Here is a 107,651-nt window from a genome sequence, read left to right on the forward strand (position 1 = left end):
TAGAAAATTAATTCGTTTAGTACTTATTTATCAGATCTCCCCAGGTAAGAGCACGTACTTTCACCTCATCCATCTGCCACATTTACTCTTTCTGTTTCGGATAGTTATTGGGCTTTACTTTGTTTGGCAAGTTTACCCACAGAATTGAGCCTCACATGTGATTCGTGTACCTCAGACCAAGGCTTTGCCGCCGACTTCCTTCAGATTCCACCTCACGATGGACACCCTTGTCTTAAGCTGATGGTTGGCACTATCAGCCCCCATTACGGACTTTCACCGATTAGCACGTGCCCATGCTGGGCACACCAAAAAATGGAACCCATATATAATGAGTTCCATAAAATATCAATATTATTCACTAATTCCTAAAAAAATATACAAATATTAAATACTCATTAAAAAGGTATTATTCAGTTTTCTGCAAAATAAATAGCCAGCGCCATAATAAAAGCCCCAGAACATAAAATAAAAAAAGCTATAAAATTTTTGCATAACTGATTTTTTATTATCCTTTTCCATGATTTTCTCCATTCTAAAATAAATAATTATAATCATACGAACATTTGCGTAATATCTATATTTAAAATTTATCTTTTTACCATTATAACAAAACGCGAAAAATTGTCAATAATTATTGACAATTTTTCACGTTTTGTTTTAATTTAATAACTATTTGTTAATACACTATTATATTATTATCACAATCCTAAAAATTTATTCAAATAATTTCAAAATTAAAAATCATATATAAATTCAAATTATTATTGTTTGCTTTACCTCAATTACATCTTATTCTTATATTTCCCACATATATTATTTTAATTATTTCCATTTATCAATAAATATTGTCTTTAACAATCCATAATAAAAATTAAGCAAATGCAAATAATAAAATAAGCTAATAAAGAAATAGGGTGAAACTACTAATGATAAACAGAAAATTTATTTATTTAATGCTTTTTATATTTATTTTTATAGGATGTACTTCTAAAAAAGTTAATGTGAAGAATAATCTTGAGCAAAAAGAAAGTGCTAATATATTACAAGTAAACTATAATAATTTTAATGGATTAAATATGATTGAAGATAAAATAAAGCTTAAAATTGATGGTAAATCCTTAGAATTAAAATTGCCAATATATTTAAATAAAAACAGATATTATATTTGTTTAAACGAATTGTCTGATAAACTTAATGGTACTATCAAAAAATCCGATGATTTACTAAAATTGAAAATTAAAAACAAAGATTATTCAATTGACTTATCCAGTAATATGATTAATTGCCCCACAAAGAGTTTTTATCTAAAAAAAACATTACTTAATGAGGGTAACATATATTATATAGGATTTTCAGACCTGTCTAATATGCTTAATCTCTACACCAGATGGGATAAGTCTAATAAAATAATTCATTGTAGCACAAATGGATTTAATAATTTAGATGTAAATCCATATAAATCAAAGATAAGTCAAATAGGACTTTTACGTTTAGAAGATGTAGGTCTGAACTCTGAGCCATATTGTAATAACTATTTTGAAAAACTCCGTATAATATCTGACTATTTAAGTAAACGGAAAATACCATATCATATAGCATGGATTCCTAGATATATTATTCCAAACTTAAAAATGGATAATGATCCTTTAGTTAAAAATAATTTTCAAATTGCAGAAATGGTATACAGCCTAGATTTCTTTTCTATAAATGGTGGTGTAATTGGACTACATGGTTATACTCATCAATTAGGAAATAGCGAATCTGGTTTAGGCTTTGAATTTGGGAGATATGAACCCTCTACAACTATTTTCAGAGAAAAAATAGTAAAAGCCATTGAAACAGCCGATTTTTTAGATGTACCAATTAATTTCTTTGAAGTTCCACATTATGAAATAACCTCCAAACAAAATAAAATAGCTGAAGAATACTTTAAGATATTATATTATCCTTTTAATGATTTTGGACTTAATAAGGCTGATTTGACAAAACCACAGCTTAGTCCATATAATCATTCTTCATATTATATTTCAACGCCTCTTAACTATATTCCCGGCGGAAAAGAAGATATTTCCCTCGCAAAACTAAAAAAGGCTAATATTAATAATATGGGCAGTGTATTTTATCATCCATATTTGGAAGATAGCTATATTTCATTAACTGAAGATACTAATGGTATTCCTGCTTTCATATATAAGGATAATTCAACTTTAAAAAAGCTAATAAACATACTAGAGGAAAAAGGATTTAAGATGATTAAAATTACAGATATTTAAGAAAATTTCATAAAATAAAACTATATTATGGTGTCTTAACTTTATTATTTTTAAGATAACATACTATAGTTTTATTTCTTAATCAGAATCTCTTTCCAAATATTATTCATTTAAATTTATACTTAAACACTTTATATTGCTCTTTTCTGCTTACTATCAGGCAGAATTTTAGCAGCAATTAACGTACTAATCAGTATAATAGAAAACCCTGTTATATACATTATTGTATATCCAAATTTTCCTTGAATCATACTAAATATTTGAGGATAAGCAAAATTTGCACCTGCTGAACCTAATACAGTTACAAACGCATAAGTTCCTGCAACTAATTCGTCCTTAACAACTTCTCTTATATATTTAAATAAAAAAGTTAAGTAACACGCATACATTAATCCATGCATTTGGTCTCCTAAAACTATTAATGGTACATACCCTGTTGAAAATAGGAATATCCTTATAGCTGATATTAAAAAGGCTACAATCAAATATTTTTTAGGATTCTGGCCTCTAAAAAATCTTCCAACAAGCATAAATGCTATAAATTCAATAAATACTCTAAAAAATATGGATTTACTATATATGCTATTAGCCAAGGCTGTATTACCTGTTATTTCAATCAAGTATGTTGAATATGCAAATTCAATTGCATTATAAACTCCAATGATTAAAATACTCGTAAATCCTAGAATTATTGAATTTTTATTTTTTAATATGTAGCTAAATTTTACTGTTTTCTTTTGTTCTTTTGATTCAATATTTCTAAACTTCAATATAATTATAAACACAACTATACATGCCATTATAATTCCTAATATGTGCATAGTTCTAAATCCATACTCTGAAATTATAGTCCCACTAAAAAGCACTATTACACCAAAGCCTATAGAACCCCATTTTCTTATTTGTGAATACTCCATTTTCTGCTTAACACATAACCCTTCAATATAAACATCATAAATTGTTCCAACTGTTTGTATAATTAACCCGTATAAAATTGCATAAAAATATATCATATTCCTGCTAACAAACATTAAAAGTATTATCATGGAAATTAGCCCGCATAAGTGCGTTATCATAAATTTCTTTTTACTTGAACTCAAAGAAAATCTTCCCACTAAAAATTGTTGTGCTAAAATTGCAAATAAAGCTCCTATAGATACTACTTTAGATACTTCGCTTAAACTTAGTCCAACAAATTGATTTAAATATGGAACATAAAAAGTTGTAACTATGCTAGTTACTCCATAGTGTATAAATGTAGATAATGAATAATAAAATTTAATGTTATTCTTCATATGATACTCCCTGCTTTTTAGTGCATTATTATAATATAGGTGATAACAATCTAATTATTGATTCCTTTATTCTAATAGTGATACTTCTATTTTTATAAATTTCTTTTGTCATTTCTTTAGAATTATTCATATCTCTAATAAATTGAGCTTCACCCTCTTGTGCAATTCTATCATCAAAAATAAAAGCATTAACTTCAAAATTCAATTTAAAACTTCTAATATCCATATTAGCTGTTCCTATACTCATAACCTTACTATCTGCCACTATTGTCTTTGCATGAATAAATCCATTTTGGTAATTATATATCTTTATTCCTGCCTCCAACAATTCTCCTATGTAAGAACTTGCTGCCCATTGCATAAAAAAGTGGTCAGGTTTCCCTGGTATTATTATTCTGACATCAACACCAGATAATGCTGATATTTTTAAAGATTCCAATATGGGTGAATCTGGCACCAAGTATGGTGTTTCAAGATATACATTTTCTTTAGCATTATTTATAAGCTTAATATAAGCATTTCTAATATATTGCTCCTTATGGTCAGGACCACTAGTTACAATTTGTATGCCAACATCCCCCACATTCTTATTGGTATTTGAGGAATACTTACTGTAATCTTCAATTTCTTCATCTGCAGCATGACACCAGTCAAGGAGAAATCTTTCATTTAAATCATCTACTGCTTCCCCTTCAATCCTTACATGAGTATCTCTCCAAAAACCTACTTCTGGATCTTGACTTATGTATTCAGCTCCAACATTAAAGCCTCCAAGATAACCATACTCTCCATCAATTACAACTATTTTTCTATGATTTCGGTAGTTTATACGAGTATTTATATGTGGCACAATTCCTGGGAAAAATAATGAAAACTTTCCGCCTGCTTCAAGATACTTTTCAATTGCTTTTTTAGTTAGCTTTCTAGATCCCATACTATCTACTAACATTCTAACTTCTAAACCCTCTTCAGCTTTTTTAGTAAGTTCTTTTATTATTTCTTTTCCAAGCATATCATTTTTAAAAATATAATATTCTATATGTATATATCTCTTAGCATTTTTTATATCATCTATTAGTTGCTTAAACTTATCTTCTCCATTTATATATACCTTAATATTATTATTAGTAGTATATTTAGCTCCTGAATGGTTAAAGTTCATATTTCTTAAATCTACAAACCTCTCCCCACCATCGTGAATTGGGGCATCAGAATCATAGTTTTCATTTGTATTCTTTCTTTTATATTCATCAACACGTATTTTTTCTTTAAATATCTTTTGTCTGCTTAAATTTTGCCCTAGTATAATATATATTATAAATCCAATGCCTGGTAAAACCAGTAATATTAAAAGCCATGCCCAAGTTGTAGTTGGATCTTTTCTCTCTATAAATATTAATGATAAAGAAAAAAGTATATTTAAAAATAAAGTCACAACAATTAAAACTAACAGTATATTCATGTTACCTCACTTCCTTTATTATGCGAAACAATTGGTGATCAGTAAGGCTGTTTATATAATAATAAAAAATCTATAAACAGCATCTATATTATTGTATCATGATTACACAAGTTATATTAATTATTTTTTAGTGAATATTTATTTTTAAATATAAATTCCCAAAATAAATTTCTATCCTGCAAATCTTGTTAAGAGAATTTCCATGTTACTCTTAAATGGATTATCTTTTCCCATAAGCATCATAATTTGATTTCTTTCTATTTTAAACTCATGATTTGAAATTAAATAGTTACATATTTCCGTATCATATGTATTACAATCTATTGATATGCTTTCATAATTAATATTTTTAGCATATTGGGTACAAGCTTTCATAATAGCATCAATAGCTTCTTTATAATCTAAATTTCTGTCTATTACAGCCAATTTTATTTGTAAATTCTTTTCTGAACTTTCTCTTATTGATTTAGTATAGCAAATTAAAATACCTTGAATTTTGTCATTATATTCCAAGGCAAAAACAGTCCCAAAATCTTCATTTTTTATCATTTTTAATTCGGATGATAAGTTAAAGTTATAAAAAATTTTATTAGTTAGCATATTTAAATTTTCCTTTACATTTAAAAAATTCACTTCATCATGAATATCAATTTGTTTTACTATATATTTTGAACACCATTTCAATTTCTTTAACTCTATATCATGAATCTCCTTCTTTAAATTTAATGAAAGTTTTAGTGGTGTAAATCCAAGGTTCATATAAAATCCAACATTATATGATGATTCAGGCATGGTATTTAATCCAATTGTTGAAACTTTATATTCTTCTTTTAGAATTTTTATAGTATGTTCTATTAATTTTTTTCCAATCCCTTGGCTTTGATATTCATGATTTACTCCTAAAGGTCCAAACCATGCAAAAGCTCCCCATACATGAATAAAATTATATCCTACTACTTCATTATCTATTTCATATACTATACTTGAAAAGTCACTTTTTTCTATATATCCCTTTATCCCTTCAGTTGTTCTTGCATCATTTATTTTAAAACACTTTTTGTCTATTTCTTTTATTGCTTCAATATCCTCAAATTTTATCTTTCTTATCATCTAATAACCCCCACCTTCATAATATATTTATAGTTTAAACTTCATTTGAACATAATCTGAAAGCTCTTCTTCAAATCCTAATTCCTTATAAAGATTAAATCCTGCTTCTGTAGACTTTAGTTCTAAATATGATAATTTCATTTCTCTTGCTTCATTAACAGCTAACTTTAGAAGTTTGCCTGCTATACCATTCTTCCTATACTCAGTTTTAGTATAAACATTTAAGATATTTCCTATCTTACCTGATATAAAAGTTGGATTTGCTGGTTTATCAATAACTACTAAAAATACACTTGAAATAATTTCATTATTTTCTTCTGCAATATAAGCAATCATATCTTTATCAATATGATTAATGTAATATTCCTTAAGCTGTTTTTTTAGTTGATCTATCTGCTCAGATGATATATTTCCATAGTCCTCTTTTAAATAAGAAATTCTTATTTTTATTAACTCGTATATATCATTTATTCCAGCTTTTCTAATAACCATTAGTCATTCTCCTTTAAACCATAAATTCTTTAAAACCATCAACATATTTTGTTGGTATAAATTCAATTATTTCATATTTTGCAATTTCATTTATATAAAATGGATCTTCTTTGATTATTGAATTCACTTCTTTCTTATCCTTTGCATTACATAATATTATTCCCCCAATTCTAGGATCCTGTCTTCCTGAGCATATAAATTTATTAGCAATATAATATTTGTTTAAAAAAGCATTATGTTCCCCTAAATATTTCATGACAGTTTCAATTGATTTTTCATATTTTAAAATTATTATAAACATAATAATTTTCCCCCTTAATTCTGATTGTAAATAATTTATGTTACAATTACAGTGTAAATGACCAAATTTCCCTATTCAATAAAAGAAATTCAAGATTGTCCTAGTACAAAAGGAGATAGTATGCGTAAATATGAAGATATAATAAATTTTATTAACCATGAAATAGAAATGGGTTCTATAGTCCATGGACAAAAAATGCCTACTATAAGAGATTTATCAGATAAATTTAAATGCAGTAAGCAAACTGTTGTACATGCCTATGAAAAACTTCAATTTGATCACATTGTTTATTCAATTCCACAAAGTGGATACTATTTAGTGGATAAGAAAGAAATTTATAATCAAAAATCAAATAAAATAATAGATTTTTCTTCTGGTTCTCCAGATGAAAGCATATTTCCTTATGAAGAATTTCAACATTGCTTAAATCAAGCTATAGAAATATATAAAGGCTCACTTTTTAATTATTCGCCACCAGAAGGACTTTCTAGTTTAATAAATGTATTGAAAAAATATTTTGAAACTTATCAGATATTTTGTGATTTAGATAATATCTTTATAACTTCTGGCTCCCAACAGGCAATAAACATACTTTGCAGTATGCCATTTCCAAATGGCAAAACTAATGTACTAGTAGAACAGCCAACTTATCATGGCACACTAAAGGCTATCGAAACTACTAATACTCCTGTAGTTGGTATTGAGAGAAATTTTAATGGTATTGACCTTAATGAACTTGAAAAGAAATTTGCCATGGGTAATATAAAATGCTTTTATACAATCCCCCGTTTCAGCAATCCTCTTGGCATAAGTTATTCTAATAATGAAAAAATGCAAATTATTAAATTGGCTGAAAAATATGATGTGTACTTAATTGAAGATGATTATTTAGGTGAGTTAGAAACTAAAGCAAATACATTTCCTATGTACTATTATGATATTTCTGAAAGAATTATATATCTAAAAAGTTTCTCGAAAACTTTACTTCCAGGCCTAAGAGTTGCAGCCGTTGTTTTACCCAAATCACTAAGAAGTACATTTTACGAATATAAAAGATGGATGGATTTAAATACTTCTGTTATTTCTCAAGGAGCTTTAGAAATTTATATAAAAAGCAGAATGATAAATTCTAATAGAACTAAAATTCAAAAAATCTACAAAGATAGAATGAACATCCTAAAAAAAGTTTCAAGAGAAACTAAAACCTCTAATATGAAATGGCATATTCCCTACACTGGATTCTACAGTTGCCTCGAATTTACAGATAAGATTAATATAAATTGGCTGACAAAAAAATGTAAGGAGAAAAATATTCTATTCACAAATATGAACGAATCTTACTTAAGTGATTTTTTAAATACGAATAGATTAAAAATTAGTGTTGGAAGCGTTGGAGTAAATGATATAGAAAAAGGTATACGAGATTTTATAAAAATTATTAAAAATTAATATTTTTGTCACACTACTGCCACAATAAAAATATATATTAATAGTATAAGTTAACGCATTATTATTTCCCCTAAAATAATAATTAAAATAAAAAGAGAATGGATTCTATACAGTACTCCATTCTTTTTTATGCAAAAATATATTTCAAACTAACTATTTTACCACCTTAAAACCTTACTAAAAATTATTCAGTTTTAGTTTCATAAGCTTCCTCGCATGCTTTTAACAAAAATATGCCCGTAACTAATATTGAAGCAATATTTACAAAAGTAAGAAGATCATAATATTTAATTAAATCTATTAATATTCCATATATCAATGAACCTATAGGTACGGCCCCTTGAGAAAACATTCCAAGTATTGAGAAAAATCTAGACCTCATTTGATCTGGAACCAAATTTTGAAGATTGGTTGCAATTGGAGTATTTACAAATGCATTTGAAAATCCCATTACAAGACAACACATAAGCATTGATATAAATAAAATTGCCGTAGCCCCGCCAAAAATTTTTACTATTTGAGGGAAAAACAAAGCTGAAAACACAACTAATATAATAGTTTCAACAATAAGACCAGTCTTCATAAGTTTCTTTAAGCCTAATTTTTTTAAATATGCAGAAATACCAATATTACCAAACAATATTCCTATTGTAAAAAATCCTATTAGATACCCATATTTATCTGAACTAAAACCTAATTCTTTTCTTAATGCATATGGGATTAATATATCTAGCATAGGCACTAATAAAAAATTCAAAACCATAGAAAAAGTAAATAATTGCATTAATCCTCTTTTACTTTTTATATACTTTAAAGTTTCAAAGTTTTCACTAAATATAACCTTCATATCTATTTGCTTATCAGTTTCTATTTTCTTATTATAAATAATAAACATTGAAAATACAGCTGATATTATAAAAGAAAAACCATTTATAAAAAATACAGTTTTGATTCCAAACACTCCATAGATTATTCCTCCTAGTGCTGGTCCTAAAATTGCAGAAGCTGCATCTAATGCTCCTTTAGTAGAATTTGCTTCTATAAGTTTATCCTTAGTTATAAGTTCTGGCATCAATGCACTTGAAGATGCATTAAACAAACTATCCATTATAGATATAAATACTTGAACTATAAATAAATAGTAAATATTGAAATTTCCTATCATTGCAAGTATTCCTAAAAGAGAAAGCAATACGCCTCTTCCAATATCTGTAGTTATCATTATGCTCTTTCTGTTTTTTCTATCCCCTAGAATTCCTGAAAAAGGAGCTGTTAAAAGTGCAGGAGCAAGAGTTAATATTGAAAAAAGTCCCATCAAAGTCCCAGACCCTGTAACATCCAATATATATAACGGAAGTGCTATAGCTTGAATTCCACTCCCAATTAAAGATACAAACCTACCTCCTATAAACATTAAAAAATTTCTATTATTTCTATCCATTTAAAATTTACTCCTCCCAAATTAATCTTATTTCTTTATTTATCTTTTGATTAAATTGGAGTTATTAAAAGTTATTAACTTTCAATCCAACTACTACATTTAAACACTATTTGTTTTATTTTACATATAAATAGTAACAAAATTCACTACATCACAATTAATCTTTGGTATATTTATTAAGCATTTATATAATTAATTTATATTTACTTTACCACCCGCATCAATATCTCCACTTACACTTTTGCAATTTACACTATTTCCACATTTCACATAACCATCTATATTTCCACAAGTAACAGAATTCCCTGCATCAACATTTCCACTAATATCTTTACAATGAACAGAATGTCCTGCACCTACATTTCCACTCACATCATAACATTCAATTGAGCCACCTGCAGCGGCATCATTTGAAACATTTCCACATTTCAAATTCCCATAACATTCAACATCAACAGCCTCTCCATCATATTCAACATTTAAATTGTATCTACCAGCTTCACCTTTTTTAAGTAGCTTTCTTCCTATAAATGCTACAATTCTTAACTTTCCATCATCTGCCCATCCAATGCTTGGAACATCAGCTTCATTTTCATATTTTTTTCCTCCATTTGAAGAACTTGAGATCATTTCTTCTGCTTCCTCAACATTTATTTTTCCACTCTTATATAATTCAAGTATTTTTATTATACTAGCATTTGCCATACTATCAGCTCCTTCAATTAGATTATTAGGCATATTTACTATTTTACAAGTATCATCAATAATAACTTTTCCCGAACATTCTAAATTTTCAATAATACAATCATTAGATAATGTCACATTTTGTGCCTTAACTACTTTTGCTTTTAGCCCACTTGCTTCTAAATCAGTACATTCAATCACATCAACTAAGGAGTGACTTAAAGATACTCTACGTCCCAAGTACATATTTGTAAGCATTAAAAATTTTGTTGGAATTTTTGAATTTTCTAGCCCGCCATTTTTATTTATTATAGTTATTTTATCCCCATACATCCTTGAAATTGAACAAACTCCATCTATATATATTTCATCAGCGGATACTTCTCTATTACAGGTAATAACTCCATCACAAGTTATATTATCTGCTTCCAATTTAGCTCTTCTTATCTTTAAGACACCGCTTACTCTCGCCTTTTTTGCTTTAATATTTTTAAAAACCCTTCCTAGCCCATCACACACAAATTCATTTGCATCAATTTCTCCATTACTTTTAAACATTCCTCCAACTGTAACTTTTTCTGCTATTATGCTTCCCTTTAATTTTCCCATGCCTTCAATAGAAACTTCTTTATACTCTCCACCATGTATACTTCCCATTCCACTAACTTTTGCATCCTGCAATTATCTCACTCCCTAAAACATAAATTTATAATTTAATAATTTCATTTACTACAGCTTTTTCAGATATTTTTATGCTGTTTTTATATTCAACTTTATCAATAATACACAAATCTCCAATCTCCACGTCTATACCGCTTATATAATCAGCTTTAACATATTCAATCAGAATCTTATCGCCTTCAATTTCTGTAACGGTCATAATAGAATTATTGTTTTTATTTCCATTCTTATAAGTTTTAAGAGGCATTGTTTTAGGTATACTTTCAAATTCCTTATCACTTTTAAAATTATTATTTATGATAATTTCACTTCCAAATAAACTTTCTATATTTATCTTTTTGCTAGGTTTTATATAGATAAATTCAGCATTTACACCTTCTAATTGTATTTCATTAAAACTATAAAATCTTTCACATTCTAATATCCCAGCATATTGTAGTAATGTAGCCGAAATAATATTTTTAAATTCAAATTCACAATTCATATTAAATGGATATAAATTTTCATAGGTTTTAGCTTTGAAATAGCCTTTGTAAGCTACGATATTATTGCTTATTGTCACAGGTCCTTTTATTGAATTTCTAAGAACATCACATTCTAAAAACTCTGCATTTAATATTCCAGTAACTGCAACTGTTAACGCCTTGCTATGCCCTTTTATTTGGACATTTCCCAAAATTCGTACATCTCCAAAATCACTATTAATAACTTCTACATTTCCAGCTACATTAAGCTTCCCAACATAAGATTCCTTAAGATTAACTTCACCTGCTGAGTTCAGTTTTTTTACATTAGCTTCATTTATATCTAAATTTCCTGCTGCATATACTCTATCCACTTCTCCACTTATAGTCCTATTTCCTAATGCCCATATATTTTTCTTCATAAATTAATTCGCCCCTTAATAAGAAAATTGCATATTTCCGTCTTCTTCCTCTTCACTATCAGTATCAAATTTAAAATTAAAACTCTTCCTATATTTCAATTTCATATTGCTACTAATATCATCCAACCTAAATTGCTTTATAATATTTAATCTACTGTCTAAAAATACCTGACTCTCTTCTTGATATATGGTTGCATAATAATCTTCAGCTTTATCAAATAGTACAAATATAAATCCCGTTGATTTTATATTTGAGCAATATCCCTTTATACCTGAAACCAATTCAATAACTGCACCTATTGATATATCCTTATCCTTTTTCAATTCAGAAATTGCAATCATTATAAGTACTTCAATGTAAGAAAAATTATTTTTTTCAAATCCTTTAATAAAAGCTGGAATTAATCCCTTGTTTATTTCTTCAATAATATTTAAGTCATCTGTAGTAAAATTTCTTTCTGAAACTTCTGGCGAAAGAATTTTAGCAAGTTCTTCAAGAGAATATTTATCTTTAAGTTCTTGTATTGCTCTAATTCTATTTAAAATTTTATTCTTTGGAAAAAAGGTTTCCTGCCCTGTGAAAGATGGTTGTTTAATAAACCACTCTTCTGGAATTAATCCTTCTCTTTTCCATCTATAAAGCTGACCATAAGAAATTTTAGTTTCATTTAATAAATCCTTTTTAGATATTAGCATGATCTACCTCCTGTGTAACATTGTTTTATTATATACAGTGTAACAATGTTTTGTTTCGTTGTCAAATTATTCTATTGGAGTAAATAAATATTTTATTGCCTGTAATCTTTTAAAATAAATAGAAAAGCATCAATAAACTGAATAAAATCCACTCAATTTATGATGCTTCATCACATATTAATAATCTTTATATAAAATATTCTATCACAGCATGACCACTACTATTAGGTTTATTGGAATGTATACTTACTGTGATTGTAGTTTCGTGCCAAAAGCTTGTGTTAATAGTACATGAAACCTCTTGGTTTGTTTTTACATTTTCCCATTGACCTCCGCCTCCATCAGAGGAAACTATTTTAACACAAAAGTTGCCATCCTCTGGAGTTGTAATTCTACCAAAAAGATTTACGATTTTTCCAAAACCATGTTTACTTCCTGTAAAACTATAATCTCCATTATTATCAAAAATAAAATCAAACACAAATGAATTTTTATTATCTCTACCATTTGAAGACATAGCAACTATACTTTCATTGGTTAAATTTCCACTTTCAAAAGTATTATTTAAATCCTTAAATATTTTTTCAAATACTATCTTCATTAAATCAAACTCCTATATTTTTATCAGTTATTTATATGTAATAGGAATTGAATTTAGAATTTCTAAATTTAAATTATTATTCTAATTGGAAAAGATATTTGTCATCTGTTAAGTAAGTGGTTTCAACTTCTTCATCACTCTTAATATTGGTTTTGCAATCAACCACTGATGTAATAAACTTATTATGATTAGGACTGAAAACATATTCTCTAGGCTGTCTACGCTCTGCTGCTTCCTCGTTGTTCTTAAATAATTTATCAGTCACAATAAATTTATTTCCCTGCATCTTACCATACATGGCTATGTTTTTTCCTCTATCATCTCCGTCTCCAAAATAAGTATAACAAACAAACTCATTTTTAAAATCAATCCAATTTATAGATAAATTTTTTCCTTCATAATTTTCTTCATACCTGGAAACTACTTTCTTATCAAAATCCACTTTATATAATCTAAATTTATCATGACGTGTACCATTTTCTTCTGTGCAATAAACAAACAATGTTCCATCTTCAAACACATTTTGAATTCTTGGCATACTTAAATCCATGGAGCTTTTTTCTCCAGTTTCTAAATTTAATTTTATTAGTTTAGCAAATTCTCCTATATAAATATTTTTCCCTGTTAAATCGAACTTACTATCAATTCCACGCTTAGAATAACTTTCATTTAAAGTATATTTTTTATGGTCATTATAATTTAATATTGTATATTCAGCTTTATCCGCTAATCCATACTTATTATAGTTTTCTAATTTGCTCACATAAGAAATATAGCCCTGTTTAATCAACTGAACATTATAATCCCATAAATCCTGCTTCTCTTTTGCTTTTTTACTTCCTGGAAGTCCATTTACAAATTCTTTATCAAGATCTAAAACCTCTTCAAGCTTTCTTTCTTTAGAGTCAAATACAAATGCCTGCTTTTTATTCCCAACTAGTATTAATCCATCAGTTCTATTATATGGGAAATCATATAACCTTGTTATATTGCTGTCATTCAATATTTCAGTACTTTCATCACTTTCTATATTGTAACTATATAAAATTAGATTTTCACCACGAAGTTTTGAGTCTTCTCTATCAATCACTAAAATATTTTCCTCATCTATCCAAAATAATACTCTTTTATTTTCAAGCCCACTTAATTTCTTTTTTAAAACAGGTGTATTTTTAGGTTTATTATCTTCTACCTTAAGCAAAACCTCTTTTTTCACATCTTCTGATACCCTTATTTCATTAGTTTTAGAACATCCACTAACCAAAGATGCAGACAAAGCAAATACTAGAAATAAAAGACTAGTCTTAGCTATATTTCTCACTATACCTCCCCTAAATATAAATAACAGGCAAATATATTACTATTTAGTCTGTTATTTTATTTAATTCTTTCTTAATTATTCTATAGGATTAGAATTAACAAATCCTTTAACAATTTCATCAGTATTTTGAGTATTTCCAAAGAATGAAACCGAATAATATCTATCTTCTTCATTCCAAATATAGTGCATAGACGAACCTTCTCCTTCTTCTATTGGTTTTACTTCATATTTAAAAACTTCTTTATTATTAATATTTAATTTATCAGCTTTAAGTTGCATAATTTGATTAGTTTTCCAGTTTTTAATGCTTCTATATCCATTAGTTTTTATTTCATTATATTCTTTAGCATTTTTTCCTTCTGAAAAAGTTATTGAACCATTTTTGTTTGAATAAAAATTATTAAGCTCGTAATTAATCTTATTATTTTTAATATCAGAATCATAAGAAATTCCAACTCCTGAATCATTTATACTTATATCTTCATTAATCTTTAAAGGAAGCTTTGGATTAAATCCAAGAAGATTTTTCGCCTTTTCTAAATCTTCTTTATCGTAAATATCCATAACACCTATTTCTGTTGAAACTTCACGCTTTATAGGTGAATAATCAACATTTTTAGCTTCTTCTGGATATTTTATAGATTCTGCTATTTTCTTTATAATATCTTCAGAAAGATTCAAACTATTTTTGCTAGTTTTATCTCCCTTCTTAATTATTGAATTATATTTTATACTATAAGATAATCCTTCATTATCCCATACAAAATACTTATATGTCTCCGTATATCCCTCTGTTGTAACACCATTTTCAAGTTTTTCAGATGGCGCTGTAATTGATAAAGTTACGCTCTTTCCATTAATTTCTCCTAATTTCATAGCTTCTTCTTTAGCTTCTATTTTAGGCTTTTCAGTAAACTTCATTTTATCACTTTCCATATTTTTTAAGGCTGCTACATGTTCTGTTTTAGATACTTGAAATGTAATATCAAATGGCAATTGATTTTGCCCCTCAAAATATATTTGTACTATGTTATCTTTGTCCACAACTCTTCTAACCTGAATTGCTCCTAATTTGTTTCCTTCAGGAAGAAAATTTGGTACTTTGAATTTAAAACCTGCTGCCTGTTCAGCTTTATTTATATCATCATATGCTTTTAAAGGTGCCTCAATAATAAACTTATGTTCTCCATTTACAATTGAACTGCTACTGACAGCTGTTAAAGCAATACTATTTGTATCTGCTGCTTTTACAAGAGAACAATTTGCTGCTGTTATAGCTGCAATTACCATACAGCTTAATATAGCTTTTTTAGAAATTTTACTTGAATTTTGTTTGAATTTTTTTATCATTTTAATTTCCCCTCACATATATATTTATTTTGAAATAACCTTAATATGGTTTTCATCAAATCACTGTTACATCACTTCCTTGCTTTTATAATTCTCATATTTTAATTTTCCATCATTATCAACAGTTGCTATGAATCCATCTTTAATTTGAATAAGTTTCCCACCATATTTAACTTCATCGCCATCAGTTAAATTCTTAACTACTCCTTCAATACTTTTATTAATTAATATTTTACTTTCATTGTTAAAATATAAATCACTTCTAGCTATCTCTGATTCTAAATTCATCTTTTTCCAACTAGATGTATTTTCACTAATCTTGCCATAAACTATACTTGATATTTTATCTCCATTAAGTTCACCCATATATATTACATCATTCCTATCAATACTCAGAAGTGATAATTTCTTATTCGTGTTAAATGTTAATTGCTTATTAGGACTTGTAATAAAAAATTTATTAGTTGCCTTATCTTCATAAATTAGTCTATCTTCATGTGGTATTACTTGCATATTGCCTAAAACTTTAGCATTAATATCAACTTTCGTTAACTTTTCATTTCTATCTACCCTATAAACTATATTTCTTGAACCACCTTTACTAATATCTATATAATATACATTTGTAAGAACTGATGTAGATATATTTTCCACTTTCATGTTTTTTTCATACTTGCATATTTCTTTTACAAAAGTTTTAGAAGTATTTGCTGCGTTACATGTTATAAGTTGAATTTTTTCTACTCCATCTTTTCTCACTTTTTCTACTATTGTAAGAATATCTCTTCTATCTAGCCATTTATAACACATAATCTCTTCATTTTCTTCCATTTCAATTTCACTTACCTTGCCTGTTTTAATATTTTCAATATATACATTTTTATCCTTAATATATGTCAAATATTTTCCTTCATATGATAGCTCAATTTTATCAGCCTCACTAGGAACGCTACCCTTAATATCTTTTGTAAAATCTTGATCTATCTTTAATTTTTCACTTTTAAATTTTGATGAATTAGCAAAAACAAAATTATCTAATATATATAAACCACTTATCTGTAATAATAATGATAATGCTACACAAACAATTAATTTTTTCATATTGTTATAACTCTCCTAAATTTATTTCACAATAACTGCCGTTGGGATTGTTCTCTCTCCCATACTATTTGATGGTGTATTTATAATCTGTCCAGCATAATACATTGTTGTAGATTTTCCACCATCTAAATTAATTGCATTAATAGCTCCTAGTTTATATAGTATTTCCTGTACTTCTTTATAGGTTGCGCCTAAACTTGTTAAACTTCGTCCATCAATAACCATAAGAATTATTGCACCATCTTTTCTTTGTCCAATTGCTGTTCTCGGTGCTATCCCTCCATCTATTGTTATGTCCGACATCTTACCGTTCACTATAAGAGTAGGACCAAAGCTTAATGCTTCTTGAACTCCTAATCCTTTAAGTTGATTTTCTGAATACTTTCCTACAATTAATTTTCCATCTTTAGTTATTCCAAATAAATCTGTTTTACTATTTTGATCCAAGCTATTCCATACCTTTTTGCCATTACTAACCACAATTCCATCTGGAAATGCTCCTGTTCCTGTCCACTCAACTGAGGATTTATCAATGAATGCGCCTCCATTAACGGCAGCAATAGCACCATTATTTTCAGCAATTTCAGATGTAGTTTCACCCTCCTTTTCTAATTTAGAGCTAATTCCTATTTTTACTCTTGTTGAATCCTTTATAACAAGATAATATCCTTTATACTTTGGATTATCAGCTATATAATAAGGTTCTATAGAATCATCCTTAACCTCAGGAATTTTAACTTCATTAACATCAGTAGTTTCATCTCCAGATTCAAGCCCAGTTTTACCTATAATGCTTTCTATTTTTTCATTTGATAAAAAACAAGTAGCTAAATATTGGTTTTTCATTGAACCCATTGCAGCTCCAACATAATTTCTTTTAGCATTTTCAAATGGCCCATATAAAAGCAAAAATGGGAAGGTACATACAGTTATAATTAATTCAATTACTAAAAATGCTAGCACTGTTCTAATAGATACTTTATTGTTTTTTTGTCTTTTTCTTTTTTTTAACTTTCTTATGTGTATAGACTTTGTAGTCTTATTTTGGTGGTATTCACTCATCTTATCCTCCATATAAAGAATAATAAAATATTTTCACAACTATAAGAATGATTTACAATTCATAACTTATGTTTTATTTATTCTCTCTATATATATTACTTTTAAAATGTTTCAAAAGTTGCACAAGATGTTACAAACATGTTAACTTTACATCAATTATTACAATATTTTCCTGAATAGCTATTGTTATTTCTCCATTATGCTCATCTACAATAGACTTACAAATATATAATCCTAATCCATTACCTTCTTGGTCTTTAGCATTTTCTCCTCTTACAAATGGTTCAAAAGCTTTTTCTTCAAAATCTGAATTTATATTTTCACTTATATTAGCTATTGTCACTTTATAAAATCCATCACTTTTATGTCCATCAATCTCTATTTCTCCATATTCAATGGAATACTTATAGGCATTTTCTAATAGATTTAATAATAAACTTTTTATCTCATCATATATTCCAGCAATAGTTCCTTCTTCAATATTTAACTTTACTTTTATGCTATTGTTGTTTCTAATTTTCATTTCTTCCGAAACTTCATTTAACATTTTTCCAATATTAAATTCAGTTTTTTCTCTGCTTAATATTTGACCTCTTGATACCTCTAATATACTTGATATCATGCTGTTTAATTTTGCACTTTCTCTTTCAATAGAATTTATTGCCTGCTTTCTAAATTTTTCATTGTTAAAATTTGTTTGTAAAAGTTCCGCATATCCAGATATAGAGGTTAAAGGAGTTTTTAGTTCATGAGTAATGTTGCAAAAAAAATCTCTTCTAGTTTTCTCCAAATGATGAGTAACTTCTATTTGTTTTTTTATCTGTGTTCTCATTTTATTGTATTCATAAGCTAAATCACCAATTTCATCTTTATTATTATGCTCTAATACCTCATATCCATAGTTACCATTTGAAATTTCCTTAACACCTTTTAATAAATTTTCTATGGGACGAGTTGATTTTCTCATTATTATATAAGTTAAAATTAAAATAATAAAAAATAAAATGCTCTCTACCAAAGTAAACAACAAATATATATTGTTATTATTAATAATAATATCTTTATAATCTCTAATAATTTCAACTATACCCACACATTCCTCATTTGAATATAGTGGGTATGCAAAATATCCCTTGTATTCATTATTTTCCTTGTTAAAATAAACATATGCTTTATTTTCCTTAGCCTTATTAATATGTTGATTTATACTTTTATTAACTTCGCCCTTTACACTTTGATATTGAAGCCCACCATTTTCATCATAAATACCTACCGTTGAATTATTACCTTCTGATAAACTCATAGCTATTTTAGGACTATTACTTGCAAAAGTCTGCTTATCTAAAACTTTACTATTTATCCTGAAATATTGGTTAATAAAATCTGTTGAATTGTTTTGCTGCATTGTCATATCATTTTTTATAGTATTATTACTGCTATAATCTACTATGTTTTTTACAACTATATTTAAAGCTACTCCTCCTAAAATTAATAAAATTCCAATTCTTATAGCTATCTTAGTTCTTAATTTTCTATTTTTCATATAGCTGCCTCATCTTATATCCAACACCAAAAACTGTTTCTATATATTTATTTTCTCCATCTTCAATCTTTGCTCTTAACCTTCTAACATGTACATCTACTGTTCTAAGCTCTCCAAAATAATCGTAACTCCATATTTTATCTAAAAGCTCTTCTCTCGAAAATACTTTTCCTCTATTGGTTGATAATAAGTAAAGCAATTCATATTCTTTTGGTCTTAAACTTATTTCAGTTCCTCTTTTAATAACAATTCTACCCTCTTCATCTAAATATGTTTCTTTTCCTACTTCTATTAAATTCTTTTCTTTTTCTATCTTTACTGATTTTTCTACCCTTTGAAGGGACTTATTAACCCTAGCTATTACTTCTTTTATATGAAAAGGCTTAGTAATATAATCATCCGCACCTATTTCTAACCCCAATACCTTGTCCACAATATCATTTTTAGCAGTGACCATGATTATTGGAATATCTCTTTCCTGTTGTATTTTCTTACATACTTCAAATCCATTTATATCAGGTAACATCAAATCTAAAAGTACTAAATCAGGCTCAAACTCACTATTTTTCTTTAAAGAATCTATCCCATTTTTACTAATCTCAACTGTAAAACCTTCCATTTCAAGAGCAAATGTAAGCATTTCTCTTATACTAGTATCATCCTCTACAATTAAAATCTTATTCCCCATATTGTCCTCTTGTATACTCAAGCTTTAGTTAAACTCAATATACTTTTCCTTTCATAATATTTACACTATAATTTATATCCTAAACTAGATTTTTTCAACTCATATAATATTTCATATTACCATTCTACCATTTATTTGTTACATAAGTGTTTCCTTACATAAAAGTTATTATATTCATAAATATAATTTTGCATTTGATAATAAAATAATTTACTTAAATAAAAATAAAAGCATGCTTGAAACAGAAATTACTTTTAGTAAAATCATAGTTTCAAACATGCTTATGTTTTTAAATTACTTAACTTCTATTCTATTATAATTTTTCTTACCTCTTTTAATTAACACTGCACCATCTTGGAAATCTTCTTCATTTAAAGTTCTATTTACATCTTCAACTTTAACTCCATTAATAGTAAGACCACCTTGTTCTATTAATCTTCTACCTTCTTTTTTAGATGGTAAAATCTTAGTAGATGCCATTATATCCATTATTGGTAATCCAATTTCTTCTTTAGTTATTGTTACTGTTGGGACATTGGACATATCAGCACCACCTGCAAATAAAGCGGCTGCTGCTTCTTCTGCTTTCTTAGCTTCTTCTTCACCATGAACAAGCTTAGTTATTTCAAATGCTAGTACTTTCTTAGCTGTGTTTATTTCTGAACCTTCTAAACTTCCTAACCTTCTTACTTCCTCCATTGGTACAAAAGTTAATAATGCTAAACATTTTTGAACATCTGCATCATCAACATTTCTCCAATATTGATAGAAATCATATGGAGAAGTTTTTTCCGGATCAAGCCATAATGCTCCACCAACAGTTTTACCCATCTTTTGACCTTGGCTGTTAGTAAGTAAAGTACAAGTCATAGCCATAGCTGCACCTTGAGCTTTTCTTCTTACTAGTTCAACTCCAGCAATCATATTAGACCATTGGTCATCTCCACCAAGCTGCATTTTACAATTATACTTTTGGTTTAATTCATAGAAATCATAACCTTGCATTAGCATATAGTTAAATTCTAAGAAAGATAATCCCTTTTCTAATCTTTGTTTAAAACATTCAGCTGAAAGCATTCTATTTACGGAGAAATGAACTCCTACTTCTCTTAAGAAATCAACATAATTAAGATTTAATAACCAATCTGCATTGTTTGCAAGTATTGCCTTACCATCTGAAAAGTCTATAAATTTCTCCATTTGTTTCTTAATAGATGCAACATTATGTTCAATGTCTTCCTTTGTAAGCATCTTTCTCATATCAGTCTTACCACTTGGATCTCCAACCATAGCTGTTCCACCACCAATTAAAGCTATTGGTCTGTGTCCTGCTCTTTGCATATGAGCCATAAACATCATAGCTATAAAATGTCCTACATGTAAACTATCTGCTGTTGGATCAAATCCTATGTAAAAAGTTATTTTTTCATTTTCTAATAACTTTCTTGTTTCTTCTTCATGAGTAAATTGTTTTATGTATCCTCTTTCTAATAGCTCATCTAATACGTTTGCCATTATAGTCCCTCCTAAAAATCTTCTTAAATAAAAATTTATCATAACAGATATAAAAAATAACTCTGTATAAAAGCTTCCATTATTTAAATCACTTATTATAGTATATCCTCAACCTTAGCTTTTGGCAACAAGGTAAAGCGGTTAAGTAAATAAAGCTCCTGGTAATATTACTTTAAAGCTATGCTCAATTCTAGAATTGATAAATCTAACTCTTCTTTTCCCCTTGAAAGAATTTTTAATAATTCCTAATCCTCTTCCACTAGATAAAAATCTTTTTTTATCATCTAAAGAAATTAATTTTTCATAAAGCCAAATATTTCTTTTGTTGTAATTAATACGTTCACCTTTAATATTTTCACCTATAAATTCACCTGGACTTGTAATTATAATATCATCTATATCAATGACTACCTCTATTACCTTATTTAAATCAAAATATTCTCTATATAAAACTGCATTTTTTATTGCTTCATTTATTGCTTGTGCTGGATATTCCTTAGGTAAAATATTTTTTATCACTTCTTCTGCCTCATCAATCATAGACAAAAGATTTCCTTGAACTATATGTAATTCTCCATTTTTATGATTTAATTTATTAATAATTTTTATCATATTATTAGGAATATATATATAATTTTGATCTGAAAATACAAGTAGTCCTCCATAAGTACATTTAAGAGATGTGCCATCCCTATGCTCAAAAGTTATGCCTGTGCTAAGCAATAAAAACTTTCTATTTTCTTCATTAATATCTATTCCCTTTTTATTAAAATATTTATTAACCAACTCCATGTTTAGCATACTAATTTCACTTCTTATTAATGGGCAGGTTTCAATTGTCAAGCTTAGATTTTCTTCAAATAAAGCGATTAATTCCTGCTTCCTCATTACATCTGTAGTTGAACCTCTTCTAATATAAAAAGCTCCATTTTCTCTTACCTGATAAGGCTTCTGATATCCATCATAAATAGATATAACTCCTATTTTCTTATTTTGGTAATCAACAAAATCTACTTCAATTGGAATTGGCGGCTCACATCTTGTTGAAATTATTTGTTGTATCTGTTCTTCACAAAACATATCGTCTTCTTGTATTCCTATAATTTCTTTAGTCTTATCTTGAATTCCAACAATTATATATCCTCTTCCACCATTTGAATTAGCTATAGCACATATATCCTTAGTTAATTCTTTCTTTCCTGTTTCATTATAAAGTTCTAGTCTTAATTTAAAATCTAATTTTATGCCTTCCTGTTTCTTTATCAAAACTGATAACTTTTTACTATCCATAACTACACACCCACTTATCAATAATAAAGAAGAAATATACACGTCTAATTAAAAAAGCACTCTTATTAAATATAATAAGCTTGCTTTATAATCATATTATTATATTTTAAATATATGCCCACTTAAAACTCTATTTTTCCCACTTTTCTTAGATTTATATAATAAATCATCTGCTTTATTAATGAGTTCACTAATATCTGTACCATTTAGCGGGAAAAATGAAATTCCAAAACTAGCCGTCACTGATTTATTTTGTCCCTCAAAGCCTACCTTACTCTTCTCTAAATTTCGTCTTATTATTTCAATTTTATTATATACACTATCTTCTGTTGTAAAATCTGTAATGTATAAAATAAATTCTTCTCCACCATACCTTGCTAAAATATCTTTTGAATCTATACCGCTTGCTACAACTTTTGCTGTATTTATTAATATTTTATCTCCAAACTGATGACCATATGTATCGTTAATCTTTTTAAAATCATCAATATCAATCATTGCTATTGCAAATTTATTGCCACTTTCTTTTTTTATATTCTTCTCTAAAAACTCAAAAAAATACTTTCTATTGTATATTCCTAATAAAGAGTCTCTTTGATTTATTTTCTCTAATTCTTTATATAATAAAGAATTTTCTATTGCTATAGCAATTTGATTTGCAATTGAGCGTAGAAATACTTTCATTTCTGTGTTCAAAAATTTGTAAAGATTATGTTCCACAACTATATATCCAATAAATTTATCTCTTAATTTTATTGGCGACCCCATAATCGAGTGTATATTGATTTTATGCTTTTCATTTCTTTTTATTGGCGATTCTGAATTAATTAAGAATTCATCGCCACTATTTATATTTGCAAGTTGATCAGAAGTAAAATTTATCTCTTCTTCTTCAATATTGCTGGCCTTAATTTTCAATTCTCCATCCTCAATTAAAAAGATTGTCGAATAAGTAACTCCTAGTATTCCAATGATCATATCATTAATCATAGACATTAAATTATCACTACTAAAAAAAGTATTTATATATTTGCTAACTTCTATTATATTAGACAAAGAATCTATACTCTTTTCTAATTTCATATTTTTTATGTTCATTTCTTGTCTATGCTGTTCAGTAAATCTCTGATAATTTTCAAATTCTGTTTTTAAAGAATAATATAGTTTCTCATAATCCTGCATTTATTTGCACCATCCTCTAACCATAAACACTTCATGATTATTTAACAACTCTTCCTTACCAATGTTTTATACTTGTTACTATTATACTATAATTACTAATATAATTGAATAAAATTATAATATGCTATTAAAAATAATTTTTATTTGAACATCCCAGTTTCCCAATGTCTATTATAAATTCTATGAATTTGCAAAATATATTTAGGATAAACTATATAAAATGTAATAAGGAGATGAAGTAATGAAATTCTTACAATTAATTATGAGTATATTTATATTCTTATGTATTTGCTTATTGTTCATTAAATTCACCAATTCGCTATTAAACATAATATTATTAATTTCACTGGTTGTATTCCTTACTAAATTATTAATTCAAAAATATACAAATCATTATTAGTCTATGCAATTTTATTCTACAAACTAATGAATCCTAAAAATTTTTATATTCTTTTAGGATTCACTTAATGCTTTTTTATTATTTTTCCCAAGGTTTAGTATTTAAATATTCTATAAACTCTTTTTTCAATTCTTCTTTCTTTAAAGCAAATTCTATAGTTGCTTCTAAAAATCCAAGTTTATCTCCCACATCATATCTTTTGCCTTCAAAATTATATGCATACATAGCTTCTTTACTTATCAAAGTCTTTAATGCATCAGTTAATTGAATTTCTCCACCTTTTCCTGGTTTAGTATTACCTAGTATATTAAATATTTCTGGTGTTATAATGTATCTTCCAAGTATAGCAACATTGCTAGGTGCTTCTTCTATTGAAGGCTTTTCTACTAAATCCTTAACCTTGTAAACTCTATCTTCAATATGGATCCCATCTACTATTCCATATTTTGAAACATTTTCTTTTGTTACAGTTTGAACTCCTAAAATAGTAGTTTTATATTCACTATAACAATCTATTAATTGTTTCAAACAAGGAGTCTCACTATCAACTACATCATCACCTAATAAAACTGCAAAAGGTTCATTTCCAACAAAAGTTTTTGCGCAATAAATAGCATGACCTAACCCTTTAGGTTCTTTTTGTCTTATGTAGTGTATATCAACCATTCCCGAAATATCTCTAACTAATTCAAGAAGTTCCGATTTTCCTGCTTTCTCCAGCTCTAATTCTAATTCTATTGATTTATCGAAATGATCTTCTATACATTTTTTATTTCTACCTGTGATAATGAGAATTTCTTCTATTCCTGAAGCAATTGCCTCCTCTATTATATATTGAATTGTTGGCTTATCAACTATTGGAAGCATTTCCTTTGGTTGTGCTTTGGTTGCTGGTAAAAATCTTGTTCCGAGACCTGCTGCTGGTATAATTGCCTTTTTAACTTTCATGACATGTCATCCTTTCACTTTAAAGATTTTACTTTCTTCCTGTAAAACTCGCTTTCATATCCAATGTTTTAAAATCTGTAAATGGAAATTGCACTGGCATTCCTGTTTTTCTAGATTTATATGCTGCTAGTATTATTGACATTGCTTTTTTACCTTCTTCACCAGATACTAAAGGCGCTCTGTTTTCATTTATAGCATCAATAACATCCTTAAATAAAGGTGTGTGTCCTTCACCATAAACATTATCGATTTTTACATTTACTTGGTTTTTTACAGCTTCTTCATCTTCTCCATCAAATCTCCAAGTTTCAAGTTCATTAACTGCAAGCCCACCAATAGCTACAGCTCCAGTTTCTCCAAAAATGCTTAGAGTTTCTTCTAAATTTGTAGGATATACACAAGCTGTTCCTTCAACAATACCTATAGCTCCGCTTTTAAATCTTATTATTATCGCACCAAAGTCTTCTGCTTCGATATCCCTTAAGTAAGTATCACATTCAGCATATACTCTTTCAATCTCTCCACCCATCGTCCATTGCAGCAAATCAATATTGTGTATACATTGGTTCATAAGAGTACCGCCATCTAATTCCCAAGTTCCTCTCCATGGAGCTTGCTCATAGTATCCCATATTTCTATTCCATAGCACTCTTGCTGTTCCATTTATTATTCTTCCAAATTTATCTCCGTCAACTGCTTCTCTTAATTTTTGTATTGGCTTATTAAATCTATTTTGATGACATACCCCAAGCTTAACATTATTTTCATTCGCTACTTTAATCATTTCATTAGCATCATTAATTGATAAAGCCATTGGCTTTTCCACTAGAGCACTTGCTCCTTTTTTCATAGAATAAATTGCGATTTCAGCATGGTATCCACTTTCTGTAGCAATTGTAACTACATCAATATCTTCTTTTTCTAACATTTCTTTATAATCTACATATGTATGAACAGAACTTTCTGAAGCTCCAGTTTTATCTATGTACTCTTTCTTCTTAGCTTCAGCTTTTACTAACTCAACATCACAAGTTGCAACTAATTCTGCTTCTTCACTATTTTTAGCTAATGCTTCAACATGCTTATAAGATATTCTTCCGCAACCTATGATTGCAAACTTTAATTTTTTCATCCCGTATCCAACCCTCTTCTTTAATATTCTTTTATGTTTAACTCTTCTTATATATGATAATTTTTTATAATATTAATAATAAATTACTCTAATAGTCTTCCGTAAACATATTTAATTAGAATGTATATTTTCTAAATGCATTTAATTATAGTCTTCAATATTATGTAAATATCAAAAAATATATTATTTTTTCTTATATATTCTAAATTCAGCGTTAACTTATCAGGCATAATTGTATTAATGTAAAATTCTTCAGGATTCTCTACGCCTCCGAGTAAATCATTTTCATCCCTATATCTAATAGATGCTAAATCAGTTATTCCAGGTTTAACCTCAAGTACTTTTTTCTGTTCTACATTATAAAGCTTAACATATCTAGGTACTTCAGGTCTTGGTCCAACTAGGCTCATATCTCCCTTAAATACATTTATTAACTGAGGTAATTCATCTAGTTTATACTTTCTCAAAAATGCACCAATCTTTGTAATCCTGTTGTCATTACCTACTGTAATCTGTTTTCCTAATTTTTCTGCATCTACAACCATAGTTCTATATTTAAGTATTTCGAATTCCTTACCATTTTCGCCTACTCTTATCTGTTTAAAAAACACAGGACCATCAGACCCTGCCTTTATTTTAATTGCAATTACAATTAAAACTGGGCTTAAAACTATAAGTCCTAAAGTAGAGCATATTAAATCAAATATTCTTTTGATTACTTTATTAATTTTATTCATCTATCTACTCCTAATAAAATCTTTTCAAATTTTATAACATTACATACTACTATTTTATATCATTTTGATTATTATTGCTTATGTTAACAAATTTCTTCATAAATACTTAAGGAAACTCGACTCACATTCGTTCGCTGAGTAAGTGATTCACAGCAAATCATAGATTTGTGTTCTCTACTTAAGGAAACTCGACTCACATTCGTTCGCTGAGTAAGTGATTCACACAAAATCATGGATTATGACTCTCACTTACCTACTTAAGAAGGAAATATGCTATTTGAGAGCTTCTAAAAACTTTTCAGCCAATCCATGATATGTATGATTTAACAATACATAATCTCTCCCATTTTGCCCAATTTTATTCTTTTCATCTTCACTTAAGTTTTTAATCTTCATAACAGCTTCCACTACTGCATCTGGATTTTCAGCTGGGACAGTAATACCGCAATTTGAATCTTTAACTGGATCATTTGATGCTTCCACAGCATATATTACTGGTCTTGCTGCCATCATGTAATCAAATAGCTTATTTGGACTTACTCCATAGTTAAACAAATTTTGCTTTTTTAGACCAATATAGCATATATCTAATAATTCTAATACATTATCCATATTATCTTTTAATACTGGATCTAAAAATTCCACATTTGTTACATTATTTGTTTTGGCATATTCAATTAATTGACCTTTTACATTTCCATTTCCGACCATTACATATTTAACTTTTTCATCTGTTGTCTTTTTAGCAGCATCAATCATTGTATCTAAAACATTAGCTGGTGAGTGGTTTCCTGTATATCCCACTAAAAAATATCCTTGTTCTTTTAGCTCTTTTAATCTTTCAATAGTTTTTTCCATTGGAGCAGTTTTCTTTTCTCCAACAATTATTCCATTAGGCACATGGACATAATTATCTGTTTTAAAGCCTCTATCTCTCATATGCTTATCTGCATTTGGTAAAATTGATACAATCCTATCGCTATTTTTAAATGCAAAATCTTCTGCTCTTTGAAGCACCACTATAGCAGGATTGTTCTTAGAATATCCCCCTATTTCCATTGGTGTTAAAGGCCATAAATCATGAATTTCAAAGAAAAGCTTTCCTTTAGATCTTTTAGCAATCCTATGGGCAGGATATATATCCAATGGATAAGTAGATGATGCTATAACAGCATCTGGTTTATATTTATCTGAAATCTTCTTATAATTCATTCTTAATTTAAACATGAAAGTTGAAATATTCTTTATTCTCCCAACACCATTTCCATTATATTCAGGAGTTTTAACCCATACATATGTAATTCCATCTATAACTTCTTCTTGGAAATCTTCTTTAACTTCTGGATTCTTTTTTCTTAAATGAGAGAAATCAGCTGCAAGTATAGTAACATTATGTCCCATTTGAGCCCATTCTCTTCCCATATAATAAGGTCTAAATTCCATTCCATGATAATCAGACCCTGCATAGTGATTTATAAGTAAGATATTCATCTTAATTTTCTCCTTTTCTACTTGTAATACTAGGTAGGTTTATTCCTATTTAATCTTCTTTATTTCTTGTGCAAATCGTTCAAAATTAGTTTCTGCACAAAAATCCTTTAACCACAATTCACGGCACCTTTCACGAAAAGCATTTTTTTCTTCTTTTGATAGTTCAGCCATATATTTAATCTTTTTCCCTAGTTCTTCTACCTTAAAATCTGCTGGCAGCAATAATCCCGTTTCCTTATCTCTTACAATTTCCGATGTTCCACCAACATCAGTAGCTATAGATGGGATTCCAAATGAACATGCTTCCATAATACTTACTGGCAAACCTTCTGAGCTGCTTGTATTTATAAATAAATCTACTGGTTCTTTTTGATAATACTTCATTAAGTCTGAATTCTTAATGCTTCCTGCAAAATTAACTTCCATAAAATCCAAATTCTCTTTTGAATATTCTTTAAGTTCTTCTAATCCTGCACCAGCCCCAAAATGAGTCCACTTAAGTTCTAATCCTGAATTTCTCAAAGTTGCTAGCGATTTTGCTAATAAATCCATTCTCTTAACTGGACTTATATGGCAGCAGCTTACTATATGAAATATGTGGTTTTCATCAACTGATTTTATACCATTATCTTGACTTCCTAGATAACCTGTTTTTATCTTATTTTCATAACCTGGGTAAAGATTGTTTAAATAATCTCTTCCATTATTAGAACAAGTATATACTTTATTAATATTCTTAATAAGATATTCTCGTAGTGGTAAATAATTCATAGAATTTCTATATGTATAAATATCGTAACCATGCGCACGACTTATAGCACATTTTTCTTTTATATTAAAATAATCTCTAAGTTTTATTGCTGCTAACGCAGTATCATAAAACCAATAACTATAAAAAATAGCTTTATCATATTGTTCCAAATTTGATTTTTCTAGAATCTCTTTAACTTTTTCAAATACAATATTAGATTTAGCTGTAAAATATGTTAAGTATGCTTTCTTTTTTATTGATCCCTTTATTGCTAGTTTTTCAGAATCTGTCATATATCCATTAAAATTAGTAAATGGAAATAACTTTATACCACTTATAGGAAGTTTATGTTTTACATCGGATGCTTTAATTCTATATATTTCAAAATTATGTGGTGTAGTTCTTGTTTGAACTGCATCATCTGAAGTACTAGTTGCAATTATAATAACTTTCCTAAAATTTTTTGAAAGCATTAATATTTCATCTTCTATAAACTCTTCACCCTTATCAAAAGGGAAAATTTTTGTCAAAAACACTAGACAATCGTTCATTTCTGCCTCCTAATCATTTTTAATATGATTCCAAGCCAAATAAACCTATCATAAATGATAGAATTCATTTGGCCTTTATTATTTATATCCTTTTGGGTTTTTAAGTTGCCATGCCCAAGAATCTCTGCACATTTCATCTAATCCTCTTGTGGCTTTCCAATTTAACTCTTTGTTGGCTTTAGAGCAATCTGCATAGCATACTGCTACATCTCCAGCACGTCTTCCAACTATTTTATATGGTATATTCACACCAGATACTTTTTTAAATGCTTCTATTAATTCAAGTACACTATATCCTGTCCCAGTTCCTAAATTATATGTTACTAATCCTGGATTTTTCTTTAATCTTTCAAGAGCTTTAACATGTCCTTCAGCAATGTCTACTACATGAACATAATCTCTTACTCCAGTTCCATCTTGTGTTTCATAATCATTCCCGAATATAGATACTTCTTTTAAACTTCCAATTGCCACTTCAGTTATATATGGCATAATATTACTAGGTACTCCTGATGGATCTTCCCCTATAATTCCACTTTCATGTGCTCCTATAGGATTAAAATACCTTAAAATTGCAATATTCCACCAATTATCTGATGCACTCAAGTCTCTCAGTATATCTTCTGCAATTAATTTTGTTCTTCCATATGGATTTGTAACTGATAAAGGTAAATATTCTTCATTTACAGGCATAACTTCAGCATTTCCGTATACTGTTGCTGATGAACTAAATACTAAATTTCTTACTGAATATTTTTTCATAAGCTCTAGCACTATTAAAATACTTGCCAAATTATTATTATAATATTCTAATGGATGTGATATAGACTCACCAACTGCTTTTAAAGCTGCAAAATCCATTACTGCCTCTATTTCATTTTCCTTAAAAACATTTTCAACAGCATTTTTATCTGTTAAATCAATTTTATATAACTTTATTTTCTTTCCTGTTATTTCTTCAATTCTATCTTTAACTATTTCCTTACTATTGCTTAAATTATCTATAACTATAACATCTTCTCCAGCGTTAAGTAATTCAACAGAAGTATGACTTCCTATATATCCCATTCCACCTGTAACTAGTATCGACATTACTTACCTCCCAAATTGGTAATCTTAATTATTAAACTATCAATATTTAAAATTATAATTCATCTAATTAAAATAGTTTTTTCTACTTATTGAATTATACTAATATTCATCAATATATGCAATGTTTACTGTTCTTTAATATTGCAAACTTAGCACATTATTTCATTTATGCTTTTTATATGCTAAAATAATTATACTATATAATATATTCATTTTAATAAATTAAATACTATTTGGTTAGTATTATGCAAAATTTAAGGAGGAATAGTACATGAAAGTACTAACTGTTATTGGAGCCAGGCCACAATTTATAAAAGCGGCAACAGTATCAAATAAAATTAGATTAAATGGAAATAGTGAAATTCTAGTCCACACTGGGCAACATTATGATAATAATATGTCCGATATATTTTTTGATGAACTTGGAATTCCAAAGCCTGATTATAACTTAAGCATAGGTTCTTCAAATCATGGTCATCAAACCGGAAATATGCTTATAGCTCTTGAAGATATTTACTTGAAGGAAAAACCAGACATAGTTCTAGTATATGGAGATACTAATTCTACTCTTGCTGGAAGTCTTTGTGCCAGTAAATTATTAATACCAGTAGCCCACGTAGAAGCTGGACTTAGAAGTTTTAATAAAGCAATGCCTGAAGAGCAAAATAGAATCCTTACCGATCATATTTCAGATTTACTTTTTACTCCAACATTAACAGCAGTAAATAACTTAAAAAATGAAAATGTAACAAAAGGTGTTTATAATGTTGGTGATGTAATGTATGATGCTATAAACCTTTTTAAGGAAAGAGCTAAAGACGTATCAACAATTATTGAAAAATTTGATTTAGCACCAAACAGCTACATACTTTCAACAATTCACAGAGCGGAAAATACAAATAGTGTTGAAAGGTTAACTTCAATATTAATTGCATTAAGTTCTTGTGGTAAAAAGATAGTGCTTCCATTGCATCCAAGAACTAAGAAATTTATTGAAGAATATAATTTACATATTGGTGACAATATTAAAATAATTGACCCAGTTGGATATTTAGATATGATTTCACTTCAGGAAAATTCTCAAAAAATAGTTACAGATAGTGGTGGAATTCAAAAAGAAGCTTACTTTTTAAAGAAACCATGTATAACTATGAGAGATGAAACTGAATGGGTTGAAACTGTAGAAAATGGCTGGAATGTTATAGTTGGAAGTGATTCTAATAAAATTATGAATGCTTTAGAAAACTTTAATCCTACAGGCACTCCTGCTTCTGCTTTTGGAAATGGGGATTCTTCTTCGATAATCACTCAAATTATTAAAGATTATTTAGCTTAATATAAACGATAAAAAATAAGGTGAATTAAAGTTTATTATTTTAACTCGCCTTATTTTTTTATTTAACCATAGGTATTTTGATATATAAAATATAATAATTATTCTATACTATCCTATATTCTTTAAACGATGTTCCATTATTACAAGTCTCATTATCATTTTTATAAACTTGAATACATGATATAGCAAATGCCATAAGAATCCAGTATGAAAATACATAGGTTATGGAACTAGGTCCAAAGCTCGCAGGTGCAAAAGCAATAAGTCCTGTTGCTGCTGCAAAACACATTACCTTCTTCTTTTTGATTCCAATTATTATATTTCCTACAAGTAAGTATAAGTAATAAACACCATATAATATTACCCCAGGAACTCCAAAATCCCCAAGAATTTCTATAGCATAACAATGAGGACTATATATATTTCCAGTATTCTTTTGGTTTTGAATATACTGTGTAACATTTCCCACACCATACCCTAGTATATTTTTATCTTGTAATGTTCCTTTTACAAGAACGTCTCTTATTATTGTCATTCTAACACTAAGTGAACCTTCTCCACCTTCTTTGACCTCTTCATCCTCTAATGCATTCATTTTATCAACAAGGCCATTTTTAACTAAACCATCTGTCTTAACATTCATAATCATATAACTATAATTAAATGTTACAAAAAGTGAAATTACTAATATTATTGGACATAATATTACTTTTATTCCTTCTTTCTTAATGTTGAATATAGAGTAAATTGTATAAACTCCAACTCCAAAACTAATAGCTACAAAACCTGTCCTTGATGTTGTTACTGCAACAAGAGTAAATGCAATGATAGAAATTAATATTGCCCATATTTTTATAAATATATTTTGTGCTTTATTGATTGTATAGAAGAATATTGGACATAATAATGCAAGAGTTGCTGCTAAATTATTAGGATTAAATGAAAATGCTATTGGCCTTGCATTTATTAAAGCCTGTTGATCTACTGGCAAAAACTCTATAAATCTATCTGCATAATGTCGTATTGGTAATTGGCTGCCAAGCAAAACTTCCACAAGACCAATTACTGTAATCAGTGAAACTAAAAACAACAATAAATTAATTGTTTTTTTAATTCTTTGCTTATTTATATTGTAAATCATCACATTTACAATAAATGCAAACATAATTAAATATATAGCAATATATTTAATTGCTAAACTTCTGTTTAATGCCCATACTACACTTGTGCACATATATACAAACCAAATTCCATATATGATCAAAATTTTCTTATCTAAAGTTGCAAATACATTTCTCTCTTTAAACAACTTATATAATGATACTAGAGAAAAAATACCTAAAACTATATGAAACATATATATACTTTCTATTCCAGGAACATACAAAGCATAATCATAAAATGCAGATACTAGAAAAACTGCATAGAGTACATCATAAATATCATTATCTCTTATTAAAAATACTGCTGCCATTGTTGTTAATATATACATTGCAGTTATTAAATAACTTCCATTTGTTATTCCTAAAAATCCTGCCATAGCAAACACGATTGCTAAAACAATAATTTTATTTCTATTTTCTATAGTCATAACTACTCCTTATCTGCATTATCTGCCGCCACTTCATCTTTATTTTTATAATGATATGTTGGTACAATTTTTTGCATTTGGTGTTTAATTTCTGATACATCATCTAATTCTAATAGATTTTCTAATTGTTGAAGTTTTTCTTTTAAAGTATCCATATCTTCAAATGTTGGCTTTCCAACGTATATTTTCTTATGAACAGTATCCTCCAACCCTTCTTCACTCATTAAAAGTTCTTCATATAACTTTTCACCAGGTCTAAGTCCTGTAAATACAATTTTAATATCTCTATTAGGTTCAAGACCTGATAATTTTATTAAATCACATGCTAAATCATAGATTTTAACCGGTTTACCCATATCTAAGACAAATATTTCTCCACCTTTAGCAAAAGCTCCTGCTTGAAGCACTAATTGAGCTGCTTCTGGAATAAGCATAAAATATCTTATAATTTTTTTATGTGTTACAGTTACAGGTCCTCCATTTGCAATTTGCTTTTTAAATAAAGGTATTACAGATCCATTACTTCCAAGTACATTTCCAAATCTAACAGCAACAAATTCAGTTTTTGACTGCTTATCCATTGCTTGGATAATCATTTCGCATAATCTCTTTGTAGCTCCCATAATATTTGTTGGATTAACAGCTTTATCTGTTGAAATCATAACAAATCTTTCTATGTTAGCTGCACTTGCTTCTAACGCTAAATTTAATGTACCAAACACATTATTTTTAATAGCTTCTTTAGGACTATCTTCCATTAAAGGTACATGTTTATGAGCTGCTGCATGGAATACCACATCTATTTTATATTTTATAAATATTTCATGTAGCCTTTTTCTATCTCTAACAGAACCAATTAAAACAGTAAGGTTCATGTCCGGAAAATTTTCTTTTAATTCGTTTTGAATATCATATACATTATTTTCATAAATATCAAATATTATAAGCCTTTTAGGATTAAATATTGATATTTGTCTGCAAAGCTCTGATCCTATAGATCCACCGCCACCAGTAACTAATATAGTTTTTCCTTCTATATAATGTGAAATTCCTTTACTATCCAATTGTATAGGATCTCTACCAAGTAAATCTTCTAAATCTACATCTTTAATTCTACTAACGGTTGCTTCTCCAGTAATAATTTCATACATTCCAGGTATTATCTTTAATTTGCAATTAGTATTCTTACATATCTCAATTATTTCTGCTTTGTTCTTTGCATCAAGAGATGGAATAGCAATTAAAATCAAGTCAATTTCTTGTTCTCTTGCAATATACGGAATATCGTGTCTATTTCCCTCTATTTTAACTCCAGATATTCTCTTCCCAAGCTTAGTTTTATCATCATCTATAAGAGCTATTGGATTATACTTTAATTCTCTTCTTGCCATCATTTCATTAATAATCATAGTACCAGCAGAACCTGCACCAACTACCATTACCCTTCTTTGATCTGATGAGTATTTAAATGGTATATATAAAAGAATTCTTCTATAAACTCTGTAAAGTATTCTATATCCTAACACAAAGAAAATACTCAAGAGTATTCCAACAACACAAACATTTAAAGGAACAGTACTTCCTAAAGGACTCCTTGTATATCCTATAGACATTATACCCGCTAAAATATTGCCTCCAACACCTAACAAAAATTCATCTGTTCCTGTTAAATGCCATAAACTTTCATACATTTTAAATAAATAGAAACAAACTAAATAAATAAAACTTAAAACTATGCAATCCTTGGTATATGTTCTTGCAATCACTGTAAAATCGCCACTATTTGTTATATTTATAGAAAAAAGATAAGCCATATTTACCATAAACATATCAATTATCATAATTATAAGTGTTTTCCAACTTTTCACTATAATCCCCTCCAATCTAAGAGATCTTATTAAATATAAATGTAGTTATTAATTATCTTTTTATCTTGTTAAATATTCTAATTAATGTCTTTGGACAATAAACCATACCCTTGCATTGAATAAAATATCTAATATTATTTTTATCAAATTTTTGCATTTTATAGTTTTTTAAATATTTTCTCACATCATTTTTATTTAGAAAATCGAAAAGATCCTTATGAAAATTCAAATCACTTCCTAACACAGAAAAAATATGTGATATTGAATATGGAATCTTAAATTCAAGTAAAAATATTTCAATTTTTTCTAAATTTTTATTTTGCCTTACATACTCTATCAGATCCACATATGAGTAGTAGCAATCTAGATGCTTTAATGAAACATTTTGTGTGACTGAATTTCCCCAAATAACGTAATAAGCTAAAATCTCGTTTACGCTTATTACCATATCAGCATATAATAATGCTTTTACAATGAAGATCATATCTTCTCCATATTTTCTCTTGCTATCAAAAAAAAGATTGTTATCTTTTATTATTGACGTTTTATATATGGCACTTCTCATTCCTATAGTTATATCATCTGTTAATTGTTTTAACGCAGCTTCTTTTCCACTAATAGCCCCACTTAAAGTTTTAGTTCTGTTTTTAACTAAAACTTTTCCATCTGCATCAACTTCACTATAATCGCAAAAAACCACATCGCAATTTGCAGCTTCAGCTTCCTTATACATTAACTCCACAAATCTAGAATCAACGTAATCATCAGAATCTAAAAATGTTATATATTCACCAGAAGCTTCTTCAATTCCCCTGTTTCTTGCCGCACTAACTCCTGAATTAATTTGAGTTATTACTCTGTAATTTATATCTGTCTTTTCAAGCAGATTTTTTGCAATATCTATACTTTTGTCTTTAGACCCATCATCTATAAGTAAAAGCTCAAAATCTTTATAAGTTTGATTAATAATAGAATTTATACATCTCTCAATACATTCTTCTACATTATAAACAGGAGCAATTATAGATACCTTTACCAAAACTATTCTCTCCTTTTGCTCATCTACAGTTAGTTTTACCTGTAATTTATTTGTATCTTTTCAACAATTAATATACTAATTATTTGAAATTTTGCAACACTACTTGAATTATACTAATATTGCCACCCATATGCAATATTTAGTCATTTTTCTTAATTAAAACTTCATATATAAATTAAAAATGAATGGTGGATAATGAATAATTTTTAATGAAATTCTTTCGGATTTTATTGCATTTAAAACTCCCAAATGGGGTATATTCCTTAATAATTAATTATTAACTTTTAATCTTTTTATTGTCTTAGCATGCCAAACTCTATCTTCCTCTTTAGGAAGTGTCATATAATCTCCATATAATTGTGTTAGTATAGCATCATAATTTCTAGGAGCATTAAAATAATCTCCTTCGAACTCAACTTTTATCAAATCAAAAAAATCTTCCTTTTTATATATGTATTGACTCCAAACAGTATCTAACCCATATCCCATATATTCAGAATTTCTATCATTCCATTTAATTAAAAAATCAAATAACTTTTGCCTTCTCTTTGTTGGAAAAATCAAAACTATAACTTTATAGATGAAATGTGTAATTTTATTTTTAAAAGATAATTTCTCTGGTTTTTCCCTGCATCTTACAAAACTTCTTAAAACAAAATTACTTATCCTTCTCTGAATATTGTAGACCCATCTTTTTTTTGGCAGGCTGTCATAAGGTAAAATATCTACAAATAATCCATTATGCATATTTTGATTTTCTACTATCTTTTCTTCTATATAAAGAGTATTATTATACCTAATTTTACAAGGCACTTGATAAATATCATATCCAGGGTCATTTTCATGAGTTTGTAAAAATAGATGAGAGGGTAATTCCTTCTTAACTACTTTTAAAAATTTTTCATAATCTTCTCTAAGCATTCCGATATCGATATCATCATCCCATGGAATAAACCCCTTATGTCTTACTGCACCTATAAGAGTCCCTGCATCTAAAAAATATTTTATATCATGTTTATCACAAATAACAGCTATATCTTTTAAGATTCCTTTCATTATAAGCTGAGCATCTCTTAACCCTAAATCCTCATAATTTGAATAATCATTGTTCATTTTTTTCTCCTTATAATATACATACTACCCTTTATTATATCAATGTAGTTCGAAAACTCAACAAGTATATATATTAATCATTATAAAATAATATAATAATTTAGATGAAAATATCGAATTTTTGCTATCCATATTCCTTAATCTGTTATTTTTTTGAATATGCCTAATTTGTGTGATATAATTTATTACGCATTGACCATATATATTAATGAAATATTTTAAATATTATAGAGATTGGAGAATATTTAAATGGAAAATACCAATGATTTAATTAGTATTATCGTGCCTGTATATAATGTTGAGAAGTATTTACCTCAATGTATAAATAGTCTTATAAATCAAACATTTAAAAATCTTGAAATAATTTTAGTAGATGACGGTTCATTAGATACTTCTGGAGAAATTTGTGATGAATTCTCTAAAATTGACAATAGAATTATTGTCATTCATAAAGAAAATAACGGCTTAAGTTCTGCTCGAAATGCTGGACTTGAAATAGCTAAAGGTGATTACATAGGTTTTGTGGATAGTGATGATTGGTTAGATGAAAATATGTATGAAATTTTATTTAAATTGATAAAGGATAATGATTCAGACATATCTTGCTGTAAATTTTTCAAAGCTGCTGATTCTGATGAAAAAATTCCAATCATTAATAATGAAATTATTCAATCTTTCACTAATATAGAAGGACTAAATAATTTTTATACAGATTTATATACTCAAACTGTAGTTGCCTGGAATAAATTATATAACAGAAACCTCTTTGATAATATAGTTTACCCAACAGGAAAAATACATGAAGATGAAGGGACTACTTATAAATTATTTTATAAAGCAAACAAAATAACTTATACAAATAAACCCCTTTATTATTACAGAACAACTCCTGACAGCATAACTACACGTAAGTTTAATAAGAAAAGATTAGATATCATAGATGTTTATGATGAAAAAATTGAGTTTATTAGAACTATAAATAATGAACCTATTTATTCTAAAACATTAAAATGGTACTTATTTACGCTGATAAATTGCTACTTTGAATGTTCTGCAAATATGGAAAATAACGAAGAATATTTAGCTCTAATAAAGAAGAAAGTTTCTGAAACTTATAAAGAATATAATAGATCAAAAGAAAAACAATTACATTGGATTATTTTATTCTCAATTTTTAGAATTAACCCCAAACTATATAAAATTATTTTGAGTTCTATAAAGTCTTAAAAAACTATAAATCCAATAAACTAAATATATGTTGCAAACTAATTAAAATAAAAATACTCCTTATTTTTATTCAAAGATTAAAATTACAATATATATGTTAAAATATATGCATTTTATATGTAGTAAAATTACGGAGGAACTATTCATGTTTAAAAACTTTTGTAAAACTTTTATTTTGTTTTCAATGATTGTTTTATTTATGACTTCAATCCTTGAAAACACTGTCTATGCTGCTGAGCAAAGTGCTAGCACTAGTTCAATCACTTCTAGTACTTCTACTTCTGATTCTTCTAAAGATTCGAAGACAACAGTTGTTTCTAATGACAGCTCTAACAAAAATTCTACTAGTTCATCATCAACTACAAGTAATAACGATGATAAGTCAAAAGATAAAGCTGTAACCGAAGAAAAAAAAGAAGAAATTATAGATTATGGTTGGAAAACAATTAACAACAAAAAATATTATATAGTTAATAATAAAATTTTAGAAACAACTGGTTGGTTTATGGAAAAAGACGTAAATCCAAACATCAAAACCAAAGATAAAAACTATAATTATAAATATTATTTAGATAAAGATTTTTCTGTTATAGTTGGATGGAAAGAAATAGATCACACTTGGTATTACTTCGATTCTGAAGGAGTAAAACAAAGTGGATGGATTAATAATAATGGTTGGTATTTCCTTAATGATTCAGGTGAAATGAAAACTGGATGGAACAAAATAGGTACGGATACTTTCTATTTTAATCAATATGGACAAGCTTCTGTAGGAAAAAAGTTAATTGATTCTAAGTGGTATTTCTTTGATGAAAGAGGTCGTCTTCAAAAAGGCTTCTATACAAACAAAGGGAAAATTCACTACTCTGATGAATATGGAGAAATGGTTACAAATCAATGGATAAAAAAAGGTGGTCATAAATTTTACATAAAGGCTGATAGCACTATTGCCATTGGAGATATATACATCAATGGTGTTATGGAAAATTTCGATAGCAATGGTTATTTAACAGTTCAAGAAAGTACTGCGAAAAATGATATTTATGTACGTTTCTTAAATGTTGGAAATGCTGACTGCGAATTTATAAAATTACCTAGTGGAGAAACTGTTTTGATAGATACCGGTGATCCTACCACTACTAAATCTATAATAAACTTCTTGAATAGTCAAAATTTGAAAACTGAATTTTTTTCTTCAAATTCAAGTGGACAAACCATTAATAGTAATACTTTAAAAGATAACAATGAAATAAATATTACTACTAGTAGTTCCGTTAGACTTAATAGCACTGGTAAAGGTGTAATAGATTATGTAATACTTACACATCCACATTCAGATCATATTGGTGGTGTAATGGAATTATTAAAAAACTTCAGTGTAGGAAAATTCATAATCCCTAAATATTTTGATTTAAAAGAGTATTCTCCTGGTACTATTTCAATATCTCAAGATAAAATTGATATCATTAACAATGATTATAAAGTATATGCAGCCACAATGGATGCTTTATTAAAGAGTGGTGTTCCTGTGGTCCAAGCTGAACCTAATTCTTTTATAGATAGTGAGCATATTTTGCAATTCCTGCACCTAGATAAAGACTATTCAAAGCTTGAAACTGATCCTTATTACTCACAATACAATTCTTTTAATGATAATTCTGCTATTGTATACTTAAATTATCATGATTTCCAATGCCTTTTCACAGGAGATATTCAATGGAAGGCTGAAAATGACTTTTCTACTCGTAAAGCTTTAAACGGCAATACAGTAGATATATTAAAAGTGCCTCATCATGGTAATGTTGGTTCTTCTTCTTACACATTTATTGGTTATGTAGATCCTTCTATAGGAATTATTTCTAGATCAAAAGACAGAATTAGTACTACCAATGAACCTTATGATGTTTTAACAACTTGTGGTGTTAATGTATATGAAACAAGTTTAACAGATGGAGTTTCTGTATATGTTACTAAAGATAATTGGAATATTGACACTAAATAAATTAAAAAACAGAACGTTGCAAAGCTAACATAGTACAGCTTTGTAACGTTCTGTTTTTAGAAGTTAATATTTTTTTATCCTTTTACCCCACTATCACTTACGCCTTTCATAAACCACTTTTGAGCTATCAAAAACAATATTAATAGTGGTAATACTGTAATTGTACTTGCAGCCATTATTTCAGGCCATTTAATACCATAAGCTCCACCTTGGATGAAGAACTGTCTAAGTCCTGCTGATACCAAAAATTTTTCTGGACTTTTAGTTATAAGTGAAGGGTACATGTACTCATTATAGTATGTTACAAAGCTAATTAATCCAAAAGTTATAAAAGTTGGTTTGGTTAATGGAAACATAATCTTTAAAAGTATTTTTAAATGAGATGCTCCATCCATTCTTGCCGCTTCTACAAGACTTCTGTCTATTTGCATAAACGCCTGTCTTATTAAGAATATTCCAAATACGTTTGCCAAATTACTTATTATAAGTCCAGTTAAAGTATCAATTAAATTAATATCTGCAAGTATCATGTAGCACGGTACATATGTTACTGCTGAAGGTAGCATATAAGTACCCATTATTAATGCAAATAAAATTTTTTTACCTTTAAATTTAAATTGAGTTAAGGCATATGCAATCATAGCTGCACTTATAATTTGAAACATAACCTCTATAGATGCAACAAAAAAGCTATTTCCAAGATATACTTCAAAAGGTGCTTCTTTAAATACCTGTATGAAATTATTCCATTGTGGCACTGATGGGACTAATACAGGTGGAAAATTAAAGACTTCATCTTTAGTTTTTAATGCACTACTTATCATCCATAGAAAAGGAAAAAATGTAATAACACTTATTAGAATCAATACTAAATGTCTTATGCCTTTTGTTATAATTTCAAATACAGTAGGCTTGCTTATAATTTCTATGCCAGTATCTAAATCTTCTATTTCTTTAAGATTATCTTTAACATTAATATCCATATTTCTATTTCCTCTCTTTATAATACAAATACATATATCTTATTTATAATTTAATGTACTTTAATAATGCACCCATTTCTTTGAAGCAATAAATTGAATTCCCGAAAGTATAGCTATTATAACTAATATAACAGTTGCCATAGCAGTTGCCTGACCCATATTGAAATTTTCAAAAGCAGTTTGATAATACATATACAATATGGTTCTTGTACTACCTGATGGTCCTCCTTGGGTAAGAACTTGAATTTGATCATAAGCTTGAAGTGAATTAATTGTTGTTATTATACTTAAAAAAAATGTAGTTGGTGATATCAGTGGCAATGTTATGCTTACAAACTTATTCCAATTGTTAGCTCCGTCAATTGCTGCAGCTTCATATAAATGTTTTGGTACCTTTTCTAAAGCTGTTAAATAAAATACCATCGCCCATCCAAAGCCTTTCCAAACTGTAACAATTATAACAGCCATCATTGCTGTATCAGAACTTTGTAACCATTGTGATTTTGGCAGCTTTAAAAATTGTAATACATAATTAGCAAAACCATATTTAGGCTCAAAAATCCAACTCCATACTATAGATATGGCCACTGTTGGCGTAATCCATGGAGAGAATATTATAGCCTTATATAAAGCTGAACCTTTAATATTGTTTTTTAATACCATAGCAATAGTTAATCCCCCCACTATTGTCGGCACTAAAGTTCCAATCGTAAATACAAAGGTATTTCTTAACGAACTGTAAAAGGCTTTGTCAGAAAATAATGCTTTGTAATTATTAAAACCAACCATATTATATGTTGAACTCATATAATCCCAATCAGTAAAACTCATAAATATAGCTTTAATCATTGGCCATATCCAAAACACTCCAAGAGGAATTACAGCTGGCAAAATAAACATTAAAACACATAAGTTTTTATTAATTTTTCTCTTAATACTATTATTAATCTCCACCAATATCACCACCCTTAAGTCAGTTAACATTTAACAATTAACAGCTAACAATTGTATATGAAAAGCCTTTAAGGCTTTTCATAATAAGAATATTAAACTTCTCTTCAAACCCCTTTGGGTTTTGTTCCTTAACTGTTAACTTATAACTGTTACTTGTTAACTGAGTTAAGTGCTTCTTGTGCAATTTTTTGAGCTTCATCTAAAGCTTCTTTTGCAGGTACATTTTCTATTTCAACTTTATCTGCTGCATTTTTAAGTGCATCGATAATTTTTCCATCTGTAGGATCTATGAATACTTTTGTAGCATGAGTTGCTTGAGCTGCTGGAACCGCTGCTTGAGGATTTTTCTTTACATGTTCCACGAATTCAGGTGTTGCTGCACTTCCTTTATTTACTGAAATATATCCAGAAGCTATTGCCCATTCAGCACTAACCTTTGCTGATGTGAAATACTTAATAAATTCATATGCACCTTGCTTTTCTTCATCGCTAACTCCACTTGGAATAGCTAAAAGTCTTGCTTCAGCAATTGGTTTTGCTTGCTTTCCTGCTTTAAATGCTGGTTGTTCATATGCACCTAATTTATTGAAATCAAGATCACCTTGGTCTCCAGATGAACCAGTATATCCAGCTGCTTTATCCTTCATAGCATCATCAACTGTTGCATACCAATATTCCCATCCTTGTCCACCTGAGTGAATTCTCATAATTTTATCTTCATGAATCCACTTTCTAAAACTATCCCAAGATTCAACCCATTCTTCTGAATTAATTAATACTTGTTTTCCATCATCACTTAATATTTTTCCACCATTACTTAAAGCTGCATCAATTAGATTATCTTCACCCCACATAGGCTCCCATCCATAGTATGAAACTTCTCCACCATCTTTTTTAGTGAGTTTCTTAGCTGCTTCTGCAAGACCTGTCCATGTCTTTAAGGATTCTTCAGTAATTCCTGCATCTTTAAATGCTTGCTTATTATAATATAATAGTTGTGTTGTTCCATAAATAGGAAATGCATATAACTTACCATCTTTTTTGCCAGTTTCTAAAAATGATTCTAAGTAATTTTCTTCTTTAAATTCTGCATCTTTACTTGTATAATCACTTATGTTTGTAAGCAAGCCTTTATTAGCAAGCATATAAACTTTATCGCCTTCCAATAAAGCAAGCGCTGGGCTTTTCTTAGCTGCTATTCCAGCTTGCAAGTTTTTAAATGTAGCTTTGTAATCTTCTTGAGCTACTCCCTTAACTTCATACTTATCTTGAGATTTATTAAAATCAGTAATTATTTTTTTCATATTTTCGTCTAGTTTACCACCTAAGCCATACCAATATTCAACCTCAATCTTTCCATTAGCAGTTTTTTTAGCTTTTTGACTTGCACTTGCACCTCCACAAGCAGTCATGCTTCCTGCTAATATTGACACTAATCCAATAGCACATATTTTTTTAATAAATTTATTCATAAACTTACCCCCACTAATAATTTAATTGCAATTCCATATAACGAATTTATTCAAATCGCATTTTACGCAGTTCATTTTTTGAACAACTTTATATTAACATCGTTCATCGTTCAACTCAATACGTTCATTGTAATTTTCCCATAAAATTCATTAATTTTATTTTTTTACTAAACATTATTTAATAAACTTCACTATATATGCTTTATTACTAATGTTTTAGTAATAATTTTAATCAAAAAGAAAGAAGCTCAGTATTTATAATTTCTTATAATTACTGAACTTCAATCTTGATTCATTGAAATCTTTAGTTTTAAATATATTTTTAAATTGTTAATAAAAGGGCTAATTAATTAATTTGCTATGCAAATTAGTCTATTTTAATTTTTAACTATTATACTTGAGCTGTTTCTCCACCGTGTTGAGCAGCAACTTCATCAGCTAAAGCCATAGCATCTACTTTCTTAAAGAATGGGAAGTAGATTAATAGACCAATTACTAGGAATATTGCTTGTGCAGCAGCATAACCGAATCCACCGATTATGAAACCTCCTAATATAGGTGGAGTTGTCCAAGGTGGCATAGCTCCTCCCATTGGTGCAAGTAAACCTGAAGCAATTGCTAAATAAAGTAATGTTGCATTTACAACTGGTGTAGCAATAAATGGTATTGCCATAATTGGGTTCATTACTATTGGAGTACCAAATAGTATTGGTTCGTTAATGTTACATAAATTAGCTGGTAATGCTAATCTACCTAATTGTTTGTATTGAGCAGACTTTGCAAATAAAACCATTAGTATACAGAAACCAAGTGTATGACCACTACCTGCCATATTAATGAAGTTATCATAGAATTGCATAGTAACTATATGAGCACCATGAGCAAGATCTAATTGACCTTTTGCAAGTAATGCTGCATTATCTGAAGTATTAGCATTTAATAAACCTGTAACAACACCACCGATTGTTGCACCACCATGGATACCAAAGAACCATAAGAATGGAACTGTGAATGCTATAAGCATAACACCTGGTAATGAATCTGATGCACCTTGTAATGGCACTTGAATAACTTTATAAATGATATCTAGTAAAGAACTATTAAATGCAAACTTACAAACAGCATAAATTACATCTGCTACTATTATTATTATTGTAGCTGGAATTAAAGCTGAGAAAGCATTAACAACACCTTGTGGAACACCTTCTGGCATTTTAATTGTGATATCTTTCTTAACTAATGCACAATAACTTGAAGCAACAATTAAACTGATTATAATAGCTGCAACCATACCTTTTCCATCTAAAACATTCCCTGGAATAACACCACTAACTGCAACTGGAGCTGCACCTTTTGTTGCTTCAAACATAACGAAGTTATTAGTAAGAAGTATAAATATACTTAGTGAAAGTACTGCTGGTGCTAAAGGTTCAACACCTTCATTCTTAGCATAAATATAAGCCATACCTATAACTGATACTAATGCCATAATACCCATTGTTGCATCTTTTACTTTAAGTAACGGATCATTCCAAGCAGCTCCAAAGGTAGCTGTAAAGAAATCTGTAAGTGCTGGAACTGGGAAAAAAGCAATTAATAGGAAAATAGACCCGATGATATTTAATGGTAAAGTATATAAAACACCATCTTTTAATGCTTGAACCCCTTTCATATTAACGAATTTCATTACCGCTGGAACTACTTTTTCGTTTAACGTTTGATTTAATGACATAATATTTTTTCCCCCTTATAATTATAATTCTGAAATAATATGAATAATTACAAATAAAATTTGCTATTATTACCTTATAATTAATTATTAATGTATAGGTTTTCCAAAGGTGTGGTGAAACACATTTTTTCTGCTATTTCACCAAGTTACTTTTAATAAATACCTTAATTATTTATTAATTTTAATGCTAGATCTAAAACTTTAGCTCCATTCATCATTCCGTAATCAACCATTGGTATTACTTCTACTGGAATTCCCTTTGGCTCGCAAAGACTTTTTGCTTTTCCTAAAGTATATCCAACTTGTGGCCCTAGTAATGCAACATCCATGCTATCTAGATGCCTGTCCATTTGAGCTTCTGGAAATGCTACTATTTCTGCTTCAATTCCTTTAGCTTTAGCTGCATCCTTCATCTTATTAACTAAAACACTTGTAGACATTCCTGATGCACAAAATAATTTGATTGTTACCATAATATTTTCCTCCTTAATAATTTATAATAAAAATTTTGTGTTTGATTTTAATTTTTTCTTAGTGTATATAATACCACCACTTACATATTTTGTAAATAGAGCTATTTTCCTATTTTTGTACTTAAATTTAATTAAATTAAAGTGTTTACTACTTTTCTCAATTCAATAATTTGTTCTATCAGATTTTTTTCTGATATTGCTGTCATTAAATGATCTTGTGCATGAACAAATAATATTGAAAAATCAACTTTTTCTCCTGCTGCTTCCTTTTGAAGCATTTCTGTTTGTGCATCATGAGCTTTTGCTAATGCATCATTCGCTAATCCTATTTCTTTATTAGCTTCTTCATAGTTTCCCTCATTTACTAGGTTAAGAGCCATATAAGCATGGTTTTTGCAGTCACCTGCATTAATAATAATATTCATAATTGCCATTTCTAATTGTTCCATCTATTTTCCTCCATTTATGCTTTATTGCTTTATGCCATTATATAAAGCAACATCTGTGCCAAACACTATCAAACATTTGCAAAAATTTTTAATAAACTAAAATTCAAACACTATACCAAGCTCTCAAACTCAAGAAAATTCAACGGATATAAGTTTTCAAAAACAATATATTTTTTTATTCTATTTTTTTTATTTTTGTTATAAAAAAATTAACTGTTTACTTAAATTCATTAGTGTTTTATAATTTATATGTAGTGTTTTATATGATTTACATTATATCTAAACACTAAATATGATATGTTTTATTTATGTATATATATTGTTTTTTATTGTAATTAGATAACTTATGTAAATTAAAATTATAAGGAGGCTATAGAATGACAAAAAAAGAGTTAGTTTATCAAAAGCTTATTCAACTAAATTCTTCTGAAGGTATAGATACTAAAACTCTAGCACCATTAGTTAATATGTCTAGAGCAAATTTAAGTCATGAATTAAACGAACTTTGTAAGGATGGTAAATTATACAAATCTTCTGGCAGGCCTGTGTTATTTTTTCTTGCAGAAAATAAAGTGACCAGCAACGAATCTCAATTAGATTTACTTGCTAAAAACAATATATCCCTTATGGATTCTGTCGAACAAGCTAAAGCTGCTATCCTATATCCTCCAAAAGGAATGAATTGTTTGATTCTTGGAGGTACAGGTGTAGGAAAATCTATGTTTGCTTCTTTGATGCACAATTACGCTTTAGAAATGAAAGTTAAAACAGAAGACTCACCTTTTATAGTTTTTAACTGTGCAGATTATACAAACAATCCTCAATTACTTACCTCTCAACTTTTTGGAGTAAAAAAAGGAGCCTATACAGGTGCAGAAAATGATAAGATCGGTTTAATTGAACAAGCTAATGGAGGAATACTTTTTTTAGATGAAATACATAGATTGCCACCTGAAGGTCAAGAAGCTCTTTTTATATTTTTAGACACAGGTACTTTTAGAAGAATTGGCGATTCAGAAATCAGAACTTCTGATGTATTAATTATATCTGCTACAACAGAAGATCCTAACTCTGCGTTATTAAACACTTTTACTAGAAGAATTCCTATTATTATAAATATTCCTTCTCTTAGGGAAAGAACTTTAGATGAAAGATTATTTTTAATTAAAAGCTTCTTTAAATACGAAAGCATTAGATTGAACAAAGAAATATATGTTTCATTAAATTCACTTAGAGCATTGCTTTCATACGATTGTCCTAATAATATAGGCCAATTAAAAAGTGATGTCCAGCTTCTTTGCGCAAAAGCATATTCTGAATTTTTGACAAATATAAAATCTGACGTAAGGATTCATAGCAAGGCTTTACCTGGATATATTAAAGAAGGTCTATATAAAGAAAAAGAGCATAGAGTTTTATGGAATAAATTAATGAGTGAAGAAATTGAATATTTTAGATTTAATGGTACTGCTGAGGATACAAATAATAACATATTTAATAGTACTGATAATACTATTTATGATTTTATAGAAAACAAACTTGAAAAACTAAAATCTTTGGATATTTCTGATATAGATATTGAAAATATCCTTGAAAAAGATATTGCAAAGCATTTTAATAAAAATAATTCAGAAGTCTCAGAAGAAATAAACAGAAAAAACTTACTGACTATTATTAGTGAAGACATATTAAATTGTTTTGACAAAATAATAAATCATATCTCTCAAAAGCTTACAATTAATTTTGATAACAACCTATATACAGCTTTTGCATTGCACATTAATACTTTAGTAAATAGAATTAACAGTGACAAGATAATTATAAATACTAATTTAAATAAAATCAGAGAGCTTTATCCTATTGAATTTTCTGTAGCACTTGAAGTAAAAGAAATTATTGAAAAGCATATTGGCAAGCCAATCCCAATTGATGAAGCTGGATATTTAACTTTGTTCCTAATTCAAGATAATACTTTTAATGATGTATCTCATGATAAGGTAAGGGTTATACTAATTGCTCATGGTGAATCTACTGCAACTTCAATGGCTGATGTTTCAAATAGGCTCCTAGGTGAAAATTATGTAATTCCTATAGATGCATCAATTGATGTTGCCCCATCAACAGTGTTAGAACGATTAAAAATTGCTATTCAAGAAAATCCAACTTCTGCTGGATATCTATTGTTAGTTGATATGGGATCTTTAACTACATTTGCAGATGTAATCCAAAGTGAATTTAATGTTGAAATTAAAGTAATATCTCTTGTTTCAACATTACATGTACTTGAATCTGCAAGAAAAGCGCTTTTAGGTGGATCTTTAGATGAGATTTATAACGATGTCCTTATGGTTAATTCATATGTAGAAATACATCAAAATTTAAATAATAAGCATGTTAATGAACATAAAGTGTTAATAGTTACAGCCTGTTTGACTGGAGAAGGCGCTGCTATTGCAATTAAGAACTTTTTAACTAGCAATCTTAGAATAAGCAATGATTATTTTGAGATTACCTGTTTAAATTGCTTAGATAAAAATTTCTTTAAACAGAAAATAATTAATCTACAAAAGGAAAATGAAATATTATTTATCGTTTCATCTTTCCCTGTGGATTCTGAAGTAAAGCAATATACTATGTATGAAGTTTTTAACATGGACGTATTAAAAGAACTTCAGGCTTCTATTGACTCAAAAACAGCTATGCTTAACATACCTAAAATTATAAAAGAAAATATATATAATATAGATGGAGTTGAATTATATAATGATGTGACTAAACTCTTAAATACGTTGCAAGATAAGCTTTGTATTAAATTATCTGATGAAAATCTTGTTGGTGTAATTCTTCATTTATCTTTTGTTGTAGGCAGATTAAGAAATGAAGATAATCCAGCTACTTTTCCTATGAAGAACAACTACATTTCCGAAAACATGGAACTATACAATATAATAAAAGAAAATTTAACCTTCATAACTAATAAGTACAAAATAGATATTAATGATGATGAAATCTGTTATTTAATGAATCTTTTATTAAACTCTGAAAGTAAGATTTAATAAATTATTTGAATAAAATATTTTAAACTTAAAGCAGCATTAGCAAATACAATACTAAAACAGTATATATATTTGTTATAATGCTGTTTTTATATTGTCTATTTAAATTATTATTGACAATTAGTAATTCAAATGATAAATTATAAATATAAATTTTATTCAATTAAATTTAATAAAATATTTAGGAGCGGATATTATGAATATTTATGATTTTAAAACAAACTCTATTGATGGACCTGAAATTACTTTTGATACTTTTAAAGGCAAAGCATTATTAGTTGTTAATATTGCTAGTAAATGTGGATTTACTTATCAATATGAAGATTTACAAAAAATTTATGATAAATATAAAGCTAAAGGATTTGAGATAATTGGATTTCCATGCAATCAATTTGCCGAACAAGAACCTGGGAATAACAATGAAGTAAAGCAATTTTGTATGCTTAATTATGGTGTAACTTTCCCACTTTCTGAAAAAGTAGAGGTAAGAGGCGCAAATGCACACCCATTATTTAACTATCTAACAAGCAAAGCTCCTTTTAAAGGTTTTGATTTAGAAAATCCTAGTGCTAGATTATTATATAATATGTTAAGAGAAAATCTCCCAGATTATTTAATAGATGATTCAATTAAATGGAATTTCACTAAGTTTTTAATAGATAAAGACGGTAATGTTGTTCAAAGATTTGAATCTAGTGTAGAGCCAAATGAAATAGCTCCATTTATAGAAAAACTTCTTTAAAGTCAAGCCTTTTCCCTCTGTCACAAAACAAAACCCACATATATAATTTATTATATACATGGGTTTTGATTTTATATGTCTTAATCAAACAGTTTAATTTAAAATTTCTATTCTTCTAAAAATTTATTATGCAGTCTTTTTCCAATGCTTTCAATAATATATAATACTGGTATTTGTGTTGTTATATCACTAATCCCTAATTTCTCCTGTTGAACATAATAGGATATATTTAAGTCAGATATTTTTGATATTGTACAATTTTCACTATTAGTTATACTTACAACAGTACTTCTTTCTCTCTTTAGATTACTTATATGATCTATAATAGAGCGAGTCTCTCCAGATACCGATACAGCTATTATTACAGAATCTTCATAAAACTTATAATTTCTAGGAAAATACGGGTCATCTATGTACATTGCAAACTTTCCTATTGAAGAAAAATATCTAGCAGCATACTTACACAATATTCCTGAGGTCCCTGCTCCAATAAAAATTACATTACTTGCTTGTTTTATTAAATCACTTAAAACATCTAATTTTTTATCTAATTCATCATTATCAAGTTTCTTAAAAAAATCTACTATTATAGATGTATCATTCTTTACTTTACTGCTTTCATTTTTTTCCATACTCATCTTCAATTTCACTTTAAATTCTGAATATCCTGCACAATTAACTTTTTTGCAAAATCTTAATATTGTTGTTGTTGATACATGTGCCTCGTCTGCTAACTCTCTAATTCTCATATAGATTACTTTTTCACTATTTTTCATTATGTATCTATATAGCAATAATTCTAAATCATTTAAGTTTTGGATAATTTCATAATTAAACATAATTAATCAACCTCTTCTTTCATAAGTATGCTTCTTTAATTATATCTTATTTATTATTTTTTTTATATTAACTACAAAAATTATTCTTATTTATTAGAATAATTTTAGATTTAAACATTGAATTTATTCATTTTAGCAAAATAAAACAAAGTAACAAAGAATGTTTTACAAACACCTTCCTTGTTACTTTGTTTACATTATTCAAAACATAGTTATTATTTTTTATTTATTTCCTTTTTCAACACTCTTTGAATTGTCAACATTTTCCTCTAACTTCTTAACATTTTCTTTACTGTTGTTTTTATTGTCTTTTTCAATTATTCCAGAAGACTTCGAATTAGTATTTTCTACATTACCATTATTCTTTGTTTTACTCTCTTCCTTACTTTTGTCTTTGTAACCTGATGAACCATATTCCAAATCAGAATCTGGATTAAGTACCAGTCCGTCAGGTCCTAATACGTATTCTTTGTCTTTCCATCGTACAATTGCATTTTTTTGCATAGTTCCATCTGTATAAAAATAATACCAACCTTTTTCAGTTTTCAGCCATCCTATAGCTTTTTCATTCTCTCCTTTATAATAAAACCAGTCACCATTACCTTTTCTCCATGATGTACTAGATTCTCTATAGTCTTTTCCTTCATCAGCTGAAACCTTAGATGAATTGTCTTTTATAGTTGATTTATTTTGTTCTTCTTCTTGTAATTTTTTCTTTTCTTCATCTTCATTTAATTTATTTTTATAATTAGAATCATTATATTCATTAATATTTTTGTAAGTATTCTTTAATGTTAATTTATCACTATCACTTGTTAATTTATTTGTTTTATCTTGAAAATACTCAGCCAAATCGTAAACTATATATCTATTTTTAAATTTTTTATTTTCTTTATCATGATATTCTTCCTTAACTAATATGTTTTCTGAATCAACCATATGAATACTAATTTTACTATCATCACCATATAATTTAGGAATTTCAATAAGCATCTCAAATCCGTTTTTCTCAAGTTTTGCTAGATATATTTTATTTGAACTCTTATCGTCACTCTTTTTTATTAGTATATATTCCTTATATAAATTATCATATCCATATAAAGTTATATTATTTAATTGCTCTGTAAGCTTATCAGCTATATTATATTGATTAATATTAATACTATCTTTATAATCATGGCTTATATATGCTTCTCCTTCTAAGCAATATGTATATTTTAAATAATTATTTATATAATCATTGTTTTGTTCAATATTATCGTTGTTTGAAGCTTTTATCTCATCATATTTCTCTAATGAAAAATTGTCACCGTCAAGTTTTATTTGATTTACCACATTATTTTTACTTGTCACATAGAATTTATTTGATATAGTATCATAAAAAATTCCATTTATAACACTTTCACTATCATAAGTACACTGAAATTCATATGTATCATTTGTATTAACATTACATAGTGTATATTTTTTATTCTCAGAGTTATCTCTTACACATAAATAATAGTCACTATTTCCTGAAACAGAAAACCACTTTGTGATTTCTGTGCCTTTTTCATATAAAACAAGTTTATATTCTTTTTCTGATTTCCAATTAAAATATCCATCATTTCCAAAGATCATATCTCCGCAAATGCTTAACTCACAATTTAAATAATCATCAGGTAATCTTTTTCCGCTTTCTTTATTACTTCCATCGTTACCTAAAATAAAAATATTATTATCAACTACTTTTTTATTGGTTTGATCATATTTTATTATGTATATATTACCATCACTATATCCCAATGGCATTTCTTCATAACTATCATTAATTTCATCTTCAATATCTACAATACTTTTTATATTATTGATACTAACATCTGGATTTAAAACTTCAATCTCTTCATTTCCCTTTTTCATATATCCTTGATAAGAAACCCATGAAAATATAGATGCTAATAAAATTATTAAGCCAAATAATTTTTTCATCTTATCCTCCTGTTTATAAAATAACTATATAATTATAAATAAAATAATAGGCTAATATAAAAAAACATCATATCACCTACATTTTTATTAGGTTTATTCAATATAAACCATTATAACCCAAATTTGTTATACAATCATCAACTAATTTTCACTGCATCTTTAATTTATAAACATAGAATTGTTATTTCATCAGTATAAAAAAGTTGTCCACATAAAGCATATTTCATAATACTTCTATGAATAAGCTATTGTGATGACAACTTTTTTATAGATTTTATATAATTTTAAGTTTTTTTATAGAGAGTTATTGTTTATATTAGGTTAATACTAATTAATAATTAGAGTAAATTTTTTAGTTATTTCTAATAGTAGATTATATATATAAGTTTATCCAAATAAATATAAGTTTAAGTATAAAATACAAAAGCTTAACTGATGCACTTACATTAATTAATCCAATTACCATTTGCATCTAGAACAAATTTCTTATCACCTTCTATTATAGTTGTATCCTTTTGCATTACACCATCTTTGTTTGTATAATACCATTTTTCATCATACATAACCCATCCGATTTGTTTCACTCCTTTAGCATCCTCAAAATATGTTTTTCCATCGATAACTTTTTGAGTATAAGTGTTTTCTTCGTTTTCTTTGTATTCGTATTTTGGCTCAGTTCTACCAGTTAACGCTCCATCCGCATTTAATACGTTCTCATTACCTTTGTAGTCTTTAATTGTTGTACTTTTTTGCATTATTCCCTTATCATTAAAATAGAACCATACTCCATTAATTTGCTCCCAATCATGAACTAATTTATCTTCACTTTGATCTGCATAATGATAAGTCCAGTCACTTCCTACTTGTTTCCACTCTTTTTGACTCTTTTTATATGCTTCTGAACTATCATAAGTAACTTCTATTCCATTCAAGATATCATATCCATTCTCACCAACAAGTACGCCTTTATCATTTAGCTTAACTTCTTTTCCAAGCTGATTTTTAACAGTTGTGTTTTTTAGCATTTCTCCCTTTTCATTGTAATAATGCATTAAACCTTGATTATCTTTAACCCAACCTGTTTTTTGTCCTAAAGCATTTATATAATAGAACTTTCCATCTTCATACTTATCTTTTACTCCATATTCCCAATCAACTTGTCCTACTCCATTTTCATCAATTTTAACTTCAGTTTTATGATTAGGACCTATAATAGTTGTATTTTTTGCTATTTGACCATTCTCATTATAATAATGCCATACAAAACCATTTTTATCACCCTCTGCTACCCATGTTTTTGTAAATTTTACATCCTCCTTCTTTTGATCTGCTGCATATGCAGATACATTCCCCACTGATAAAAGACTCCCGCAAACTAAAGCTGCTGCAATTAATTGATTTAATATTTTTTTCTTCATTTCTATTCCTCCTAAATATACATAACTTAATAAATATTTGATTTGCACACTTGGTACATTACCTATAATAAACCTATTTCAGCTACTTTCAATGCTTTTTACATTTTTGTAATGTTCTTGTAGGATTTAGATAATAGTTGTTACTTATTTAACACTTTTGTAACATTCTTGTAATACCTTAAGACAATTATTAACTTAATAAATAGAAGCATATCTCATCTTTTTTTATATCATATTTCAAGATAAGCATGTTCTTTTGAGCTAATTCCTTACATAAATACAATCCCAATCCTGAGCTTGAAATACTCTCTTCCATATTTCCATCAAATTCATTATATTTAATGAAAGGCTCTAATAAATTTTCAGAAACATTTTCAGGTATTTGAGAAATTTTATTTTTTATTTCAAATACGAAATTGTTTTTATCTGTTTTATTAAGAGAAATATATATTTCTTTACCCTTAGAGTATTTTAAAGCATTATCTATTAAGTTTAGAATTATATGTTCAATGTCTTCTTTCATAGTTATTATTGTAATTTCATTTATATCAACAATAAACTCTTTATTTAATCGTCTGCACCTATCAATTAATCTATCGCATATTTCTGTAATTAATATGTTAAGCTTCACTTCTTGCTTTATATCCTTTTTTCTAACACCACATCTAGAAATTTCAAGAAGCTTTTGTATAAGTTCTTTTAACTTTCCACATTCCATCATTATTCGGTTCATAGCTCTATTTTTAAATTCTTCATCCATGGTGTTTAAATCTTCTTCTTTTAATATTTGAACATATCCATATATTGAAGTAACTGGAGTCTTAAGTTCATGCGTTGCATTATTAAAAAAGTCCTTTGATATATTTTCCAACTTTTTCTTCTCTTCAATCATTTCATTAAAAGATTTAGTAACTTGACCAATTTCATCTTTAGACTTTACTGAAATCTTATCAACTTCTTTTCCTTCTCCATATCTTTTCATTTCCAAACTAAGTTTTTTTAAAGGACTTATTATTTTATTTATGAAGTAATTCAATGCACCTATTATAACTATTAAAAGTACAATTTGAGCTGCGATTATGTTAGTCATTGTATTTTTCAAACTATTATAATAATCATTATAGTTCTTTTGTATAACTATACTTGAATCATATTTTCCATTAAGATAAACAGGATACACATATGTACAAATCAATCCACCTTTAATATTAAATATTATGACTGCACTTTTTCCTTTGGAACGTTCTAATACATTATTGATGCTATTTTCGAGTAATGGACTCCCTTTATAATCTATTGGGATATTATTAAAATCATACAATCCCACATAACACTCATAATTGCTGTTAACTTCATAAACAGTTTTCTTTTTTACTTTGAGATTATCTTCTATAACCATAGAACTATATTTTAAAGTGCTCACAGAAAACTTCCCAATATTGCCCATGTCATCTTTAATATTATTTTTTATATTAGTGTAAAAAGTATTATATATGAAAATACTTAAGCCAAAGTTAAAAATAATGAGAGCTAATACAATTCCTATCATTATCTTTCCTTTTAGTGTCTTTAGCATATTTTTCACTTCCTAACTTAAAGCTTTTATCTCAGTACATATCCTACCCCAAAAACCGTTTCTATTATTGGTTTTTCCTTATCATCTCCAAGATTAGCTCGGAGTCTCCTAATATGAACATCAACAGTTCTAGTATCTCCATAATCTTCATACCCCCAAACCTCATTTAAAAGCTGCTGTCTTGTTAAAACAACTCCTTTATGCTTGTACAAATAGCTTAGTATATCAAATTCTTTTCTCTTCAACATAATTTCTTTTCCATCTTTTATTACTGTTCTTGTATCAAAATTAACAGTAATTTCATCTTCCACATTAATGTCCTTATTCTCAGCCTTTATATTGTTTTCTATAACATTACTAACTATGTTTTCATTATCAAAAACATTTTTATTTGCTCTTCTAAAAATAGCATTAATTCTTGCAGTAACTTCTCTGATTTCAAAAGGTTTTGCAATATAATCATCTGCACCTATTTCCATCCCCAATATTTTATCAATTACATCATCTCTTGCCGTAAGCATAACAACATAACTTTTTTGATTCATAATCTTACATAATTCAAAACCGCTTATATCTGGAAGCATTACATCCAACAAAACCAAATGAGGCTCAAATTCCTCAAAAAGTTTTAAAGCACTTTCCCCATTATATGCTGCTTTCACTTCAAAGTTTTCTTTTGAAAGAGCAAATTTCAAAGTATCATTAATTGAAAATTCATCTTCTACTACTAATATTCTTTTTTTTAACATATTACGCCTCCAAATAATACCCATATAATTTCCAAGAATAAATATGAAATATATTACATTTTAAAATGTTATTTCATATTATAACAATTATATCATATGTAAAATAATGAAAAATATCAATCTATTATTGGGTGTGTAAGAATTAAAGAAAATTTTTTTAATATTTATATGTAAATAAAAAACTGCTATTTTTATTATAAATTTAAATTTTAAACCCAGTAGAAATCAACATATCATATTGCTTACTACTGGGTTTATTTTTATATGTGAATAATTTATTACGCCTTAAATACAAGTTTAGTTTATAAATTTAAGAACTTATAGATAGCTTTGGCAACACCTGCATTATCATTAGTATCAGTTATATATTTTGCTATTTTCTTTATTTCTGCAACAGCATTTTCCATAGCAACTGATTCAGTAAATTCTGTAAACATGGAGTAATCATTAAAACTATCTCCAATAACCATAACTTCATTTCTTTTTATCCCTAATTTATCTGCAACTTTAGCTAATATAAATCCCTTTTGTGCCTCTTTATTATTTATTTCTATATTTTTAGTAAAGGTTGAAGAAATGGCAAGACCTCCTATAGACTCCAATTTCCTTTTTACATTTAATGTAGTTTCTTCATCATTATAAAATGTAACAAATTTTCCTATTTTAACATTACTGTTTAAAAACTCATCAATATTTTCAACATATTTTAAATTCACAAAATGAGGATGAGTTTTTGCAATCTTTATAGCATCTTTGAAACTTGTTTCTGGATAAAAAACCATAACTCTATATGCAACTTCTATCAATGCATCTTCTTTAGTATTAACACTATATAGCCCATCATTAGTATAAATTTCAGCTACAATATTTTCTTTGATTATCATATGTATAATTTCACTTGCTTTTTCTTTTTCAATGTATATTCCGTCTAAAACATTTCCTTCTTCATCTATATATTCTCCGCCATTTAAAACTATACATTGGCACTTTAAATCACTTTCTTCAAGTAATGGTTTCACATCTTCATACATTCTTCCTGTCGCAATTGCAAATTTTATTCCCATTTCTTGTGCCTTTTTTATGGCCTCTAAATTTTCTTTTGATATTTTATGGTTACTATTAAGTAATGTTCCATCCATATCTGATGCAATTAGCTTTATCATATATTAATCCTCCATATTCACACTTATATTCAGTAATTTATATAATTATTATATACTAATTTTGCAAGACCAAAAATAGCTGTAAATACTTATATTCGCAATGAACAATTTGGTTTATACCTTTTATTTGTTAGTCCAAGTTTTTAAAACTCTATTTTGTTAAAATCTTAAGAATTATACTTACTCTGTTCTATTATTAGGATTGCTCATTCCTACTATAACTAAATCAACATCCGAAAGATTTGGAACCATTAAATATTTATTTTATTCACAACAAAAAGCTAGGGTTTACAACCATAGCCTCTTATTATCATAATTAACAGTAAATTATTAACTTCCTAAAGTTCTTCTCCATTACTCTCAATTACTTTCTTATACCAGAAGAAACTCTTCTTTCTTGATCTGCTCATATCTCCATTTCCATCATTGTCTTTATTTACATAAATGAAGCCATATCTCTTTTTCATTTCACCAGTAGATGCACTTACTAAATCGATGCATCCCCAAGGAGTGTATCCTATTAGTTCAACTCCATCATTTACAGCTTCCTTCATTTCTTCAATATGAGCTCTTAAATAGTCAATTCTATAGTCATCATTAATTGAACCATCTGCTTCAACTTCATCCACAGCACCTAAACCATTTTCCACAACCATTAATGGAATTTGATATCTATTGTAGATATTATTTAATGTCCATCTTAATCCTTTAGGGTCAATTTGCCATCCCCAGTCACTTGCTTTAAGATAAGGATTCTTTACTCCACCTAATATATTTCCTGAAGTTTTTTCTAGTTCTGGATCTGAACTTACACAGTTTGACATATAGTAACTAAATGTATAGAAATCCACACAACCTTCTTTTAATATTTCTTCATCATTTTCTTCCATCTTGATTTCAATGTTATTATCTCTGAAGAATCTCTTTGCAAAACCAGGATATGCTCCTCTTACTTGAACGTCAGAGCATAAGAAATTATTTAAATTATCTTTTTCTTGATTTAAAAATACATCTTCTGGGTTACATGTATAAGGATATGATGCCATATATGCAATCATACAACCTATTTTAAAATCTTTATTAATTTCATGACCTAATTTAACGGCTTTTGCACTTGCTATAAATTGATGATGAAGTGCCTGAAATCTTATTTGCTTGCTATCTTGAGTTTCTTTATCAAATGCAAGTTCACCACCATCATTTAATAAGATTCCTCCACCCATAAATGAACCAAAAGGCATAGTTAAACAGTTTATTTCATTAAATGTAAGCCAATATTTTACCACATCTTTATATCTTTTAAATATTGTTTCACAATATCTAACATAGCAATCGATAACTTCTCTGCTAGCCCATCCATTATACTTTTTAGTCAATCCAAATGGAGTTTCGTAGTGAGAAATTGTAACTAGAGGCTCAATATTATATTTCTTTAATTCTGCAAATACATTATCGTAAAATTTTAAACCTTCTTCATTTGGAGTAACATCATCTCCATTTGGAAAAATTCTACTCCAATTTATAGACATTCTGAAAGTCTTAAAGCCCATTTCACCAAATAATTTTATATCTTCTTTATAATGATGATAAAAATCTATTGCTTCATGGCTTGGATAATAAGTTCCTTCTTCTAATTCTGGTGTTATTCTTCTTGGAGTTGTGTGAGTACCACCTGTCATAACATCTGCAGTACTAAGACCTTTTCCACCTTCTCTATATCCACCTTCAAATTGGTTAGCAGCTGTTGCTCCTCCCCATAAAAAATCCTTTGGTAATCCTTGAAATTTATTGTTTAACATTTTTATACCTACTTTCTTCAGTTTACAGTTTTCAATTTTAAAATTTTATAAACAGCTTTAGCCACTCCAGAATTATAATTTGCATCTGTTATATATTTTGCTATTTCTTTTATCTCAAGAATTGCATTTTCCATAGCAAAAGATATAGGAAATTCAGTAAACATTGAATAGTCGTTAAACCCATCTCCAATTACAACAACTTCCTCTTTTTTTACTCTTTTTTTATCTGAAATCTTAGATAATATAATTCCTTTTTGAGCTTCTATGTGATTTATTTCTAAATTAATTGCAATACTTGATGCAATTGCAAGCCCCTTTATGGCTTTAAGCTCTTCTTTTAATTTAAAAATTTTATCTACACATTCACCATAAGCCTCAATTTTTCCTATTTTAATATCTCTACTTAAAAATTCATTTATATTATCAATATATTTTAAAATTGCAAAATGATGTTCTTCTTTTGCCCTCTTAAGGATTTCTTCATAATTTGTGATTTCCGGATGAAAATATTGAACTCTAAGTACACTTCCTTTTAAAGATTCTTCTTTGGTATTAATAGTATATAATCCTTTATCCGTGTATATCTCAACATTAAGACCATCTCTTTTTATTATCTCTAAAACGTCCTTAAGCTTACCTTTGTCCATATAAATTCCTTCTAATATATTTCCATCTTTATCTCTATATTCTGCACCATTTAATACTATACATTCACACTTTAAATTATACCTATCAAAAAATGGCTTAATATCTTCATACATTCTTCCACTAGCAATTACGAACTGCACTCCCATTTTTTCTGCTTTTCTTATAGCTTTTAAATTTTCTTCAGGTATATCATTATTTTTCCCAAGTAATGTTCCGTCCATATCTGATACAATAAATTTTATCATATTATTCTACTCCCTTATAATAAAAATCTATTGCTTCATGACTTGGATAATAAATTCCGTCTTCTAATTCTAGATATCCACCTTCAAATTGGTTCGCAGCTATTGCTTCTCCACATAAGAAATCATTTAGCAATCCTTGAAATTTATTATTCAACATTCTTTGTTCTCTTGATTTTGCAAATTTTATTATTTATTTTTCTCTAGGTTTTCTATTTCCTTAGCAAATTGTGGTAAGTGCTTTTTATGTGCAAGTAGCATTTCATCTAATAATTCTTTAGCAATTTGTCCACTTGGAACTAGTGGATTTATTGTAAATGCATGAAGAGCCTTATTATAGTTTCCTGTAACTGCTGCTGAAATTGTTGTTTCTTCCATACCCTTCATTATTTGAACCATTCCTCTTGGAGCCGGCTCAAATTTCCCCCAATTTAGAGGTTGAGGTCCATTGGCTGTTATTATACTTGATACTTCAACAATAGAATCATATGGAAGATCGCTTAATGCACCATTGTTTTTTGTACTGACTACCATAGTGGTCTTCTTATCATTAAATATTGAAGCAATTAATTCGCAAGCTGCATCACTATAATGAGTTCCTCCTCTCTTAGTTAATTGCTCAGGCTTGTAATCAAGCTTTGGATTTTTATATAGTTCAAATAACTCAGCTTCTGTTCTTTTTACTACTTCTGCTCTAGTTTCACCCTTTTTGAATTCTTCAAGCTCATCCTTTAGCATATCATCTGTAATATAGTAATATCTGTGATATGGACAAGGTAAAATTCCCAAATCTTGAACTTGTTCATAATTAAATTTAATATCTTTAATGTTGGCAACTCCAGAATCCTTTTTAGGTTTCTTCTTTTGTGCTGGGTCATATAGTTTTCCTATTAATTCTTCTGTTCTTTCATTTCCTTCTTTATCCCATACCCTATGCCAATGGAAATGGTTTAATCCTGCAAATTTGAAAGTTAAATCTTCTAAAGGAATATCTAATGTTTCACTAGCTATAAACATACAATTTATTGGAACATTACATAAACCAACAGTCCTATCCCATCCACCATATTTAATAGCAGCTTCTGTTACCATTCCTGATGGATTTGTAAAGTTAACTAGCCATGCATTTGGGCATAATTCTCTCATGTCATCTATTATGTCTAATATTACTGGAATTGTTCTAAATGCTTTAAACATTCCTCCAGCACCATTAGTTTCTTGTCCAATTATTCCATGACTTAAAGGAATTCTTTCATCCTTAATTCTCGCATCTAAAAGACCTACTCTAAATTGAGTAGATACAAAGTCTGCTCCCTTAAGCGCTTTTCTTCTATCTAAAGTTAAATTAACCTTCCAATCAAGACCTGCTGCTTTAACCATTCTTTGAGCCATAGCACCAACTATTTCTAATTTTTCTTTTCCTTCTTCAATATCAACAAGCCAAATTTCTTTAATTGGAAGTTCGTCTTTTCTTTTTATAAATCCTTCAATTAATTCAGGAGTGTAGCTTGATCCACCACCAATAGTAACTATTTTGATTTTTTTTCTTTTCATGAATTTATCCCTCCAATATTTTTTAGTGAATTAATAATTCTAAAGTAAAAGTTAAATTTTCAGATAAAATCTTTTAATTCTTATCTAACTAAAGCTTATCACAAAAAATAATTAATTACTTTAATTATGAAGTTTTAGTGACACATGCTTCATTTTAGTTATTTGTTTTTTTATGAAACAAGTTGTTTTCTAAATACTTGTTTCACTTTATAATAATTTAAATTATATATCCTCAACTTTAAATCTTTATTAAAATAACGGCACCTAATATACCACCAACTATAGCCGCCATTATTGTGTCCTTAGCTTTAAATATCTTTTTACCTTTTATTTTGGACGATACAGAAACCCCAATTCCAACAGCCCATGCCATATCAATCCAAACGCTTCCTGTCTGATAAATAAAATGATTTTTGATTCCATGATTGAGTATCCACATAGTACCTGGTATCATAAGAGCAGCTATGTATCCACCAATAGGTCCAAGCGAATTCACTAATCTTCCCCATAAAGTTAGCACCAAAAAAGTAAATACAAAACTGCCAATTATGGTTAACAGTGCTTCTTGAACACCCATTTATTCACCCTCTTTCTTCACTAATCCTACTACTATTCCTGCAAGTGCTCCACCTATTACCGTAAAAATTAATGTAGGCAGCGAACTTATCAACGCACTAATCCCATTAACTATAGTATCTCTAAATAATGTAGACATACCTACAGCCAATCCCATATCAATAAAAATTGCTTCTTCTGTATTGTCAACTAACCCTATATAATGATTAACAAACCACATTGTTCCTGTAAATATAAGAGCTGAAAGCCAGCCTCCTAGTGGACCAAAGTTATCCGTAAATACATGCCAAAATCCGTTTATAACTACTGCTGAAAGGCAAAATCCAAAGATACTTCTCAAAAATTTTATCATGTTTGTATATCAGCCCTTTCCATCAATATTTTAATAAATAAGCTTATATGTTTTATATAATTTCAGATTATCATAAAAAATAAATAATTACTTTGGTTTTAAATTTTTAGTAAAACATTCTACTTTTAGTTATTTGTTTTTTTATATAACAATGTGTTTCAACTCCCTTTCTTAGAATATAGCTCTAATAAAAAATGTTACAAAACGATTTTAAATATCATTCTGTAACACCCTTTAATTTAAACTATTTTTTGACTAAATGGCCAATTTATAACATTTTGATTATTATAAGTTGGTACCCATGCAAAATGATTATATGCAGCATTTTCATTTACCGGCACTCCAGCATTTAGCATATCTTTTGATGAATATTCTGTAAACATGACATTGCTGCCTAATTCTTTTAATCTATAAACTAATGTTTTTGTGCCTATAATGTTGCTATTATATTTATATTGATCTTTTTGCCCATACATTGGAACTATAGGATCATCTGTTGCGTGAAATCCCTAAATTGGTAAGTTCTTCACTTTTCACATTAATGATATATCTCATTGTCCACAAACAGGCATTGCTGGTGCAAAAATATCTGTATATAAATTAATTACTTTCAGCTTCCAATTCAGTCATATAACTCTTCTTATCAATTAAATTGAAGAATGGCAGATATACTAATGCGCTCATAACTATTATTACTACTTGTACTAAAGCAACTCTCCAGCCTTCTGCTCCACCAGCTAAGAAACCTGACATTAAAACTGGTGTTCCAAGTGGAACTATTGTTGTTAGCCTTGGTACAACATTTATATATGTTAATACATATCCTAATATACTTGCTAGTAATGGTGTACATATCCATGGAATAGCCATGTAAGGATTAAGAACCATAGGTGTTGCAAATACAATTGGTTCATTTATTCCACAGAAATTAGACCACACTGCTAATCTTCCAAGAGTTTTATATTGTTGGCTTTTAGCTTTTAATGCCATATATATACATAATCCAAGGGTTGCTCCTGATCCTCCACATAAAGCATATACACTAAAGAAGCTTCTATTAATTATGTTAGGTAATTCATATAATGAAACACCTGCATTCATTGCATCTATATTAGCAGTGGTTAAAGATGTCCACAATGGATAGAAAATAGGAAGTATTACTGCTGATACTCCGTGTACTCCAAAGAACCATAATATTTGGGCAAGTAATATTGCAAATAAGAACGAGAATATATTATTACCAATAAATGCTTCTAGTGGTTTTTGAATCAATGTATATATTAAAGTATGTATACCATCTATTCCTTGCATAGGTAGTAATGTTACTGCTTTGTTTAAAAGCATAAATAACATGATTATAACAAAACCAGGAACTAAACCCAAAAATGATTTTGTAATTGTTGGTGGAACTCCATCAGGCATCTTAATAGCTAGTCCACCATCTATTAATTTGTTATAAATAACAGTTGATACTAATGCAATAATAATTGCTACAAATAACCCCTTTGCTCCTAAGTAATCAAAAGTAAAAACATTCGCTGCTGGTACTTTTACACCTTCTGGTAATGTAATTTTATTTGCTTTTACAAAATTATTAATTATACCTGAAGTATTTGAAATTGGTGTTACTGCTAAAAATGTAAATAATGAAATCATTCCAGCTACACCTGGATCTTTATCAAATTGTTTTGCAAGACTATACGCTATGAAAAATACAGCATATACTGCAAGCATATCATTTGTAACCATATTAGGTATTGCAAGTATTGGCTTTAAACCTATACTTGTTATAAATGTTTGATATGCTGGTATTGATAATGAATTTAATAATGAAAAAATTGCACCTACTATTATAACTGGCATAATAGTCATAAATCCATCACTTACAGCCTTTAGATATTCATTAGATGCTATTTGATTAGCCTTAGGTATTACTTTCTCCTGTAAATAATTATTCATTTTATTATTCCCCCTAATAAATTAAATTTATTGTTAATAACAGTTATCTTATTTATATTTTTATGATATACTGTTTCATTTTTCTCTTTTCAATATGTCTTATTGTTTCATAATAGATTTAAATAGAGCGATTCAAAAATCACGTTGTTTCTGTAAGAATAGACGCTGATACCATGCCTTCAACACAACAAATTTATATGTAAAAATACAAAAAATTGTTTATTACTATTACATATTAGATAGAATCAAAACATATTTCCCAAAAATCTCATCCTATTTTACTTTAATAACCTTTTTAGATTTGATACTTTTAATAAGCAGACCCAATATTTCATATATATTTAGAAATACTGGGTCTCACTAATTTATCAGAGCTTAAAATAACTTATCAAACTCTATTACTATGAGTTTTTTCCATTAGCTGCTGCTTGTTCATTCATATAATTAATATTATCTTGTTTCTTAAAGAATGGAAGATAAATAAAGAATGATATTACTAATACTACTATTTGTAATAAGGCAGTCCTTGGTCCACCTACTAAAAGTCCTGAAATTGGAGCTGGTGTTGTCCATGGCACTGTTACACCACTAAATGGTGGTACTAACCCTGTAGCTATTGCAAAATAAGTTATTAATCCTGAAACCATTGGAGTAAGAATAAATGGAACTGCCATAAATGGGTTCATAACTATTGGTGTTCCAAAAGTTACTGGCTCATTAATATTAAATATTCCTGGAACTATTGATAATTTACCTAATTGTTTTGATTGTTCAGATTTTGCTAAGAATAACATACATAATACTAATCCTATTGTCATTCCTGATCCTGTTACTGTCATAAATTGATCTACAAATTGTTGTGTTACTATGTGTGCTCCATTAGCTATTGAAAATTCTTTTCCACTTATATATAGTGCTTGGTTATCCATTGTATTTGATGTTAAAATACCACTCATTACTCCACCTATAATAGATGCTCCATGTACACCAAACCACCATAAGAATGGAATTAAGAAACCTATTACTATAACTCCGCCTAATGAATCTGTCATACCTTGTAATGGTGTTTGAAGAATTACATAAATCCATTCAATAAATGTTGTGTTTAATCCATACTTAAATACTGTGTATACTACAGTTGCGCCTGTTATTATAGCTGCTGCTGGTATTAAAGCTGCAAAAGAGTTTGCAACACCTTGTGGTACACCTGCTGGCATTTTTATTGTAATCTTCTTTTTCATAAACCAAGAGTATATTGCACCTACAATTAATCCAATTATAATAGCTGTAACCATTCCTTTTCCGCCAGTCCATGCCTTTGGTATCACATCTCCTACTTTTTCTCCATTAGCAGTAACTACAAAAGAATTGGTTGTTAATAAAAATACTACAAATGATATTATTCCTGCTGATAAAGGTTCATGTCCTTCGTTTTGTGCATAAATATATGCTATTCCTATAGCTGCAATTAAAGCTATTATTGAGAATGTAGCTCCATATGCTTGAAATAATGGCTCTGTCCAGCCTGGGCCTAATTTACTTGCTATCCAGTCATTTAAGGGTTGATATGGTATTTGGGCTAGTAATAAGAATACTGATCCTACTAGTGTTAATGGTAATGTGAATAGTATACCGTCTTTTAGTGCTATTACACCTTTCATGTTAACAAACTTCATAATTACTGGTAGTATTTTTTCATTAAATGTAGTTCCAAATGATGACATAATAATTCCCCCTTATTAAATTATGTGATAGTATATTTAATGTAATAATTTTAAAATGTATTTTAATAAATAATTATTACTTAAAAACTTTTTGCTTCCATGTGATTTCATTAGTCCCATATAATTAAATCACATGGAATTTTATTATCTGAACTTAAAAGTTTTATTTCCCAATTAATTTCAATGCAAAATCAAGTACTTTTGCTCCATTCATCATTCCATAATCAACCATCGGTATTACATCTACTGGGATGCCTTTTGGTTCACATATTTTTTTAGCTTTTGCTATTGTATATCCAACTTGTGGCCCAAGTAAGGCAACGTTTACATCATCTAGATGTTTATCCATTTGTCCTTCTGGAAAAGCTTCAATATCTGCCTCTATTCCTTTTGCTTTAGCAGCCTCCTTCATTTTACTTACTAAAAGGCTTGTTGACATACCTGCTGCACAGAATAATCTAATTTTTATCATAATAATTCCTCCTTATTTGTATAAAAAATTTATATAATATTTGTAATAAGCAACACTTAACATTTATTTAATTATAGTATTTACAATTTTTCTTAATTCAATTATTTGTTCTATTAGATTTTTTTCAGTTATTGCTGTCATTAAATGGTCTTGTGCATGTACAAACAAAACTGACATTTCTATTTTTTCACCACTAGCTTCTTTATGAAGAAACATTGTTTGCCCATCATGTGCTTTTCCTAAGGCATCTTCTGCTAACTGCATTTCCTTCTCGGCCTCATCATATTTTCCTTCATTTACATTATTAAGCGCCATATATGCATGATTCTTACAATCACCAGCATTAATTATAATATTCATAATTGCCATTTCTAATTCATTCATTTAAACTCCCCCAATTCTAATTATTAAATAGTATTATCTATTTTATTTGTTTATAAACTTCTTAATTTAATATGAATTATTGAATTTTTAAAGCTTTATTTAGTATTTTTTCACCATCCATCATTCCATAATCTACACTATCTATGACTGAAATCTCCATATTATATTTTGAATATCTTTGTTTAAGTCTCTCAAACAAATATCCCACTTGTGGTCCTAACAATAATATATCTGTATCATTTTCATACTCTCTAAATTTTGATTCTGCTGTAGCTCTTATTTCTACTTTAATTTCTTTATCCTTAGCAGCTTTCTCCATATTTGATACCAACATACTTGTTGAAAATCCACCTGCACAGATTAATGTGATTTTTTTCATTGATATTTTCCTTTCTGATTGATTAAAACTAAAATTATTGAAAGCCAATATTTATTTTGCCAAACTTTATACTTTTAATGTATTTTGTTTTAGTTTTCTTATGCCTATATATAAAGCAATAATCGTGCCAACTTTCTATTTAAAACACTTTACTAAACATATTCTTTAAACATAGTATTTTCAACACTTCACTGAAAAACAAAAGGTTTTTAAAAAGTATAAATGTGTTTTACTTTTTAAAAACCTTTTAAAACACATTGCTAATGTGTTTTATTATTAAAAAAATTCATTAAACAACATATTTCATCATCTGAAATAGTAATTGAATATTTAGTATTTAAAGATGCACATGCGCTTTTAATTATCCTATATAAATCAAAATTCTCCTTAATATACTTTTCTTTTCCTTCAAATTCATCAATAAATTGATTTTCTTTTATTCTATCTATCATACATGCTATGTGAAAAGTTATTCCGATAAGGATATTGGTACTTATATTTTTATTTAAAGCTTCACATACAGTCACATTAAATTTTTTTATATCTTTTAATACTATTTTCCCATCAATATTTTTTAATTGACGATCCAAAGTTTCTTCCATTTTTACATATGTTTTTTCTACATCTATGAGTTTTTGAATTTCGTCAGTACAGGTTCCCTCAATAATACTGTCTAACATAAATTGTGGATAGTTTACATCTAGTTCAAATGGACTTACAAAACAAATTAGTGTGTATTTTTTCTTTAATTTTTCTATTCTTTCATAAATACTCTCTTTACCTATGAAATTTATTGGAACTATTTCAATCAAATTTTTGTCAAAATTTAAGTTTCTTTCTAGCATTCCCTTTATTGTCTTAGCTCCACCTTCACCTGTTGTACATACTGTTACTATAGCTAACTTTTTCTCCTGTTCCTCTTCTGGTTCATAGTCTAAAATATCATTGTCATATAAATTATTAACCTCCAGGGTCTCTCTATATATTTCATCTAATGAATATCCAATAATAGATTTTCTAGTTGCCTCAAGCGCATGAAGAGTACTCACAAGTGGTATAGTTCTTGTTTTTAAATTAAATGTATCTTCTATTTCACGTCCAAAAGTTGTTAATGAACCCATATCGACTAAAAATAGTATATCTGATTTTATTTTATGTTCTCTAATATATTCTTTTGTCTTTTCTAATATATTTTTAGGTTTTTCTTCTATTGGAGCATTAATCCCTATAGCATTATTGGTTCCAAGTAGACCATTTACTGCTTCTGCCATTGAAGTTGCTGTAGTTGCGCCATGAGCAATTATCATTACCCTAACATCATTTTTCTTATATTTAAAGCTTTCACCATTATAACTTAAAAACATTGCTATAAAGCCTGCTTCATCAATAGGCATATCTACATCCAATTTTTCATCTATTATCTTTAAAGCCTCTAATGACACACTAAATTCCTTCTTAGATTCTTCCCTTATGCTATTTAATTTAGGATTTATAATCTTCTTATTCCTACGGATTCTATCTATAGAATTACTAATATGAACCGATAACCCATAATAAATTTTTTTATCTAGCTTTATCCCAAGTTTTTCTTCACAAAATGCTATTACTTCTTCTATTACCTTCATAACATCTTCTTCCACAATGCTTTTTATATTATTAATATCTACTTTGCGTGTAAAATTATTAACATATTTCTTAAAATAATCACCTATATCTTTTTCTATTTCCTCCTCAAGTTCAATACCAGATACTCCATCTTTCTTAAGTTCTTGTGTTCTTAAATCCAGCATTTCATAAATATTTTCATCATTAACATTTTGTTCGAATATTATTCCATTTTCATCTTTATCAAATATGCAATATCTTTTATTTATATCAATAAGTTTGTTCCAAAGCTTCCTATGTTCAGTTTCCTTATAAAGACCTTCTCTAATATATGAAGGTAAGTCTAAACTGCTTATCTTTATTTCATCTTTCCTATTTGATAAAAAATCAGCATACGCTTTTGCGCAAGCAAGCTGTATATCTGTTTTTAATTGGCCTATATTATTTTCACAATCATAGGATAAAAATGCTTTTATTGAATTTATAGAAACTTTTATGCATTGTCCTAGTCTTCCAGATTCCTCCATCATAAATTGTTTTATAAGATTAAATCGCTCTTCCATCCCTCTTTTTTTCAAGTTAGGTATCATTATAACCATAGGTATTCTTCTAGTAAATGTTTTTAATAATGTATTCTCTGGATCTTCAGTAGTTGCTGTTATTATTAATACATTAGCATGTCTCTCACTTTCAGTTTCTCCAAGCCTTCTATATAATCCTTTATCCATAAACGTGAAAAACATTTCTTGACCTTCTGCCGGTAACCTATGAACTTCATCTAAAAATAAAATTCCTCCATCTGCTTTTTCTATTAATCCTGCCTTATCACTTTCAGCTCCTGTGTAAGCTCCCTTTTTTACTCCAAATAATTGTCCCAATAGCAATTGTGGATTATTTGCATAATCTGCACAGTTAAATGTTATAAACGGACTATCTGCATCTTTAGCCTTCATCTCAATTGCATATTTGTGTACTAATGAAGCAAAGGTGGATTTACCAACTCCAGTCTCCCCAAGTAATAAAATATTCATCCCATTGGGTGGATATAATATAGCTGCTTTTGCTTGCTCTATTGCTGAATACAAACTAGGATTTGATTCAGAAAATTTGTATATTATAGATGTGCTAGAATTACTTTCTCCCTCAAACTCTTCAATTACTGGCTTGAACAATGTAGGTTTTCCTTTTATCTTAATAACCTTTCCATTTACAGCAAGTTTATTTAAATCATTACTCACGTTTGCCCTGCTTAAATTTAAATCTTCTGCTATATCAGTTGCAGAAACTCCATCTATATTAAATTCTACTAATTCTTTAAGTTTATCAAATATTAAGTCAATTCGTTTTCTCAATTAATACCCTCCTCTTTACACCTTTTCTCTCTAGTACCTAAACCTTTCCTCCAAAATATTTATGATTAATTATCTCCAGATAAATTATTATCAGTTAACTCCTCACCAAAAAGACAATAGATATCTTTTCCTTTCTTTTTAGCCAGGTATACTGCTTTATCTGCATTTTCAAAAAGTTCTTTAAATGACTTTCCATGTTGTGGATATAAAGCAATTCCTATACTTCCTGACACTTTATATTCTTTTGTCACCTCTATAAATTCTCTTTTAAAACCATTAACCAACTCATCTGCTTTTTTACGAAGTGCTTCCTCTGAATTTATATCCTTTAAAAATACAATAAATTCATCTCCGCCAATTCTTCCAATAATGGAGTCCTCTGTAAATACTTCTAAGAACATTGATGAAATACCTTTTAATACCTTATCACCAGCTAAATGGCCTAAATCATCATTAATCGCTTTAAAATTGTCCACATCTATTACAAATAATGCACCAATAGCATCACTTTCATTATTTATCATATATTGCTCAATCATATTTTGAGTATTTCCTTTATTAAACAATTCAGTTAGACTATCTCTTTGAGCTTTAAATAAAAGCTCCTCAGTTTCTATTTTTTCTTTATGAATATTAATTATTGCGCCTACAGCTTTAAATATATATCCATTTTCATCAAACATAGCAGTGATTCTTATTTTACACCAAATGTATTCTCCATTATTTTTCTTAAGCCTAATTTCTTCCTCCTCATATGTGTTTCCATTTACAATATCATTTAACAACTTTCTAAACTTTCTAATATCCTCTTCATAAATAATATCAGTTCCAAATATACTTTTACTAACATTTTCAATAATTTTAGGAGAATTAAATTTATACTTCCAATTCTCAGAAAAGTATATAGTATCTTTAATAACATCCCATTCAAAAATTATATCTTCTGTTTGAGACATTATTATACGATAACGCTCTTCACTATGCTTAAGTTCCTCCTGAGTTATTTTTGATTCAGTTATATTTATTGCCACATTATAACTAAAGGTATTTCCCTCTCTATCTTTTACTATTTGTCCATTATCTAATACCCATACAATACTTCCATCTTTTCGTTTAATTCTGTATTCAACAGTATACTTATTAGATTTATTTAATTGTTCATTTATTTCCTTTAATAATCTTTCGCGATCATTTTCATAAACTAAATTAATTATTTTCTTCCTATAAATGTCTTTAAATTCATACTTTTCATACCCTAAAAGATTTAAACAACCACCACTTAAAAAGTCAAAATAAAAATCTCCATTTATGATTTTGCAACGATGAACTCCTCCTGGTACATTGGACGTAATTGACTTTAAATCTCTGTTTTTAGCTTCTATATATTTCTTATTTTTTTCTATACTATCAATTAAATCATTAAATACTTCAGCTATTTCTCCAAATTCATTATTTCTGTTATATATAAATCTATCACTATAATCTCCTTGTTTAATTTTTCTTATAACATTTAATAATTTATATATTGGTTTAGAAAAATAATTAATAATGAGCATATATGAAATTATTGTTATTATAAAAATAAATACCAAAATTATAACTATATTAATTATGTTTTTATCTCTTGGCTTATTAAATTTTTCTAAGTCCACTGCACTAAATACTATCCAACCCGCTTCTTCAATTGTTGAATAATGGCCTATTTTTTCAACGCCATCTATAGTATACTCTATAACGCCGTTAGGATTTTTTTCAAAGTCTATTCTTTTCCATTGTTCATATAAAGTATTCGGTAATGCAATTTTATTAATATTCTCTTTAAGACTGTCACTATTACTAGATGCAATTACTCCATTTTCATCCATTATTACAATTTTACCATTATCATAAAAACTAACATCGTTTACAATATTCTCAAAATATCCCATATTTATCACATTAATCATTGCTCCTTGATATTTATTATTCATAAATATAGGAAACGCAATAATCATATTCCTACTTGTTTCATTTGCTTTCCACATTATATTTGTAAAAACTACCTTACTATTTGTAAGTTTCTTCAACTCTTCATTTGAAATCATAATCTTTTGATTAATCTTTTCAATATCACTAGCCGAAATTACAATTCCATCTTCATTAATTAATGCTACCATATCTAAATAAAACTTTTCTATTTTTATATCACTTAAGGTTCGATTTAAGATTTCTATATTATTTTTATTTTTTTCATTGTTAATTTTATTATTAGACTCATTTAACACATCTTTAGTTACAGGCATATTTGAAGTAATTTTAAGATCTTCAACATTTTGCTTAAAAAAATATTCTAGATGCATAGCCTGATCATGGGCGGAAGCAATAATATTTTTTTCAACAAGATCTCTATATTTATCATTAAATTTTGCTATACTTATACTTGTTGAAATAATGACAGGCACTATTCCTAAAATTATTGAAAAAATTACAAATCTTCTTCTTATATTCATAATATTACCTCCTATATTTATCATATAAGAATTTAATGAAACTAATTTTTCTTACCATAATTCCTAAAAAATTTTACTTCTATTATTATTCTTTAATTTTATTTATAAATGTATATAAAAATTTTGTATTATTCAATTCACTAACATTCTATAACATATTTTTAGCTAGTTTTTGTATGGAATATGTTATTATAATCTAATAAATAACGTAATTCTTTAAATAATTTTGTATGAATATACTATAAAACAATTTTATCAAATTTTTTCATCATTATATATATTTTTTATAATTATAATTTAGATAAATACTAATTTAAAAAAATGCTAGGTAAGTCATTCCTAATTAACTTACCTAGCATTCTTAAATTATATTACCGATTATTCAACCTCAGCTAATTGAGGTTCTTCATTTGGTTCTTCTTCTGGAGCCTTTGCTACAAAATAAACTCCTCCAATAACCATTATACTGCATACAATTGTTTTTAAATCTATTGCACGTCCATTAATAAATACATCAAAAACAATTGACCAAACAACATATGTTATATTTAATCCCATGGCTCTTGTTGCTCCAATTTTATAAATTGCATTATAGTAAAATAAATATGATATTGTTCCTGATAATGCAGTTGCTCCAATCCACCAAATTACGCTTGTCCTTAGAATTTCAAAGCTAAGTCCTATGCCACCAACAATTGGAATTATCAACACTCCATATACAACTGCTGATGTTAATTGTCTTATTTGAAGTGCAAATTCTGAAGATACCTCATCATCTTTCATACCATATGCACAAATAACACATTCACTTCCCCATCCAAATACACATAGGAAAGCACATAAAAAGCCTACAATACTAGTTCCAGAATCTCCTGCTGTATATCCTATTATTGATACTCCTATAATTGCAAATATTAATCCAATCCAAGCTTTCTTATTCATTTTTTCTTTTAATATAAAGTATGCTAAAATTGCTCCAACTGCTGGATATAATGATGAAATTATAGCTGTATAAGATGGTCCAATAAGCTTAACAGCTATTAAATATCCAGTCATACCAACTGGTCCCCCCATAAGAGCTGCTAAAACAACAAATAATGCACTTTTTGTCTTCATTGCTTTAAATAAATTACCTAATTGTCTCTTAAAAGCAAGAAATATAAATGTCCATAATGCTGAAAAAGTATCATGAAAAAATGCTGTAATAAATGGTGCTAAAAATACTGCACCTTCCGGTAAAAATGGACTCATTGAAAGTATTATTGCCATTAAAACTGTATCTAATCCCCAAGTAATAGCAGAAGTTATACCACTTGCCACACCAACTTTATAATTACCTTTATTAATCTCCATAAAAAGTCCCCCTTAAATATAACAAATTCAATCCAAAATGTTCAAGTTCATTTTGTGAACAATTTTATATTAACATTGTTCATTGTTCATAGCAATACGTTCAGGTAAAATTATTTTTCAAATAAAAAAATAGTATAGAACACTATTTATAATTTTAGTATTCCATACTATATGTTTTTATTATTATATGTTTAATGTAATTATTTTTTTAATTTAACCTTTAGAAGTACCTTATTTAGCATTTCAAAAAAAACTTCATCTTTGGAAATTAAAAGTATAAATAAATAAACTAATCCACATACTCCAACTTCAATTATACAAGCTATAAGTATATTATCTATTAGATATTTTATTCCAAATGTTATTGGTATAAATATTAAGGAATAATAGAAATACTTAATATTTTCATATGAAAATATTTTTATATCCAACTGTATGACCTTTTTAACCATTCTATATTCAAGAATTAAAATGATAATATTTGCTATAAGCGTGGTTGCTATAGCTGTTACCATATTAAATGTACCAGTTATAGTTAATGTTATATTAAATAATAAATTAATAACACCACCTATTAATACTAATATTGCGTCTTCTTTTTCTTTTCCGTGAAGATATATTATTTGATTGGCTATTACACTTTCAATTCCTATCACAAGCATATGTATTGCAAATATAAACATGACTGGAACTGCACCCAAGAAATCTTTTCCTCCAAAAATATATATTGCTTCCTTAGAAAGACAAAACAATCCTATGGACGCTGGAAACAAAACTATAAAATATATTCTTATTACTTTTTTTAATAATAGCAAATATTCATTTCTTGATTCTTTTCCTAAGTAATTAGAAAGCCTAGGCATAGTAACTTGAACCAATGTTAGTAATAATGTACTTATTATGCTTGCTACCCTTTGAGCCATGTAATAATAACCAACGGCAGTGGTTCCTCCTGGACTATCCTTTAACATTATCTTATCCAGCTGTGTATATAATACGCCTGTGCTAGTAAGTATTACAACATAAAACATTGGCTTTATATGCTTTAAAAATTCTAAATTAGAAAAATCAAATTTCACTCTTCTCTTAACATATATAAAACTTATTATGTTATTTATAAAATTAAATCCTACAACCAAATACAAATAAAATAAAAAATCATTCTTTTCTCTGACAAATAGTAAAATTAATGCTGAATATATAACTCTGACTACCATAGTCTTAATAGCAATAAAATCATAACTTTCTTGTGCTTCATTAACCCATTCAACGTAAAACATATTGAAAACCAAGTTTAATCCTAAAACCATACATGTATAAAAATAAGGTTGATCTTTGTAATAAAAATATACAAATATCATGTAGGCAATGGATGCAATAGTGTTTGTAGCAATAGTAAAAATAAATAAACTTGTAAATGTTTGACTTAACTTAGTTTTATCATCACGGACCTTACTTATTTCTCGTAAACCGTATTGATAAATACCAAAACTAGCAAATATCAAAAAGTATGCTGTCAAGGAGTCTCCATACCCCATATACCCATATAATTCATCCCCAAAGGATCTACTTACTAATGGTATTACCAATATAGGTAAAATTATATTAAATAAGTTCAACATTGCTTTAAAAATTGCATTTTTTGAAATTGATTTAGCCATTTTTTCTAGCCTCCATAAAATATAGGCACATAAAAATTTCTATATCCTATATTTCTTTCTTTTTTCACTTTTTCAATTGTACATTCTAGTATATTTATTGTCAATTTACTTTACAAATTTATATATTTTATTGAAAATCATGGACTTTTTTATCATTTTTGGTTATAATTAAACTAACAAATGTTAGTTTAATGTAAAAATTATATTATTGCTGTATTTTGATATATTTTTAAAACACTAAATATTATTTTTATTTTTAGTGTTTTATAAAACTCTCATTCATTGTAATTTTAAAGTGATATTCCTAAAATATAAAATTCATCTATTTAATTCACAAATATCATTAATACGAATAATTAAAATGCAGCTAATAATATTTAATAAGGAGTATTTATGAATACTAAAGAAAAGATTCTTTATGAAGCCTTAAATCTATTTTCAGTCAAGGGCTTTAATGCTATTTCTGTCAGAGATATTGCTAAAGCCGTTGGAATAAAAGCAAGTTCCCTCTATAATCATTTCAAAAATAAGCAAGATATTTTTGATACTATAGTTGGAGTATATTCAGAATATATAAGTAAATTTTTATCAAATATGTTACTAGTAGAAACTGATGAAAGTGACATTATGCTAGATAAAATTAAATGGGCAGATGATCAATTTTTTATTAAGAGCTTAGATACATTTAAATTTTGCCTTCAAGATGAATATATAGTTAAATTCAGAAAATTACTTACAATTGAACAGTTTAATAATTCTAAAATTGCAAATTTATATTGTAAGTTATTTATTAATGATGTACTTAATTTTCAGTCCAAAATATTCGAAGGTCTTATGACTTCTAATATCTTAATAAGAAAAGATCCATATATTCTCGCTCTTCAATTCTATTCTCCAGTGTTTCTATTATTTTATAAACAAGATTCTATAACAGATAATGACATTAGTTCATTAAAGAAACATATAACTGAATTTAAAGATATGTATACATTGAAAGGATGATATTTGTGAATGTTTCTGTTATTTACGGAACTACTAAAAAAGCTTGCACATATAATTGTGTTCAATTATTATTAAATAATTTAAAACTTACCACTCCAATAACTGTAAAAGAATTTTTTTTAGAAAAAAAAATTTCTAGTAACTCTGATATATTTTTTTCATGCTATGTAAACGGTGACTTTATATACCTTAAATCTAATTCTATAGATTATCTTACAGCTTCTGTTGATAAATCAGATTTAATTATTCTTGCTTCTCCAGTCATTCAATGTGATATTACTGCTGAACTTAAATCACTTTTAAATTATTTATTTTATAAACCTGATGAATATAATAGAAAAACTTTCATGAATGCTAAAATCGGTTTAGTAATGTCTACTGCAGCTGGAGCGGGTTTACCTCATACTGTTAATAATTTAAAGAAAAATTTATTTTTTTTGGGTATAAATAATATATTTAGATTTGGCGAGACTATTTATGAAATGAATTGGGAAGATATAGACTTGAAAACGAAACTTAGAATAAACAAAAGAATTTTTAAGCTTTCAAATAAAATATTGAACAAATACGCAACATTCCACTCTGCCAATGGAACTGTTTTAAATAAAATAATTCCCTATGTATTTAAACCAAATTTTAAAAATCGACATACTAATGTAATCCCTATTAACTTAAAAAAGAATAGAGAATACGCTCATATCACAAGAAAAATACACTAATACATATTTAATTCTTGATCTATTACATATCTTATTAATTAAACATAAAACCAGTATTATTATAATTTTTTATCCATAAAGAAATGGTATTTTTAATGTATAAATCATTAAAAATACCATTTATATTTTTATAAGCTATATATGAAGTTTCTTTTTAAGATATTCTAAATCTGCAATTGAGTCAATTTCAAATATATCATTAGATTCTATTTTCTCAATATAAACTTCCATATTACAAAGATTATCAACCGCTATATTATCCCAATAAATATCCATAGCATTATTTACTTCAACTGCTTCCTGAACTTTTTTGCATATTAATCTTGCATCTTTTGCAGTCCAAAAAGATGCTCCTGACATTATAAAACTAGGTTTATCTCCATCTTTTCCAATATCAACACCGAAAATTTTTCCCGACTCATTGTACTTTAAAATCCATTCGCCCACTATGTTTTCCTTACAGGCCGAATAGTATACTGATGTTTCTGGCTTAGCTTTTGGCAAGAAATTTCTCGTTATGTAATTGTCAGCATCAATTACAAATGCATCTTCAAGATATTCTCTAACTAAATACATTGTATAAATATTATTGTAAATATCATATTTATCATTAATTACTTTAATTAATTTATATTTTTCAACCAAGTCATCAAATTTTTCATGTAAATAACCTGTTAAAACAATAATCTCATTAATTCCTATTTCTTTTAAATTAATTATTTGCCTTTCAAGTAGAGACATTCCATTTACTTCTATTAAAGATTTTGGAGTATTTTCAGTAAGTGGTCTTAATCTTGTGCCCATACCTGCTGCCATTAAAATTGCTCTCATATCACACCTCGTTAATTCAGTTAACAGTTTAGAGCTTACAGTTATAATGAACATTCTTCATAATTTCTTCTCATTTACTGCATACTATTAGATATTAAAAATTTCCATTCTAATTCAAAATTAAATAAATATATTTTCTAAAATTTCGAAAGGATTTTATCCTATACTGTTAAATTTTAACTGATAACTGTTTTAAGTATTCCTTAGCTCTATTATATCTATCTATTCCATAAGTACCGAAATCATCACCTTCTGCCTCTTTAATTAGTGTCCAAACTGACCATAAAGTATCTTGGCATATTTGATGTATTAATAATCTTCTTCTTGCATATTTATCAACTTCTTTTCCTCTAAAATATAGTCTAAACATTAATTCTATATCATCTTCTGAAAATTCATTTTCTAGTGATAATGCTGCTAAATCCCACATATCATCATTGATTCCACTGTATTCCCAATCTATTAAATAAATTCTTCCTTCAATATCTTTAACAAAATTTTCAGAAACTAAATCATTATGTGAAGGTACAAACACCCTATTACATGCCTTTAGTTCATCTTCTAGAGCCATTACTTTTTCTCTTACTTCTTCGTAATCATCAAAAAAGCTTCCTCTGTCTTCTTTTAAAATACCTTCATATTTTTCAAGTTCTCTAAACGCATTAAATTCATTATCCATATGAAAATCTGTTGATTCATGCAAATTTCTTAATATGTCAGTAACTTGCTTTAAATTTTCTTCCTTCTTTATACTTCTATGGGTTAATGTTTCTGCATTTTCTATAAATTTAGATATTTTAACTCCTGTTTCAAGATTAAAATATGGAACTTCTACATTATACCCTTTTTCTGATGCAATTGCAGAATTAAACATTTCTGTTCTTCTATTAATCATTTGCTCTGTACCAGTTCCTGCTACTCTTAGTATATATCTGTTTCCTTTAACACAAATTCTATAATTTTTATTTGTCATTCCACCAGCTGCTTCTACTTCTGTGATATCTTCTTCTTTAACTTTTAGTGATTCGCAGACAATATTTTTTATACTATTTATTTCATAGCTAAGCTCTCTACGCCTTATAGTTGGATACAAATAATTTTTAATTTTTTCATATTCCTTGTTACTATCTGCATCTCCCCACGCAAGATCATCTATTTTTACAAATCCTATATTGTAATTTCTAGCCACATCTAAAAGTACATATTCATAATTTAAATAAGGATTAACATTTCCCTTGAATTCTTCTAACATCATTGTATATAATTTATAAGAAATTTTTGTAAGCCCTATCATTTCTCCGTCAATTCTATTAAATTGATGAATATCCTTTGACATTTTAAACAAGTGGTTGTCCCTTATTTCAACAAAAGCTTCATCTCCCGAACCACTTTCATTTGTAAATAGTATACAATCACGATTTGGACTTTCTGCTAATTCTTTAATAGCTCTTTTTTCAAAAATCAAATCATTTTCTATTAATAAAAAGTCATCATCAATATAATCCCTAGCTAAAGACAATGAATGCATGGTTCCTGTCCATTTGTATGTATCACTCTTTACTAATATTATATTTTTGCTGTTTTTGAAACACTCTTCATAATACTTGCTTTCATATCCAGTTACAATGACTATTTTAGTAATACCATTTTCTTTTAATATGTTTAAAGTTCTATCTATTAACTTAAAATCTTCAATTTCAAGCATTCCTACTGGTCTATCAAACTCTTCTGTTCTACCTGCTGCTAATATTACTGCCTGCTTTACAATTTTCTTTTCTTCTTCATGAAGTTTTAATCTTGTACTTTTAGCTGAAGTTATATTTTCCTCTAAAAACTTCATGCCCTTTTCAGTCACCTTATATAATGTCCCTCTGTTGTTAGTAATTCTATCTATAAACCCATCCATTGTAAACTCTTTTAAGACAGCATTGACCTTACCTAACGACATATTTGTCCTTTTTGATAATTCCCTTTGATTAATATTAAAATTATCATTTAGCGCTTTCAAAAGTTCTAATTTATCCTCTAACATAGTATCCTCCATTCTTCGAAGAAATATATTTTCTATTATTTCAACTAAATCCCAGTTTCTGTTCGAAATATGAACTACATTTATTATATTACCTATATTTATTCATGTCAATTATGAATTTCCAATTTCTAAATCTTAATATATATTTTGATATATAACTAATAAAGATTAATAATGCATATAGATACATGCATTATCAATCTTTATTTAAAACTATATAAAATTATCTAATAATACTATTTTATTGAGTGACTTTATGATTAGTACATAACTCCATCAGTAGCAAATCTATATACACCATCATCAATAAACATGCTTTGATTAGTCACCATTTCTCCTTCTGGTGTAAAATAGTACCAATGTCCATTTAATTGTAACCAGCCTTTTTGCATAACTCCATTTAGGCCTAGGTAATACCATTTATTATTTTGATTCATCCAACCTGTTTTTATTGCTCCTGTGTTTGGATCTAAATAATATGTCTTTCCACCAACTTCTTTTCTCCAGCCTTTTGCCTTATATCCTTTTGAATCTAAGTAATATGTTACTCCTTTGGTAGTTATCCATCTATCTTTTACTTGTCTACCTTTTTTATCAAAGTAAACTTCTTTTCCATCTATAGAACCCCACTCTTCATATTTGCTTAAATCTACCCAAGTATTATCAATTTCATCGTAAAAAATATCTTCTTTATTATCATCTTGATTATTGTCTATAGGCGAATCTGTTCTATAAATTTCAAAATTATAAGTCTTACTTGCACTTCCATCTTCTGATGTTACTGTTATAGTCATATCAGTTTTTTGAGATCCCCTAAGATCTATTTTCACTGGACTACCTGCATAATTTGTTCCATTTACAGTAACCCTAGAACCAGCCTGTTCAGGAACTGGTGAAACCATAAGCTTATTTATAGCTTGATCCACACGTATTTTATTTACATCTTTTTGTGGATCAAAGGTAAAGTTTCCATTGTCGGTTACTACATCTTTTAATAATGCACTAGCACCTCTTGTATCATTTGTAATTGATACATTGTAAGTTTTAGTTGTAACGCCATCCTCTGCTGTAACAACTATCTTAATACTAGTTGTTCCCTTAGCATTAAGCGGAAATTCAAATGGTTCTCCTGAAGTCAACCCATATTCATCACGAGTTTCAGCAATTGAAGCTGTAATATCTTTAACATTACTATTTGTTGCTGTTACAGTTATAGCTGATGATGTATCTATTTTAGGAACTTTAATAGTATAGTTACTTTTTTCTTTTGAAAAACCACTACTTCCATCTGTTGATTTTATAGTTCCATTGCTTGCTTTTATGTTGCTTAAGGTAGCATCATTAGATTTTTCAGCCGTTGGGTCTTCTTTATCTGGATTCTTAGCTATATAAAATGTATATTTTTCTCCCAATGGATATGTTTTAGTTTTGGTATCATCAACGGTATCTGATTCTGTTCCATCTGGATTTTTTTTGTAATAAAGTTGATCATAGTAAGCTTGTACTACTATTTTTTTATATTTTTCTATATCAACATTAACCAATGGCTTTTTATCAGTTGAATCAGTAAGCTCAGTTAGCAGATCACTTTGAGTACTAGTACCTCCCCAAATTTTTATATACTCTCTTCTTGTTGTACCATCTTTATATTTGGTATTTGGTTCAGCAAGATTAATTGTAACATCATTAGTTGTATTATCTTTAAAATTTAAATTGTAAGTACGTCTGCTTGGACTAAATTGTATTTTTTCTGAAATATCAGTTCTTCCTGGTTGAGTTAAGTATGCATAACCATCCTCAACACCATTTCCATCATTATCACCAACAACAAAATTTACTGCACTTTCGTTTGTACCATCTATAAATTTTACGTCTAATTTATAAATTACTAATGCCGAAGTTCCTTCTTTTATATTACCATCTTTACCTTCATAAACTTCAAGCCATAATTGATTTGCAGCTCCTTTATTAAAATCAACATATGGATTTGTCTGACCATTTACAATTCTACCTGTCTCAATTTTTCCAGAATCATAATGATTTGTCAGCTTAAATGCAATATTTGATTGAGCTCCCAATTCAGGTATCATAGAAATCATTTGAGCTCTTTTATCTATATATATTTCTCCTATATAATTAGGTATTCCACTTGAAGTATCTACCTTGAATTTTTTGCCGATATATACTTGCACGCTATCATCAGCTTCATAGTATAACTTTTTTATCCCTGCATTTCTTAATGTATAGTCTTTATCTGCATTGATAGTATTATATTTTAATTGTATAGCATATGACTTACTAACATATTCCCCATTATTATCCAACTTAACCACAATTAAATCTGATGTTCCTAAGTCTGTTAAGAAACCACTTATAGCTCCGTTATCTATAGTAACATCTGCTTTTGTTCCGTTTTTATACACTTCAGTTTTATTATTTATTGGTACTACATTCGGATTAAATTGCATTATATATTGTAAAGTTAAAACAGCATCTGATACATCAAAATTATATCTAAGAGGACAATTAGGATCTGCTATTCCTTTTTGTGAATATAAAAATGGAGGGACATTACTAGTAATGTCTTTATCAATATTATTTTTGTCACCAATATATGAATTAAAAGTCATAGGACTTATTTTTTCTTGAACAAATTTATTAGCATGTTGTATAACAATGGTATCTGATCTAGAGCTACTTGGATAATACTCACTACTTTGGTCTACAAATTTAGATATCTTTGCATTTGGATCTGTAGACGTCGGATCTTTTTGCCCTTCATTAACTGTCATCCTTTCTCTTATTCTATATTCAAGTATATTGACACCAAAAGGTAATCCAGTTATTTTTATACCAATTCTTTTATTACCACTTTTATCTGTAATTACTTCGGTTCCTTTATCAAGTTTAACTCCAATTGCATCTAACTTAATATTGTTCCTATTTAAAACTTCTGTTTCCAATCTGTTAGCCTCATCTGGATCAGTTACACTGTCTAAATTAGGCATTGCCTCCAATTCAATTCCATCTATTTTAGTTATCATAATTTCTTGCTCTATTACTCCATTTTGGCCAATTGGTATGTCTGTAACAGTTTTAGTTTTAATTTTATAATCAACAGATAGTGTAAAGTCATTATATCTCTCGTCTGTAGCATATTCACCATTAATAACTTTAATACCACTTCCGCCAGCCTGAGCTGGTGTTCCACTTACTTGTATTTGTGTAGTTATCGCTTTGGCAGGTTGTCCGTTTGATCCAAACTGCACTGGTAAAAATGACATTACACTTGCAAATACTATAGATAATGCCATAAACCTCTTCCCCATTTTCTTCATTTATTGTCACCCTCCTAAATTGTTTATTTAAATTAAACATCATTCATTTGAATATTTTAATAATTCTTCATTATATTATGTATTAAGTCAAATTACACTACATTATTTATATCGAACCACTTATTCCTATCTTTAATAAATTTGCACCATTCTTTTTAAGATACTTATATTTTATATTATACACATTTTTTTAATATAAAAGAAAAAACCTCCTATAATATAATACAATTTGCATATACTATAGAAGGTACTTTTATTTCATTTTGTATTTAAGATTTTCCCTTAAATGACTTTTTGCACTTAGGACATGTAATTGTTATATTTCCCTGTCCTCTTGGCACTCTTAACCATTGTTTGCAATCAGGGCAAGAAAAATACCTATGAGTTCTATAATCCTTTGCTACAATCATTTTTTGCCTAAACCTTTTTATTACATAACTTTCTAATCTTAGGTACTTATAATTTTCTCTTTGTCTTTTAAATATATTTTTCGAAAATATTCTATATATACATATAATTGTCGGAACATATGCTATAACTGATAAAATTGATAATGATTTTGGTAGAAGGCCCACTATTAGCAATAAAAATAGTGACAAAAATAATAATGCCCTTGATAGATTATCTCCTCCATATCTGCCTTCCATGATTTTTTTCAACCAATTCATTTTCCCCACCCCATTTCCTGCAAATTGAAATCTAATATTGTCTGTAATTATATATTATTAATATACCATTATTTTAAAATATAATCTAATACTAGGAAAGTATCAATGTATATAATTTAAATATTGTATTAATTTTTTATAAATTCTAATTATAAAGTATTAACCCTTTATAATTAATTTGTACACTTATAAAAAAGGTGACTATGCCACAATTCAGAACTTTTCATCTATGAAAAAATAAGCTACTCCTCAACCTAGAACTTCTCACCTATGAAAATGTTGGCATGCTCAAATACGGAACTTTTCTGAAATTATAAGCTTAAACTCAGTTAATAAGTAAGAATTAAGAGCCAATAGTTTATTAAAAAAGCGTATCAACTTGATACGCCTCTTTAATATTAATTTATATTATTGATGTTATTGCATTTGAAATTGCATCTGCTTCTAAATCTTGATAATATGAAGCTGCTAATTTTTGAGCATCGTCAGGATTTGTTATGAATCCACATTCAATTAACACTGCTGGCATACTTGTATTTCTACAAACAAATAAATTACCATCCTTAGCTCCTCTATTTATTGCTCCAGTATTATTTGCCATAGATGCTGAAATGGCTGATGCTAAGTTCATGCTTGTTGACAGTCTTGAATCACTATAACCACTGCCAAAAGCTTCATCTTGTGATTTTGAACTATAATAAACTTCAATTCCACTAGCTGCTGGAGATGCTGAATTATGATGTATACTTACAAATAAATCAGCCCTTGCATTATTAGCAATATTTACTCTCTTAGTAAGACTTTCTGTTACTTCTACAGTTTCTCTATCTGCTTGATTTCTCGTCATAATAACCTTATAACCTTGTGCTTCAAGTTTTCCTTTTAACTTAGCTGCAACCTGCATATTTAAATCTCTTTCTGCATATGTTGTTCCATTGCTAGTTGCATAAGCTCCATCATCTCCACCAAAATTATGTCCTGGATCTATTACAATCACCTTAGTTTGTGCTCCTGGTATTTTGTTTCCTCTTTTACCTTCTGAGTCTATTTTCCATCCATTAATAATAGTATCCTTGACCATAATTCCTGTAGCTGGGTCTAAGTAATAAGTATTATTTCCAGATTGAGCCCATCCTGTCATTCTAGCTCCAGAATTATTTAAGTAATACGAATCATTTCCAAGCTTAATCCATCCTGTGGCCATTATTCCATTTGAATATAAATAATATGATTTTCCGCCATCCTTAACCCAACCTGTCATCATTTCTCCACTTGAATTAAAGTAATACCATTGACCACTTATTTGAAACCAATTGATTCTCATAGCACCACTTATATCAAAGAAATACTTTTTATTATCAATAAGCTTTAAACCAGTTACCATAGTTCCATCTCCTTGAAGATAGTACCATTTTCCGCTATCCTTTAACCAACCAGTTTGCATTGCTCCACCTGAATTAAGATAATACCAATTACTTCCTAACTTAATCCAATCTTTAGCCATAACTCCATTACTATAAAGGTAATACCAGTCTTTATCTGGCTTAATCCATCCTGTAGCCATGCTTCCATCTGACTTATAATAATACCAATTTCCACCTTGATTTTTCCATCCAATTGATGATGAAATATTGGTACTGTTATTAACTGAACTCTTTATAGGTTCTGTTGCTTGTAAACCTGCTGGCATATTTGTCTCATTTGAATTTGTTGTAGTTTTACTTGTTTCTGTTTTTGATGTTTTATTTGTTTCATTACTTGATGTTGTATCTGTTTTGCCAGTACTTGAACTAGTCTTATTTTCACCTGAATTCGTTGTTGAATTTTTATTTGTATTTTCAACAGTTGTGCTATCTGTTTTAGATGAAATTCCAGCTGATGCCATTAAATCATCATAAAGTTTGTTTACTTCTTCACCATATGTAAGGCTTGGCGCCCATTTTCCACCTAATGCATTTACAGTTACCGCTTTTCCTTTAACAGTTACAAAATGCCTTGGATCATATGTGCTACTTCTTGGATATCCATCTGCACCTGCATAAAGTGCTAAATGATCCAAATGAGCTTGTACACCTTCATCCCAAGAATTAAATCTTTGATGGGCATTAGGATCCGTATCTCCTCCACCAACAACTGTTTTCATTCCACAAGGATTTTTGTAACTATCATTTAAAACTCCACCAAATTTACCATAACCAGTTTCCTTTGCTGCTTGTACATATGCAATAGCTGGATTAACATTTCCATGGGTTGGTGCATACTTCCAATACAACTGCGCAAGTCCAACAAAATTATCAGTTGCGCCTTTAGATTTCGCCCATTTTTCAGCTTGTTTTACTGTAACTTCAGTATTAGATATTATTTTGTTGTCCACTGTAGCTGCTTGGGCAATTGCTCCAGGTAATAGTAATAAAACCATTGTAAAAGCAAAAAGAAATCTGGTCCATTTCTTAATAATCTTCAAAACAGCCTCCTCCGTTCTGTTAGTTTTACTTCATTTAAAGCTTCTTTTAAACAATAAATATTAGTATAAATTTTCTGTCTCATTATATAATACAAACCTTTCCTTTATTTTAGGTACTTTAATACGACAAAAAAAATCGTATTCCTACCAAGAAATATATACTTAGTTTACCATAAAACTTATTTCCTCGGAAATAAATAGCAATAAAAAACATAAAGTCTTATAATATTGCAATTCATAGGTTTATACTGTTTTATGAAATTCACCTTTAAGAAAAACGCCAAAAGAAAGAGTCCAAATTTCCATTTGGACTCTCCAATCATCTAGCATATCCTTTATACATTAGCTGCAATAACCTCTGCTATAGCTTCAGCTACCTTTTGCTGGCTAGCTGGATCAGAACATCTAATTGCTTCTTCTTTGTTTGTTATAAATCCTGTTTCCACTAATACTGCAGGCATATTTACATTTCTACATACAAGTAATTCTTGATCTCTGTCATGTCTATTATATACATTGATTTTATTTGCAATATTATCAGCTATAAGAGCTGCCATCTTTCTGCTCTTTTCAAGTTTTGCACTATCATTTCTTCCACCAAAGCTAGCCTCTTGAGGCTTACTAGTATAAAGAACTGTTACTCCATGAGCTGATGCTGAATCAGCAGAATCATGATGGATACTTATAAAGAAATCAGCATTAGAATTATTAGCTATAGTTGCCCTTTTATCAAGACTTGCCCTTTCAGCTAACGTTTCTCTGTCACCTTCATTTCTAGTCATCACTACATTATAACCTCTTTTTTCAAGTTCAGACTTTAATTTTGATGCAACCTGCATATTTAATACTGTTTCACTATATGTTACTCCATCAATTTTAGATACTGCACCACCATCTCCACCATAATTATGTCCTGGATCAACTACAATAGTCTTCTTACCATTTGAATTTCCATTATTACTATTATTAGTATTGTTACTATTGTTACTATTGTTACTATTGTTAAAAGGATTATCTATTGTATTGTTCTTAGTTCCATTATCGTTATTATTTTGACTTGATGAATCTTTCCTTTTTCCATCAGAACCAATTTTATAACCTTCAATTGTAGTACTAGTAACCAGTCTTCCTAAAGATGGATCTAAATAATAGTAATCACTACCAGATGTAATCCAGCCAGTTGTCATAGCTCCGCTTTCCTTTAAATTATACCAATCGCCATTAACTTGAATCCAACCTTTAGCCATAGCTCCAGTATCATATAAATAATAACGGCTTCCCCCATCTGTAATCCATCCCGTTGCCATACTTCCATCAGTATTAAAGTAATACCAATGATTATTTTGCTCTGTCCATCCTGTTGTCATAGCTCCACTATTGTTAAACAAATATGTCTTGCCATTTATTTTCTTAATGCCAGTTACCATGCTACCATCACCTTGAAGATAGTATGACTTATTATCTTCATTGAACCAGCCTGTTTTTATTTTTCCACCTTTTTCAGAGTAATACCATTTGTCATTTAATTGAAACCAACCTTCTTTTTCTGACATAACTCCTGAATCTTTCAAATAGTATAATGCTAAGCCATCATATTGAATTCCAGTTGTCATAACTCCTGATGGATCAAAGAAATACCAATTATCATTTATTTTCTTCCATCCTTTAGTTAAAGCACCTGAAGAATCAAGATAGTACTTCTTCCCTTGATCACTTTTCCAACCTGTAATCATCTTACCTTCGTCATCCAAGCAATACCAATTCCCATCTGGATTTATCCATCCAATTGCCTTTGTATTATCGGACTTATAATAATAGTAAGTTCCATTTTCCTTTTTCCATCCAATATTGGATGTTATATTTATACTATTATCACTAGGTTTATTCACATTTTGCATTTGATTTTCTGGAATAACTTCTGATGCATTTAATGCTTCTGGTTTATTTTCAACTTTTCCTGGATTAGGGACTGAATTTGATGTTTCATTATTATCCCTATCATTAGAATCTTTTTGATCCTTTTCGTATTTTACTCCAGCAGAATCCATTAAATCTTGATAAAGTTTGCTTACTTCCTGACCGTATGTAGGACTTGGGGCCCAGTATGTCCCTAATGAACTTACTGTAGGTGCAACTCCTTTTCTAGTCGCATAATGCCTTGGATCATAAGTATCCTCAGCATCTTTTGGATATCCCTTGGCTCCTGCATATAGTGCTAAGTGATCCAAATGTGCTTGTACACCTTGATCCCATGTTTTAAATTTTTGGTGGGCATTTGGATCTGTATCTCCTCCACCAGCCGCTATCTTTAATCCACATGGATTCTTATAGCTTTCATCTATAACTCCGCCAAATCTTCCAAATCCAGTTTCCTTGGCTGCTTGTACATAAGCAATGGCTGGATTAACATCACCATGTTCAGGTGCATATTCGTAATAAAGATCTGCCAGTCCAATAAAGGTTTCAGTCGCTCCTTTAGATTTTGCCCATTTTTTTGCATCCTTTACAGTAACTTCTGTATCCGATATTATTTTAAAGTCTGTTGTCGCTGCTTTTACATTTAATGTTGGAAATAAACACAATAACATTCCAAAAGTTAAAGCAAAGGTAATTATTTTATTTTTTATATTCAAAACAGTCTGCCACCTCCTAATTTAAATTCTAACAAAAAAAGCTAATGCATTAAAGGCAATTTTGAAAATTTATGGTTATTTTAATCATATATTCACAATTATTTTTCTAACAAGTCAATTATTCCTCTTAGAGTATGACTTACATGCCCCTCGTTTCTCTCTGTCTATGAATCTTTAAATCTTTCCATAATTTCAATAAACTTCGTTTCAATTTTTATAAATACATCTACAATGTCTGGATCAAAATGGGTTCCTCTTCCTTCTAGGATTATATTTTTAGCATCATTATGGGTAAATGCGCCCTTATAAACTCTTCTACTCGTAAGAGCATCATAGACATCACTAAGTGCCATAAGTCTCCCTGATATTGGGATCTCTTTATTAGACATTCCATAAGGATATCCCGAGCCATCCCATTTTTCGTGGTGAGTTAATGCAATTTCTTTAGCTAATGATAAAAAAGATTCTTCTCCTAACTCTTTTATCCCAACCATTAATGATTCCCCACCATAAATTGTATGTTTTTTCATTTCTTCAAATTCTTCAGCTGTCAGTTTTCCAGGCTTAAGCAAAATGCTATCCTTCACTCCTACCTTTCCAATATCATGTAATGGTGCTGATTTATACAATAGATCAATATATTCATTAGTGAGTATATCCTCATATTCTCCATTTTTCTGCAGTTCTAATGCTAATTCTTTAATATACTCTTGAGTTCTCCTTATATGCTGCCCTGTCTCAGGGTCCCTTGTTTCAGCTAAAGCAGCTAGGCAGTATATTGTAGCAGAATTTGTTCTTTCAATAAGATTAGTTCTTTCTTTTACCTTTTCCTCCAAAATACTATTTTGGTTTTCTAATACTATACGTGCCTCTTCAAGTCTAAGCTGTGTCATAACTCTAGCCTTAACTTCAACAATTTCAAAAGGTTTAGTAATGTAGTCAACAGCTCCTAAAGAAAATCCCTTAGTTTTCGAATCGCTATCCGTTATTGCAGACAATAAAATAACTGGAATCTGATTTAAAATTGAATTTTCCTTTAGTCTTTTTAAAACTTCATATCCATCCATCTCTGGCATCATAATATCTAAGAGTATTAAATCTGGCTTTTGTTCTTCAATTAATTCAAGGGCTTCACTTCCATTAATAGCAACAATTAATTCATATTCATCTTGAAGTGCATCAACCAAAATATCGATGTTTACTTCTGTATCTTCTACTATCATTACTGTTTTTTGTTTCTCCATTCTTTCACTCCTTTATAATATTTATTAATTCTTCAACAAGAGCTTTAGCTTCTTTAAATCTATATCTATCTACAAGTTTTTTTATTTCGCTAATTTTTGTCATAAGACTTGTGTCTTTAGTATTATCTACTAAATACTTCATATTCTCCTTTATTTCTTTGGCACGAGCTTTCTGTAAATCTTCAGATAATTTAGTAAGCACTTTATAAATATCTAAGCTTGGATTTAAGTTTAATTGGTTTTTATCTGGATCTTTCTCTAATACAATCTCTTTAATTTTATTTAAAAGTTCTTCATTTAAATCAAAAAGTATTTTCAGATTTTCATTTAAGTCTTCATCATCATAAGATTCATATTTCTTTTCAAATTGGATAATAAATTTATTAAGCTTAATAGCTCCTATATTTCCTGTAACCCCTTTAAGACTATGAATAAATCTTTTCATATCATCATACTTACTATCTATCCTCATCTTAGAAAATTCGTTTTCTAAATTATTATAATTATCATAATATTTCTTTAATAGCTCATAATATAAATCTTCTTTGCTTCCCAATCGATTTAAAGTCTTATTAAATTCCAAAATTTCTATTTCTTCATTAACAATTTTCTTTGAAGGCTTTCCGGTCTCTATTGCATTATTGTCACCTAACCATTTAGCTAAAGTTTCAAATAAAATCTCTGGATCAATTGGTTTTGAGATATAATCGTTCATACCGGCTTCAATACTTTTTTCTCTATCACCATTAAGTGCATTTGCAGTCATTGCAATTATAGGAAGTTCTGAGCTTAAATATGTCTTTCTAAGAATTTGTGTAGCTTTGTATCCATCCATTATTGGCATTTGGACATCCATAAGAACTGCATCAAATTTATTAGCATACACATGCTTGATTGCTTCCTCACCGTTATTAGCAATACTTACTTGAATACCAGCCTGCTCTAAAATATCCTTTGCAACTAATTGATTAATATCATTATCTTCTACTAGAAGTATTTGTTTATCTTTTAGTAAATCTTTAAACTTTATATTATTTTCTTCAATAACTTCCCTATTGCTTTCCCTAAGTCCTGTTCCTTTTAAAGCACCCATAACTGCATCAAACATTAATGATTGATTAATAGGCTTAATTAGGAAGCTTTTAACTCCCAATTGATTTGCTTGATTATAATAACTTTCACGTCCAATCGCACTTATAAATATTGTTTTAGGTACTCTAATTTCAGTATTAACTACTAATCTCTTATATAAATCGATTCCTGATAGCTCTGGTAAATTGAAATCAATAAATAGTAAATCAAAGTTATCTTCTTCTAATAATTGAATAGCCTCAAACGGATCTCTAATTGCTGTTACATCAAGTGAAAATGAACGCAGCATACGTTCAAGTATCATCAATGAAGTTTTATTATGATCTATTACCAATACTTTTTTCCCATGTAAATCAGGATAATTTTCATAACTTGGTTGTATTATATTTGAAACTTTATCAAACTCAATAGTAAATTGGAAATCGGAACCTTCTCCATATTCACTTTCTACCCATACTTCTCCATTCATCAACTCTACTAATTGCTTTGTAATTATCAATCCAAGACCTGTCCCTCCATACTTTCTGGTCATAGAATTATCTGCCTGTGTGAAAGCTGAAAATAGTTTTTCTATTTGTTCTTTTGTTAATCCTATTCCTGTATCTTTAACGCTAAAGTGGAGTTTAACCTTGTCTTCCTTTTCTTCATATAGTCGAACTTTAACATTAACTTCTCCCTGATTAGTAAATTTAATTGCATTTGTAGTTAGATTAGTTATGATTTGCTCTAACCTAAGCGGATCTCCTTTTAATGATTCAGGAACCCTTTCTTCTATATCAAAATTAATATCAATCCCTTTATTAATTGCTGATGGTGTATATAAAGTAGATATATTCTCAAATATCTTATCTAAACTAAATTTAATATTTTCTATTTCCATCTTCCCAGCTTCTATCTTTGAAAAGTCTAAAATATCATTGATTATTCTCAGTAATATCTTTGAGGACCCTTCTATTTTTGAAATATAGTTTTTCTGAGATTCATTCAAGTCAGATTGGCTTATTAAGTGTGTTAATCCAATAATTGCATTCATTGGTGTTCTAATTTCATGGCTCATATTTGCAAGGAATTGACTTTTTGCTAAGCTTGCTTCTTCTGCCTCTTCCTTAGCATCTTTAAGTTCCACCTCACTTTTTTTTATTTCAGTTATATTTTGTAACACACCTATAAATCTTGTAATTTTTCCTGACCCATCTTCACTTATAGTTTGTCCGCTAAAAGAAAGCCAAGTATCAGGAGATTTCTTTAATCTAAATTCTGTATAGAAATCTTCTCCTGTTATTGGTAATTCATCTATACTAAAATGTTTTCCATTTAATAAATCTTCTTCATATATATAATCTTCAAATTTACCATCACAAATAATCCAATGGCGTTCTTCTTTAACACATTCAAAATACTCAGGTGCATTTATTAATTTAATGAAAACTCTATTAACTACAAATACATTATTAATAAAATCTACATCATATACACCAATATGTGAAGCTTCCATAGCAATTCTAAATCTATCTTCTGAAATAGCTAACTTATTTGTAGCTTCACTTAGTTCTTTAGTTCTATCTTGTACACGGCACTCCAATTGATCGTTTAAAACAATCAAATGCTCCTGAGCCTTTTTACGCTCTTTAATTTCATTATTAAGTACCTGTAAATTATTACGAATATTGTTAGACAACTTATCTATAGTGTTTGCAAGTATTCCTATTTCATCTTTACTTTCTTTAAGATTATTGGGAATCTGAATAAAATTCATTCCATCAGATTCCTCTATAATTTTTACCATTCGAGTCAATGGCTTTGTAACAAAATTTGTCATCTTATTTGCAGCTATGAAAATAAAAAATGAAATAATGCCAGCACCACATAAAAAAGCAAGTAACAAGAATTTCATTGCATTTGTAAAATCTCCATGTTCCTCTATAAATGTAACTAAGTACAAATTTTCAGTATTAGGTATTTTACCGTAAACTAAATTTTTAGTATCATCACTTGAATTTATTGATCCTATTTCTGTAATCGGATTATTATTGATATCTTCTTTGAACTCTTCAATATCAAATTCAGGTAGTTTATCTTTATTAGGATTTACTATTATGTTACCCAAAGAATCAAAAATCCATATTTTATTGGATTTTCCAATCTTGGTTTTGTCCAATGATGCAGCCACTTTTTTTACACTTGTATTAATACTTAGTATTCCTTGTACATTCCCATGATTATCTATGATTTTTATTCCCATAAAAACTATATATTCATCTAGTTTTTCATCAAAAGTTGCCTGAGATTGAAAAGTTTCACTATTTCCTTCTAATAATGTTTTTTCATAATCCTTTCGTATTCTAATACTATGTTTGTTATTTTCATATTCCTCACCAGTTATTGCTTTGTACTTAATGGACATTATTACATCTCCATGCTTAAGCATTTGATTATCAATTTCTTTCTTTATAGTAGAAATATCACCGTTTTTAAATGGCTCTGTACTGCTAAGCAATTCTAGTAATTTACTTTGATCATCAAACTGATCACCTAAATATTGTATTTGACTACTAATAACATGATCTCCCATACCACCAATAATTGGCTTCATTGTAACATTAATTTGAAAGTATGAAAAAATACCTAGTAAAATTAAAATTACAAACATAAGCAAGGCGTAAGTCGCTCTAAGTTTATGTTTATATGATTTATTAATAAACTTCAATTTAGACAAAAAATCACTCCTAATCTATATGTATTACAACTATATGCAATCAAATAATAAACATCCTATTAATATAATTTATTATAAAAACGGAAACAACCTATATATCATAAATTGCTCCGATGATGTTTTAATCTATACTATTTTCCCTATTATGATTATATATATAAATTGTACCATTTAAAACTACACTATTTAATTTTTATAGAAATCTTTTATACTTTCAAATTGATTATCCATTTAAATACAATAAACGCCTATCATTTTTTAATATTTTATTTATTGGAGCTTCTAGATATATTAATTTAACATCCTTTTTACACATTTATCTAATAAGGATAATATTCATAATGTATTATAAATAATATACTTCTTAATTTAAAAGGATGGTGTAAAAATGGAAACTAAAAAACAAATAGATTGTGTCTATAATTTCAATTTTTACCTGAGATTTATAAAAGATTTTAAATTAATAAAGAAGCCAACTCTTTTTAAATTCTTATTAATTTTACTTCTATTCATTTCATGTTTTTCAATTGTAAGTGATTTTTCAAAAACTTTAGCTATTTCTGCCAATAAAGCTGAATTACTTTCAAATTTTAAATTAGATGTGAATATGCTTAGTGAAACAGCCCTGATTATTGAAAATAAAAGAAAATTAAATAATGATTATCAAATTAACAAATTTGGTTCTGATGGCATTTTAGTAAGTTCAAGTGAAATCAAACCAAGCTTAACTAGTGCATTAATCAGCATAGCTGATACAAATAATGATAAGAAACTATCCGCCGAAGAATTTTCTGTACTTAGACCTATGAGATTAAATTCAAATATTTATAAAGAACAACTTAAAACCTTTGGATTCAATTTGCACTCTTTAGATTGCAATTTAAATAACTATATTGTTATAACTGACGGGAAATATGCCGGTACAATTCTTTATAATGGGCCTTTCAAATTTGTTGACAATAAAAACAAGCAGTACTTAGGAATAGAGTTATCTGTTTAAAAGTTTTGGAGCTATCGAAAAAAGAAAAACTAATAATATATTTTATTAGACATTTTTCAATTCTAAAAAGATACATTATAGCATTTCTCAATCCGACAGCTCCGTTTTGAGTACAAGGCGATTAATCACCCTTATTAAAGTTATTTATCCTCATTTATACTTCTTATGGTAAAATTCCCCAAGGGTCAGTCCCCCAGCTAAATATATAACGACTTTGGATACCCTTCCCTATACTTCCCTCTGGTTTGCAATCCACCAACTCCTTTAATTCCTGTTATAGTATTCTCAATAACATCAGTTATTGAAACCACCTTATCAATCCTTGTATAAGCAATCTTCTCACATACAAAAACAGGATCCAAGCAGTGTATTAATACTCGATTAGGGCTGGAGGCAAAATTAGCACCTACATCTAATATCATTTCATAACAACTTTGGCATGCCCCCGCAAATATTACAAGTTCATCATAGCTTGAATTATAATTTCTCAAGTTTTTTACAGATTCTAAATAGTATCTGGAGTTTCTATAATTATCTAAGTTTAAATAATCCTTTGTATCCCTAAGAACACTATCATGGCCTGTCAAAACAACTATATCAGGTTTTATTTCTTTTACTAAATCTACTATTAAGTCTGGTTGATCTTTTTCTGGTATTGCTCTGCCAACTGCATCTATTGATAATTGTTTATATACCTTCAAACATGTTTCCATGTATTCACTATCTCCATCTACATGAAGCACTTTTCCTGGCCTCCCAAATACCAATTCATTTTTTGCTTTCACTCTTGGTAATTTTTCAGCTCTACTCCTAAGGTCAGGCCTTAAAATCATAGCTTTTTTTATAGCTTCACTTACCCTTGTATTCAAAATCTTATCCTGAGAACCAGCATTTTCTTCAGCAATATCCAGATCCTCCATATAAGCATCTGCTATTATTCTTATATTAATTCCCTTTAAAATAATATTTTCTTTACCATCCTTCTCTTTAATATCTATTACTTTAAAAGTAATGTCTTTATTATATGATTTTCTTACTACTATATCTCCAACTTTCATTACAATTCCTACCTATATATTATTTACAAACTATAATATGCAGAAATACTTAAAATTTCTAATTGATTGGTAATAATCAAATAAACTAATAAAAAACTGCTTAAAAATACCAATACTATTTTTAAGCAGCTTTTCTAAATAACTATCTTCATCTAAATATTATATTCACTCTTAAATTTCTCTATAAATTCTAAATATTTATCCCGCTCATTTATTATAGATTCTAACTTACTTGCAAAAGTGTTTTGGGCCCAATTAACTTCATTATAATAATACCTGTTTGCAAGCCTCCAATACCTTTGTGGAAATTGGAGAAATACATATAAAACTTTATATTCCTCAGGTTTCAATGGTGATACTGAATTATATGAATCTATTATTGCTGCAGCAAATTCCAAATTCCATTCAACTCTCTTTAAAACCTTTATCATAAAATTGCTTATATCAAAGGTTCTTAATTCCCTTTTACAATAATCAAAATCAATAACATGTACATCCATATTATCACTTAAAATTATATTATGATAAGTAAAATCATGATGACAAAAGCTTTTTTCAGTTTCTGCAACCATACATAATTCATAATAATCTGATTCTTTTAAATTTGATAACGAATTTCTTCCAATCTCTTTATAAAATTCCATTGATTTTAAGTAAAGCATATCAAAATCACTTTTTATATTTTTCTTCCTCACCATATCTCTCATTTTATCTAAAGATTTAATCCTTTTTTCTATTAAATGCGGCCATCTTCCTAGATCACTTTTAAGTTTAGAATTTTCAGGCGGATCATATCCTTTAGATGCTTCATGAAGATTAGCCAAAGTCTTTGCGGCTACCCTTACTTCATCGATATTATGAAAATCACATTCACGTCCTTCTAGCCATTCTGATAAAGTATACAAATCTTCATTTACTAATGCATATGGTTCTCCACTTATGTTTAAATAATATCTATCAAGATTGTTAAATCCATTTTTTCTTAGGTGTTCTTTAGCACCATATACAAACAGTAATTTTTGAGGTCCATAATTTATTTTCTTTAAGCATCTTTCGCCTTTATCAGTTTTAAGATAGTAAACTCCTTTATTGGCTTTTATTTTTTCTATCTTAATGTTAAATTGCCTTTCTATTTCAAATTCCCTCATCATAGTTCTCACCCCCTGTATATTTATATGAGGATATTAGTACTTTTATTAACATTTTTTATATTCTTTTAATATAATACATTAAGACAAATACTATGAAAGGGTTTAATAATGAAAATAGGAATAGACGGCAGGGCTGCAACGTGGTATCAAGGTACTGGTATAGGCACTTATACTAATCAACTAATTCAAAGTCTTAATGATGTTGACCCTCATAATGACTATCTAATTTTTATGCCACAATGTAACTCTATAAAAAATTTAAAGCCTAATTTTAAAACAGAATTAACTGATTCTGCAGCATATAATAGCTTTTGGGATAACGTTAATGTTCCTAATATCTTAAATAATGCTGATATAGAACTTTATCATGTTCCACAAAATGGAGTTGGTCTTTCTGAAAATATAAAATGTAAAAAAGTAATTACCTTGCATGATATAATCCCACTTAGAATGCCCGAAACTGTTAGTGAAAGATATCTAAAAATTTTCAATAATGAATTACCTAAAATTTTAAAATCTTGTGATGGTATAATTACTGTGTCTAACTTTTCTAAAAACGATATTGCTAAAGAATTTAAGTTTCCTCTTGAAAATATTTATGTAACACCTCTTGCAGCTGAAGATATTTATAAACCTATGAGTAAATGTAAATCTAAAGATTTAATTATAAAAAAATATGGTATCCAAGAAGATTTTATACTATATGTTGGGGGCTTTAGTCCAAGAAAAAATATATTAGGCTTAATTGAGGCATATTCAAATCTTCCTGCTAAATTGAAAGAAACCTTTAAATTAGTCATTACAGGTAGAAAAGGTGCTTCTTATGATAAGTACAAGAATAGAGCTGAAGAATTACATGTATCAAACAATGTAATTTTTACAGGTTTCATTCCTGCTGAAGATATGCCATTATTTTATAATGCTACTGAAGTCTTGGTATACCCTTCCTTTTACGAAGGCTTTGGCTTACCTCCTATCGAAGCCATGGCTTGTGGAACACCAGTAATTGCATCAAATGTTACGTCATTGCCTGAAGTATGCTATGAATCAGCCCTTTTTATAGATCCAAATGACATAGATTCTTTGTCTTATGATATTGAAAGAGTATTGAGCAATAGTTTGCTAAGATTAACCATGGTCAAAAAAAGCTTAACGCGCAATAAAGTTTTTTCTTGGAATAAAACTGCCCTTGATACAATCTCTGCATATAAAGCTATCCTAAATTCATAGATCTTATGCATTTATTTAATAAATCAATAAAACAGGTAGCCTTATTAAGCTGTATCCTACCTCATTAATTGGATACATGCTTTTGACTACCTGTATTTTTATTTTTTCTAAATCTAATTATGAAAATACACTCATAATTATTATTATAAAAATTAGCTAACTATTTACTTCAAAATAAAGATTTAATAAATGTGAAAAAACATACATTATAACAAACATTTATGTTTTAGTTCAATAACGCCTTAATAACATGCATATAGTGAACTAATATGACATAGCTATATATTATGAACAATATATATACCCTAAATTATTATAAAAATCAATTTTCAAAAACTGCGATGTATTACTTACATTTAATAATCTTTAAGGAGAAAAATATGAGAAATAAAACTCAACACCAAGAAGACTTTAAATTTATTCCTTTTTTAATTTCTTTAATTATACCGCTTACACTTGGACTAATAGTATATTTATTAATTCCAAATATGAAAGCGTTGTATGAGACCTTAGAAAAACCATTTTGGGCATTGCCCTCTATAGCATTTCCAATTGCATGGACTATCCTTTATATTTTAATGGGCATAGCTTCATACAAAGTTTATATAAAGAAATATGAAAATATAGATGTAAGTTCAGCCTTGTTTGTTTATGCAATACAACTGCTGCTAAATATACTATGGTCATTTATATTTTTTAGCTTCAGACTCTATGGTCTAGCTTTTATTGAACTTTTAATTTTACTTATTTTTGTCATATTAACATTAATAAGGTTTTATCAAAAGTCTGGAATAAAAGCTGCTATTTTATTACTCCCTTATTTACTTTGGATAATCTACGCAGGAGTTTTAAATTTTTTTATCTGGATGCTAAATGAAATGTAGCCTTTTACCATTTCATTACTTCTTTTATTTTATTTATTAAAGTTACTGACATTTTTTCATGGGTTCTTAAACTTGGATGCCAGTCTGTACCTATTCCATCCTCCTCTAATTGGACATCAAAAAAATGTGTATGAATTTTTCTATCACCTGTTGAATTTTTAAATTTATTGACAGCTGTTTTTACTGCTGGACATAACTCTTGCCCCATTGCACCAAGTGTACAAATTATTTCTGCCTCTGGATTAAAATTTCTTATTTTCCTTATAAAATCATAATATCCATATGCAAATGCGTCTATTTTCTCTTTTACATTCTTTGTATAACTTGAATCATTTGTCCCTAAATTAACAACGATTAAGTCTGGTACAAATAAATCATTATCCCATAGTTCAAAATCCTTATTACCTAAATCATTATCTATAGCAGCATCTGTATATTTATAAAGCATTGGCATAAGCCATTCTGTATTAGGCTCCTCAACCTCTGTCCATGAAGAAATAACACCTATACCACTCCAAGAAACGCAGTTAAAATCGGCGTTAAAATAACGTGCAGTTCTAGCTGCGTATGCTTCCCAAGGATTTTCCTGAGCTGTATTGAATATATCCTTTTCATAAACACCTTCTATTCCATATCCACAAGTTATTGAATCTCCAATAAATTCAATACGCCTTTCTTTGGATTTGGTGGGAGTTATTTCTCCTTCCCCCTCTATTATTACTTCTTTAATTCCAACTTTTGAAAAAGCTGCTTCAGACATTTTCATTAATCGTATTGTAACTTTTCTTGAGATATCACTTTCATAAATACAATAAGTACTTTCATTGCTATCTAAAAGAATTCGTTTCCTTGGTGCATCCTCATCATCTATAAAAACAGCTATCCATGCCTTAAGTGTATCCTCCCATTTTGAGCTATCAGTGCACAAAACAACACTAGCACTTGTCCCAATAAATTCAAATTCTATTCCTGAACAAGAATAATTGATATATCTAACATCCTCTACTTGTTTAGTTCTTCCTAATATTCTAACCTTATCTTCATTCACTTTAAAACTTTTTTTCATTATTTTCCCTACCTTATTGCCAAATATAAAATTCTATGTGTAATAATTCTTTATAAACATTCTAAAAAATCTCAAAATATTTTCTTCCCTAGCTATTAACTTTCTCAGAGTGTCATAAACAAAATAAAATTTTAGCTGATATCTGAAGAAATGTTATATCATAAAACACATAAAAATTATATCATAATTGCATTATTTTTTAACTTGGAAGATTATCTAAAGTTTTAAATTCATATCCTTGTCTTTTCCATTCTTTGATTAAACTATCTAAAATAGTTGCGTTAGTTTTTGATACAGCATGAAGCAAACAAATCATACCATTACGTGTATTTTTTAATAGTTTTGATTTTGCTTCCCCTGGATCAGGCTGATTATCAACATTATAATCTTGATATGCAAGACTGAAAAATACAGATTTGTATCCTAATTTTTGAGTATAGTAAAGTGACAATTCACTAAAAGTACCTTCAGGTGGTCTGAAATATTTGGACATTCTGCAGCCTGGAATATTGTTTACAGCCTCCTCTACACCTATTAATTCAGCATTAAATGCATTTTCATCAGTAAACTTCGGCATAGATTTATGATTTACAGAATGATTAGCTATTATATGTCCCTCATTACTCATTCTTTTTAGTAGTTCACTATCAGGAACGCCATTATAACTTCCAGTTACATAAGGCTTAGTAACAAAAAAAGCAGCTTGTACATTATTTGCCTTTAAGGTATTTAAAATACTTTCTGTGTAGCCATTTTCATATCCTTCATCAAAAGTAAGATAAATAATCTTTTGTGAAGTGTCACCAAATCCATAGCCTTTATATTTTTTCAAAAGCTCCGCACTATCTCTTGAGGAATAAAGCCAGGACCACTCTATAGCTTTCGTACTTAGAGAGGATATATCTGATACCATAGTAGGCGTAGATGGTTTTTCTGGTACATTTAATTTTGTTTTAATCTCGGACTTTTGTTTATTATTTGATTCTACTGAAGCTGAAGAATCTGTTTCTGTCTTTTTACCAGTTTGTGATTCTGCCTTAACTTTTTCATCTGAGGACTTTTGCTGTTCCGTAATCTTTCCACTGCTGGAATCATTAGATTCTATATTATTTCGTGAATTTACAGCCTGTACACTATCTTGATTTTCTTTTCCTCCACCACAGCCAGATAAAAATAATGCTAAAATCACATATAAAGCTAAATTTCTTTTAAATAATCTTGTCCTTCTAAACATCTTTTCTCACCCACCTCACATTTTTACATTTTCTTCAATAGTTCTACAGTTTATTAACCTCATTATTACAAATTATATGCCAATATTCAACAGTTGTTATTAAATAAACTGAATAATCTTATAATTTCTTAAGCATAAAAACTTCAACAAGTATTAATACCTGTTGAAGTTTTTATATTTGATGAATTTTAATATATTTTTTATAATATTTTTCCACATAATATCACTTCTATTCCATTGTCTGATTTAACTTAATAAATATTCCAACTAAAATTAGGATCAAACTGTTCTCCTGAATTTTTTATTATTTCTTTAATTATTCAATAAATAGAGATTTATACTGTTGGGACATTTTTTATAAAACTCTAATTTTGATGTTATAGTAAATATTTATATATTATTCAAAATAAAAATTAAATAAATAAATTATATAATATGCATAAAAAAAAGATAGATTAAAACTTAATGCCTAATCTATCTTTTAAAAATAATTATTGAGCTTGCAAGAATTTTTCATAGTTCTCTATCATATCCTCTCTGTCAGTCATTTTTAACCAATTGTTATACTTAAGAATATTTTGTTCTAGAGTTTCTAATTTTATCTCGCTGTCATTTTTCTTTTTCATTTCCACATACATATTTATTTTAATTATATTTCCCATTTGTTTCACCTCCTCTCTTATTATACATAATAATACAAATATTTTTGAATTTTTCGGTACTAAAATTGCTTATTTTAAGAAAAAAATTTAAAGCCATGGTTTTATTATGACTTTAAATTAAAATTTTTAAGTTTGTATAAGCTTTAAAAAGTATTTTCTTCTCAAATTAAAATTTGCACCTATAAAAAGAGTGGCTATGCCACAATACGGAACTTAATTAAAAAGCTCAAAGACTTTTCCTCCTAACTGTTAACTGTTAATTGATTTAAGCCCATCTTTTTAAATTTTTAAGTTCCTTATTTAAATGTTCCCTAGCTTGCTCTTCTGTAAACCCCTCTTTCATCATGAAAGGTATACATGTTTCAATCATTTCTTCAAAGGTTTCATTTGGCTTATTGAATTCACCATTTGGATAGCAATATATACAATACTCTGTATTAACTGCCCCATCCTTATTCTTGCCATATAATTCTTTACTCTCCATAGGCATTCCACAACTTTGACAAATATCCATTATCCCCACTCCTCTATTAATTTTTATTCCATATCATATGCTTTTATTGCTATTGGTAATGATTGAATTACTACATTTCCCACAGCTGGCAAACCAACCAAAATAGCACTTATTATTTCTTCTCTTGTTGCTCCAAGTTCTTTCGCATGCTTTACATGAAATGGCAAACCACTTTCAAGCCTTGAAGAAGCTAACACTGCAATATAAGCTAATTCTTCTGTTTTTGAATCAAGCTTACTTACGGAATCTAATTTTTGCACAGTTTCCATCCATATATTCTGATATGCTGGAGCTTCCTTCATAAAAATTTGAAAGGCATTACTAATTGCTGACATATCACTCATTTTTCATTCCTCCTTAAAATCAATATAACAATCTATTTAACAATCATTGATTCTTTACACTTATTATTCTAAGGTTTATACTATGACAGCTGTATGTCATATATTATTTTTTTCTATACATAAATTAAGTCTTTTCAAAAATTCTTCTCTTAACCAAATAGGCTCAATAATTTTAACATATGGAACTAATCCAAAAAGAAATGAATAAAGCCATTCATCAACAGGGAAATCCAAATTTACAACTATCTTATCTCCTACAATCTCACAATTTCGATAATCAATATAATCCGTTAGTTTTCCCTTAAGTTCTTTATCTATTTCTAGAATTATATTAGTACCTTCTCTCTCATAATGTAAATTATATTCCCATGGTGAAGGTTTGGGCGTTTCTATTGCTAAAAATTCTTCTTCTAATAAATCACAAGAAGTTATTCTACTTAACTTAAACATTCTAAATTCTTCACGAAGCTCACAATATGCATACACGTACCAAACTGTTCCCAGCATTACCAAAGTATAAGGACATATTACTCTATCTGTCTCTTTGAAGTTTGCATCTATATACTTAATATGGATTTTATTATAACTATCCCTTGCTTTTGTTATTATTTCAATATTGTTTTTGAAATTTAATTCATTAATTAGAGGATTTAATTTCACTACAAGCTTATTATCTTCTGATTCACTTGAAGAAGGTATCATTGAAAATTTATTTGATGCAGATTTAATATCTAAATAAGGTAATACTTGTTCCAAACTTTCTAAAAGAGACTTAATCACCTTTGCTTCTTTGGTGTTTAAAAAATTCATATCTAATTTATAATTATCAAGAAGCTGATATCCACCATTCTTTCCAATTTCCGCATATATAGGAATACCAGCCATACTTAAAGTATCAATATCTCTTTGAATAGTTCTAACTGATACTTGAAAGTATTCTGCTAATTCCTTGGCTGTTATTTTTTCTTTATTAATAATCAGCATTAAAATGCTAAATAACCTATCAATTTTCATTTTAAGTCCTCCAAATGCTTTTTAATGAATAAAATCATTTTATAACATATATCTTAAATTGGATAGAACTACAACTATAATCCTTATAAATCATTCCTATGAATATATTACCTTTATACTTTCTTTCTTATAAAACAACACACTACTTAATATGATGTTGCTTAATGGTATCACTGCTATTCCTAGAATAATACTAGCTGCTGGTAAAGCTAGCGCCGTAAAGATTAAGAATATTATTGGTACATAAATCAAAACAAAAGACATACCACTAAATATTATTAAAATCATCTTTCCATATTCTAAATTTTGCTTCCTTTTAAATGCAAATTGAATACCAAGCCCAGCTAATGTAAAAATAGTTGGCCACAAAAACATATAACTTGCTGATTTAAATTTTAAACTTGAGCCTAGTGTAAGAAGAATCATCATAAACATATTTCCATAAATCATATTCTCATAGGATATTTTATTATGAACAACTTTGAATAAAATAAATATAATACAACTAATCAACACAGCCAAAATAATCATAAATATTCTTTGCTCAATTACCATTGTAGCACTAATGCTATGTGGTAATTTCCCATAACGTATATTGGCATATAAAGAATATATTTTTACTCCTATACTTCCTACAATTATTGATATTATTATAAGTGACAATGTTAATAAGAAACCTATAAATGTATTTCTAAAAGATAATATATCATTCTTAAATCCATATATAAAAGTAAATACAAATAATATTAATGCAAAACTAAAAAATGGAATTACAAGACTTGATGAATATTCAACAAAAACTGATTTAGCAATAGTAAAATATACCGAGCCTCCACTTTCCATATTATTCAAATCTAAATTTCCAAAGTGCTTGACGAGCCTGTAAATATTTTTGTGTATTCTGATTTTCTTCTTAGAAATAATGAATAAC

The 107,651-nt window shown here is 28.2% G+C and carries 86 protein-coding genes; 12 read left to right on the plus strand and 74 right to left on the minus strand.

The features are described 5' to 3' along the window. The first annotated feature begins 926 nt into the window (after positions 1 to 926). Positions 927 to 2,273 carry a DUF2334 domain-containing protein gene (locus tag GXK56_RS16480; protein ID WP_160689359.1) on the plus strand — a complete coding sequence of 449 codons (1,347 nt, stop codon included), beginning with the start codon at positions 927 to 929 and terminating at the stop codon, positions 2,271 to 2,273. 131 nt (positions 2,274 to 2,404) lie between these two features. On the opposite strand, the gene GXK56_RS16485 is transcribed toward GXK56_RS16480, so the two are convergent. The 5 genes from GXK56_RS16485 to GXK56_RS16505 form a co-directional block, all read right to left on the minus strand. Beyond that, complete coding sequence (locus GXK56_RS16485) at positions 2,405 to 3,568, minus strand: MFS transporter (RefSeq protein ID WP_160689361.1); 1,164 nt, start codon at positions 3,566 to 3,568, stop codon at positions 2,405 to 2,407. A gap of 28 nt (positions 3,569 to 3,596) precedes the next feature. Continuing rightward, the gene (gene cls / locus GXK56_RS16490; RefSeq protein ID WP_160689363.1) at positions 3,597 to 5,030 is read right to left on the minus strand and encodes a cardiolipin synthase; all 1,434 of its coding nucleotides are present in this window, start codon (positions 5,028 to 5,030) and stop codon (positions 3,597 to 3,599) included. A 171-nt stretch (positions 5,031 to 5,201) separates the two neighbouring features. Continuing rightward, entirely contained in the window at positions 5,202 to 6,140 is a 939-nt protein-coding gene (locus GXK56_RS16495) for an N-acetyltransferase (protein ID WP_160689365.1), read from the minus strand. A 27-nt stretch (positions 6,141 to 6,167) separates the two neighbouring features. Then, positions 6,168 to 6,632, minus strand: coding sequence for a GNAT family N-acetyltransferase (locus GXK56_RS16500; RefSeq protein ID WP_160689367.1), 465 nt, complete (start codon positions 6,630 to 6,632; stop codon positions 6,168 to 6,170). 13 nt (positions 6,633 to 6,645) lie between these two features. Next, the gene (locus GXK56_RS16505; protein ID WP_160689369.1) at positions 6,646 to 6,933 is read right to left on the minus strand and encodes a YciI family protein; all 288 of its coding nucleotides are present in this window, start codon (positions 6,931 to 6,933) and stop codon (positions 6,646 to 6,648) included. A gap of 120 nt (positions 6,934 to 7,053) precedes the next feature. On the opposite strand from GXK56_RS16505, the gene GXK56_RS16510 reads away from it, so the two are divergent. Next, the gene (locus tag GXK56_RS16510) at positions 7,054 to 8,382 is read left to right on the plus strand and encodes a PLP-dependent aminotransferase family protein (RefSeq protein ID WP_160689371.1); all 1,329 of its coding nucleotides are present in this window, start codon (positions 7,054 to 7,056) and stop codon (positions 8,380 to 8,382) included. Between the two features lie 184 nt (positions 8,383 to 8,566). Here the strand turns inward: GXK56_RS16510 and GXK56_RS16515 are convergent, their stop codons facing one another. The 20 genes from GXK56_RS16515 to galE all read right to left on the minus strand — a co-directional run bounded on the left by GXK56_RS16515 (position 8,567) and on the right by galE (position 31,525). Then, on the minus strand, positions 8,567 to 9,823 hold the full coding sequence (locus GXK56_RS16515; RefSeq protein ID WP_160689373.1) for an MFS transporter: 1,257 nt from the start codon (positions 9,821 to 9,823) through the stop codon (positions 8,567 to 8,569). A gap of 192 nt (positions 9,824 to 10,015) precedes the next feature. Beyond that, entirely contained in the window at positions 10,016 to 11,188 is a 1,173-nt protein-coding gene (locus tag GXK56_RS16520; protein ID WP_160689375.1) for a hypothetical protein, read from the minus strand. 25 nt (positions 11,189 to 11,213) lie between these two features. Next, positions 11,214 to 12,074 carry a hypothetical protein gene (locus GXK56_RS16525; protein ID WP_160689377.1) on the minus strand — a complete coding sequence of 287 codons (861 nt, stop codon included), beginning with the start codon at positions 12,072 to 12,074 and terminating at the stop codon, positions 11,214 to 11,216. A gap of 15 nt (positions 12,075 to 12,089) precedes the next feature. Further along, positions 12,090 to 12,770: a DUF4004 family protein gene (locus GXK56_RS16530; protein ID WP_160689379.1), complete on the minus strand. Its 681-nt coding sequence runs from the start codon at positions 12,768 to 12,770 to the stop codon at positions 12,090 to 12,092. 187 nt (positions 12,771 to 12,957) lie between these two features. Then, positions 12,958 to 13,371: a hypothetical protein gene (locus GXK56_RS16535; RefSeq protein ID WP_160689381.1), complete on the minus strand. Its 414-nt coding sequence runs from the start codon at positions 13,369 to 13,371 to the stop codon at positions 12,958 to 12,960. A gap of 76 nt (positions 13,372 to 13,447) precedes the next feature. Beyond that, positions 13,448 to 14,692 carry a hypothetical protein gene (locus tag GXK56_RS16540; protein ID WP_160689387.1) on the minus strand — a complete coding sequence of 415 codons (1,245 nt, stop codon included), beginning with the start codon at positions 14,690 to 14,692 and terminating at the stop codon, positions 13,448 to 13,450. A 75-nt stretch (positions 14,693 to 14,767) separates the two neighbouring features. Continuing rightward, positions 14,768 to 16,042: a peptidase M56, BlaR1 gene (locus GXK56_RS16545; RefSeq protein WP_243156153.1), complete on the minus strand. Its 1,275-nt coding sequence runs from the start codon at positions 16,040 to 16,042 to the stop codon at positions 14,768 to 14,770. Between the two features lie 66 nt (positions 16,043 to 16,108). Next, positions 16,109 to 17,143 (minus strand): dipeptidyl-peptidase IV, encoded by a 1,035-nt coding sequence (locus GXK56_RS16550; RefSeq protein ID WP_160689389.1) that lies wholly within the window; start codon positions 17,141 to 17,143, stop codon positions 16,109 to 16,111. 21 nt (positions 17,144 to 17,164) lie between these two features. Beyond that, on the minus strand, positions 17,165 to 18,205 hold the full coding sequence (locus tag GXK56_RS16555) for a phosphodiester glycosidase family protein (protein WP_160689391.1): 1,041 nt from the start codon (positions 18,203 to 18,205) through the stop codon (positions 17,165 to 17,167). Positions 18,206 to 18,335: 130 nt separating this feature from the next. Beyond that, positions 18,336 to 19,748, minus strand: a complete 1,413-nt coding sequence (locus GXK56_RS16560) for a HAMP domain-containing sensor histidine kinase (RefSeq protein WP_160689393.1) — start codon at positions 19,746 to 19,748, stop codon at positions 18,336 to 18,338. Next, a complete protein-coding gene (locus tag GXK56_RS16565) occupies positions 19,738 to 20,436 on the minus strand; it encodes a response regulator transcription factor (protein ID WP_160689395.1) in 699 nt (232 codons plus the stop codon). Before GXK56_RS16565 ends, GXK56_RS16560 begins: the two co-directional genes overlap by 11 nt. A 294-nt stretch (positions 20,437 to 20,730) precedes the next feature. Then, on the minus strand, positions 20,731 to 21,951 hold the full coding sequence (tyrS, locus tag GXK56_RS16570) for a tyrosine--tRNA ligase (protein ID WP_160689397.1): 1,221 nt from the start codon (positions 21,949 to 21,951) through the stop codon (positions 20,731 to 20,733). A gap of 141 nt (positions 21,952 to 22,092) precedes the next feature. Next, entirely contained in the window at positions 22,093 to 23,241 is a 1,149-nt protein-coding gene (locus GXK56_RS16575; protein WP_160689399.1) for an RNA-binding domain-containing protein, read from the minus strand. Between the two features lie 99 nt (positions 23,242 to 23,340). Next, a complete protein-coding gene (locus GXK56_RS16580; protein ID WP_160689401.1) occupies positions 23,341 to 24,423 on the minus strand; it encodes a diguanylate cyclase in 1,083 nt (360 codons plus the stop codon). A gap of 478 nt (positions 24,424 to 24,901) precedes the next feature. After that, positions 24,902 to 25,771: a UTP--glucose-1-phosphate uridylyltransferase GalU gene (galU, locus tag GXK56_RS16585; protein ID WP_160689403.1), complete on the minus strand. Its 870-nt coding sequence runs from the start codon at positions 25,769 to 25,771 to the stop codon at positions 24,902 to 24,904. Between the two features lie 28 nt (positions 25,772 to 25,799). Further along, on the minus strand, positions 25,800 to 26,903 hold the full coding sequence (locus tag GXK56_RS16590; protein ID WP_160689405.1) for a Gfo/Idh/MocA family oxidoreductase: 1,104 nt from the start codon (positions 26,901 to 26,903) through the stop codon (positions 25,800 to 25,802). 131 nt (positions 26,904 to 27,034) lie between these two features. Further along, on the minus strand, positions 27,035 to 27,640 hold the full coding sequence (locus GXK56_RS16595; protein ID WP_160689407.1) for a sugar transferase: 606 nt from the start codon (positions 27,638 to 27,640) through the stop codon (positions 27,035 to 27,037). Positions 27,641 to 27,913: 273 nt separating this feature from the next. Further along, positions 27,914 to 29,131 (minus strand): glycosyltransferase family 4 protein, encoded by a 1,218-nt coding sequence (locus tag GXK56_RS16600; protein ID WP_160689409.1) that lies wholly within the window; start codon positions 29,129 to 29,131, stop codon positions 27,914 to 27,916. A gap of 45 nt (positions 29,132 to 29,176) precedes the next feature. Continuing rightward, positions 29,177 to 30,433, minus strand: coding sequence for a glycosyltransferase (locus GXK56_RS16605; RefSeq protein ID WP_160689411.1), 1,257 nt, complete (start codon positions 30,431 to 30,433; stop codon positions 29,177 to 29,179). Positions 30,434 to 30,511: 78 nt separating this feature from the next. Further along, positions 30,512 to 31,525 (minus strand): UDP-glucose 4-epimerase GalE, encoded by a 1,014-nt coding sequence (gene galE / locus GXK56_RS16610; RefSeq protein WP_160689413.1) that lies wholly within the window; start codon positions 31,523 to 31,525, stop codon positions 30,512 to 30,514. Between the two features lie 271 nt (positions 31,526 to 31,796). On the opposite strand from galE, the gene wecB reads away from it, so the two are divergent. Then, entirely contained in the window at positions 31,797 to 32,861 is a 1,065-nt protein-coding gene (gene wecB, locus GXK56_RS16615; protein ID WP_160689415.1) for a UDP-N-acetylglucosamine 2-epimerase (non-hydrolyzing), read from the plus strand. A 103-nt stretch (positions 32,862 to 32,964) separates the two neighbouring features. Here the strand turns inward: wecB and GXK56_RS16620 are convergent, their stop codons facing one another. The 4 genes from GXK56_RS16620 to GXK56_RS16635 form a co-directional block, all read right to left on the minus strand. Further along, complete coding sequence (locus tag GXK56_RS16620; RefSeq protein ID WP_160689417.1) at positions 32,965 to 34,452, minus strand: O-antigen ligase family protein; 1,488 nt, start codon at positions 34,450 to 34,452, stop codon at positions 32,965 to 32,967. 2 nt (positions 34,453 to 34,454) lie between these two features. After that, positions 34,455 to 36,320, minus strand: a complete 1,866-nt coding sequence (locus GXK56_RS16625; RefSeq protein ID WP_160689419.1) for a nucleoside-diphosphate sugar epimerase/dehydratase — start codon at positions 36,318 to 36,320, stop codon at positions 34,455 to 34,457. 52 nt (positions 36,321 to 36,372) lie between these two features. Continuing rightward, positions 36,373 to 37,359, minus strand: coding sequence for a glycosyltransferase family A protein (locus GXK56_RS16630; RefSeq protein WP_160689421.1), 987 nt, complete (start codon positions 37,357 to 37,359; stop codon positions 36,373 to 36,375). Positions 37,360 to 37,629: 270 nt separating this feature from the next. Beyond that, positions 37,630 to 38,472 carry a LicD family protein gene (locus GXK56_RS16635; RefSeq protein ID WP_160689423.1) on the minus strand — a complete coding sequence of 281 codons (843 nt, stop codon included), beginning with the start codon at positions 38,470 to 38,472 and terminating at the stop codon, positions 37,630 to 37,632. Positions 38,473 to 38,721: 249 nt separating this feature from the next. Here GXK56_RS16635 and GXK56_RS16640 point away from each other — a divergent pair, with 249 nt between their 5' ends. Continuing rightward, positions 38,722 to 39,699: a glycosyltransferase gene (locus GXK56_RS16640; RefSeq protein ID WP_160689425.1), complete on the plus strand. Its 978-nt coding sequence runs from the start codon at positions 38,722 to 38,724 to the stop codon at positions 39,697 to 39,699. A gap of 145 nt (positions 39,700 to 39,844) precedes the next feature. After that, the gene (locus GXK56_RS16645) at positions 39,845 to 41,701 is read left to right on the plus strand and encodes an MBL fold metallo-hydrolase (protein ID WP_160689427.1); all 1,857 of its coding nucleotides are present in this window, start codon (positions 39,845 to 39,847) and stop codon (positions 41,699 to 41,701) included. A gap of 74 nt (positions 41,702 to 41,775) precedes the next feature. On the opposite strand, the gene GXK56_RS16650 is transcribed toward GXK56_RS16645, so the two are convergent. The 6 genes from GXK56_RS16650 to GXK56_RS16675 all read right to left on the minus strand — a co-directional run bounded on the left by GXK56_RS16650 (position 41,776) and on the right by GXK56_RS16675 (position 47,764). After that, positions 41,776 to 42,684, minus strand: a complete 909-nt coding sequence (locus GXK56_RS16650) for a carbohydrate ABC transporter permease (RefSeq protein ID WP_160689429.1) — start codon at positions 42,682 to 42,684, stop codon at positions 41,776 to 41,778. A 60-nt stretch (positions 42,685 to 42,744) separates the two neighbouring features. Next, positions 42,745 to 43,644, minus strand: a complete 900-nt coding sequence (locus GXK56_RS16655) for a sugar ABC transporter permease (RefSeq protein WP_347707963.1) — start codon at positions 43,642 to 43,644, stop codon at positions 42,745 to 42,747. A gap of 143 nt (positions 43,645 to 43,787) precedes the next feature. Further along, entirely contained in the window at positions 43,788 to 45,110 is a 1,323-nt protein-coding gene (locus GXK56_RS16660; protein ID WP_160689433.1) for an ABC transporter substrate-binding protein, read from the minus strand. 391 nt (positions 45,111 to 45,501) lie between these two features. Then, positions 45,502 to 46,842, minus strand: coding sequence for a PTS sugar transporter subunit IIC (locus GXK56_RS16665; protein WP_160689435.1), 1,341 nt, complete (start codon positions 46,840 to 46,842; stop codon positions 45,502 to 45,504). Between the two features lie 164 nt (positions 46,843 to 47,006). Continuing rightward, positions 47,007 to 47,315 (minus strand): PTS sugar transporter subunit IIB, encoded by a 309-nt coding sequence (locus tag GXK56_RS16670; RefSeq protein WP_160689437.1) that lies wholly within the window; start codon positions 47,313 to 47,315, stop codon positions 47,007 to 47,009. A 131-nt stretch (positions 47,316 to 47,446) separates the two neighbouring features. Next, positions 47,447 to 47,764, minus strand: coding sequence for a PTS lactose/cellobiose transporter subunit IIA (locus tag GXK56_RS16675; protein ID WP_160689439.1), 318 nt, complete (start codon positions 47,762 to 47,764; stop codon positions 47,447 to 47,449). 377 nt (positions 47,765 to 48,141) lie between these two features. Between GXK56_RS16675 and GXK56_RS16680 the strand changes: the two genes are divergently transcribed. After that, a complete protein-coding gene (locus GXK56_RS16680; protein WP_160689441.1) occupies positions 48,142 to 50,820 on the plus strand; it encodes a sigma-54-dependent transcriptional regulator in 2,679 nt (892 codons plus the stop codon). Positions 50,821 to 51,016: 196 nt separating this feature from the next. Then, positions 51,017 to 51,562 carry a glutathione peroxidase gene (locus GXK56_RS16685; protein ID WP_160689443.1) on the plus strand — a complete coding sequence of 182 codons (546 nt, stop codon included), beginning with the start codon at positions 51,017 to 51,019 and terminating at the stop codon, positions 51,560 to 51,562. Positions 51,563 to 51,669: 107 nt separating this feature from the next. Here the strand turns inward: GXK56_RS16685 and GXK56_RS16690 are convergent, their stop codons facing one another. The 22 genes from GXK56_RS16690 to GXK56_RS16795 form a co-directional block, all read right to left on the minus strand. Beyond that, positions 51,670 to 52,401, minus strand: coding sequence for a MurR/RpiR family transcriptional regulator (locus GXK56_RS16690; RefSeq protein WP_160689445.1), 732 nt, complete (start codon positions 52,399 to 52,401; stop codon positions 51,670 to 51,672). 222 nt (positions 52,402 to 52,623) lie between these two features. Continuing rightward, a complete protein-coding gene (locus GXK56_RS16695) occupies positions 52,624 to 54,369 on the minus strand; it encodes a cell wall-binding protein (RefSeq protein ID WP_160689447.1) in 1,746 nt (581 codons plus the stop codon). Between the two features lie 446 nt (positions 54,370 to 54,815). Beyond that, positions 54,816 to 55,787 (minus strand): hypothetical protein, encoded by a 972-nt coding sequence (locus GXK56_RS16700; RefSeq protein WP_160689449.1) that lies wholly within the window; start codon positions 55,785 to 55,787, stop codon positions 54,816 to 54,818. Between the two features lie 190 nt (positions 55,788 to 55,977). Beyond that, positions 55,978 to 57,363, minus strand: coding sequence for a HAMP domain-containing sensor histidine kinase (locus GXK56_RS16705; protein ID WP_160689451.1), 1,386 nt, complete (start codon positions 57,361 to 57,363; stop codon positions 55,978 to 55,980). A 26-nt stretch (positions 57,364 to 57,389) separates the two neighbouring features. Beyond that, positions 57,390 to 58,112 (minus strand): response regulator transcription factor, encoded by a 723-nt coding sequence (locus GXK56_RS16710; protein ID WP_160689453.1) that lies wholly within the window; start codon positions 58,110 to 58,112, stop codon positions 57,390 to 57,392. 302 nt (positions 58,113 to 58,414) lie between these two features. Next, the gene (locus tag GXK56_RS16715; RefSeq protein WP_160689455.1) at positions 58,415 to 59,275 is read right to left on the minus strand and encodes a Cof-type HAD-IIB family hydrolase; all 861 of its coding nucleotides are present in this window, start codon (positions 59,273 to 59,275) and stop codon (positions 58,415 to 58,417) included. Positions 59,276 to 59,613: 338 nt separating this feature from the next. Next, complete coding sequence (locus tag GXK56_RS16720; protein ID WP_160689457.1) at positions 59,614 to 61,074, minus strand: glycoside hydrolase family 1 protein; 1,461 nt, start codon at positions 61,072 to 61,074, stop codon at positions 59,614 to 59,616. Between the two features lie 17 nt (positions 61,075 to 61,091). After that, positions 61,092 to 61,967 carry a Cof-type HAD-IIB family hydrolase gene (locus GXK56_RS16725; protein WP_160689459.1) on the minus strand — a complete coding sequence of 292 codons (876 nt, stop codon included), beginning with the start codon at positions 61,965 to 61,967 and terminating at the stop codon, positions 61,092 to 61,094. A gap of 1 nt (position 61,968) precedes the next feature. Continuing rightward, a complete protein-coding gene (locus GXK56_RS16730) occupies positions 61,969 to 62,124 on the minus strand; it encodes a hypothetical protein (RefSeq protein WP_160689461.1) in 156 nt (51 codons plus the stop codon). Between the two features lie 29 nt (positions 62,125 to 62,153). Then, a complete protein-coding gene (locus GXK56_RS16735; protein WP_160689463.1) occupies positions 62,154 to 63,518 on the minus strand; it encodes a 6-phospho-beta-glucosidase in 1,365 nt (454 codons plus the stop codon). 238 nt (positions 63,519 to 63,756) lie between these two features. Continuing rightward, complete coding sequence (locus tag GXK56_RS16740; RefSeq protein ID WP_160689465.1) at positions 63,757 to 64,095, minus strand: hypothetical protein; 339 nt, start codon at positions 64,093 to 64,095, stop codon at positions 63,757 to 63,759. After that, positions 64,096 to 64,446 carry a hypothetical protein gene (locus GXK56_RS16745; protein ID WP_160689467.1) on the minus strand — a complete coding sequence of 117 codons (351 nt, stop codon included), beginning with the start codon at positions 64,444 to 64,446 and terminating at the stop codon, positions 64,096 to 64,098. 239 nt (positions 64,447 to 64,685) lie between these two features. After that, entirely contained in the window at positions 64,686 to 64,922 is a 237-nt protein-coding gene (locus GXK56_RS16750; RefSeq protein WP_243156154.1) for a hypothetical protein, read from the minus strand. 124 nt (positions 64,923 to 65,046) lie between these two features. Continuing rightward, entirely contained in the window at positions 65,047 to 66,405 is a 1,359-nt protein-coding gene (locus GXK56_RS16755) for a PTS transporter subunit EIIC (RefSeq protein ID WP_160689469.1), read from the minus strand. 401 nt (positions 66,406 to 66,806) lie between these two features. After that, positions 66,807 to 68,129, minus strand: coding sequence for a PTS sugar transporter subunit IIC (locus GXK56_RS16760; protein ID WP_160689471.1), 1,323 nt, complete (start codon positions 68,127 to 68,129; stop codon positions 66,807 to 66,809). Between the two features lie 163 nt (positions 68,130 to 68,292). Then, complete coding sequence (locus GXK56_RS16765; RefSeq protein ID WP_160689473.1) at positions 68,293 to 68,601, minus strand: PTS sugar transporter subunit IIB; 309 nt, start codon at positions 68,599 to 68,601, stop codon at positions 68,293 to 68,295. Positions 68,602 to 68,664: 63 nt separating this feature from the next. Beyond that, entirely contained in the window at positions 68,665 to 68,985 is a 321-nt protein-coding gene (locus GXK56_RS16770) for a PTS lactose/cellobiose transporter subunit IIA (RefSeq protein WP_160689475.1), read from the minus strand. Between the two features lie 76 nt (positions 68,986 to 69,061). After that, positions 69,062 to 69,364: a PTS sugar transporter subunit IIB gene (locus GXK56_RS16775; RefSeq protein WP_160689477.1), complete on the minus strand. Its 303-nt coding sequence runs from the start codon at positions 69,362 to 69,364 to the stop codon at positions 69,062 to 69,064. Between the two features lie 260 nt (positions 69,365 to 69,624). Then, a complete protein-coding gene (locus GXK56_RS16780) occupies positions 69,625 to 72,321 on the minus strand; it encodes a sigma-54-dependent transcriptional regulator (protein WP_243156155.1) in 2,697 nt (898 codons plus the stop codon). Between the two features lie 65 nt (positions 72,322 to 72,386). After that, the gene (locus tag GXK56_RS16785; protein WP_160689479.1) at positions 72,387 to 74,810 is read right to left on the minus strand and encodes a diguanylate cyclase; all 2,424 of its coding nucleotides are present in this window, start codon (positions 74,808 to 74,810) and stop codon (positions 72,387 to 72,389) included. Positions 74,811 to 75,188: 378 nt separating this feature from the next. After that, a complete protein-coding gene (locus GXK56_RS16790; RefSeq protein WP_160689481.1) occupies positions 75,189 to 76,163 on the minus strand; it encodes a DMT family transporter in 975 nt (324 codons plus the stop codon). 200 nt (positions 76,164 to 76,363) lie between these two features. Beyond that, positions 76,364 to 77,824 carry an oligosaccharide flippase family protein gene (locus GXK56_RS16795; RefSeq protein WP_160689483.1) on the minus strand — a complete coding sequence of 487 codons (1,461 nt, stop codon included), beginning with the start codon at positions 77,822 to 77,824 and terminating at the stop codon, positions 76,364 to 76,366. A gap of 393 nt (positions 77,825 to 78,217) precedes the next feature. On the opposite strand from GXK56_RS16795, the gene GXK56_RS16800 reads away from it, so the two are divergent. Together GXK56_RS16800 and GXK56_RS16805 are read left to right on the plus strand one after the other, a co-directional pair. Then, entirely contained in the window at positions 78,218 to 78,826 is a 609-nt protein-coding gene (locus tag GXK56_RS16800; RefSeq protein ID WP_160689485.1) for a TetR/AcrR family transcriptional regulator, read from the plus strand. A 5-nt stretch (positions 78,827 to 78,831) separates the two neighbouring features. Beyond that, the gene (locus GXK56_RS16805) at positions 78,832 to 79,545 is read left to right on the plus strand and encodes an NAD(P)H-dependent oxidoreductase (RefSeq protein ID WP_160689487.1); all 714 of its coding nucleotides are present in this window, start codon (positions 78,832 to 78,834) and stop codon (positions 79,543 to 79,545) included. Between the two features lie 135 nt (positions 79,546 to 79,680). On the opposite strand, the gene GXK56_RS16810 is transcribed toward GXK56_RS16805, so the two are convergent. The 8 genes from GXK56_RS16810 to GXK56_RS16845 all read right to left on the minus strand — a co-directional run bounded on the left by GXK56_RS16810 (position 79,681) and on the right by GXK56_RS16845 (position 96,563). Continuing rightward, a complete protein-coding gene (locus tag GXK56_RS16810) occupies positions 79,681 to 80,376 on the minus strand; it encodes a sugar phosphate nucleotidyltransferase (RefSeq protein ID WP_160689489.1) in 696 nt (231 codons plus the stop codon). A 169-nt stretch (positions 80,377 to 80,545) separates the two neighbouring features. Then, on the minus strand, positions 80,546 to 82,408 hold the full coding sequence (locus GXK56_RS16815) for a phosphotransferase (RefSeq protein WP_160689491.1): 1,863 nt from the start codon (positions 82,406 to 82,408) through the stop codon (positions 80,546 to 80,548). Between the two features lie 260 nt (positions 82,409 to 82,668). Beyond that, complete coding sequence (locus tag GXK56_RS16820) at positions 82,669 to 85,746, minus strand: cadherin-like beta sandwich domain-containing protein (protein WP_160689493.1); 3,078 nt, start codon at positions 85,744 to 85,746, stop codon at positions 82,669 to 82,671. A 269-nt stretch (positions 85,747 to 86,015) separates the two neighbouring features. Further along, positions 86,016 to 86,414 carry a hypothetical protein gene (locus GXK56_RS16825; protein WP_160689495.1) on the minus strand — a complete coding sequence of 133 codons (399 nt, stop codon included), beginning with the start codon at positions 86,412 to 86,414 and terminating at the stop codon, positions 86,016 to 86,018. A 403-nt stretch (positions 86,415 to 86,817) separates the two neighbouring features. Further along, the gene (locus GXK56_RS16830) at positions 86,818 to 88,833 is read right to left on the minus strand and encodes an N-acetylmuramoyl-L-alanine amidase (RefSeq protein ID WP_202127902.1); all 2,016 of its coding nucleotides are present in this window, start codon (positions 88,831 to 88,833) and stop codon (positions 86,818 to 86,820) included. A 380-nt stretch (positions 88,834 to 89,213) separates the two neighbouring features. Then, complete coding sequence (locus GXK56_RS16835; protein WP_160689499.1) at positions 89,214 to 91,511, minus strand: N-acetylmuramoyl-L-alanine amidase; 2,298 nt, start codon at positions 91,509 to 91,511, stop codon at positions 89,214 to 89,216. A gap of 164 nt (positions 91,512 to 91,675) precedes the next feature. After that, entirely contained in the window at positions 91,676 to 92,755 is a 1,080-nt protein-coding gene (locus tag GXK56_RS16840; protein WP_160689501.1) for an HD domain-containing phosphohydrolase, read from the minus strand. Positions 92,756 to 92,759: 4 nt separating this feature from the next. Beyond that, a complete protein-coding gene (locus GXK56_RS16845; RefSeq protein WP_243156156.1) occupies positions 92,760 to 96,563 on the minus strand; it encodes a response regulator in 3,804 nt (1,267 codons plus the stop codon). A gap of 388 nt (positions 96,564 to 96,951) precedes the next feature. Between GXK56_RS16845 and GXK56_RS16850 the strand changes: the two genes are divergently transcribed. After that, entirely contained in the window at positions 96,952 to 97,563 is a 612-nt protein-coding gene (locus GXK56_RS16850; protein WP_160689503.1) for a hypothetical protein, read from the plus strand. Positions 97,564 to 97,760: 197 nt separating this feature from the next. Here GXK56_RS16850 and yabG read toward each other — a convergent pair whose 3' ends face one another. After that, positions 97,761 to 98,621 (minus strand): sporulation peptidase YabG, encoded by an 861-nt coding sequence (gene yabG / locus GXK56_RS16855; RefSeq protein ID WP_160689505.1) that lies wholly within the window; start codon positions 98,619 to 98,621, stop codon positions 97,761 to 97,763. A 152-nt stretch (positions 98,622 to 98,773) separates the two neighbouring features. Further along, the gene (locus GXK56_RS16860; protein ID WP_160689507.1) at positions 98,774 to 99,772 is read right to left on the minus strand and encodes a CotS family spore coat protein; all 999 of its coding nucleotides are present in this window, start codon (positions 99,770 to 99,772) and stop codon (positions 98,774 to 98,776) included. Positions 99,773 to 99,880: 108 nt separating this feature from the next. Here GXK56_RS16860 and GXK56_RS16865 point away from each other — a divergent pair, with 108 nt between their 5' ends. Next, positions 99,881 to 101,002, plus strand: a complete 1,122-nt coding sequence (locus GXK56_RS16865) for a glycosyltransferase family 1 protein (RefSeq protein WP_160689508.1) — start codon at positions 99,881 to 99,883, stop codon at positions 101,000 to 101,002. Positions 101,003 to 101,382: 380 nt separating this feature from the next. Beyond that, on the plus strand, positions 101,383 to 101,886 hold the full coding sequence (locus GXK56_RS16870; protein WP_160689510.1) for a TspO/MBR family protein: 504 nt from the start codon (positions 101,383 to 101,385) through the stop codon (positions 101,884 to 101,886). Positions 101,887 to 101,890: 4 nt separating this feature from the next. Here the strand turns inward: GXK56_RS16870 and GXK56_RS16875 are convergent, their stop codons facing one another. The 7 genes from GXK56_RS16875 to GXK56_RS16900 all read right to left on the minus strand — a co-directional run. After that, entirely contained in the window at positions 101,891 to 102,952 is a 1,062-nt protein-coding gene (locus tag GXK56_RS16875) for an SGNH/GDSL hydrolase family protein (RefSeq protein WP_160689512.1), read from the minus strand. Positions 102,953 to 103,151: 199 nt separating this feature from the next. Next, on the minus strand, positions 103,152 to 104,186 hold the full coding sequence (locus GXK56_RS16880; RefSeq protein WP_160689514.1) for a polysaccharide deacetylase family protein: 1,035 nt from the start codon (positions 104,184 to 104,186) through the stop codon (positions 103,152 to 103,154). 491 nt (positions 104,187 to 104,677) lie between these two features. Continuing rightward, positions 104,678 to 104,848: a hypothetical protein gene (locus GXK56_RS27825; protein ID WP_202127901.1), complete on the minus strand. Its 171-nt coding sequence runs from the start codon at positions 104,846 to 104,848 to the stop codon at positions 104,678 to 104,680. Positions 104,849 to 105,113: 265 nt separating this feature from the next. Beyond that, on the minus strand, positions 105,114 to 105,362 hold the full coding sequence (locus GXK56_RS16885; RefSeq protein ID WP_160689516.1) for a zinc ribbon domain-containing protein: 249 nt from the start codon (positions 105,360 to 105,362) through the stop codon (positions 105,114 to 105,116). A gap of 23 nt (positions 105,363 to 105,385) precedes the next feature. Further along, positions 105,386 to 105,706: a carboxymuconolactone decarboxylase family protein gene (locus GXK56_RS16890; RefSeq protein WP_160689518.1), complete on the minus strand. Its 321-nt coding sequence runs from the start codon at positions 105,704 to 105,706 to the stop codon at positions 105,386 to 105,388. A gap of 96 nt (positions 105,707 to 105,802) precedes the next feature. Then, positions 105,803 to 106,720 (minus strand): YafY family protein, encoded by a 918-nt coding sequence (locus tag GXK56_RS16895; RefSeq protein ID WP_160689520.1) that lies wholly within the window; start codon positions 106,718 to 106,720, stop codon positions 105,803 to 105,805. Positions 106,721 to 106,816: 96 nt separating this feature from the next. Continuing rightward, a partial coding sequence (locus tag GXK56_RS16900; RefSeq protein ID WP_207710276.1) for a hypothetical protein occupies positions 106,817 to 107,651 on the minus strand: 835 nt, incomplete at its 5' end.

This window comes from Clostridium sp. C2-6-12 (assembly GCF_009928485.1).
In the GTDB taxonomy this organism is placed as follows: Bacteria; Bacillota; Clostridia; order Clostridiales; family Clostridiaceae; genus Clostridium.

Bases quoted from the DNA above. Each gene is read 5' to 3' on its own strand.
- GXK56_RS16600 (WP_160689409.1), bottom strand. From the start codon at position 29,131: ATGAATATCTTACTTATAAATCACTATGCAGGGTCTGATTATCATGGA.
- GXK56_RS16670 (WP_160689437.1), bottom strand. From the start codon at position 47,315: ATGGTAACAATCAAATTATTTTGTGCATCAGGAATGTCTACAAGTGTT.
- GXK56_RS16875 (WP_160689512.1), bottom strand. From the start codon at position 102,952: ATGAAAAAAAGTTTTAAAGTGAATGAAGATAAGGTTAGAATATTAGGA.
- GXK56_RS16645 (WP_160689427.1), top strand. From the start codon at position 39,845: ATGTTTAAAAACTTTTGTAAAACTTTTATTTTGTTTTCAATGATTGTT.
- GXK56_RS16740 (WP_160689465.1), bottom strand. From the start codon at position 64,095: ATGGGTGTTCAAGAAGCACTGTTAACCATAATTGGCAGTTTTGTATTT.
- GXK56_RS16485 (WP_160689361.1), bottom strand. From the start codon at position 3,568: ATGAAGAATAACATTAAATTTTATTATTCATTATCTACATTTATACAC.
- galU (WP_160689403.1), bottom strand. From the start codon at position 25,771: ATGAAAGTTAAAAAGGCAATTATACCAGCAGCAGGTCTCGGAACAAGA.
- GXK56_RS16690 (WP_160689445.1), bottom strand. From the start codon at position 52,401: ATGTTTAATTATGAAATTATCCAAAACTTAAATGATTTAGAATTATTG.
- GXK56_RS16660 (WP_160689433.1), bottom strand. From the start codon at position 45,110: ATGAATAAATTTATTAAAAAAATATGTGCTATTGGATTAGTGTCAATA.
- GXK56_RS16605 (WP_160689411.1), bottom strand. From the start codon at position 30,433: ATGAACGATTGTCTAGTGTTTTTGACAAAAATTTTCCCTTTTGATAAG.
- GXK56_RS16565 (WP_160689395.1), bottom strand. From the start codon at position 20,436: ATGGGGAATAAGATTTTAATTGTAGAGGATGATACTAGTATAAGAGAA.
- GXK56_RS16590 (WP_160689405.1), bottom strand. From the start codon at position 26,903: ATGAAAAAATTAAAGTTTGCAATCATAGGTTGCGGAAGAATATCTTAT.
- GXK56_RS16825 (WP_160689495.1), bottom strand. From the start codon at position 86,414: ATGAATTGGTTGAAAAAAATCATGGAAGGCAGATATGGAGGAGATAAT.
- GXK56_RS16865 (WP_160689508.1), top strand. From the start codon at position 99,881: ATGAAAATAGGAATAGACGGCAGGGCTGCAACGTGGTATCAAGGTACT.
- GXK56_RS16555 (WP_160689391.1), bottom strand. From the start codon at position 18,205: ATGAGTGAATACCACCAAAATAAGACTACAAAGTCTATACACATAAGA.
- GXK56_RS16620 (WP_160689417.1), bottom strand. From the start codon at position 34,452: ATGACTATAGAAAATAGAAATAAAATTATTGTTTTAGCAATCGTGTTT.
- GXK56_RS16480 (WP_160689359.1), top strand. From the start codon at position 927: ATGATAAACAGAAAATTTATTTATTTAATGCTTTTTATATTTATTTTT.
- GXK56_RS16885 (WP_160689516.1), bottom strand. From the start codon at position 105,362: ATGGATATTTGTCAAAGTTGTGGAATGCCTATGGAGAGTAAAGAATTA.
- GXK56_RS16880 (WP_160689514.1), bottom strand. From the start codon at position 104,186: ATGTTTAGAAGGACAAGATTATTTAAAAGAAATTTAGCTTTATATGTG.
- GXK56_RS16750 (WP_243156154.1), bottom strand. From the start codon at position 64,922: ATGTATGGGCAAAAAGATCAATATAAATATAATAGCAACATTATAGGC.
- GXK56_RS16895 (WP_160689520.1), bottom strand. From the start codon at position 106,720: ATGAAAATTGATAGGTTATTTAGCATTTTAATGCTGATTATTAATAAA.
- GXK56_RS16595 (WP_160689407.1), bottom strand. From the start codon at position 27,640: ATGAATAAAATTAATAAAGTAATCAAAAGAATATTTGATTTAATATGC.
- GXK56_RS16510 (WP_160689371.1), top strand. From the start codon at position 7,054: ATGCGTAAATATGAAGATATAATAAATTTTATTAACCATGAAATAGAA.
- GXK56_RS16545 (WP_243156153.1), bottom strand. From the start codon at position 16,042: ATGATAAAAAAATTCAAACAAAATTCAAGTAAAATTTCTAAAAAAGCT.
- GXK56_RS16710 (WP_160689453.1), bottom strand. From the start codon at position 58,112: ATGTTAAAAAAAAGAATATTAGTAGTAGAAGATGAATTTTCAATTAAT.
- GXK56_RS16665 (WP_160689435.1), bottom strand. From the start codon at position 46,842: ATGTCATTAAATCAAACGTTAAACGAAAAAGTAGTTCCAGCGGTAATG.
- GXK56_RS16790 (WP_160689481.1), bottom strand. From the start codon at position 76,163: ATGGAGATTAATAAAGGTAATTATAAAGTTGGTGTGGCAAGTGGTATA.
- GXK56_RS16675 (WP_160689439.1), bottom strand. From the start codon at position 47,764: ATGGAACAATTAGAAATGGCAATTATGAATATTATTATTAATGCAGGT.
- GXK56_RS16700 (WP_160689449.1), bottom strand. From the start codon at position 55,787: ATGAAGAAAAAAATATTAAATCAATTAATTGCAGCAGCTTTAGTTTGC.
- GXK56_RS16530 (WP_160689379.1), bottom strand. From the start codon at position 12,770: ATGCTAATATCTAAAAAGGATTTATTAAATGAAACTAAAATTTCTTAT.
- GXK56_RS16800 (WP_160689485.1), top strand. From the start codon at position 78,218: ATGAATACTAAAGAAAAGATTCTTTATGAAGCCTTAAATCTATTTTCA.
- GXK56_RS16720 (WP_160689457.1), bottom strand. From the start codon at position 61,074: ATGTTAAACAATAAATTTCAAGGATTACCAAAGGATTTTTTATGGGGA.
- GXK56_RS16515 (WP_160689373.1), bottom strand. From the start codon at position 9,823: ATGGATAGAAATAATAGAAATTTTTTAATGTTTATAGGAGGTAGGTTT.
- GXK56_RS16575 (WP_160689399.1), bottom strand. From the start codon at position 23,241: ATGGATAGTAAAAAGTTATCAGTTTTGATAAAGAAACAGGAAGGCATA.
- GXK56_RS16820 (WP_160689493.1), bottom strand. From the start codon at position 85,746: ATGAAGAAAATGGGGAAGAGGTTTATGGCATTATCTATAGTATTTGCA.
- GXK56_RS16705 (WP_160689451.1), bottom strand. From the start codon at position 57,363: ATGCTAAAGACACTAAAAGGAAAGATAATGATAGGAATTGTATTAGCT.
- GXK56_RS16525 (WP_160689377.1), bottom strand. From the start codon at position 12,074: ATGAAGAAAAATATATGGGCATTAGGAAATAGGACTATAAGTGGAGAA.
- GXK56_RS16680 (WP_160689441.1), top strand. From the start codon at position 48,142: ATGACAAAAAAAGAGTTAGTTTATCAAAAGCTTATTCAACTAAATTCT.
- GXK56_RS16735 (WP_160689463.1), bottom strand. From the start codon at position 63,518: ATGAAAAGAAAAAAAATCAAAATAGTTACTATTGGTGGTGGATCAAGC.
- GXK56_RS16500 (WP_160689367.1), bottom strand. From the start codon at position 6,632: ATGGTTATTAGAAAAGCTGGAATAAATGATATATACGAGTTAATAAAA.
- GXK56_RS16725 (WP_160689459.1), bottom strand. From the start codon at position 61,967: ATGATAAAATTTATTGTATCAGATATGGACGGAACATTACTTGGGAAA.
- yabG (WP_160689505.1), bottom strand. From the start codon at position 98,621: ATGAAAGTTGGAGATATAGTAGTAAGAAAATCATATAATAAAGACATT.
- wecB (WP_160689415.1), top strand. From the start codon at position 31,797: ATGAAAGTACTAACTGTTATTGGAGCCAGGCCACAATTTATAAAAGCG.
- GXK56_RS16815 (WP_160689491.1), bottom strand. From the start codon at position 82,408: ATGTTAGAGGATAAATTAGAACTTTTGAAAGCGCTAAATGATAATTTT.
- GXK56_RS16730 (WP_160689461.1), bottom strand. From the start codon at position 62,124: ATGTTGAATAATAAATTTCAAGGATTGCTAAATGATTTCTTATGTGGA.
- GXK56_RS16560 (WP_160689393.1), bottom strand. From the start codon at position 19,748: ATGAAAAATAGAAAATTAAGAACTAAGATAGCTATAAGAATTGGAATT.
- GXK56_RS16870 (WP_160689510.1), top strand. From the start codon at position 101,383: ATGAGAAATAAAACTCAACACCAAGAAGACTTTAAATTTATTCCTTTT.
- GXK56_RS16650 (WP_160689429.1), bottom strand. From the start codon at position 42,684: ATGGATATTAATGTTAAAGATAATCTTAAAGAAATAGAAGATTTAGAT.
- GXK56_RS16685 (WP_160689443.1), top strand. From the start codon at position 51,017: ATGAATATTTATGATTTTAAAACAAACTCTATTGATGGACCTGAAATT.
- tyrS (WP_160689397.1), bottom strand. From the start codon at position 21,951: ATGGCAAACGTATTAGATGAGCTATTAGAAAGAGGATACATAAAACAA.
- GXK56_RS16550 (WP_160689389.1), bottom strand. From the start codon at position 17,143: ATGAAAAAATTAATTGTTTGTGTAGCATTATCATTATTATTACAGATA.
- GXK56_RS16760 (WP_160689471.1), bottom strand. From the start codon at position 68,129: ATGTCATCATTTGGAACTACATTTAATGAAAAAATACTACCAGTAATT.
- GXK56_RS16535 (WP_160689381.1), bottom strand. From the start codon at position 13,371: ATGAAGATAGTATTTGAAAAAATATTTAAGGATTTAAATAATACTTTT.
- GXK56_RS16890 (WP_160689518.1), bottom strand. From the start codon at position 105,706: ATGAGTGATATGTCAGCAATTAGTAATGCCTTTCAAATTTTTATGAAG.
- GXK56_RS16765 (WP_160689473.1), bottom strand. From the start codon at position 68,601: ATGATAAAAATTAGATTATTCTGTGCAGCAGGTATGTCAACAAGCCTT.
- GXK56_RS16695 (WP_160689447.1), bottom strand. From the start codon at position 54,369: ATGAAAAAATTATTTGGCTTAATAATTTTATTAGCATCTATATTTTCA.
- GXK56_RS16770 (WP_160689475.1), bottom strand. From the start codon at position 68,985: ATGAATGAATTAGAAATGGCAATTATGAATATTATAATTAATGCTGGT.
- GXK56_RS16505 (WP_160689369.1), bottom strand. From the start codon at position 6,933: ATGTTTATAATAATTTTAAAATATGAAAAATCAATTGAAACTGTCATG.
- GXK56_RS16580 (WP_160689401.1), bottom strand. From the start codon at position 24,423: ATGCAGGATTATGAGAAACTATATTATTCTTTAAAAACAGAATTTGAA.
- GXK56_RS16640 (WP_160689425.1), top strand. From the start codon at position 38,722: ATGGAAAATACCAATGATTTAATTAGTATTATCGTGCCTGTATATAAT.
- galE (WP_160689413.1), bottom strand. From the start codon at position 31,525: ATGTCGATACTAGTTACAGGTGGAATGGGATATATAGGAAGTCATACT.
- GXK56_RS16775 (WP_160689477.1), bottom strand. From the start codon at position 69,364: ATGAAAAAAATCACATTAATCTGTGCAGGTGGATTTTCAACAAGTATG.
- GXK56_RS27825 (WP_202127901.1), bottom strand. From the start codon at position 104,848: ATGGGAAATATAATTAAAATAAATATGTATGTGGAAATGAAAAAGAAA.
- cls (WP_160689363.1), bottom strand. From the start codon at position 5,030: ATGAATATACTGTTAGTTTTAATTGTTGTGACTTTATTTTTAAATATA.
- GXK56_RS16810 (WP_160689489.1), bottom strand. From the start codon at position 80,376: ATGAGAGCAATTTTAATGGCAGCAGGTATGGGCACAAGATTAAGACCA.
- GXK56_RS16745 (WP_160689467.1), bottom strand. From the start codon at position 64,446: ATGATAAAATTTTTGAGAAGTATCTTTGGATTTTGCCTTTCAGCAGTA.
- GXK56_RS16755 (WP_160689469.1), bottom strand. From the start codon at position 66,405: ATGAATAATTATTTACAGGAGAAAGTAATACCTAAGGCTAATCAAATA.
- GXK56_RS16715 (WP_160689455.1), bottom strand. From the start codon at position 59,275: ATGATAAAGCTAATTGCATCAGATATGGATGGAACATTACTTAATAGT.
- GXK56_RS16635 (WP_160689423.1), bottom strand. From the start codon at position 38,472: ATGAACAATGATTATTCAAATTATGAGGATTTAGGGTTAAGAGATGCT.
- GXK56_RS16795 (WP_160689483.1), bottom strand. From the start codon at position 77,824: ATGGCTAAATCAATTTCAAAAAATGCAATTTTTAAAGCAATGTTGAAC.
- GXK56_RS16495 (WP_160689365.1), bottom strand. From the start codon at position 6,140: ATGATAAGAAAGATAAAATTTGAGGATATTGAAGCAATAAAAGAAATA.
- GXK56_RS16840 (WP_160689501.1), bottom strand. From the start codon at position 92,755: ATGGAGAAACAAAAAACAGTAATGATAGTAGAAGATACAGAAGTAAAC.
- GXK56_RS16850 (WP_160689503.1), top strand. From the start codon at position 96,952: ATGGAAACTAAAAAACAAATAGATTGTGTCTATAATTTCAATTTTTAC.
- GXK56_RS16785 (WP_160689479.1), bottom strand. From the start codon at position 74,810: ATGAATATAAGAAGAAGATTTGTAATTTTTTCAATAATTTTAGGAATA.
- GXK56_RS16830 (WP_202127902.1), bottom strand. From the start codon at position 88,833: ATGGTTTTATTACTATTACCTGGAGCAATTGCCCAAGCAGCTACAGTG.
- GXK56_RS16860 (WP_160689507.1), bottom strand. From the start codon at position 99,772: ATGATGAGGGAATTTGAAATAGAAAGGCAATTTAACATTAAGATAGAA.